Source organism: Curtobacterium salicis (genome assembly GCF_011759505.1).
GTDB lineage: Bacteria > Actinomycetota > Actinomycetes > Actinomycetales > Microbacteriaceae > Curtobacterium > Curtobacterium salicis.
The window spans coordinates 394,140-507,212 of record NZ_JAAOYO010000004.1; the positions used below are offsets into that span (position 1 = coordinate 394,140).

At 71.6% G+C, this 113,073-nt stretch carries 115 protein-coding genes and 1 tRNA gene (2 of these 116 running past the window's edge); 83 read left to right on the forward strand and 33 right to left on the reverse strand.

Translation table 11 applies throughout. The annotated features are described in order from the left end of the window. Positions 1 to 204, forward strand: the 3' end of a protein-coding gene (locus E9228_RS14210; protein WP_166781180.1) for a nucleotide sugar dehydrogenase. It extends 1,104 nt beyond the left edge of the window; 204 of the gene's 1,308 nt are visible here — the last part of the coding sequence; its start codon lies beyond the left edge, outside the window; its stop codon occupies positions 202 to 204. A 156-nt stretch (positions 205 to 360) separates the two neighbouring features. Here the strand turns inward: E9228_RS14210 and E9228_RS14215 are convergent, their stop codons facing one another. Beyond that, positions 361 to 1,566, reverse strand: a complete 1,206-nt coding sequence (locus E9228_RS14215; protein ID WP_166781181.1) for a glycosyltransferase — start codon at positions 1,564 to 1,566, stop codon at positions 361 to 363. 119 nt (positions 1,567 to 1,685) lie between these two features. Between E9228_RS14215 and E9228_RS14220 the strand changes: the two genes are divergently transcribed. After that, positions 1,686 to 2,909 carry a polysaccharide pyruvyl transferase family protein gene (locus tag E9228_RS14220; protein WP_166781182.1) on the forward strand — a complete coding sequence of 408 codons (1,224 nt, stop codon included), beginning with the start codon at positions 1,686 to 1,688 and terminating at the stop codon, positions 2,907 to 2,909. Then, positions 2,906 to 3,898, forward strand: coding sequence for a lysylphosphatidylglycerol synthase domain-containing protein (locus E9228_RS14225; protein ID WP_166781183.1), 993 nt, complete (start codon positions 2,906 to 2,908; stop codon positions 3,896 to 3,898). Before E9228_RS14220 ends, E9228_RS14225 begins: the two co-directional genes overlap by 4 nt. 4 nt (positions 3,899 to 3,902) lie before the next feature. On the opposite strand, the gene E9228_RS14230 is transcribed toward E9228_RS14225, so the two are convergent. Beyond that, positions 3,903 to 5,480 (reverse strand): DUF2142 domain-containing protein, encoded by a 1,578-nt coding sequence (locus tag E9228_RS14230; RefSeq protein WP_166781184.1) that lies wholly within the window; start codon positions 5,478 to 5,480, stop codon positions 3,903 to 3,905. 99 nt (positions 5,481 to 5,579) lie between these two features. On the opposite strand from E9228_RS14230, the gene E9228_RS14235 reads away from it, so the two are divergent. From E9228_RS14235 to purE, 3 genes are all read left to right on the forward strand, one after another. Continuing rightward, positions 5,580 to 6,716, forward strand: a complete 1,137-nt coding sequence (locus E9228_RS14235; RefSeq protein ID WP_166781185.1) for a 5-(carboxyamino)imidazole ribonucleotide synthase — start codon at positions 5,580 to 5,582, stop codon at positions 6,714 to 6,716. Positions 6,717 to 6,872: 156 nt separating this feature from the next. Continuing rightward, the gene (locus E9228_RS14240; RefSeq protein ID WP_166781186.1) at positions 6,873 to 8,888 is read left to right on the forward strand and encodes a glycoside hydrolase family 6 protein; all 2,016 of its coding nucleotides are present in this window, start codon (positions 6,873 to 6,875) and stop codon (positions 8,886 to 8,888) included. Between the two features lie 156 nt (positions 8,889 to 9,044). Then, the gene (gene purE / locus E9228_RS14245; RefSeq protein WP_341849899.1) at positions 9,045 to 9,551 is read left to right on the forward strand and encodes a 5-(carboxyamino)imidazole ribonucleotide mutase; all 507 of its coding nucleotides are present in this window, start codon (positions 9,045 to 9,047) and stop codon (positions 9,549 to 9,551) included. Positions 9,552 to 9,570: 19 nt separating this feature from the next. Here purE and E9228_RS14250 read toward each other — a convergent pair whose 3' ends face one another. From E9228_RS14250 to E9228_RS14260, 3 genes are all read right to left on the reverse strand, one after another. Continuing rightward, positions 9,571 to 10,566: a GH25 family lysozyme gene (locus tag E9228_RS14250; protein ID WP_166781187.1), complete on the reverse strand. Its 996-nt coding sequence runs from the start codon at positions 10,564 to 10,566 to the stop codon at positions 9,571 to 9,573. Between the two features lie 209 nt (positions 10,567 to 10,775). Continuing rightward, complete coding sequence (locus tag E9228_RS14255) at positions 10,776 to 11,489, reverse strand: hypothetical protein (RefSeq protein ID WP_166781188.1); 714 nt, start codon at positions 11,487 to 11,489, stop codon at positions 10,776 to 10,778. Positions 11,490 to 11,580: 91 nt separating this feature from the next. After that, positions 11,581 to 12,723, reverse strand: coding sequence for a glycosyltransferase family 4 protein (locus tag E9228_RS14260; protein ID WP_166781189.1), 1,143 nt, complete (start codon positions 12,721 to 12,723; stop codon positions 11,581 to 11,583). A 125-nt stretch (positions 12,724 to 12,848) separates the two neighbouring features. On the opposite strand from E9228_RS14260, the gene E9228_RS14265 reads away from it, so the two are divergent. Both E9228_RS14265 and E9228_RS17415 read left to right on the forward strand, forming a co-directional pair. After that, a complete protein-coding gene (locus E9228_RS14265; protein WP_166781190.1) occupies positions 12,849 to 14,408 on the forward strand; it encodes a DUF4175 domain-containing protein in 1,560 nt (519 codons plus the stop codon). After that, entirely contained in the window at positions 14,405 to 15,376 is a 972-nt protein-coding gene (locus tag E9228_RS17415; RefSeq protein ID WP_166781191.1) for a pentapeptide repeat-containing protein, read from the forward strand. The genes E9228_RS14265 and E9228_RS17415 overlap by 4 nt, the downstream gene beginning before the upstream one ends. Positions 15,377 to 15,548: 172 nt before the next feature. Here E9228_RS17415 and rfbD read toward each other — a convergent pair whose 3' ends face one another. The 4 genes from rfbD to E9228_RS14290 all read right to left on the reverse strand — a co-directional run bounded on the left by rfbD (position 15,549) and on the right by E9228_RS14290 (position 19,975). Then, positions 15,549 to 16,400, reverse strand: coding sequence for a dTDP-4-dehydrorhamnose reductase (gene rfbD / locus E9228_RS14275; protein WP_166781192.1), 852 nt, complete (start codon positions 16,398 to 16,400; stop codon positions 15,549 to 15,551). Then, positions 16,397 to 17,383: a dTDP-glucose 4,6-dehydratase gene (rfbB, locus tag E9228_RS14280; RefSeq protein ID WP_166781193.1), complete on the reverse strand. Its 987-nt coding sequence runs from the start codon at positions 17,381 to 17,383 to the stop codon at positions 16,397 to 16,399. Before rfbB ends, rfbD begins: the two co-directional genes overlap by 4 nt. 80 nt (positions 17,384 to 17,463) lie before the next feature. Further along, on the reverse strand, positions 17,464 to 19,005 hold the full coding sequence (locus E9228_RS14285) for a glycosyltransferase family 39 protein (protein ID WP_166781194.1): 1,542 nt from the start codon (positions 19,003 to 19,005) through the stop codon (positions 17,464 to 17,466). A gap of 28 nt (positions 19,006 to 19,033) precedes the next feature. After that, entirely contained in the window at positions 19,034 to 19,975 is a 942-nt protein-coding gene (locus tag E9228_RS14290) for a glycosyltransferase (protein ID WP_166781195.1), read from the reverse strand. A 129-nt stretch (positions 19,976 to 20,104) separates the two neighbouring features. Between E9228_RS14290 and E9228_RS14295 the strand changes: the two genes are divergently transcribed. From E9228_RS14295 to E9228_RS17640, 4 genes are all read left to right on the forward strand, one after another. Further along, positions 20,105 to 21,226, forward strand: coding sequence for a glycosyltransferase family protein (locus tag E9228_RS14295; RefSeq protein ID WP_166781196.1), 1,122 nt, complete (start codon positions 20,105 to 20,107; stop codon positions 21,224 to 21,226). Positions 21,227 to 21,269: 43 nt separating this feature from the next. Beyond that, on the forward strand, positions 21,270 to 21,893 hold the full coding sequence (locus E9228_RS14300; RefSeq protein WP_166781197.1) for a dTDP-4-dehydrorhamnose 3,5-epimerase family protein: 624 nt from the start codon (positions 21,270 to 21,272) through the stop codon (positions 21,891 to 21,893). After that, positions 21,890 to 22,753, forward strand: a complete 864-nt coding sequence (gene rfbA / locus E9228_RS14305) for a glucose-1-phosphate thymidylyltransferase RfbA (RefSeq protein ID WP_166781198.1) — start codon at positions 21,890 to 21,892, stop codon at positions 22,751 to 22,753. The genes E9228_RS14300 and rfbA overlap by 4 nt, the downstream gene beginning before the upstream one ends. A gap of 113 nt (positions 22,754 to 22,866) precedes the next feature. Further along, complete coding sequence (locus E9228_RS17640) at positions 22,867 to 24,663, forward strand: glycosyltransferase family protein (protein WP_166781199.1); 1,797 nt, start codon at positions 22,867 to 22,869, stop codon at positions 24,661 to 24,663. Positions 24,664 to 24,722: 59 nt separating this feature from the next. On the opposite strand, the gene E9228_RS14315 is transcribed toward E9228_RS17640, so the two are convergent. From E9228_RS14315 to E9228_RS14340, 6 genes are all read right to left on the reverse strand, one after another. Next, positions 24,723 to 25,856 (reverse strand): glycosyltransferase family 2 protein, encoded by a 1,134-nt coding sequence (locus E9228_RS14315; protein WP_252728145.1) that lies wholly within the window; start codon positions 25,854 to 25,856, stop codon positions 24,723 to 24,725. Between the two features lie 44 nt (positions 25,857 to 25,900). Further along, positions 25,901 to 26,752, reverse strand: coding sequence for a glycosyltransferase family 2 protein (locus E9228_RS14320; RefSeq protein ID WP_166781200.1), 852 nt, complete (start codon positions 26,750 to 26,752; stop codon positions 25,901 to 25,903). Then, positions 26,749 to 27,915, reverse strand: a complete 1,167-nt coding sequence (locus tag E9228_RS17645) for a glycosyltransferase family 4 protein (RefSeq protein ID WP_341849900.1) — start codon at positions 27,913 to 27,915, stop codon at positions 26,749 to 26,751. The genes E9228_RS14320 and E9228_RS17645 overlap by 4 nt, the downstream gene beginning before the upstream one ends. 1 nt (position 27,916) lies before the next feature. After that, complete coding sequence (locus E9228_RS14330; protein ID WP_166781201.1) at positions 27,917 to 29,155, reverse strand: ABC transporter ATP-binding protein; 1,239 nt, start codon at positions 29,153 to 29,155, stop codon at positions 27,917 to 27,919. A 4-nt stretch (positions 29,156 to 29,159) separates the two neighbouring features. Beyond that, positions 29,160 to 30,056, reverse strand: a complete 897-nt coding sequence (locus tag E9228_RS14335; protein WP_166781202.1) for an ABC transporter permease — start codon at positions 30,054 to 30,056, stop codon at positions 29,160 to 29,162. Positions 30,057 to 30,128: 72 nt separating this feature from the next. After that, complete coding sequence (locus tag E9228_RS14340; protein WP_166781203.1) at positions 30,129 to 32,696, reverse strand: glycosyltransferase; 2,568 nt, start codon at positions 32,694 to 32,696, stop codon at positions 30,129 to 30,131. A gap of 169 nt (positions 32,697 to 32,865) precedes the next feature. Here E9228_RS14340 and E9228_RS14345 point away from each other — a divergent pair, with 169 nt between their 5' ends. The 4 genes from E9228_RS14345 (at position 32,866) to E9228_RS14360 (ending at position 38,464) form a co-directional block, all read left to right on the forward strand. Next, positions 32,866 to 33,909 (forward strand): glycosyltransferase, encoded by a 1,044-nt coding sequence (locus E9228_RS14345; protein ID WP_166781204.1) that lies wholly within the window; start codon positions 32,866 to 32,868, stop codon positions 33,907 to 33,909. A 212-nt stretch (positions 33,910 to 34,121) separates the two neighbouring features. Further along, entirely contained in the window at positions 34,122 to 36,200 is a 2,079-nt protein-coding gene (locus E9228_RS14350; protein WP_166781205.1) for a hypothetical protein, read from the forward strand. Between the two features lie 77 nt (positions 36,201 to 36,277). Next, positions 36,278 to 37,672 carry a glycosyltransferase family 87 protein gene (locus E9228_RS14355; protein WP_166781206.1) on the forward strand — a complete coding sequence of 465 codons (1,395 nt, stop codon included), beginning with the start codon at positions 36,278 to 36,280 and terminating at the stop codon, positions 37,670 to 37,672. Between the two features lie 30 nt (positions 37,673 to 37,702). Next, a complete protein-coding gene (locus E9228_RS14360) occupies positions 37,703 to 38,464 on the forward strand; it encodes a polyprenol monophosphomannose synthase (protein ID WP_166781207.1) in 762 nt (253 codons plus the stop codon). 54 nt (positions 38,465 to 38,518) lie between these two features. Here E9228_RS14360 and E9228_RS14365 read toward each other — a convergent pair whose 3' ends face one another. Continuing rightward, positions 38,519 to 39,820 (reverse strand): exopolysaccharide production protein, encoded by a 1,302-nt coding sequence (locus E9228_RS14365; protein ID WP_166781208.1) that lies wholly within the window; start codon positions 39,818 to 39,820, stop codon positions 38,519 to 38,521. Positions 39,821 to 39,914: 94 nt separating this feature from the next. Here E9228_RS14365 and E9228_RS14370 point away from each other — a divergent pair, with 94 nt between their 5' ends. Continuing rightward, complete coding sequence (locus E9228_RS14370) at positions 39,915 to 41,312, forward strand: hypothetical protein (RefSeq protein ID WP_166781209.1); 1,398 nt, start codon at positions 39,915 to 39,917, stop codon at positions 41,310 to 41,312. A gap of 80 nt (positions 41,313 to 41,392) precedes the next feature. Here E9228_RS14370 and E9228_RS17650 read toward each other — a convergent pair whose 3' ends face one another. From E9228_RS17650 to E9228_RS14385, 3 genes are read right to left on the reverse strand one after another with little or no spacing between them, the layout of a single operon-like run. Next, complete coding sequence (locus tag E9228_RS17650) at positions 41,393 to 42,772, reverse strand: O-antigen ligase family protein (RefSeq protein WP_166781210.1); 1,380 nt, start codon at positions 42,770 to 42,772, stop codon at positions 41,393 to 41,395. 23 nt (positions 42,773 to 42,795) lie between these two features. Further along, positions 42,796 to 44,913, reverse strand: a complete 2,118-nt coding sequence (locus tag E9228_RS14380; protein ID WP_166781211.1) for an acyltransferase family protein — start codon at positions 44,911 to 44,913, stop codon at positions 42,796 to 42,798. Positions 44,914 to 44,953: 40 nt separating this feature from the next. Next, the gene (locus E9228_RS14385) at positions 44,954 to 47,056 is read right to left on the reverse strand and encodes an acyltransferase family protein (protein ID WP_166781212.1); all 2,103 of its coding nucleotides are present in this window, start codon (positions 47,054 to 47,056) and stop codon (positions 44,954 to 44,956) included. Between the two features lie 66 nt (positions 47,057 to 47,122). Between E9228_RS14385 and manA the strand changes: the two genes are divergently transcribed. From manA to E9228_RS14410, 5 genes are all read left to right on the forward strand, one after another. Further along, positions 47,123 to 48,349 carry a mannose-6-phosphate isomerase, class I gene (gene manA / locus E9228_RS14390; RefSeq protein WP_166781213.1) on the forward strand — a complete coding sequence of 409 codons (1,227 nt, stop codon included), beginning with the start codon at positions 47,123 to 47,125 and terminating at the stop codon, positions 48,347 to 48,349. Positions 48,350 to 48,442: 93 nt separating this feature from the next. Then, positions 48,443 to 49,405, forward strand: a complete 963-nt coding sequence (gene galE, locus E9228_RS14395; protein ID WP_166781214.1) for a UDP-glucose 4-epimerase GalE — start codon at positions 48,443 to 48,445, stop codon at positions 49,403 to 49,405. Positions 49,406 to 49,633: 228 nt separating this feature from the next. Continuing rightward, the gene (locus E9228_RS17430; protein WP_425248383.1) at positions 49,634 to 49,966 is read left to right on the forward strand and encodes a WhiB family transcriptional regulator; all 333 of its coding nucleotides are present in this window, start codon (positions 49,634 to 49,636) and stop codon (positions 49,964 to 49,966) included. Positions 49,967 to 50,041: 75 nt separating this feature from the next. Beyond that, positions 50,042 to 52,894: a glycosyltransferase family 2 protein gene (locus tag E9228_RS14405; protein ID WP_166781216.1), complete on the forward strand. Its 2,853-nt coding sequence runs from the start codon at positions 50,042 to 50,044 to the stop codon at positions 52,892 to 52,894. After that, positions 52,891 to 54,288, forward strand: a complete 1,398-nt coding sequence (locus E9228_RS14410) for a DUF5719 family protein (protein ID WP_166781217.1) — start codon at positions 52,891 to 52,893, stop codon at positions 54,286 to 54,288. Before E9228_RS14405 ends, E9228_RS14410 begins: the two co-directional genes overlap by 4 nt. Positions 54,289 to 54,304: 16 nt before the next feature. On the opposite strand, the gene E9228_RS14415 is transcribed toward E9228_RS14410, so the two are convergent. Next, a complete protein-coding gene (locus tag E9228_RS14415; protein WP_166781218.1) occupies positions 54,305 to 54,745 on the reverse strand; it encodes a metallopeptidase family protein in 441 nt (146 codons plus the stop codon). Positions 54,746 to 54,813: 68 nt separating this feature from the next. On the opposite strand from E9228_RS14415, the gene E9228_RS14420 reads away from it, so the two are divergent. Both E9228_RS14420 and ahcY read left to right on the forward strand, forming a co-directional pair. Continuing rightward, positions 54,814 to 55,041 (forward strand): DUF3499 family protein, encoded by a 228-nt coding sequence (locus E9228_RS14420; RefSeq protein ID WP_166781219.1) that lies wholly within the window; start codon positions 54,814 to 54,816, stop codon positions 55,039 to 55,041. 126 nt (positions 55,042 to 55,167) lie between these two features. Then, positions 55,168 to 56,661: an adenosylhomocysteinase gene (gene ahcY / locus E9228_RS14425; protein WP_166781220.1), complete on the forward strand. Its 1,494-nt coding sequence runs from the start codon at positions 55,168 to 55,170 to the stop codon at positions 56,659 to 56,661. A gap of 37 nt (positions 56,662 to 56,698) precedes the next feature. Here ahcY and E9228_RS14430 read toward each other — a convergent pair whose 3' ends face one another. Then, complete coding sequence (locus tag E9228_RS14430) at positions 56,699 to 57,568, reverse strand: RDD family protein (RefSeq protein ID WP_166781221.1); 870 nt, start codon at positions 57,566 to 57,568, stop codon at positions 56,699 to 56,701. Positions 57,569 to 57,642: 74 nt separating this feature from the next. Here E9228_RS14430 and E9228_RS14435 point away from each other — a divergent pair, with 74 nt between their 5' ends. Then, on the forward strand, positions 57,643 to 58,638 hold the full coding sequence (locus E9228_RS14435) for a stage II sporulation protein M (protein WP_166781222.1): 996 nt from the start codon (positions 57,643 to 57,645) through the stop codon (positions 58,636 to 58,638). 31 nt (positions 58,639 to 58,669) lie between these two features. Here the strand turns inward: E9228_RS14435 and E9228_RS14440 are convergent, their stop codons facing one another. From E9228_RS14440 to E9228_RS14460, 5 genes are read right to left on the reverse strand one after another with little or no spacing between them, the layout of a single operon-like run. Next, entirely contained in the window at positions 58,670 to 59,989 is a 1,320-nt protein-coding gene (locus E9228_RS14440) for a DUF58 domain-containing protein (protein ID WP_166781223.1), read from the reverse strand. Beyond that, a complete protein-coding gene (locus E9228_RS14445) occupies positions 59,989 to 60,996 on the reverse strand; it encodes an AAA family ATPase (protein WP_341849901.1) in 1,008 nt (335 codons plus the stop codon). Before E9228_RS14445 ends, E9228_RS14440 begins: the two co-directional genes overlap by 1 nt. Beyond that, on the reverse strand, positions 60,993 to 62,267 hold the full coding sequence (locus tag E9228_RS14450) for a DUF4350 domain-containing protein (protein ID WP_166781224.1): 1,275 nt from the start codon (positions 62,265 to 62,267) through the stop codon (positions 60,993 to 60,995). The genes E9228_RS14445 and E9228_RS14450 overlap by 4 nt, the downstream gene beginning before the upstream one ends. Next, positions 62,264 to 62,905, reverse strand: a complete 642-nt coding sequence (locus E9228_RS14455; RefSeq protein WP_166781225.1) for a DUF4129 domain-containing protein — start codon at positions 62,903 to 62,905, stop codon at positions 62,264 to 62,266. The genes E9228_RS14450 and E9228_RS14455 overlap by 4 nt, the downstream gene beginning before the upstream one ends. Next, positions 62,902 to 64,305 (reverse strand): glycerophosphoryl diester phosphodiesterase membrane domain-containing protein, encoded by a 1,404-nt coding sequence (locus E9228_RS14460; protein WP_166781226.1) that lies wholly within the window; start codon positions 64,303 to 64,305, stop codon positions 62,902 to 62,904. The genes E9228_RS14455 and E9228_RS14460 overlap by 4 nt, the downstream gene beginning before the upstream one ends. A gap of 144 nt (positions 64,306 to 64,449) precedes the next feature. Here E9228_RS14460 and mtrA point away from each other — a divergent pair, with 144 nt between their 5' ends. From mtrA to secA, 6 genes are all read left to right on the forward strand, one after another. After that, complete coding sequence (gene mtrA / locus E9228_RS14465) at positions 64,450 to 65,127, forward strand: MtrAB system response regulator MtrA (RefSeq protein ID WP_166781227.1); 678 nt, start codon at positions 64,450 to 64,452, stop codon at positions 65,125 to 65,127. Between the two features lie 16 nt (positions 65,128 to 65,143). Further along, on the forward strand, positions 65,144 to 66,793 hold the full coding sequence (mtrB, locus tag E9228_RS14470; RefSeq protein ID WP_341849902.1) for an MtrAB system histidine kinase MtrB: 1,650 nt from the start codon (positions 65,144 to 65,146) through the stop codon (positions 66,791 to 66,793). Beyond that, positions 66,790 to 68,502 (forward strand): LpqB family beta-propeller domain-containing protein, encoded by a 1,713-nt coding sequence (locus E9228_RS14475; protein WP_166781229.1) that lies wholly within the window; start codon positions 66,790 to 66,792, stop codon positions 68,500 to 68,502. The genes mtrB and E9228_RS14475 overlap by 4 nt, the downstream gene beginning before the upstream one ends. A gap of 150 nt (positions 68,503 to 68,652) precedes the next feature. Further along, complete coding sequence (locus E9228_RS14480; protein ID WP_166781230.1) at positions 68,653 to 69,378, forward strand: ComF family protein; 726 nt, start codon at positions 68,653 to 68,655, stop codon at positions 69,376 to 69,378. Positions 69,379 to 69,582: 204 nt separating this feature from the next. Further along, positions 69,583 to 70,305, forward strand: coding sequence for a ribosome hibernation-promoting factor, HPF/YfiA family (gene hpf, locus E9228_RS14485; RefSeq protein ID WP_252728148.1), 723 nt, complete (start codon positions 69,583 to 69,585; stop codon positions 70,303 to 70,305). Between the two features lie 149 nt (positions 70,306 to 70,454). Beyond that, the gene (gene secA / locus E9228_RS14490; RefSeq protein ID WP_166781231.1) at positions 70,455 to 73,238 is read left to right on the forward strand and encodes a preprotein translocase subunit SecA; all 2,784 of its coding nucleotides are present in this window, start codon (positions 70,455 to 70,457) and stop codon (positions 73,236 to 73,238) included. A 64-nt stretch (positions 73,239 to 73,302) separates the two neighbouring features. On the opposite strand, the gene E9228_RS17200 is transcribed toward secA, so the two are convergent. Next, entirely contained in the window at positions 73,303 to 73,788 is a 486-nt protein-coding gene (locus E9228_RS17200) for an Rv3235 family protein (RefSeq protein ID WP_166781232.1), read from the reverse strand. 134 nt (positions 73,789 to 73,922) lie between these two features. On the opposite strand from E9228_RS17200, the gene E9228_RS14500 reads away from it, so the two are divergent. After that, positions 73,923 to 75,419, forward strand: coding sequence for a histidine kinase N-terminal domain-containing protein (locus tag E9228_RS14500; protein ID WP_166781233.1), 1,497 nt, complete (start codon positions 73,923 to 73,925; stop codon positions 75,417 to 75,419). Positions 75,420 to 75,618: 199 nt separating this feature from the next. Here the strand turns inward: E9228_RS14500 and E9228_RS14505 are convergent, their stop codons facing one another. Next, complete coding sequence (locus E9228_RS14505) at positions 75,619 to 75,867, reverse strand: WhiB family transcriptional regulator (RefSeq protein ID WP_022904217.1); 249 nt, start codon at positions 75,865 to 75,867, stop codon at positions 75,619 to 75,621. Positions 75,868 to 76,132: 265 nt separating this feature from the next. Here E9228_RS14505 and E9228_RS14510 point away from each other — a divergent pair, with 265 nt between their 5' ends. After that, positions 76,133 to 76,552: a hypothetical protein gene (locus E9228_RS14510; protein WP_166781234.1), complete on the forward strand. Its 420-nt coding sequence runs from the start codon at positions 76,133 to 76,135 to the stop codon at positions 76,550 to 76,552. A gap of 38 nt (positions 76,553 to 76,590) precedes the next feature. Here the strand turns inward: E9228_RS14510 and bcp are convergent, their stop codons facing one another. Further along, entirely contained in the window at positions 76,591 to 77,061 is a 471-nt protein-coding gene (gene bcp / locus E9228_RS14515) for a thioredoxin-dependent thiol peroxidase (RefSeq protein WP_166781235.1), read from the reverse strand. 112 nt (positions 77,062 to 77,173) lie between these two features. On the opposite strand from bcp, the gene E9228_RS14520 reads away from it, so the two are divergent. Further along, positions 77,174 to 77,249 (forward strand) — tRNA-Lys (locus E9228_RS14520). An 82-nt stretch (positions 77,250 to 77,331) separates the two neighbouring features. On the opposite strand, the gene E9228_RS14525 is transcribed toward E9228_RS14520, so the two are convergent. The 3 genes from E9228_RS14525 to E9228_RS14535 are packed head-to-tail and all read right to left on the reverse strand — an operon-like array spanning position 77,332 to position 79,330. Continuing rightward, positions 77,332 to 78,480 carry a site-specific integrase gene (locus E9228_RS14525; RefSeq protein WP_166781236.1) on the reverse strand — a complete coding sequence of 383 codons (1,149 nt, stop codon included), beginning with the start codon at positions 78,478 to 78,480 and terminating at the stop codon, positions 77,332 to 77,334. Next, positions 78,480 to 78,881 (reverse strand): ImmA/IrrE family metallo-endopeptidase, encoded by a 402-nt coding sequence (locus E9228_RS14530; RefSeq protein WP_166781237.1) that lies wholly within the window; start codon positions 78,879 to 78,881, stop codon positions 78,480 to 78,482. Before E9228_RS14530 ends, E9228_RS14525 begins: the two co-directional genes overlap by 1 nt. Positions 78,882 to 78,910: 29 nt before the next feature. Next, a complete protein-coding gene (locus tag E9228_RS14535) occupies positions 78,911 to 79,330 on the reverse strand; it encodes a helix-turn-helix domain-containing protein (RefSeq protein ID WP_166781238.1) in 420 nt (139 codons plus the stop codon). Positions 79,331 to 79,450: 120 nt separating this feature from the next. On the opposite strand from E9228_RS14535, the gene E9228_RS14540 reads away from it, so the two are divergent. The 49 genes from E9228_RS14540 (at position 79,451) to E9228_RS14785 (ending at position 112,088) form a co-directional block, all read left to right on the forward strand. After that, the gene (locus E9228_RS14540) at positions 79,451 to 79,711 is read left to right on the forward strand and encodes a helix-turn-helix domain-containing protein (RefSeq protein WP_166781239.1); all 261 of its coding nucleotides are present in this window, start codon (positions 79,451 to 79,453) and stop codon (positions 79,709 to 79,711) included. Continuing rightward, a complete protein-coding gene (locus E9228_RS17205) occupies positions 79,708 to 79,917 on the forward strand; it encodes a helix-turn-helix domain-containing protein (RefSeq protein WP_208386184.1) in 210 nt (69 codons plus the stop codon). Before E9228_RS14540 ends, E9228_RS17205 begins: the two co-directional genes overlap by 4 nt. A gap of 100 nt (positions 79,918 to 80,017) precedes the next feature. Continuing rightward, positions 80,018 to 80,395 (forward strand): hypothetical protein, encoded by a 378-nt coding sequence (locus E9228_RS14550; RefSeq protein WP_166781240.1) that lies wholly within the window; start codon positions 80,018 to 80,020, stop codon positions 80,393 to 80,395. Then, the gene (locus E9228_RS14555) at positions 80,392 to 80,730 is read left to right on the forward strand and encodes a hypothetical protein (RefSeq protein ID WP_166781241.1); all 339 of its coding nucleotides are present in this window, start codon (positions 80,392 to 80,394) and stop codon (positions 80,728 to 80,730) included. The genes E9228_RS14550 and E9228_RS14555 overlap by 4 nt, the downstream gene beginning before the upstream one ends. Further along, a complete protein-coding gene (locus E9228_RS14560; RefSeq protein ID WP_166781242.1) occupies positions 80,727 to 81,005 on the forward strand; it encodes a hypothetical protein in 279 nt (92 codons plus the stop codon). The genes E9228_RS14555 and E9228_RS14560 overlap by 4 nt, the downstream gene beginning before the upstream one ends. Next, positions 81,002 to 81,541 carry a hypothetical protein gene (locus tag E9228_RS14565; RefSeq protein WP_166781243.1) on the forward strand — a complete coding sequence of 180 codons (540 nt, stop codon included), beginning with the start codon at positions 81,002 to 81,004 and terminating at the stop codon, positions 81,539 to 81,541. Before E9228_RS14560 ends, E9228_RS14565 begins: the two co-directional genes overlap by 4 nt. Then, positions 81,538 to 81,912: a hypothetical protein gene (locus tag E9228_RS14570; protein ID WP_166781244.1), complete on the forward strand. Its 375-nt coding sequence runs from the start codon at positions 81,538 to 81,540 to the stop codon at positions 81,910 to 81,912. Before E9228_RS14565 ends, E9228_RS14570 begins: the two co-directional genes overlap by 4 nt. Before the next feature lie 8 nt (positions 81,913 to 81,920). After that, positions 81,921 to 83,057, forward strand: coding sequence for a YqaJ viral recombinase family protein (locus tag E9228_RS16820; protein WP_208386186.1), 1,137 nt, complete (start codon positions 81,921 to 81,923; stop codon positions 83,055 to 83,057). After that, positions 83,054 to 83,998, forward strand: coding sequence for a phage recombination protein Bet (gene bet / locus E9228_RS14580; protein WP_208386188.1), 945 nt, complete (start codon positions 83,054 to 83,056; stop codon positions 83,996 to 83,998). The genes E9228_RS16820 and bet overlap by 4 nt, the downstream gene beginning before the upstream one ends. Next, entirely contained in the window at positions 83,995 to 84,189 is a 195-nt protein-coding gene (locus E9228_RS14585; RefSeq protein WP_166781245.1) for a hypothetical protein, read from the forward strand. Before bet ends, E9228_RS14585 begins: the two co-directional genes overlap by 4 nt. Continuing rightward, the gene (locus tag E9228_RS14590; RefSeq protein WP_166781246.1) at positions 84,186 to 84,698 is read left to right on the forward strand and encodes a hypothetical protein; all 513 of its coding nucleotides are present in this window, start codon (positions 84,186 to 84,188) and stop codon (positions 84,696 to 84,698) included. The genes E9228_RS14585 and E9228_RS14590 overlap by 4 nt, the downstream gene beginning before the upstream one ends. After that, positions 84,698 to 85,066 (forward strand): hypothetical protein, encoded by a 369-nt coding sequence (locus E9228_RS14595; RefSeq protein WP_166781247.1) that lies wholly within the window; start codon positions 84,698 to 84,700, stop codon positions 85,064 to 85,066. Before E9228_RS14590 ends, E9228_RS14595 begins: the two co-directional genes overlap by 1 nt. Further along, on the forward strand, positions 85,063 to 85,395 hold the full coding sequence (locus tag E9228_RS14600) for a helix-turn-helix domain-containing protein (RefSeq protein ID WP_166781248.1): 333 nt from the start codon (positions 85,063 to 85,065) through the stop codon (positions 85,393 to 85,395). The genes E9228_RS14595 and E9228_RS14600 overlap by 4 nt, the downstream gene beginning before the upstream one ends. Then, the gene (locus tag E9228_RS14605; RefSeq protein WP_166781249.1) at positions 85,392 to 85,757 is read left to right on the forward strand and encodes a hypothetical protein; all 366 of its coding nucleotides are present in this window, start codon (positions 85,392 to 85,394) and stop codon (positions 85,755 to 85,757) included. The genes E9228_RS14600 and E9228_RS14605 overlap by 4 nt, the downstream gene beginning before the upstream one ends. Next, a complete protein-coding gene (locus E9228_RS14610) occupies positions 85,748 to 85,891 on the forward strand; it encodes a hypothetical protein (protein WP_166781250.1) in 144 nt (47 codons plus the stop codon). The genes E9228_RS14605 and E9228_RS14610 overlap by 10 nt, the downstream gene beginning before the upstream one ends. Beyond that, on the forward strand, positions 85,888 to 86,754 hold the full coding sequence (locus E9228_RS14615) for a helix-turn-helix domain-containing protein (protein WP_166781251.1): 867 nt from the start codon (positions 85,888 to 85,890) through the stop codon (positions 86,752 to 86,754). The genes E9228_RS14610 and E9228_RS14615 overlap by 4 nt, the downstream gene beginning before the upstream one ends. Beyond that, positions 86,741 to 86,986 carry a hypothetical protein gene (locus E9228_RS14620; protein ID WP_166781252.1) on the forward strand — a complete coding sequence of 82 codons (246 nt, stop codon included), beginning with the start codon at positions 86,741 to 86,743 and terminating at the stop codon, positions 86,984 to 86,986. Before E9228_RS14615 ends, E9228_RS14620 begins: the two co-directional genes overlap by 14 nt. Next, positions 86,979 to 88,286 (forward strand): DnaB-like helicase C-terminal domain-containing protein, encoded by a 1,308-nt coding sequence (locus E9228_RS17655; RefSeq protein WP_166781253.1) that lies wholly within the window; start codon positions 86,979 to 86,981, stop codon positions 88,284 to 88,286. Before E9228_RS14620 ends, E9228_RS17655 begins: the two co-directional genes overlap by 8 nt. Further along, positions 88,286 to 88,618 carry a hypothetical protein gene (locus E9228_RS14630; RefSeq protein WP_166781254.1) on the forward strand — a complete coding sequence of 111 codons (333 nt, stop codon included), beginning with the start codon at positions 88,286 to 88,288 and terminating at the stop codon, positions 88,616 to 88,618. The genes E9228_RS17655 and E9228_RS14630 overlap by 1 nt, the downstream gene beginning before the upstream one ends. Then, on the forward strand, positions 88,618 to 88,824 hold the full coding sequence (locus tag E9228_RS14635; RefSeq protein ID WP_166781255.1) for a hypothetical protein: 207 nt from the start codon (positions 88,618 to 88,620) through the stop codon (positions 88,822 to 88,824). The genes E9228_RS14630 and E9228_RS14635 overlap by 1 nt, the downstream gene beginning before the upstream one ends. Before the next feature lies 1 nt (position 88,825). Continuing rightward, on the forward strand, positions 88,826 to 89,311 hold the full coding sequence (locus tag E9228_RS14640) for a single-stranded DNA-binding protein (RefSeq protein ID WP_166781256.1): 486 nt from the start codon (positions 88,826 to 88,828) through the stop codon (positions 89,309 to 89,311). Next, complete coding sequence (locus E9228_RS14645) at positions 89,311 to 89,631, forward strand: hypothetical protein (RefSeq protein WP_166781257.1); 321 nt, start codon at positions 89,311 to 89,313, stop codon at positions 89,629 to 89,631. Before E9228_RS14640 ends, E9228_RS14645 begins: the two co-directional genes overlap by 1 nt. Continuing rightward, positions 89,628 to 90,284: a hypothetical protein gene (locus tag E9228_RS14650; RefSeq protein ID WP_166781258.1), complete on the forward strand. Its 657-nt coding sequence runs from the start codon at positions 89,628 to 89,630 to the stop codon at positions 90,282 to 90,284. Before E9228_RS14645 ends, E9228_RS14650 begins: the two co-directional genes overlap by 4 nt. Continuing rightward, positions 90,281 to 90,475 carry a hypothetical protein gene (locus E9228_RS14655; protein WP_166781259.1) on the forward strand — a complete coding sequence of 65 codons (195 nt, stop codon included), beginning with the start codon at positions 90,281 to 90,283 and terminating at the stop codon, positions 90,473 to 90,475. The genes E9228_RS14650 and E9228_RS14655 overlap by 4 nt, the downstream gene beginning before the upstream one ends. 333 nt (positions 90,476 to 90,808) lie before the next feature. Then, complete coding sequence (locus tag E9228_RS14660) at positions 90,809 to 91,096, forward strand: HNH endonuclease (protein WP_166781260.1); 288 nt, start codon at positions 90,809 to 90,811, stop codon at positions 91,094 to 91,096. Further along, on the forward strand, positions 91,090 to 91,314 hold the full coding sequence (locus E9228_RS14665) for a hypothetical protein (RefSeq protein WP_166781261.1): 225 nt from the start codon (positions 91,090 to 91,092) through the stop codon (positions 91,312 to 91,314). The genes E9228_RS14660 and E9228_RS14665 overlap by 7 nt, the downstream gene beginning before the upstream one ends. A gap of 62 nt (positions 91,315 to 91,376) precedes the next feature. Then, positions 91,377 to 91,613 (forward strand): hypothetical protein, encoded by a 237-nt coding sequence (locus E9228_RS14670; protein WP_166781262.1) that lies wholly within the window; start codon positions 91,377 to 91,379, stop codon positions 91,611 to 91,613. 517 nt (positions 91,614 to 92,130) lie between these two features. Continuing rightward, the gene (locus E9228_RS14675; protein ID WP_166781263.1) at positions 92,131 to 92,583 is read left to right on the forward strand and encodes a terminase small subunit; all 453 of its coding nucleotides are present in this window, start codon (positions 92,131 to 92,133) and stop codon (positions 92,581 to 92,583) included. After that, complete coding sequence (locus tag E9228_RS14680; RefSeq protein WP_166781264.1) at positions 92,507 to 94,165, forward strand: terminase; 1,659 nt, start codon at positions 92,507 to 92,509, stop codon at positions 94,163 to 94,165. The genes E9228_RS14675 and E9228_RS14680 overlap by 77 nt, the downstream gene beginning before the upstream one ends. 15 nt (positions 94,166 to 94,180) lie before the next feature. After that, on the forward strand, positions 94,181 to 96,124 hold the full coding sequence (locus E9228_RS14685; protein ID WP_166781265.1) for a phage portal protein: 1,944 nt from the start codon (positions 94,181 to 94,183) through the stop codon (positions 96,122 to 96,124). A 9-nt stretch (positions 96,125 to 96,133) separates the two neighbouring features. Next, positions 96,134 to 96,937 (forward strand): HK97 family phage prohead protease, encoded by an 804-nt coding sequence (locus E9228_RS14690; protein WP_166781266.1) that lies wholly within the window; start codon positions 96,134 to 96,136, stop codon positions 96,935 to 96,937. Next, the gene (locus E9228_RS14695) at positions 96,937 to 98,154 is read left to right on the forward strand and encodes a phage major capsid protein (protein WP_166781267.1); all 1,218 of its coding nucleotides are present in this window, start codon (positions 96,937 to 96,939) and stop codon (positions 98,152 to 98,154) included. Before E9228_RS14690 ends, E9228_RS14695 begins: the two co-directional genes overlap by 1 nt. Positions 98,155 to 98,224: 70 nt before the next feature. Continuing rightward, on the forward strand, positions 98,225 to 98,386 hold the full coding sequence (locus E9228_RS14700; RefSeq protein ID WP_166781268.1) for a hypothetical protein: 162 nt from the start codon (positions 98,225 to 98,227) through the stop codon (positions 98,384 to 98,386). Positions 98,387 to 98,394: 8 nt separating this feature from the next. After that, positions 98,395 to 98,973 carry a hypothetical protein gene (locus E9228_RS14705; protein WP_166781269.1) on the forward strand — a complete coding sequence of 193 codons (579 nt, stop codon included), beginning with the start codon at positions 98,395 to 98,397 and terminating at the stop codon, positions 98,971 to 98,973. After that, positions 98,970 to 99,308 (forward strand): hypothetical protein, encoded by a 339-nt coding sequence (locus E9228_RS14710; protein ID WP_166781270.1) that lies wholly within the window; start codon positions 98,970 to 98,972, stop codon positions 99,306 to 99,308. The genes E9228_RS14705 and E9228_RS14710 overlap by 4 nt, the downstream gene beginning before the upstream one ends. Then, positions 99,308 to 99,565, forward strand: coding sequence for a hypothetical protein (locus E9228_RS14715; protein ID WP_166781271.1), 258 nt, complete (start codon positions 99,308 to 99,310; stop codon positions 99,563 to 99,565). Before E9228_RS14710 ends, E9228_RS14715 begins: the two co-directional genes overlap by 1 nt. A gap of 1 nt (position 99,566) precedes the next feature. After that, a complete protein-coding gene (locus tag E9228_RS14720; protein ID WP_166781272.1) occupies positions 99,567 to 99,986 on the forward strand; it encodes a hypothetical protein in 420 nt (139 codons plus the stop codon). 64 nt (positions 99,987 to 100,050) lie between these two features. Continuing rightward, positions 100,051 to 100,644, forward strand: a complete 594-nt coding sequence (locus E9228_RS14725) for a phage tail tube protein (protein WP_166781273.1) — start codon at positions 100,051 to 100,053, stop codon at positions 100,642 to 100,644. 80 nt (positions 100,645 to 100,724) lie between these two features. Beyond that, positions 100,725 to 101,135, forward strand: coding sequence for a hypothetical protein (locus E9228_RS14730; protein ID WP_166781274.1), 411 nt, complete (start codon positions 100,725 to 100,727; stop codon positions 101,133 to 101,135). Between the two features lie 38 nt (positions 101,136 to 101,173). Beyond that, entirely contained in the window at positions 101,174 to 101,491 is a 318-nt protein-coding gene (locus tag E9228_RS14735; RefSeq protein WP_166781275.1) for a hypothetical protein, read from the forward strand. A 12-nt stretch (positions 101,492 to 101,503) separates the two neighbouring features. Continuing rightward, positions 101,504 to 104,809 (forward strand): phage tail length tape measure family protein, encoded by a 3,306-nt coding sequence (locus E9228_RS14740; protein ID WP_166781276.1) that lies wholly within the window; start codon positions 101,504 to 101,506, stop codon positions 104,807 to 104,809. A 16-nt stretch (positions 104,810 to 104,825) separates the two neighbouring features. Next, entirely contained in the window at positions 104,826 to 105,887 is a 1,062-nt protein-coding gene (locus tag E9228_RS14745) for a phage distal tail protein (RefSeq protein ID WP_166781277.1), read from the forward strand. Beyond that, positions 105,884 to 107,050: a Gp37-like protein gene (locus E9228_RS14750; protein ID WP_166781278.1), complete on the forward strand. Its 1,167-nt coding sequence runs from the start codon at positions 105,884 to 105,886 to the stop codon at positions 107,048 to 107,050. Before E9228_RS14745 ends, E9228_RS14750 begins: the two co-directional genes overlap by 4 nt. 10 nt (positions 107,051 to 107,060) lie before the next feature. Then, complete coding sequence (locus E9228_RS14755; RefSeq protein ID WP_166781279.1) at positions 107,061 to 108,044, forward strand: hypothetical protein; 984 nt, start codon at positions 107,061 to 107,063, stop codon at positions 108,042 to 108,044. A gap of 58 nt (positions 108,045 to 108,102) precedes the next feature. Then, positions 108,103 to 108,906: a M15 family metallopeptidase domain-containing protein gene (locus tag E9228_RS14760; protein ID WP_166781280.1), complete on the forward strand. Its 804-nt coding sequence runs from the start codon at positions 108,103 to 108,105 to the stop codon at positions 108,904 to 108,906. A 2-nt stretch (positions 108,907 to 108,908) separates the two neighbouring features. Then, complete coding sequence (locus tag E9228_RS14765; protein WP_166781281.1) at positions 108,909 to 109,286, forward strand: hypothetical protein; 378 nt, start codon at positions 108,909 to 108,911, stop codon at positions 109,284 to 109,286. Continuing rightward, positions 109,283 to 109,786, forward strand: a complete 504-nt coding sequence (locus tag E9228_RS14770; RefSeq protein WP_166781282.1) for a hypothetical protein — start codon at positions 109,283 to 109,285, stop codon at positions 109,784 to 109,786. Before E9228_RS14765 ends, E9228_RS14770 begins: the two co-directional genes overlap by 4 nt. Then, the gene (locus E9228_RS14775) at positions 109,783 to 110,154 is read left to right on the forward strand and encodes a hypothetical protein (RefSeq protein ID WP_166781283.1); all 372 of its coding nucleotides are present in this window, start codon (positions 109,783 to 109,785) and stop codon (positions 110,152 to 110,154) included. Before E9228_RS14770 ends, E9228_RS14775 begins: the two co-directional genes overlap by 4 nt. 515 nt (positions 110,155 to 110,669) lie before the next feature. Further along, positions 110,670 to 112,088: an SGNH/GDSL hydrolase family protein gene (locus E9228_RS14785; RefSeq protein ID WP_166780852.1), complete on the forward strand. Its 1,419-nt coding sequence runs from the start codon at positions 110,670 to 110,672 to the stop codon at positions 112,086 to 112,088. 56 nt (positions 112,089 to 112,144) lie between these two features. On the opposite strand, the gene E9228_RS14790 is transcribed toward E9228_RS14785, so the two are convergent. After that, positions 112,145 to 113,073: the 3' portion of an O-antigen ligase family protein gene (locus E9228_RS14790; RefSeq protein WP_166781284.1), read on the reverse strand. 427 nt of this gene lie beyond the right edge of the window; the window shows 929 of its 1,356 coding nt (coding positions 428-1,356); the start codon falls outside the window, past its right edge; the stop codon is at positions 112,145 to 112,147.

Below are 113,073 nucleotides of genomic sequence, written 5' to 3' on the forward strand. Positions count from 1 at the left end.
CTGGACTACGTGGGTTCGGCGATGGAGGCGCTCACCGGCGCCGACCTCGTGCTGGTCCTCACCGAGTGGAACGAGTTCCGTGAGCTCGACGCCACCGCGGTCGCCGCGGTCGTCGCGTCCCCGATCGTCATCGACGGGCGCAACTGCCTGGACCGCGATGCCTGGCGTGCGGCCGGGTTCGCCCACCACGGCATGGGGCGCTGACGGCATGGGGCGCTGACGGCCTCACGGCCTCACGGCCTCACGGCCTCACGCCCTGACGGCCTGAGCACCGGCGGACGGCCGGGTGGACCAGCGGTCCGCCCGGCCGTCCGCCGTTCCGCCGGGCCGGCATCGCGGCCGTCCGGCATCCCGTCCGGGTCAGGCGGAGTGGTCACCACGGGCCGCGGCACGGAGCACGTCGCGGTAGCGGGCGCCGATGCGCTCGGTCGCGTACTCGGCCGCCGCGTGGACCGCACCGTCCTGGTGGCGTGAGCGGGCGTCCTCGTCGGTGAGTTCCCGGACGAGTGCCGCGCGGAGGGCGTCGACGTCGCCGGGAGCCACGAGGAGGCCCGAGACGTCGTCCCGCACGACCTCCCGGATGCCGGGCAGGTCGCTGGCGACCACGGCCGCGCCGACCGCCGCGGCCTCGAGCAGGGTCACCGGCAGGCCCTCCTGATCGCCGTTGGCGGCGGCCACCGACGGCAGTGCCACGACGGTGGCGGAGGCGAGCGTCGCGAGCACCTCGGACTTCCCCCGCTGGCCCAGGAACGTCACGGGCAGGCCGGCGGCCTGCCGCTCGAGCCGCTCGCGCCACGGCCCGTCCCCGACGACGGTGAGCGACCACGGGACGTCCTCGACGCCGCGGAGCGCCTCGATCAGGTTCCCGAAGCCCTTCTTCTCGACCAGCCGCCCGACCGCGACGACGTGCCCGGGACGACGCGTCGCCTGTCCCCGTGCCGCGCGGGCCGGACCGAGGTCGACGCCCATCGGGATCACGCTCGACCGGTCTTCCGGGACGCCCCACTCGGTGAGCCGCTCGCGCATCTCGTCGTTCACGGTCGTCACGTGGGCGGACCGCCCGAACACCCACCGCTTCAGCCGGACCAGCGGTGCGGCGCGGAGGGCGTAGACGTCCCCGCCGTGGGTGGTCACGACGAGGGGGACGCCCGGTGCCGCGAGGGCAGCGACGAACGCCTGCGGGATCGCCCAGTGGGCGTGGATCACGTCGGGGCGTCCGGCGCGCACGGCGCGGCGGACGGCGAAGTACTGGGCGACGACGAGCGCGGGCACCTGCACGATGCGCTTCCGGTCGGCCTTGAGGTTGTCGAGGATCGCGCCGTCGGCCAGGTCCTCGAAGCGGCGCGGGAAGTACGGGAACCGGCGGACCCGCACCCCGTCGACGGTCTCGGAGCGTGCGGCCCCGGCGACGCGTGGGGTCAGCACCGCGGTGTCGAACTCCACCGCCTCCTGCCGCGCGAGGTCGAGCACGAAGGCGGGGACGCCGTCGTCCGCGTGCGACGGGAACGTCGACGCGAGCACGAGCAGACGGGGCCGGGTGGTGGCCGTGCGGGCGGGTGCGGACATGGAGGGACCTCCCGGTCGTCGGACGATCGCGGTCGGGCAGCCCTGGTCGGGTTGGTACCCTGCTGGAGGCCCGCGGCGCGACCGGTGTGCGGCGCGGCCGGACCCGGAGCAGGAGACCCGTGCGCGTACTCATCCACAATAGCGATTCGCCCCACAACCGCGGCGACCGGGCGATCCTCGCCGGGAACATCGAGCTCGCCCGCCGTCGCTGGCCGGGCGCTGAGATCGTGTCGCTGTCGCAGTACCCCGACCGGGACGCCGAGTGGTTCGGCATCCGGTTCCTGCCGATCTCCCCGTACAGCACCGGGATCGGCGACCTGTTCCTGCTGCTGCGTGCCGCCCGGACCGCCGATGTCGTCCTCTGGGGTGGCGGCGAGATCCTCAAGGACTACACGAACAAGCTCGGCCTCGTGTACTGGCTGCTGAAGTTCCTGCTCGTCCGCCTGGTCAACCGCCACGTCGTGGGGGCGTTCCAGGGCATCGGCCCGACGTCGGCGACGATCAGCAAGCGCCTCATCCGCGCGACGGTGGACCTGACCGAGGTCTTCATCGTCCGCGACGAGGAATCGCGCGACAAGCTGCTGTCGTGGGGCGTCCGGACCCCCGTCATCTCGTCGTTCGACCCGGCGGTCGTCGGGACGGTGACCACGCCCGACGCCGATGTGCTCGCACGCCTCGAGCGCACGACGGGGCTCACCGCGGACCGGCTCGACGGCTCGATCGGCATCGGCGTCCGACGGTGGTTCCACTACAAGCGCAGCGGGTGGATCCCGTTCCGCTTCATCCCGAAGGCACTGCGCCGCTCCCAGACGGAGTCCGACGACCTCGTCACGTACCGGGCGGCGCTCGCCGAGCTGGTCGACACCGTCGTCGAGCGGTGGGACGCCGACGTGGTCTTCTACCCGATGCACATGGAGGCGTCCGAGGGTGACGCCGCGTTCGCCCGCGAGGTCATCGCGGCCATGCGCCACGGCGACCGCACCTTCGTCGTGGAGGCCGACGAGTTCTCGCCGGCCGAGTACGCAGGACTGATGTCCCGCAGCCGGCTCTTCATCGCCAGCCGCCTGCACTCCGCCATCGTCGCGACCATCGCCGGTGTGCCGGCCACGGTGCTGTACTACGTGGACAAGGGCCGCCTGTTCTTCGAGCAGATCGGTCAGCAGCGCTACGCGCGGCCGATCGAGGACGCCCTCACCCCGACGTTCGTCGCCGACGTGGTGGCGTCGCTCGAGGACCTCGACGAGCACCGCGGTCGGGTCGTCACCGACCTCGCCACCGGCGTCGCCCGGATGACGGACGCGCTGCACGCGGACTTCGCGCGCGGGACCGAGCGCAGCGCGTGAGCCCCACGACGAAGAAGGTCCTGCGGCGGGTCGTCCCGATCGCCTTCTACCTGCTGCTCGCCCTCTTCCTGTTCCTCTACATCCGGGGCGTCGACTGGGCGCAGCTCGCCGACATCCGCTGGAACTGGTGGTGGGTCGCGGTCGCGACGGTCATCAGCCTCGGCTTCCGGTACTGGGGCGTCGGCATCTGGTTCTTCCTGCTCCGACGACTCGGCGCGACCGGCCTGCAGGGCAGCGGCGTCGCCCTGACGTTCGTCTACGCGAAGTCGTGGATGGGGCGGTACATCCCCGGTGCGGCGACCTGGATCATCGGCAAGGTCTACTTCGCCTCGAAGCACGGGGTGTCCCGTGCCCGGCTCGGTGTCAGCGGGTTGCTCGAGGGGGCGTTGCAGATCGCGGCGACGCTCGCGCTCGCGCTGGTCCTGCTGCTCATCGACCCGCGGACGCACAACCTGGACCCGTGGATCATCGTGCTGATGATCGTGGCCTTCGTCGGGTGCGTCGTCTGCCTGGTGCCGAAGGTGTTCGTCTTCCTCATCAGCACCGCGCTGCGGATCCTCCGCCGGCCGCCGCTCGACGCCGACGTCGCCCCGAGCCTCGGCACCGTCCTCGGCGGAGCCGGGCTCTACGTCGCCGGTGCCGTGCTCTCCGGGGCCGCGTACTACTTCATCACGCTCGCCGTGTACCCGTCCCTCGCCCCGACCGACGCGACCTTCGTGATCGGTGCCGCCAGCATGGCGTCGGCGATCAGCATGCTCGCGGTCTTCGCACCGGGTGGGCTCGGCGTCCGCGAGGGCGTGCAGGCGCTGCTCCTGGGCCTCGTGATGCCCGTGCCGATCGCCCTGGTCGTCGTGGTCGTCACCCGCGTCTGGAGCCTCGCCGTCGACGGCCTGTTCCTGCTCACGGCGGCCGTCCCGACGTGGTTCGCGCACCGCCGCAGCGGTGACGAGGCCGGCTCCACCGAGGTGGAGCCGGCACCCGGGCACTGACGGGTCAGCCGCGCGGGGCGACCGGTCGGCGCTCGTCCGCGACCGGCACCGCGCCTCCTGTCCGGACGACCGCGACGACCGTCACGGCGAGCCCGACGAGCACCAGCAGGACCAGTGCCCCGACGAGGACGGGCGGCACCGGTCCGAGCGCCTCGTAGCGCGTGATCCCCGCGGCCGTGAGCGGACCGCGGGCCGCGTTCCAGAACCAGCTCGACGCGACACCGAGGCCGTACAGCCCGACCGCGGGCAGCGCGATCGCGAGACCCACCGCCACGGCGTCGCGACCGCGGGAGCCCGCCGCCGGAGCCAGACGACCCCACGCCACCGCACTGAGCGCGATCAGGCAGACGATCGCCGGGAAGTAGTAGCGGCCCTGGGTCGCCGCGACCTCGGTCGTCGTCAGGTAGGCGTGCGCACTCGTGTACGTCTGGATGCCGATGAGCAGCGCCGGGAACACCGCGAGCACGAGGACCTCCCGACGTCCGGCGCCACGACGGAAGGCGAACACGACCACGGCGACGAGGGCGACCAGCGTGAGCAGGCTCGTCAGCAGGTCGCCGATGCTCACCTGGGCCTTGATGCCCGGGCTGCCCCAGAACGTCCGCGCCAGGGTGCCCCAGCTGACGTCGAGGAAGTGGGCGAGGGTCGGGTGCTCGCCCGGTGGGAAGTCCTTCGGCGGCCGCATCGCCGTGTAGCCGTTCGGTTGGACCTGGCCGGAGGTCAGCAGGTTGTGCAGCCACCACCAGGCTCCGACCACGGCCGCGATGCCGAGGGTGACCACGGTCCGCACCACCCGGCGGGTCAGCGGCAGCACCCCGGCCCCGGCGACGAGGACGACGAGCGCCACGAACGGGATCGCGGGCAGCCCGGTCCCCTTGATCCAGATGAGGGCACCGAGCGCCACCGCGAGTGCGACCGTCGTCCGCCACCGGAGGTCGCCCGTGAGCAGGCGGACCGACAGCCAGACGACGATGCCGGCGACGAGCATCACGGGGGCGTCGTTCGACACCGACGACGCGATGGAGGCCAACTGCGGTGTGGCGAACAGGGCCAGTGCACCGACGACCGCGGCCCGGGGCGATCGTGTCAGGCGGCGGACGGACGCCCACGTCAGCAGGGGCAGCAGGGTGACCGCGGCGACGTCGACCAGGCGGAGCACCAGGACCGCGTGGTCCCACCGCAGGTCGGCGAAGTGCACGGCCTTCAGCACGAGTGCTCCGACGAGGTACGCGGTCGGCGGGTGCTGCGTCATCTGGTCGACCGTGCTGGACTCACCGGGTGCGCCGGCGAGCAGCTCGGCGAAGTCGGACCACTCCGCCTTCGGCAGCGTCGCCTGCTGTCCCGCGGCGGCCTGCACGGCGTTGAGCACGTGCATCTCGCCGGGCGCGACCCACGCGTCCCCGATCGCCAGGTGCACGGTGGCGTCGATGTGCGCCGTCTCGTCCGGTGCCTGGAAGACCGGGACGACGAGCGCCCAGACGAGCAGCCACAGGCCGAAGGTCACCGTCACGACGGCGACGGCGATGCGCTCCCGACGTGTGGTCGGAGGGGCGTCGGCACGGCGTCCGGTCGTCGTCAGCACCGGGCCATCCTACGGTCGCCGGTCCGCGCGGGGTGTCCTGTGTCCGTAGAGTTGTGGCTGGTCCGGGCACCGGGCCGGGACGCGGAAGGAACGCACAGGATGGCATTGCGAGTCGGAGTCGTGGGCGGTGGGCAGCTCGCTCGGATGATGGTCCCCGCGGCCGTCGAACTCGGTCTGGACATCCGGGTCCTGGCAGAGGGACCGGACATGTCCGCGTCGATCGCCGCGACCGCGGAGGGCGACCACCGTGACGCCGCGACCGTCCTCGCGTTCGCCCGGGACGTCGACGTCCTGACCTTCGACCACGAGCACGTCCCGCAGGACGTCCTCCGCGCGCTCGTCGAGGCCGGGGTCGCCGTGCACCCGGGGCCGGACGCCCTCGCCGTCGCCCAGGACAAGATCGTGATGCGCACCCGCCTCACCGGACTCGGGGTGCCGGTGCCGGACTGGGCCGTGGTGCACGATGCGGACGAGCTGCGCGCGTTCCTCGGCGAGCACGGCGGGCGAGCCGTCGTGAAGACGCCCCGCGGCGGGTACGACGGCAAGGGCGTGCGCGTCGTCGACGACCCGTCCGACGTCGACGACTGGTTCCTCGCCGTCGCCGAGGCCGGTGCCGACCAGGCGCTGCTGGTGGAGGAGCTCGTGCCGTTCACGCGCGAGCTCGCGCAGTCCGTCGCCCGTCGTCCCTCCGGCGAGGTCGTCGCGTGGCCCCTGGTCGAGACGGTCCAGCGCGACGGCGTCTGTGCCGAGGTCATCGCGCCCGCACCGGGCAGCGCCGGACGACTCGCGGACGCGGCGGAGTCGCTCGCCGTCCGGATCGCCGAGGAGCTCGGCGTCACGGGCGTGCTCGCGGTCGAGCTGTTCGAGACCGACGACGAGCGGATCCTGGTCAACGAGCTCGCGATGCGTCCGCACAACACGGGGCACTGGTCGATCGACGGCGCCACCACGAGCCAGTTCGAACAGCACCTGCGCGCGGTCCTCGACCTGCCGCTCGGCGCCACCGGCATGCACGCGCCCGCCGCCGTGATGGTGAACGTCCTCGGCGGACCCGCGGACGGCGACCTGGCGGGCCGGTACCCGGCGGCGCTCGCCGCGTTCCCGGAGGCGAAGTACCACTTCTACGGCAAGGCGCCCCGGCCGGGGCGCAAGGTCGGGCACGTCACGGTCACCGGGTCGGACGTCGACGACGTCGTCTACCGGGCGCGGGCGGCGGCGGCGCACTTCGACGACTGACCGCGTCGGACCGGTCGCGGGGACGTCGACGGGCCGGTCGACGGTCCGCCGGTCGGCCGACACCCGGGTGGGTGGCACCCGCTCTGGGAACTCGTCACGGCGGTCGGCGGGTGGTGCGATGGTCGGGTCCGATCCGTCGTCCCTGGAGCCGTTCCCGTGTCCCGCCCTGCCGCTGTCCCCGTCCCTCCCGTCCGACGCGGCCTGCGCTCGGCGTCGCGGGTCACCGCGCGGCTCGCGGCACTGGTCGTGACGGTGGTGACGTCGGCCCTGGTGGTCGGTGTCGTCGCCCCGTCGAGTCCCGCGGACGCGGCCACGACGGACGTGCGCACCGCGACCTCGACCCAGCTCTACGGCACCGGGCCGTACCTGTCGCCGACCAGCGAGGCCGCGAAGAACGCGACGGCCCTGCGGACGAGCGACCCGGCCGGCTCCCGCGCCGCGGCGACGATCGCCCGGCACCCGGTCGCCACGTGGCTCGGGGAGTGGGCCACCGGCTCGCTGCTGACGAAGACGATCGACTCCGCGACCGCCGGTGCCGCGGCCTCGGGGACGACGGCGGTGTTCGTCGTCTACGCGATCCCGGACCGCGACTGCGGCGGCTACTCGGCCGGGGGCTTCGACGAACGGACCTACGACAGCTGGATCGACCAGGTCGTCGCCCGTGTCGCCGGGAAGCGTGCCGCCGCAGTCGTCGAACCGGACTCCCTCGCGATGCTGAGCAACGCGGCGTGTACCGCCTCGCTCGACGAGCAGCGGTACCGGATCCTCTCGCGGACGGTCGCGGCCTTCACGGCGGCGGGGGTGCCGGCCTACCTCGACGGCGGGAACTCGAACTGGGTGCCGCCGGCGACGATGGCCGCGCGCCTGCAGCGGGCCGGCGTGCAGCAGGCCCGGGGGTTCTCGACGAACGTCGCGAACTACTACCCGGTGGCGCAGGAGCAGGCGTACGCCCAGGAGGTGTCGGCGCTGACCGGCGGAGCGCACTACGTGATCGACACCTCCCGCAACGGACAGGGGTGGCGCGGCACCTGGTGCAACGCACCCGGGGCGGGGCTCGGCGCGACGCCACGGGTGGTCGACGACGGCACCGCGGCGGACGCGCTGCTCTGGGTGAAGACCCCGGGCGCCAGCGACGGCACGTGCAACGGGGGTCCGGCGGCGGGCAAGTGGTACTCGGCGGCGGCACAGTCGCTGGTGGCGAAGGCCGCGCTCGCGCTGCCGGTCGACACCGGGGTCGTCGGCACGGTGGACACCGTCGTCGGCGGGCTGGCCGGCGTCCGGGTCACCGGGTGGACCGCGGACGCGGCTGCCCCGACCACGTCGCTGCCCGTCCAGGTCTGGGTCGACGGTTCGCCCGCGGGCACCGGCACGGCCGACCGTCCGCGGCAGGACATCGCCGACGCGTACGGCACCGGCGCGGACCACGGCTACGACCTGGCGGTGGCCGCGCCGGCCGGGCGCCACGAGGTGTGTGTCGGGACGATCTCGGTCGCCGGAGCGACGTCGCGCCTCGGGTGCGAGACCACGGACGTCGCCGGCCACGACCCGGTCGTCGTGCTGGACGGCGCGGCGGTCTCCGTCGGTGGCATCCGCGTGCGGGGTCGTGCCGCTGACGCCGACGACCCCACGGCCACACTGAGCACGACGCTCCTGGTGGACGGTGCGGTCGTCCGGACGACGGCGGCCGGTCGTTCCCCGCGGGACGTCGACGCGCTGCCGGGCTTCGGTGCGGCGCACGGCTTCGCCGCCGTGGTCCCGGCCGGTGCCGGGACCCACACGGTCTGCGCCCGTGCGGTGTCGGTCGGCCCCGGGGTGGACACCACCGGGACCTGCCGCCGGGTGTCCGTCCCCGCGAGCGCCCCGCGTGCTCGGCTCGAGCAGGTCGCGTCGGCGAGCCACCGGCGGGTGACGGTGAGAGGCTGGGCCTTCGACCGGGAGCGCACCGACCGCGCCACCACCGTCGTGGTCCGGGTGGCCGGACGGCCGGCCGTGCGGATCGTCGCGGACGACGTCCGGGACGACGTCGACCGGTCCTACGGGGTGGGGGTCGACCACGGGTTCTCCGCCGTGGTGCCGGCCGTCAGCGGGCAGCGGTCGGTGTGCGTCTCGGTGCGCGGGATCGGTGCGGGCGGCGACCGCTCCCTCGGCTGCCGGACCGTCCGCGTCCGCTGACGGGCGTCCGCCGCCGAGCGGCACGGTCCGCCGCTGAGCAGCACGGTCCAGCTACCAGCCACCAGCCACCAGCCACCGGCCACCGGCCGCTGGCGTCCGCGGACACACAGCGACGATCCGATCCGATCCGACCCGGCCCGCGGCTAGGCTCGTCGCGTGACCGACACCACCGCCGCACCGCTCGTCTCGATCATCATGGGGTCCGACTCGGACTGGCCGACCATGCGCGCCGCCGCCGAGACCCTCGACGCCCTCGGCATCCCGTACGAGGCCGATGTCGTCTCCGCGCACCGCACACCCGACAAGATGATCCGGTTCGGACGGGGAGCTGCGGACCGCGGGATCCGGGTCGTCATCGCCGGCGCCGGCGGTGCCGCCCACCTGCCGGGGATGGTCGCCTCGGTCACGACCCTGCCCGTGATCGGCGTCCCGGTGCAGCTCGCCCGGCTCGACGGCCTCGACTCCCTGCTGTCGATCGTGCAGATGCCCGCCGGCATCCCGGTCGCGACGATGGCCATCAACGGCGCCGCCAACGCCGGGCTCTTCGCGGCCCGGATCATCGGCTCGACCGACCCGGTGATCGCGGCCGCGCTCCGCGACCACGCCGCCGACCTGGAGCTGATCGTGGAGCGGAAGGCACAGGCGCTCCGCGACAGCCTCTGAGGCAGGTCGGCGCCGGGGCTCACTCCCGCTTCGCGGCGAAGGCCCGCAGGTTCGAGACCGAGGACGCGTAGACGTCCTGGTCGCCGGGGAACACGCCGCTCGGCGCCCACTGCCAGAAGCGCCACTGCTGCCAGCTCCGGCCGAGCGTGCCCGGCGAGGTGAAGTCGTGCGACGGGTAGAGCGCGACGAACAGCGGGTTGGCACTGAAGCGGACACTGTTGTTGGTGCACTGCCGCCACCAGTCGGTCGTCGTGTAGATCGCGGGCCACCGGCCGGTCTTCTGGTGCACGGTGTCCGAGAAACTGCGGATCCAGGTGCGCATCCGGTCCCAGCTCAACCCGTAGCAGGTGCCCTGCGCCGCGCTGCCGTACTCGATGTCGAGCAGCGGGGGCAGCGTCCAACCGTCGGGGTTCCACTGGCCCATGGACCGGAAGAAGAACTCGGCGGTGGCACGGCCGCTCGCCTGCGACGGCTGCGCGTACACGTACCCGCCGCGGATCAGCCCCGCTCGTCGTGACGCCTCGTACTGCTGCACGTACGTCCGGCTCTGGTACGTGACGCCCTCGGTCGCCTTCACGTAGGCGAAGCGTGCACCGTTCCGGTACGCGGCCGTGAAGTCGACGTCCGGCTGCCAGGCGCTGACGTCCATGCCCTGCACCTTGCCGGGAGGCGGACCGCCGGCGGCCGCGGCGGACCGTGACGTCGTCCCCTGCGTCGTCGTCCCGTGTCCGGCTGCGGTCCCGCTCTGCGCGGCGTGGGCGGCGATGCTCGCACCCATGGCGTGGTCGCCGGTCGCGTCCATCGTCGCGAGCGACGGGTCCGGCGTCCCGGACGCCGCGGCGACCGTGGTCGGCGCCACGGCGGTCCCCGCGGCGTCGGCGTCGGCGTGGAGACCGGGCACGAGCACCTGGCCGCTCACGAGTGCCGCCGCGCAGGCGACGGTCAGGCCGAGCGCGAGCCGGCGTGCCGGTCGCCGTCCGGCCGGTCGTGGTGTCGCGCGTGATCGAGTCGACATGTCGTCCTCCCCTGGACGCAGCGTCGGTGCTGCGGTCGGGGCGGCCCTGATCGCCGCCCGTCCGGAGCGATGGTACCCAACCGTCGCGGTCGGTCCGGACGCTGGTGCGGGGGCTGGCCAGACGACGACGGACACGGTCCGTGGCGGGCCGGACGGGGGTGTCGGACGGGAGGCACGCCTCCCGTCCGACACGGACGCACCGGTCCGGCTCAGCCCACGCTGGCCGCGCCGGTCAGCCCGTCGACACGGACGGTGCTGGTCGTTCCGGAGGCCTGGACGGTGGCCGTCCACGACGGGGCAGCCGCCGTGCCCCCGAGCGTGAGGGAACTGAGCGTGCTGCCGGCGACCGCACCGGTCGCCACGGTCGCCGCCGCGTCGGCCTGCGTCCGCAGTCCTGAGGTCCGTGCGACGTTCGCTGCCTTGGTGGCGGCGTCGACGTCCTTCGGGAACGGGCCGGACGTCACCCGGCCGAGCGTGGCGGACACGACGGACTGCGTCTGCGATCCGTCGGGCCCGGCGACGACGACGGTCCACTGGTCCCCGGACCCGGCGATCGACACCACGCTGCCGCCACCGGCCGCGGCGACGCCCTGGGCGGTGACGGCGGACCAGTCGACGGTCGCCGGGGCGTCCGCACCGCTGCCGTTGCCGGTTCCCTGTCCGCTGCCGTCGGTCGGGGTCGCGGCCGGTTCGGACGGCTCGGGGGCCGGTGCGGCGGACGGGTCACCCGTGACCGGTGCGCTCGTGGCCGGGGTCGTCGGCGTCGGGGTGCTGCTCGGGGCCGGCGTCCGGGTGGCGCTCGCACTCGGTGACCGGGTCGGGGTCGGGTCGTCCGGTCCCGCGCAGGCGGCCAGCACGCCGGTGAGCCCGACGGCGAGCGTCAACGAGGTGAGGAGGACCGGGAAGCGGCGAGTACGGCTCATGCGAGCGATGATGGCAGCCGGGTGTCACGCTCGACCCCGGCGACACGGCCGACCCGCGGAAGCGATGCCGTCCCGTGATCGTGCCGGTCGGTCAGAGGTCCGCGTGCAGCTGCCAGACCTCGTTCGCGGAGTCCTGCCAGTTGAACATGCGCGCTCGGTCGGGGCCGGCGACGGCGAGACGCTGCGCGAGGCCCGGGTCGTTGACGACCTGGTAGACCGCCTGCGCGAGGCGTTCCGGGTAGCTGGCCAGGGCCTCCCGGGCGACGGTTACCCCGGCGTCCGCGGCGACTTCACGGACCGCGGCGTCGTCGGAGTGCACGACGGGCGTGCCGAAGCTCATCGCCTCGACCACGGGCAGTCCGAAGCCCTCGGCGAGGCTCGGGAACACGAAGACCGCGGCACGGTCGTACGCGACCGCGAGGTCGGCGTCGTCGATGCGACCCAAGACCTTGACGCGGTCCGGCGCCAGCCCGACGCGCTCGGCGGTGCCGTGCACGTCGACGTCGCCCCAGCCGTCGGGTCCGGCGATGACGAGCGGGACGTCGGTCGGGGCGGCCGGGTGCGCCATCGCCTCGATGAGGTGTGCCAGGCCCTTCCGGGGCTCGAGCGTGCCGACCGCCAGGACGTAGCGGTCCGGGAGCCCGAGGCGCTCTGCGCGGAGGTCCGCGTCGACGGGCACGGTGAGGCGACCGCCCGGAGCGCCGCCGATCACCCGGATCCGGTCGTCGAACCGGTGGATGGCGTTCAGGTCGGCGGCGACGGCGTGCGTCGGGACGACGACGGCGTCCGCGTACCGCCAGGCGCGCTTCACCATCGCCTTGTGGAAGTGCACCCCGCGGGGGGTGAGGGTCTCCGGGTGCGTCCACGGCACGGTGTCGTGGACCGTGACGACCGTCTGGTGGCCGAGGTCCTGGAACCGGTCGTGCTTCACCAGGGGAGCGAGGACGCTCGGAGCGTGCACCATGCCGGCCGACGCACCCCGGGCCATCCCGGCCTGCCAGGCCACCGAGAGGGCCCGTCGGGGCAGCGCGAGGCGCTCGAGCCCGGCGAGTCCCGGCAGCAGGGTCCGCAGCCGGTCGATGTCGGCCGCCGGAGCACCGGAGACGATCGCCTCGACGTCACACCCGGCCGGCGCGGTGGCGATCAACTGCCGGGTGAGTTCCTCCGCGTAGCGGCCGATCCCGCCGGGGACCGGTGCGATGACCTGGTCCACGATCACGCGGAGTGTGGTCATGGGCGGCTCCTCGTGGTGCTGGTGAACGGACCCCGACCCTACCAGCCGAGCAGTGAGCGGCCTCCCCACGCCGGTTCTGTCGGGGGACGGTCGTTCGTTAGAGTTGGACAGACCGAAGGGGACCCTTGGCTACCACGATCGCACCGCGGCACGTCCGTGGCTTCGCCGACGTCAACCGGCTCGTCCGGCTCCTCGAGAGCCCGTGGACGTTCCGGATCACCATCGCACTCTTCGTCGTCGTCGGCGCAGTGCTCTCGGTGGCGATCCACATGCCGGTCGTCGACGGCGTCGGACACGTGCCCTACTCGGGCACCATCGCACCGGACGAGAACCGGCACATCGCGAACATCCTCTACTACGCCGGCCGGAGCGTGTGGGCAGGGCCCGTCATCACCGACGCCCCCGCACAGCTGCTGTCGATGGGCGAGATCGAACGCTTCCCGAGCTACGTCTACTACTACCTGACGAGCTTCCCGGTGAAGGCGATGCTCGACGTCGGCGCGCCCTACTCCGCCATCGTCGTGGCGCTGCGGTTCCTCAACGTGCTGATCGCGGCCGCCGGACTCCTCGTCGTGCACCGGCTGGTCCGGACCATGGGCATGGCGCTCTGGGTCGCGACGCTCGTCGTGGTGCTGCTCGCCGCGACCGGTCGCTACGAGTGGCAGGCCGCCGCGGTCACGTACGACACCCCCGCGAACACCCTGTTCTTCCTCTGTCTGCTGTACTGCGCCCGCTTGATCCGCTCCAGTGCGCACGGGTACGCCGACCTGTTCCGGGCGCTCGTCCTGGGCGGGGCGGCCATCGCCGTGAAGTACACGTTCGTCCCGTTCGTGCTCGTCGCCGTGGCGGTGGCCTTCGTGCTGGTCGTCCAGCGCGACGGGCTGCGGACCTTCGCGCACCCGGTGCAGCGCTTCCGCCGGGTGTTCGCCGAGCACCCGGTCACCTCGGCCCTGTGGTCCGCGCTCTTCGTCGTCACGCTCGCGGTCCTCGTCGAACGCATCGGCGGGAACCTGCTGCTCTACGGGCAGTTCAACCCGTCCTGCCCGAAGCTGCACACGCACCAGGAGTGCCTGGCCTTCGACATCTACCGCCGCAACTACTGGGCGGAGCGGACGCACGACCTCGCCATCGCCAACAACGTGCCGCAGACGCCGTTCGACGTGTTCGAGTTCGTCGGGAGCTGGATCAGCGCCTACTTCCAGAGCATGTTCTTCTACCGCGGTCGGAACACCACCTGGCAGGTCGCGACCTGGGTGCAGGTCGCCGGTGCGGTGACGTTCGTGATCGCGCTGGTCGCGATCCTCACCGCCTTCCGCGCACTGCTCCGGACCCGCGCGCTGGTGTGGGGGATGGTCGTCGCCGGCAGCTACGTGGTCGCGATGTTCCTCTTCAACCTGCGGACGTTCCTGCGGCTGGACAACGAGTACGCGTTCTCCGGGCGCTACCTGCTGCCGGTGTTGCCGCTGGTCTTCGCCTTCATGGTGTTGGCCGGGGTCGCACTCTGGCGGATGCTGCCCGTCGGGTGGCGTCGTGCGCTGATCGTCCCGGGGGTGCTCCTGGCCGCCGCGGTGTTCGTCACCTACCTGGGCCCGGTCGCGTTCTTCACCTACGCCCGCGGCGAGTCGTGGTACACACCGATCGCCCTCCACCTGTTGCCGAGCTTCCTGACGGGGGTGTCCTCGTGACCGACGACCGTTCCACTTCCGAACCGGACCTGCACGGCGCGGTCGCCGTCGACGCCGGGGACACCGAGCTCACCCGGACCGGCTCGCTCCGGCCGCGGTTGACCCGGCTGCACTGGTCGCTCGCACTCGTGGTCGTCCTGGTGGCCCTGCTCGCCGTCGGCTACGAGTTCCTGTCCGCACCCAGCACCCGGATGATCGGGGAGTGCCGCATCGTCCCGGGGGCGTCGACGAGCGACCACAGCGAGTGCGCCGGGGACGACTTGGCCGGTCGGGACCTGTCCGGGGTGGACCTCCGGCTCGCCGACCTGTCCGGCGCCGACCTCAGCGGTGCCGACCTCGACGGGGCGGTCCTCTACGGTGCTGACCTGCACGGTGCCGACCTCACGGGTGCGCGCTTCCGCGAGGCCGACCTGACCCAGGCCGACCTCACCGGTGCGACGCTGTCCGACACCGACTTCACGCGCGCCGGCATCAACGGGATGGTCATCGAGGACACCGTCCTGGCGGCGTCCGTGTACTCGGAGTGGGTCGACAGCGTCGACCCGGTCCAGGTCACGACCACCTCGGGCACGCAACCCGGCATCGAGACCAACAGCTGCGCCAAGCGGGTCGGGCTCTACTACCCGGGTGACAACGGCCTCCGGTGCACGTTGACGACGGCGGCGAACTACGACAACACGCTGACCTACACGCGCAACGTCGAGGTGAAGCTCCCGCCGCAGCTCGACGTGCCCGCCACCGTAGACCTCCGCGTCGGCAAGGCCGCCTCCGTGCAGCTGCAGGCCGAGAGCCCCTTCCCGGCGATCGTGACGGCGTTCTCGAAGCCGCTGCCGGCCGGGTTGACGTGGGACTCGGCGACGCAGACGATCACCGGCACGCCGACGCGGGCGGGGACGACGTCGCTGCAGTTCATCGCGGACAACGGGCGTCAGGTCCGCGCCGACATGACCTTCCACGTCCGACGCTGATCTGCTGCCCGTCGGCCCACGGGCCGACGGGCGGCGGCGCGGTGCGGACGCTGCGGCCGGGGACACGGAACGGGCGCTCGACCAGTGGTCGAGCGCCCGTTCCCTTGATCAGGACCCGTGGCCGGGTGCGCACCCGGCCACCGGATGCACACCCGGCCACCGGACCACGCGATCAGGCGGTCAGGACCCCGGCGGCCGCGGCCGCGTGCAGGGCGGCCTGCCAGTCCCGCATCGGGGGGACCCCGACCCGGCCCCAGGCGTCGTGACCGAGGACGCTGTACGCCGGTCGCGGCGCGGGCCGGACGAAGGCCGAACTGTCGGTCGGCAGGACCCGCTCCGGGTCCAGGCCGGCCTCGGTGAAGATCGCGCGCGTGAAGTCGTACCAGGACGCCTGCCCGGCGTTCGTGCCGTGGTAGACCCCAACCGGTGCCTCCGCGTCGAGCAGGGCGACGATCTGTCGCGCCAGGTCGCCGGTCCACGTCGGCTGTCCGACCTGGTCGGTGACCACGCTGACGGTCTCGTGCGACCCGGCCAGGCGGATCATCGTCTTGGCGAAGTTCGGCCCGCCGGCGCCGTAGAGCCACGCGGTCCGGACGATGTACGAGGAGTCCGGCGCGATCCGGCGGACCGCGGCCTCGCCGGCCGCCTTCGTGCGCCCGTACGCCCCGATCGGGTCGGTCGGCTCGTCCTCCTGGTACGGCGACGTGCCGTTGCCGTCGAAGACGTAGTCGGTCGACACCTGGACCAGCCGGGCGCCGGCGGCGACGGTGGCGGCGGCGAGGACGGCCGGACCGTCGGCGTTCACGGCCCGCGCGTCGTCCTCGTGCGTCTCGGCGTCGTCGACCTTGGTGTACGCGGCGGCGTTGACGACGACGTCGTGTCCGGCGACGGCCTCGTCGACGGCCTGTCGGTCCGTGACGTCGAGGTCGGCGCGCGACAGCGCGGTGACGTCACGCCCGGCGAGTGCCTGCTGCAGGTCCTGGCCGAGCATGCCGGCGGCGCCGGTGATCAGGTACCGGGTCATGCGATGGCCGCGCGCTCCTTGAGCGGCTCCCACCACGAGCGGTTGTCGCGGTACCACTGCACGACGTCGTTCAGGCCCTGCTCGAACGGCACGAGCGGCTCGTAGCCCAGCTCGGCCTGGATCTTCGAGATGTCGACCGAGTAGCGCAGGTCGTGCCCGAGCCGGTCGGCGACGCGGTCGACGTACGACCAGTCCTTGCCGGTGGCGTCGAGCAGGAGCTGCGTGAGCTCCTTGTTGGTCAGCTCGGTGCCGCCACCGATGTTGTAGATCTCGCCCGCACGACCGCGCGTCAGGACCATCGCGATGCCGCGGGTGTGGTCGTCGACGTGCAGCCAGTCGCGGATGTTGTCGCCCTCGCCGTACAGCGGCACGTGCCGGTCGTCGATGAGGTTCGTGACGAAGAGGGGGATGACCTTCTCCGGGAAGTGGTACGGGCCGTAGTTGTTCGAGCACCGCGTGATCGACAGGTCGAGTCCGTGCGTGCGGTGGTAGCTGCGGGCGAGGAGGTCGCTGCCCGCCTTCGACGCCGAGTAGGGGGAGTTCGGCTCGAGCGGGCGGTCCTCGGCCCACGAGCCCTCGCTGATCGACCCGTAGACCTCGTCGGTCGAGACGTGGACGAAGCGCGCGGTGCCGTGTCGGAGTGCCGCGTCGAGCAGGCGCTGGGTGCCGACGACGTTGGTCTCGACGAAGATCCCGGAGTCGCGGACGGAACGGTCCACGTGGGACTCCGCGGCGAAGTGCACGATCGCGTCGACCGTCGGGACGACCTCGTCGAGCTTCGCAGCGTCGCGGATGTCGCCCTGCACGAAGGTGTAGCGGGGGGAGTCGGCCACCGGGGCCAGGTTCTCGAGGTTGCCGGAGTAGGTCAGGGCGTCGTAGACGACGACCTCGGCACCTTCGAGACCCGGGTAGGCGTCCTCCAGGGTCCGACGGACGAAGTTCGAGCCGATGAAGCCGGCTCCTCCGGTGACGAGGATCTTCACGCTGTATGTCCCTTTCGTGGCCGTTGGCGATCGGTCTGGAGTCTAGCGGGACGCACCCCGGGCACCGGCGACGCTCCCGGTCAGCGCGAGAACTTGAGGATGACGAACTTGCCGGTGAACCACTTCTGGCTGACGGACCAGCCCGCAGCCGCCAGTCGTCGCTGCAGGAGTGCGGGTTGGTCCTCGGTCCGGGCCCCGACGAACCAGATCCGGTCCACGGTGTCGGTCGGTGGCAGCGGGTCGTGGACGTCGGAGCGTTCGGCCCACAGCTTCCCGGTCGAGACGGCGGACCGCTCGAGCGTGAGGTCGTGCATGCCCGCGAAGGCGGTGGGGTAGGCGGCCGCCACGAACTCGGTCGTCCGCGTGACGTGCCGCGGGAGCGGGCCGTACCAGATGCCGTCCCGGGTACCCGGGGCCTCGGCCCGCCGCCCGGTGGCGACGACGTCGGCTGCGGACGCCCAGGTCGACCCGTCCTTCGCCGTCGGGCCGCGCTGTCCGACCGCGATCGGCACGACGAGCGCGACCAGCACGACGACGGCGGTCAGGGTCACCCAGCGCCACGGCACGCTGGTCAGCGCGAGTGCGACGAGCATCGCGACGAAGGGTGCGCAGAACGTCAGGTAGCGGGGGTCGTAGAGGGGACGGACGAGCAGGGAGACGAGGACCACGACGACGGTGGGGACGACGACGACCGGCAGCGCGACCTCCACGGCACCGATCCGGTCGTGGAGGCGGGGGGTGCTCGGGAGCCGGGGGAGACCCGTGGTCGCCACGACGCCGAGGGCCATCAGCACGAACGGCACGGCGGCCCACGTCCCCGTCCCCGCGAACCACTGTCCGATCAGGATGCGTCCGGCGAGCTCCGGGCCCAGGGTGAACGGTCCCATCCAGGACAGCTGCCCGGTCTGCCCGCTGACCATGAGCACGAAGGGGACGAGGGCGAGCGCTGCCAGCACGGCGGCGGTGGCGAAGGACAGCGCAGCCCGCAGCATGCTCGTGCGCCCGCGTCGGAGCAGCCACACCGCGACCGTGACGGCGTGTGCGATGACCACGAGGTCCGTGTACACGAAGAGCAGCCCGGCGAGGACGGCGAGGGCCCCGTACGCGGTCCACCACGCCCATGCCCGCCGACGTCGGGCGGTCGTCCGCTCCACCGCGACGACGAACACCAGGGTCAGCCCGACCGCGGTGACGACCGAGAACGCACTGGACCGCCCCTCGATGCCGGCGAAGGTGAGTCGGGGCACGCAGCAGGTCAGGATGCCGGCGACGAGGGCGGTCGACCGACCGGCGAGCCGTCCGGTCAGCAGCACGGTCAGTCCCGCCGCGACGCCGATGGCGACCGCGCTCGGCAGCCGGAGCGTGAAGGGGCTGTACGGCACCACCGTGAACCACAGGTGGAGGAACGCGTAGTACAGCCCGTGGACGCCGTCCACCTCGTGGACCATCCGCCAGAGTTCCGGCAGCGTCCGCCGGGCTCCGCTCATCGTCGCGCCCTCGTCCGCCCAGGCGGACGGCACCCACGAGCCGACGAGCACCGCCGCGGCGCCGAGGACGGCGACGACCGACGCGGTGCGGACCGAGGGGGAGCGCCCGGCTGGCGGTGTCGCTGGTGCCGGCATGGCCGTCACCGTAGCAGCGCGGTCCGGGTCAGTCGCCGTACCGCGCGAGCTTCTGCAGGTCGAGTTGCTCCTCGGCCAGGGTGCGGTTCAACCGTGTCAGGTCGGCGACGACCCCGATCGTGATCGAGAGCAGGGCACTGATCATGAGCACCAGCCCGAGGATCAGCGACTGCAGGTGGTTGCCGCCGCTGTCGGTCCAGAGGAGCACCAGGTACCGGACGAACGGGATGAGGCCGGCGACGCCGAAGACCGCGCTGACCCAGGCGAACAGCGCCATCGGGCGGTACATCAGGTAGACGCGGGCGATCGCCGACCCGGACTGGAACATGTGCTGCCAGATGTTCTTGAACAGCCGGGACTCGCGGGTCTTCGCGTTCGTGGTGATCGGGATGCTCGCGATCGCCAGGCGCTTGTAGCCCGCCTGCACGATGGTCTCCATGCAGTAGCTGAAGCGCGTGACGATGTTCAGCCGGATCAGCGAGTACTTCGAGTACGCGCGGAACCCGCTGGCCGCGTCGGGCAGGTCGAGTCCGGCTGCGCGGCTCGCGACCCACGACCCGAACTGCTGCATCGACTTCTTGAAGCCCGAGAAGTGCTCGATGGTCCGGGTCTGCCGGTCACCGATCACGATGTCGGCGTTGCCCTGCAGGATCGGCTGCACGAGCTCGGAGATGTGCGCCTGCGGGTACTGGTTGTCGCCGTCGGTGTTGACGACGATGTCGGCGCCGTGCAGCAGCGCGTAGTCGACACCGTCGCGGAACGACCGGGCCAGGCCCATGTTCGTGGTGTGCCGGACGAAGTGGTGGACGCCGTGCGCCCGCGCGACCTCGACGGTCCGGTCGGTGGACCCGTCGTCGATGATCAGGATCTCGATCTCGTCGATGCCCGGGATCGACGTCGGGATCGTCTCGAGGACCGAGGGCAGCGTCTGCTCCTCGTTGAGGCAGGGGATCTGGACGAACAGTTTCACGAGTGGGTGGGTCCCTGGTGTCGTCGGCCGGCGGATGCACCGGGTACGGGAAGTCGGCGACCATCCTACGTGGACGCACAGACCCTGCAGTCTATGCAGGCTCATCGGCCGTCGTGCGACCATGGGCCCATGGCAGCACTCCGGTCGACCGTCGCCCGCATCCTCGGCAGATCGGCTCGCACGGCGTCCACGCCGTCGGAACCGGCCCCCCTCGTCGGGTTCGTCGTGCACGGTGCCGGTGGCGTGCACCCGGCCTCCGCGCACGTCCGGGTCACCGGGCGGATGAGCGCGTTGGCCGCCTCCGGGGCCGCACGCGTCGCCCAGGTCGACCCGGTCCGCTGGGCGGACGGGTCGGACACCGCGCACCTCGACGCGATCCTGGTGCAGCGTGACGCGTTCCCACTGGCCGCCCTCGACGCGGCGTTCGCACGCGCCTCCCGCGAGGGGACCCGCATCGTCGCCGAGGTGGACGACGACTTCTTCACCCGGGAGGCACGTGCCCGGCTCGCGCAGGCCGAGTACGACCAGGACCGGCTCGCCGCCGTCGACCGACTGGTCCGTTCCGCGGACGCCGTCGTCGTGTCGACCGACACGCTGCGCGACGTCCTCGCCGAGCAGGGCGTGTCCGCGGTGGTCGTCCCGAACGGCGTGCAGCCCGGCCTGTGGGACGCGGCGGACCGGGTGCGCGCCGACCGCACCGGACCGACGGCCGACGGTGTCCGCCGGGTCCTCTACATGGGCAGCGCGACGCACGGCGGCGACCTCGACCTGCTCCGGCCGGTCTTCGACGGGCTGACCGACGACGAGGGGCGCCCCGTCCGGCTCGAGGTCGTCGGCGTCACCGGCGCGGACGAGACGTGGTTCGACCGGTTGCCGCTGCCGGACGACGCGGTGCACCACCCGGACTTCGTGGCCTTCCTCCGCGACCGGGCGCCGCGGTGGTCGGCGGGCGTGGCACCGCTGACGGGCGATCGGTTCAACGACGCCAAGAGCGACCTCAAGTTCCTCGAGTACACGATGCTCGGGCTGCCGTTCGTCGGCTCCGACCGGCCGTCGTACCGGGGGGCCGACGGCCACGGGGGTCTCCTCGTCGGGGACGACCCGGTCGCGTGGCGGGACGCCCTGCTCACCGCCTTCCGGGAGTCCGCCGGGCGGGTCGCCCAGGCCCGGCGGTACGTCCTCGACGAGCGCACGGTCGGTGCCGACCAGGCCGGCGAGCGGGCCTGGCGGAGCGCGCTCGGCCTGTCCTGAGGCGCCGACCCGTGCGGCGCGTCGCGCTTGCTAGGCTGCAGCGGTGCAGATCCGCGAACTGAAGATCCCCGGCGCGTGGGAGTTCACGCCCGTCCAGCACGGCGACGCCAGAGGGGCCTTCCTCGAGGCCTACCGTGCCGACGTGCTCGAAGAGACGGTGGGCCACCCGCTCGACCTGCGGCAGGTGAACATGTCGATCTCGTCGAAGGGCGTCGCCCGCGGGATCCACTACGCCCTCGTCGCACCGAGCCAGGCGAAGTACGTCACCGCCGTGCGTGGCGCGTTCATCGACTACATCATCGACATCCGCGTCGGGTCGCCGACGTTCGGGCAGTGGGACTCGGTCCGCATCGACGACGTCGACCGTCGTGCCGTCTACCTCTCCGAGGGGCTCGGGCACGCGATCGTCGCGCTCGAGGACGCCTCCACCGTGAACTACCTGGTCAGCGCGCACTACGACCCGGAGCGCGAGAAGGGCATCAGCATCCTCGACCCCACCGTGGGTCTGGCGCTGCCCGACGGCATCGGTGAACTCGTCCTGTCCGAGAAGGACACCAGCGCGCCGACGCTCGAGCAGGCCGCCGAGCAGGGCCTCCTGCCGACGTACGAGGAGTGCCTCGCCTACACCGAGTCGCTCCGCACGAAGCCGCAGGGGAGCGCCGCATGAAGGGCATCATCCTCGCCGGCGGCTCCGGCACGCGCCTCTGGCCGATCACCAAGGGCATCTCGAAGCAGCTGATGCCCATCTACGACAAGCCGATGGTCTACTACCCGCTGTCGACCCTGATGATGGCCGGCATCCGCGAGGTCCTCGTCATCACGACCCCCGAGTACAACGACCAGTTCCGGGCACTCCTCGGCGACGGTTCGGCCCTCGGCATGACGATCGAGTACGCCGTGCAGCCGAGCCCCGACGGCCTGGCCCAGGCGTTCGTCATCGGCGAGGACTTCATCGGCGACGACAGTGTGGCGCTGGTCCTCGGCGACAACATCTTCCACGGCACCGGCCTCGGCACGAGCCTGCAGAAGAACACCACGGTGCAGGGCGCGACGATCTTCGCGTACCACGTGGCCGACCCGAAGGCGTACGGCGTCGTCGAGTTCGACGACGACTTCACCGCGGTCTCCATCGAGGAGAAGCCGGCGCACCCGAAGTCCAACTACGCGGTGCCCGGGCTGTACTTCTACGACAACGACGTCGTCGAGATCGCCAAGACCATCGAGCCGAGCGCCCGCGGCGAGCTCGAGATCTCGACGGTCAACGAGCGCTACCTCGAAGCCGGCACGCTCGGCGTCGAGGTCCTCGACCGTGGCACCGCGTGGCTCGACACCGGCACGTTCGAGTCGATGATGCAGGCGTCCGAGTACGTCAAGGTCATCGAGGACCGCCAGGGCCACAAGATCGGCTGCATCGAGGAGATCGCCTGGCGCAACGGCTGGATCGACGACGACGCCCTCGCGGCCCTCGCCGCCCCGCTCGCCAAGAGCGGCTACGGCGTGTACCTGCAGAACCTGCTCCGCAGCTGACCGTGGCGCTCCGCCGACTGCTCGGTCGGGGCACGGCCCCGTCGCCTCCGGACGCACCGGAGCCGGACCCGCACGACGGGGCCGGCCCGGGCCTCCCGGTCGACACGTCCCTGGTGACCGACGCGCCGGTCGTCGACCGCGACGGGTTCGACGTGGTCGTGACGGTCCGGCAGGCCGTCCACCGGGACGGCGGGCACCTGGCGGCCGTGCAGGGCGCCCGCGCGGCGGGGGCCGCGACGGTCGTCGTGTCCGTGTACGACGTGCACGCCGGGCCGACGAGCACGTACCCGCCGGTGCTGGCCGGGGACGACCACCTCGTGGCGCGCCCGACGGTGGCCGCGACCTGGGGTGGCGCGGTGGCCGCAGCCCGGGCCGTCCTCCGGTCCGCGGTGGTCGTCGTGCAGGACGCCGACGTCGCCCTGCCGGCCGGGGCCCTCGAGCGCCTCGTCGCAGCGGTCACGCCGGTCGGCGGCGCGGACCGGGAGGCCGTGGTCGCCCTCCCCGTCGTCCGGTCCGGAGCCGACGTGGTCACGAGCGCCGGCGCGGTGCTGGTGCACGGCACCGCCCCGGTCGCGTCCCTCCTGCGTGGACACCCCGCCGAGGACGCCGACGCACTGAAGGGAGCGCGGGTCTTCGCCGGTGACGAGCCCTGCTTCGCCGCACGGACCACCGCGCTCGCCGTCCCGGTCCGCACCGTGGACACCCGGACCGCCGTGGCCCGCCTCACCCGCGACACCGCGGACGCTGCGGACGGGGACTGCGTCGTGCTGCCGCTCGGACGCGTGTACCGAACCGAGCCGCTCCGCGAACGTCGCTACGACGGCGACGCGGCGGACGCACTCGCCACCTGGCGGGACCGCGCCGACGACTCGGCGGTGGACGCGCTCGCCCGCCTCGGCTTCCGTCCGGCGGCGGGCACCGCCGACCCGGCCGGAGCCCCCGTGGCGTTGCGCGAACCGGTGGTCCGCGCCGAACGCCTGGCCACGGGTGACCGCGGTGAGCGGCTCCGCTGGTCGATCCGGATCGCGGCACACCCCGGACCCCGTGGCGACGACTGGGGCGACACGTTCTTCGCGCACGACCTCGCCGCCGCGCTGCGCGCCCTCGGGCAGGACGTCGTCGTGGACCACCGCGAGTCGCACGTCCGGCCGTTCTCCGAGCACCTCGACGACGTCGCGCTGACCCTCCGCGGCCTCGACGACACCCCGGTCCACCCGACGGCGACCAACGTCCTCTGGGTGATCTCGCACCCTGACCTGGTGACCCCGGCGGAGCTCGCCCGGTACGACCTCCGCTTCGCCGCCGGTCCGGTGTGGGGTGCACGCGTGGCGCGGGAGACCGGGCTGCCCGTGGCACCCCTGCTGCAGGCCACCGACCCGGCACGGTTCCACCCCGGACCGGCCGACCCGGCGTTCCCGGACCTCGACACCGCCTTCGTCGGCAAGACGCGTCGGGTGTTCCGCCCGGTCGTGCGCGACGCCGTCACCGCCGGTGTCGACCTCGCGGTCTGGGGCGAGGGCTGGGAGGGACTGCTGCCCGACGGCGTGCACCGCGGCGTGTTCGTCCCGAACGACCGGCTCCCGGCCCTCTACCGGAGTGCGCGGGTGGTACTCAACGACCACTGGGACGACATGGCGCGGGACGGCTTCGTGTCGAACCGCCTCTTCGACGCGGCGGCCTCCGGAGCTCTCGTCGTCACCGACCCGGTGCCCGGCGTCGCCGAGCTGTTCCACGGGGCGGTGCGTCCCTACGCCGACGCTGCCGAGCTCCGTGCGCTCGTCGCACTGGGCGAGTCCGCCTCGGCCGAGGACCGAGCGGCACGCGGTGCCCGCATCGGCGCGGAGCACTCCTTCACGCGCCGGGCGGAGACGCTGCTCGACGCGGTCCGACGGGAGCGGGCACGCCGCTGACCGTTCCGGCGCGGCCGTCGGTCCGCTCGGGCGGTGTCGGTCCGCTCGGGTCGGAGCCCTCAGCGGGTGCGCAGTCGACGGGCGAGGACGCCCGCCCGGTCCGCCAGCCGGACGACGCGGCGAGCGTGCGTGCGGGCGAGTTCCGCCTGGAACGACTCGGCGCGGGTCCGTTCGAACTGCACGGTCCGCCGCAGGGTGTCGGCGGTCTCCTCGCCGACGCGGACCGCGTCCTCGAGGTCCTGGATCCGGGCGTCCCGTCCGGCGATCGAGCGTCCGAGCCGCTGCAGCGACCGGAGCTCGTCGGCGCCGACCACCGGGTCCGGGGCAGCCGGCAGCGCGGCGGAGTCGGCACGACGCAGGACCTCGGCGATCCCGTCGTCCCGGGTGAAGGGACCGCTGGCCGCGTCGGCGTCGGTCACGAACCGCAGCGAGAAGACGGCCTGGAGCACGCCCTCCTGCAGCCGCCGGTAGTCCGTCATGCCGTGGTGGCGCGGGCTCGGGGTGAGTTCGGGGTTGTCCTCGTACGCCCGGCCGCTGACCTCGACCCGGTGTGCGTACTGCTCCCAGGAGCGCCAGGGCAGGTGCAGCACCTCGAGCGCGAGTCCCTCCGGCACCGGGGCACCGTTCGCGACGCTGGCGCGGTGGTTGCCCTGGATGACCGTCACCGACGGGTCGCCGACGTGCACCGTGTTCGGCGTCGGGGGAGCGATGAGCCCCGCCGCCCGCAGTTCGACGACGGAGCGCTCGTCACGCCAGTGCAGCCGCTCGATCCCGGCTCCGGACTCGGCGAGCTCGCCGGTCAGGTTGACGACCGGGACGAAGAACGCACCGACCACGGGGTCGAGGCGTTCGAAGACCTGGCGGACCGTCAGCGTCCGGTCGACGGGGATGACGAACTCGTCCGCGTCGGCGTTGACGACCCAGTCCGCGCCGTGCACGGCGGCGGCGTCGCGCGCCATCCCGGTGACGACGGTGCCCTGCTGCTTGCGGTGGACCGGGTCGTGGCGCAGGTCCACGGTGACGTCGTCCCGCTCGGCGAAGGCCGTCAGCAGCTCGGTCGTGCCGTCAATCGAGCCGTTGTCGGTGATGACGAACACGTCGAAGCCCTGGGCCACGTGGTGGTCGAGCCAGGCAGGGAGGACGTCCGCTTCGTCGCGGACCATCAGGGTGACGGCGAGGATCATGTGCTGCATTCCGGTTCGGGGCGGGGGACTGCTCCCTGAGAGGTTACCGGGGTTCAGCCGGTGTGCGTCGCACGGGCCCGGACGGCGAGTGCGACGCGGAGCAGTGTCCGGAGCGGCCAGAGCCACCAGGCGGCGTACTTGTGGGCCAGGAACCGGTAGGCGCTCTGGTGGTGTGCCCGGCGCATCCGCTCGGAGGAGCCCTGCGTGGCGGTCCCGCCGACGTGGGTCGCGACGGCGTCGGGCTCGTACACGTTCCGGAGGCCGAGCCGCCCGATCCGCCACCCCAGGTCGACGTCCTCGAAGTACATGAAGAACGCCTCGTCGAAGCCGCCGAGCCGCTCGAAGACGTCCCGCCGCACGAGCACACAGGCCCCGGAGAGCCAGCCGGCGTCCCGGCGGACGGTGTGGTCGCCGTCCTGGCGGTAGCGCTTGGTCCAGGGGTTGTCGTGCCACACGTTGGCGAACACCGCGTGACCGAGCCCCGTCCGGAGGGACGGGATCAGCCGGGCGGACGGGTACACCGCGCCGTCCGGCTCGAGCAGGCGGGGTCCGACCGCACCGATCGTGGGGTCGGCGGACGCGGTGGCGATCATGCGGTCCAGGGCGTCGGGTTCCAGGACGACGTCGGGGTTGGAGACGAGGATCCAGCGGACGTCCGGGTCGAGGGTCGCCACGGCACGGTTCACCGCTGCGCCGTAGCCCAGGTTCGCCCCGACCGCGACGAACCGGGCACCGGCGGCCTCGGTCACCCCCCGCAGGTGCTCCGCGGTCGCCGAGTCGTTGTCCGCCACGACGATCTCGACCGACGTACCGCTCGCTGCGGTGGTGGAGGCGAGGAAGTCGGGCAGGACGTCGTCGGAGTTGTAGGTGACGGTGACGATCGCCGCGCGGTCGGCGGCGCTCATGCGTACACCTCGAGGTGCCGGTCGGCGCAGGCCGCCCAGGTGAACGTGGCCGCACGCCGCCGTGCCCGACCGGTCCGTTCGGCGCGCACGGCGGCGGTGTCGCCGAGCAGTGCGGCGAGGCCGTCCCGGATCGCAGTGGTCTCGGGTTCGACGTAGGTGACGGCGTCGCCGCCGACCTCGGGGATCGCCAGACGGTCGGTCGTGAGCACGTCGGCGCCCGAGGCCATCGCCTCGAGGACGGGCAGGCCGAACCCCTCACCGGTGCTGGGGTACGCCACCACACGGGCGCCACCGAGGAACGCCCGCAGCTCGTCGACGGGCAGGTAGCCGAGGTAGCGCAGGGGAGCGCCGGGGGCGTCGCCGGCTGCGGTGAGCGCCGCCGCCGCCGCGTCGTCCCAGCCGAGTCCGCCCGCGACGAGCAACGTCGGGACAGTGCCGGTGCCGGTGGCGGAGGGGCTGTCGGCGGCAGTGTCGGCCGCGCGATCGCGGAGGGCGCGGTGCGCGGCGATCAGCGCCGGCACCTGCTTGCGTGGTTCGACCGTGCCGAGGAACGCGATCCAGTCGGCGCCCGCGTCGAGCTGGTGGGCTGCCCGGAAGGCCGCGACCTCGTCGGCTGTCGGCACGTGGAACACCCGTGCGTCGACGCCCAGGTGGGCGACGACCGTCCGGCGTCGCGGCCGCCCGGCGAACCGGTCGAGTTCGGCGACGGTGGCCGCGCTCGGTGCGACGGTCGCGCGGGCAGCCCGGCGGGCGAGCCGCGTCCAGGTCCGGAAGAACGTCCGCTTGAGTCGCGAGTGCGCGGCCGGGTCCGAGAAGAAGGTCGCGTCGTGCAGGGTGACGACGGTCCGGGAGGCCCGGGTCACCGGGAACGTGTAGTGCGGGCTGTGCAGGACCTCAGCCCCGGCACCGCGCAGCAGCGCGGGCAGCCCGACCTGCTCCCATACCAGGCGCAGGGGCCGCGAGGACGTCCAGCGCGGTGCGGTGCGGTACCGGTGCCCGGGCGCCAGCGCGCGCAACCAGTCCAGGTCCTCGGCCTTGACGACGACGGCCACGCTGACGTCGCGTTCCACCAGTCCCTGCAGCAGCCCGGAGATGTACCGGGCGACGCCACCTCGGTTCGGCGGGATCGACGTGGCGTCGACGAGCACGGGGAGTGCCCGCACCTCAGCCGACCTGGCGCTCGGTGGTCTGCGTCCAGGCGATGCCGGACTGCGTGTCCTCGTCGACGACGACGAAGCGGGCGGCTTCGCGCTGGATCACGATGTGCTCGCCGTTCGGCTTCGCCAGGAAGACGTGCACGAAGTACTGGCCGCCACCGAGTCGCAAGTCGTGCAGGTGCCACTCGACGGTCGCGGTGCCCCGCAGCGGGTCGTGGTGGGTCTCGAGCTGCCGGCTGTCGACGCCGAACGCGGGGTGACCCAGGTGCGTCTCGATCTTGATGCCGGCCCGCCACTCGGGCAGCACCGTGGTGTGCGAGAACGTGGCGCGGACCACCAGGTCGTCGCCGTGCCGGTGCTCGGCGCCCTCGGGCTTGCCGGGGATCTCGAGCTCGACGTGCTCGACCTTGCCGGGGCTGGCGGTCTCCTCCGGGTGGTTCGCCTCGACCTCGGCGACACGGCGGTCCTCGAGGATCTCGCGGAAGTTCTTCACCGCCAGGCGGGCCGAGCCCTGGAACATGACCTCGCCGTGGTGCAGGACGACGGCGGAGTCGCAGAGCTCCTGGACCTGCCCGAGCGAGTGCGAGACCAGGATGATCGTCCGACCCTGGGCCTGGAACTCGCGGATCTTGTCGAGGCACTTCTTCTGGAACTGCTCGTCGCCGACGGCCAGGACCTCGTCGACCAGCAGCACGTCGGGGTCGGTGTTGATCGCGACGGCGAAGGCCAGTCGGACGTACATGCCGGATGAGTAGAACTTCACCTGGGTGTCGATGAAGTCGCCGATGCCGGAGAACTGCAGGATGTCCTCGAAGCGGGCTTCGGTCTCCTCCTGCGTCTGGCCGAGGATCGCGGCGTTGAGGTAGACGTTCTCGCGGCCGGTCAGGTCGGGGTGGAACCCGGCACCGAGTTCGATGAGGGCCGCCAGGCGACCGCGCCGTTCCACGCTGCCGGTGGTGGGCTCGAGGATGCCGCCGATCGTCTTCAGCAGCGTCGATTTGCCGGAGCCGTTCGGCCCGAGCAGCCCGATCGTGGTGCCGGCGGGGATGTCGAGGCTGACGTCCTTGAGGGCCCAGAAGTCCTCGCTGTGCCGGCGTCCGGCGCGACCCAGGGTGACGACGCGCTCCTTGAGCGAGTTGTCCTTGCGGATCGTGAACCGCTTCGAGACGTTCCGGACGGTCACGACGGCGGGAGCGTCGGAGAACGGCGAGGTGGTGGCCTGGACGAGGTCGTTGTCGATGGTCATCGGATCAGATCTCCTGGGCGAAGTTGCCCTGCAGCTTGGCGAACACACGCTGGCAGACCACCAGGGCGACGAGGCCGACGACGGCCGCGATGCCGAGGCGGAGCAGCAGGTGGGACGGGTACTGCGCGTCGTTGCCCGCGGTCCAGAACGCCCGGTGGATGCCGAGCACCGCGAGGGTGATCGGGTTGGCGGTGTACAGGTTCAGCAGCCAGGTGTTCGCGGCGTTCGAGACCATCTGCCAGCTGTAGACGATGGGGGAGCCCCACATCAGCAGCAGCACCAGGACCTCGACGAGGTACTGCATGTCGCGGAGGTACACGTTGGCCGCCGCGAGCAGGAGCGCCAGTGCCGTCGCCCAGATGAGGATCACGAGCGTGGCGGGGAAGAAGTAGAGCAGGTCCGGGCGGAGCCAGTCGAACCCGCTCTGCAGGACCGCTGCGGCCAGGAGCACGACGAGCTGCACCACGAAGTTGAACAGCGCGGCACCGACGCTCGCCAGCGGGTAGATCTCGCGGGGCAGGTAGACCTTCTTGATCAGGCCGCCGTTCGAGACGATCGAGGCCGTCCCGGAGGCGACGATCTCGCTGAACAGCCCGTAGAGGGTCAGCCCGGAGAAGACGTAGATGGCGAACTCGGGGATGTTCCGCGACGCCCCGAGGATCTGTCCGAGGACGAAGTAGTAGATCGCGAGCTGCACCAGCGGCCGGATCAAGGTCCACGCGAAGCCGAGCGCGCTGTCCTTGTACCGCGACTTCAGGTCGCGCCGGATCAGCAGGTCGAGCAGCTGCCGGTGGGCGATGACCTCTTTGATGGAACCGAGCACCGCGGTGGCCGGACGACCGGCGGGGGCCATGCGCTCCTGACGGAGACGCTCGAACCGCTCGCTGACGATGTTGCTCATGGGTTCCTCACGTTGGTGCGCTGGGGCGACGGACAACTGTACATCGGCCCTCGGGACGGGTCGCTGCGACCCTCAGCGCCCGTTCTTGCTCTCCCGCATGATGCGCACACGGTTCTGGACCTTGTCCCGGAGCCCCGAGACACCGTTCTGCTTGAGGTACCAGGTGGCCAGGCGCACGTCGCGGACCACGCCGTGCCGGCTGTTGGCGATCTCGTGGAACTCCATCTCGCGCGCACGGGCCGGGCTGAGCGCGACCCGCGGGCGGCTGCCCGCGGTGACCGAACCGACCGGGACGGCGGCGTCGTGCGCACGGTCCGCGGCGACCTGTGGGTCCTTGCAGAACTCGACGAGCGGTGCGAGCGCGCGCTCCCACGTGAAGTCGTCGCGGACACGGCTGACCGCGGCACGTGCGGCGGCGGCGGCCTCGGGGTCGTACAGCATCGACTCGAGGGCGGCAGCGAGCGCGTCCACGTCGCGTTCCTTCACGGCGACGCCCATGCCCTCGGCCGCGACCAGGTCGCCGAAGCTGTCCCCGTCGGTCGTGACGATCGGCAGGTTCGCCCACATGTAGTCGAGGATCCGGGTGCGGAACGAGAACGTGGTCTCGATGTGCGCGAAGTGGGTGCTCACGCCGGCGTCGGCCTCGAGCAGGTAGTTCTGTCGGTCGTCGAGCGCGACCCACTGCTCGTTGAAGAAGACGTGCTTGCCGGTCAGGCCGAGCTGCTCGCTGATGCGCCGGGTCTCGGCGACGATCGCCATCTCCGGCACGTCCGGGTTCGGGTGCGCGACGCCGAGGAAGAACAGGCGGATGTCGTCGTGGCGTTCGGCGACCTGCGCGACCGCCCGGACGAGCGAGGGGGTGTCGAACCAGTTGTAGATCCCACCGCCCCAGATGACGACCTTGTCGTCCTCGCCGATGCCCGGTGTGACGCCCCGGATGGCCTTGCGCTCGTGCTGCGGCGGCTTCGAGTCCATGCCGAAGGGCGCGATCGCGATGAGCTTGTTGAGGTTGTCGTCCGCCAGGTAGTTGTCCGGGTTGACGCGGCCGACCGCGGCCAGCTGCCCGAGCCAGAACAGTCGCTGCCGCTCCGACGCGCAGAGGAAGAAGTCGCCGCGCTCGAGCTGGGCGTTGATGACCTCGGTCGTGCTGGTCACCTGGTTGCGCCAGCCGACGTCGCCGTTGTCGCGCGCCTGCTCGAGCTGCTCGAGGTGCATCGGGTCGTACAGGTCGACGACCATGATCTTGTTCGACTTCTGCAGGGTCGTGAAGTGGTGCAGCGCGTAGCCCTGGAAGAAGATGACGTCGGCCCACTCCTCGTGTTCCCGCATCGCACGCTCGTGCTGGAGCGGGACGCGGGTGACCTCGAAGGCGTCGGACTTCCGGTTCGCGACGTTCCAGGTGACCAGCCGGACGTCGTTGTCGGACGACAGTGCCTCGGCGATCTTCCACGCGCGCATGCCCGGGCCGGCCATCTTCTCGCCGAGGGCGTCACCCGTGATGACGAGGACCTTGGTGCGGTGCATCGGCGCCTCGATGTCGAACGCCTCGAGGATGGCGCGGTAGCCCTCCAGGAAGTAGCCGTCCTCGAAGAGCGGCTTGAACGCGTCGCCGAACAGGCGGAAGACGTCCTTGTCGCTGCGCACGCGCTGTGACTGGATCCGGCGTCGCTCCTCGGACAGGCGCGGCAGGTCGGCCACGAACTGGTCGAGCGCGAAGAAGCCGGCGACGGTCTCCTTCGAGATCGGCGTCAGGGCGTCGAACTCGTCCGGCGCCCCGGTGAAGCGGCGGATGTCGAACTCCTCCGAGTCACGGCCGCTCTTGGCGACGGCGCGACGGGCGAGGAGGGCCAGTGCGGCCGGCAGGAAGACCCCGAGGTTCTCGTCGGACAGGTTCTTGTAGAGCAGGTGCAGGGCGTTCCGCTCGAGCAGGTACATCTCGCGGTGGTCGCCGAACGACTTCATCGAGCCGTGGTGCTTGTGGAACACGACCGAGCGCGGGGCGAACCGGACGCGGTAGCCGAGCAGGTTGAGGCGCCAGCCGAGGTCCACGTCGTCGTAGAACATGAACAGGCCCTCGTCGAAGCCGCCGACCTCGAGGAAGACGTCGCGGCGCACGAACAGTGCCGACCCGGTGCCGAACAGCAGGTCCTGCGGGGTGTCGAAGCGGCCGTCGTCGACCTCGGCGATGTGCGCCTTGTAGCCCATGCCGAACCAGCTGAGACCGGACTCGACGAAGTCGATCGTGCGGCCCTCCCAGTCGAGGACCTTGCTCGCGACGGCGGCGACACGGGGGCTCGGGGCGAACCCGGCGATGCCCTCCTTGACCCAGTCGACGTGCGGCTTGGCGTCGTTGTTGAGGAACGCCACCACGTCGCCCGAGGCCTCGCGCGCGCCGAGGTTGCTGCCGCCGGTGAAGCCCAGGTTCTCGGCCGAGACGATGATCCGCACGTTGGCCTGGTCGCCGAGTGCCGCACGGAGCCGGGCTTCGCTGTCGTCGCCGGAGCCGTTCTCGACGACGACGATCTCCAGACGGTCCGCCGGCCAGTCGACCTCGCTGAGCCGGGCGATGCACTCGAGGGTGTCGTCGGTGCCCCGGAAGTTGATGACGACGACGGACACGCGGGGTGCGGAAGTGGACATGGGTGGCTCCGTACGTCGACTGGCAGGGGCACGCCGAGGGCGCACCGCGGGTACCCCGGAAGGCGGCACCACTATACCGAGAACCCCACGGGCCTCCCGGGGACCTGCTGGGCGTGCTCGCACGGTGCGCCGGGTCCGGCCACCGTGCGCGGACTGGGAGACTGTCGACGTGGACGTCTCCGTGGTCATCGTCGACTGGCACCAGCCCGAACTCACCCGGCGGGCGCTCGAGTCCGTGCTGTCGCAGCGGGTCGACGCCGCGGTCGAGGTGGTCCTCGTCGTGAACGACGCCGACGACGCCACCGTGCGGGCGTACCGGTCCGACTTCCCGTCGATCGTGGTCGTCCCGGAACCGACCAACGCCGGGTTCGCCGGCGGGGTGGCCCGCGGCATCGACGCGTCCACGGGCGAAGTCGTCGTCCTGGTCAACAACGACGCGGTCGCGGACCACGGGTTCCTCGACCGCGGGCTCGCCGCGCTCGCCGCCGGGGGAGCGGAGACGGCTGCGGTCGCCGCGACCGCGGTGCTCGAGGGTCGGTTCGTCCGTGTCGAGTCCGGTGCGCCGCGCTCCGACGACGACCTGGTGGCGGCGGACGGGCGGCGGTGGCGTCGGGTGCCGACCGGCGGCGTGACGCTGGTCAACGGGACCGGGGTCGTCCTGGACCGCTCGGGCAACGGCCGCGACCGGGACTGGCTGCGACCGATCGACGACGCTCCGGAGGTCGCACCGCTCTTCGGTTTCTCCGGTGGCGCCGCGTTCCTCCGGCGGTCGGCGGTCGCCGCGGTCGGGGGCTTCGACGAGTCCCTCTTCATGTACTACGAGGACCTCGACCTGGCGTGGCGTCTCCGGCTCGCCGGCTACCGGATCGGTTCCGCGCCGGACGCCGTCGTCGTGCACCGGCACGCGGCGAGCTCGGGCAGTGACTCGCCACTCGTCCGGTCCCAGAGCATGCGGAACCGGCTGGTCGTGACGGCCCGGGACGCATCCGACGCGATGGTGGCGCGGGTCCTGGCACGCACGGCCGTGCGGCTGGTCCGGGACCTCGTGCGTCCGAGCCGTGCGCAGCTGCCGCCGTCGGCCTGGTGGCGTCTCGTCCGGGAGGCTCCTGCCGCGCTCCGGCGTGCGCGTCACCTCCGGCGGCGCGACGGCTGGTCGGCAGCGGACCGCCGCCGTGTCGAGGCGCTGTTCGACGGAGCCGACCGCTCGCGGTGAGCAGCGGGGCGGGCCCGCGCCGTGCCTCCCGGCCGGTCCGGCCCGGCGGACGCCCTCCGTTCGGGGGGCCGGACGGGGGGCTGTGTGATCGCTGTGGCGCAGGTAGTCTGCTGTGACGCGTGTGTTTCCGCCGCCATCAGGGGTCGGGGGACACAGCACCCGAACCGCGTGCCGAACCCCACCCCGTCGCCGCCCCCGGAAAGGCCTCCGACGTGAAGAAGCTCGTCGCCATCATCGCCAGTGTGCTCGCCGTCGCGAGCGTGCTGGTCGGCTTCCAGATCGCCGGCCCGGCAGCCCAGCAGGAGCGTGCCAGCGCCCTGAGCGGCTCGTCGTTCCAGGCCGGCAACATCATCTCGGACGCGAACTTCTACAACGGCACCGCGATGACCGTCGACCAGGTGCAGACGTTCCTGAACGGGCAGGTGTCCTCCTGCACCAACAGCGGCTGCCTCCGGAACGGCCGGTACTCGATGAACAGCCGCGGTGCGGACGCCATGTGCAGTGCCGTGACCGGAGGGTCCTCGCTGTCCGCCGCGCAGATCCTGACCCGGGTCGGCGCCGCCTGCGGGATCAGCCCGAAGGTCATGCTCGTCACGCTCCAGAAGGAGCAGGGACTCGTGACCTCGCGCGGGCCGTCCGCCGCCGTGCTCGAGCGGGCGATGGGGTACGCGTGCCCCGACAACGTCGGCGGCCACTGCGACCCGGCCTACGCCGGCGTGGGCAACCAGGTGTACTGGTCCGCATGGCAGTGGAAGCGCTACGGCAACCCGGCCGGCACGAGCAACTACTTCACCTGGTTCAACCCGGGCGGCGACCGCGCGATCCAGTACAACGTCCCGACCTCCTGCGGCACGAAGTCCGTCGCGGTGCAGAACAAGGCCACCGCCGCGCTGTACTACTACACGCCGTACACCCCGAACACGGCCGCGCTGGGCAACCTCTACGGCACCGGTGACGGCTGCTCGGCCTACGGCAACCGGAACTTCTGGCGGATGTACACCGACTGGTTCGGGTCCACCACCTCGGCGCCGACCACGGCCAAGGGCAACCTCGACGGCGTGACCGCGTCCTGGAACACCGTCAGCGTCAACGGATGGGCGCTCGACACCCGGACGAAGTCGAGCACCAAGGTCGTCGTCACCGTCGGGTCGACCACACGGACGATCGCCGCGAACGCGAACCGGTCCGACATCGCCTCCGCGTACGGGCTCGGCGCCGCGCACGGGTTCAGCGCCACGATCGCCGCCCCGCCCGGCTCGCAGCAGGTCTGCGTCACGGCGAAGGCGGCCACGGGATCGACGAGCGCGTCCCTCGGGTGCAAGACCGTCACCGTCCTCGACGGCTCGCCGACCGGCTCCCTCGACTCCGTCGTCGCGAACAAGGGCGGCACCGTGACCCTCACCGGCTGGGCCGTCGACCCCGAGGCGAAGGGCGCCATCGGCGCCCGGGTCTACCGGGACGGGCAGTACGTCACCCGGGTGAGCGCTGGCGTGTCCCGCGCGGACGTCGCATCGGCCTACCCGGCGCTCGGCGGCAAGCACGGCTTCGCCACCACGATCCCGACCACCGTCGGGGCGCACAGCTACTGCGTCACCGGCGTCAACGTCAAGGCCGGCGCCGACCGGCAGGTCGGGTCCTGCCGCAGCGTGACCTCGCCCGGCAGCACCCCGATCGGCAAGATCACGAGCATCCCGACGACGTCGAGCTCCATCCGCGTCGCGGGCTGGGCACTCGACGGTGACGCCACCGGGCCGATCACCGTCCGGGTCAGCATCGACGGCGTGGAGCACGGCATCCGCGCGGACCGCACCCGACAGGACGTCGGCAAGACGTACCCGGCGTGGGGGACCGCGCACGGGTTCTCCGGCACGTGGCTCGCGAGCATCGGGACCCACCGGGTGTGCGTGACCGCGAACGGCGTCGGCGCCGGACCCGCCAGGGCCTCGATCGGCTGCAAGCAGGTGACCGTCCGGAACACGCTGCCGGTCGGCAGTCTCGACACCGTCACGGGCGGCACGGGCACGGTCACGGCCGCCGGCTGGGCGCTCGACACCGACACGAAGGCGGCCCCGGTGTCCGTGGACGTCTACGTCGACGGGGTGGGCAAGCGTGTGCTCGCCCGCGCCGTCCGGTACGACGTCGACGCCGCGTACCCGGGCGCCGGCGCCCAGCACGGCTGGACGCTGAAGGTCGCGGCGAAGAAGGGGGCACGCTCGGTGTGCGCCTACGCGATCGACTCGCAGGGCGGCCCGAACGCCACCCTCGGGTGCCGCACCGTCACCGTCCGCTGACCCGGGGCTGTGGGAGCCCGAGGACACCCACAGCCGCGCTCCACGGTCGGGCACGACCGCTGTGAGAGGATCGTCCGGTGCTCGAGACAAGACCGCCAGCGCGGGACCCGGCGGACACCGCCCCAGGCGCGGCAGTCGTCCCTGACCGACGGCAGCGCCTCCTCGCGGTCGCGGTCCCGGTGCTCGTCTGGATCGTCGTCAGCGCGGCGGGTTGGTTCCGGCTGACCCCCCAGGTCCGCAACACCGTGTGGGCCGAGGACGGCAAGGTCTTCCTCGAGGAGCAGTTCGACCTCGGCGTCGTCGGGGCGCTGTTCCACGACTACGCCGGGTACCTGCACGTGGTGCCGCGCATCGTGGTCGCGATCGCCTCGCACGTCGCCCCGATCGACCGGTTCGCGGTCACGGTGTCGATCCTCTGCGTGCTGCTGACCGGCGCGGTCGGTGCCGCCGTGTACGTGCTCACAGCCGGCGTCGTCCGGTCCGTCGTGGCCCGGGTGCTGCTCGCGTTCGTGCCCGCGCTCGTGCCGCTCGGCCCCATGGAGATCCAGGCCAACGTCGCGAACCTGCACTGGTTCCTGATGTTCCTCGTGCCGTTCGCGCTGCTGACCCCGGTCCGGGGCTGGACCAAGGGGATCCTGCTCGGTGTCGCGACACTGCTCGCCGGCCTGACCGAGATCCAGGTCGTCGCGTTCTTCCCCCTCTTCCTGCTCGGACTCCGGAACCGGCACCGCTGGCCGGTCATCGCCGGCACGTTCCTGGGCGGTGCGGCGCAGGTGGTGACCACCCTGCTCCACCCGCGCGCGCCGTCCTCGGTCCCGCACGACTCGATCGCGGACATGGTCCTCGGGTACGTCGTGCAGCCCGTCGCCGGGTCCGTCACCTGGAGCATGCCGACGGTCGGACGGCTCATCGCCGAGCACGGCCTCGCCGTCGTGCTCGTCCCGTTCGCGGTCGCCCTGGTCGTCGTCCTGGTGGGCTTCTGGTTCGGCGTCGCCCGGCAGCGGTGGCTCCTCGCCTCGATGCTCTGGGGTTCCGCCGCGGTGTGGTTCGGTGCGGTGTGGTTCAACCCGAACGAGATGCTGGCGTTCGCCCACTTCGACGACGGCAAGTGGGTCGGGATGTGGACGTTCCGCTACACGGCGGCCGCGTCGATGTACATCGTCGCGGCGTTCGTCGTGGTCGTCGACGTGGCTCTGCTGCGTGCCCGGACGACCACGTCCCGCCGCGCACGGACCGTCGCCGTCGTCGCGGGGGCCGTCCTCGCGCTGGCGGTCGTGACGACCTTCGTGGCGAACTACCAGATGGACAAGGCGAACCGCCAAGGGGGCCCGTTCTGGGACCAGCAGGTGGACTCCTCGGAGTCGACCTGCTCGCGCGAACCCACCGGCAACGCCACCGTGCAGATCGCACCGGGTCCGCAGTGGGCCACCACCGTGCCCTGCCTCCTGATCGACCGGAACGCTTCGCGCTGACCGCGCACGACCGCAGAACCTGAGAGAGACATGACCAACAGCACCGACCTCCGGACCCTCGTGATCGTCCCGACCTACAACGAGGCCGAGAACATCCACGACATCGCCGGCCGGATCCTCGAGACGGTGCCGACCGCGCACCTGCTCGTCGTCGACGACGGCAGCCCGGACGGCACCGGTGACCTCGTCGCGGCCCTCGCCGCCGAGGACGAGCGCGTGCACCTGCTGCGCCGCGCCGGCAAGCTCGGACTCGGTACGGCCTACGTCGCGGGCTTCCGGTGGGGCCTCGAGCACGGGTTCGACCTGCTGACCGAGATGGACGCGGACGGCTCCCACCCCGCCGACCGGCTCCCGGCGCTCATCAGCGCCGTCGCGGACGCCGACCCGTCGGACGACGTCGTCCTGGCGATCGGGTCGCGGTGGATGCGCGGCGGGTCGGTCGTCGACTGGCCGAAGCGTCGCGAGGTCCTCAGCCGTGGCGCGAACACCTACGCCCGGATCCTGCTGGGTCTCGACGTGCACGACATCACCGCCGGGTTCCGGGTCTACCGCGCCGACGCCATCGCGCGGATGGACCTGGGGTCGATCGACTCGAAGGGCTACTGCTTCCAGATCGACATGACCCTGCGGGCACACGACCTGGGCGGTCGCATCGTCGAGGTGCCGATCCGCTTCCGGGACCGCATCCACGGCGTGTCCAAGATGAGCAAGGACATCATCGTCGAGGCGATGGTCCGCACCACGCAGTGGGGTCTGCAGCGCCGTCTGCACCTGGGTACCAAGCGGGTCTGAGCCGCTCCGGCCCGCGTGCCCCGGCCTCCGCGGCGAGCGGCGTCAGAGCCGACGTCAGAGCTGCGGCAGCCGCCGACGCCAGGACCGGCGTCGGGCCGAGACGACCAGCACGGTCACGAACACCATCAGGCCGGCGCCGTGCAGCACGTAGCTCTCGGCGGCGCTGGTGACGCCCAGCAGCACGAGCACCGCCGCCGGCCACACGTAGGCGACGCCGGGGAACGTCGTCGCCGTGACCCAGGAGCGCGTGAAGGCCAGCAGCGCGGCGCCGACCAGCAGCAGCATGCCGGCCAGACCGACCTGCAACCAGGCGTCCACGACGGCGTCCAGTCCGGACGTGAAGCGGAGCCCGGCCGGGTCCACGAAGCTGACGTAGGGCAGGACCGGTTCGCTCGGCCAGGTACCCACCCAGCCCCACCCCTGGATCGGGTACTGGTCGATGAAGAGCTGCATCTGACGCCACAGGTCGAGGCGGGTCGACGTCCCGCCGGCGGCGCCGATCTCCGGCAGGACACGGCGGCGGGCGAGCACCAGGAAGACGCCCATCGCCACGACGGTCGCCGCGAGGACCGTGTTTACCACGGGCCGGGTCCCCGCTCGCGCGTGCCGCAGCGACCACAGCGCGAGCGCGGTCACGGCCAGGGCGATCATCGCCAGCCCGGTGATCGGTGACTGCACGAGCATCAGCGTGACCACGGCGATGCCGGTGGAACCGATCGCCCGCCACCGCGTCACGGATCGTGTGAGGAACTCGACGACGAAGGTCACCAGGGCCATGGCGGCGATGAACCCCATGAAGTTTCGGGTGCCGCCGATGCCCTGGATCGGGCCGCCGTAGGCGATGTCACCACGGATGCCGAACGCCGGGATGGGGGTGTCGAGCACGAGGCCGGCGAGCACCTCGAGTCCGAGGGTGACGACGAGCAGGACGCGGAAGGCGTCGCCGCACGCCCGGATGACCTGGACCAGGTCACGCCCGAGCGCCAGGTACAGGCCGAGGCCGACGAAGCCGACGGTCGCGGTGAACCCCCGGAGCGCGACCCAGGAGTACTCGCTCCAGAGCACGCTCAGGCCGCAGTACCCGACGAAGGCGAGCAGGGACAGCGGCAGGACACCGTGCCACTCGATGCGGTAGCGCTGCCCGAGCAGGCTGAGGCCGGCGAGGACGACCAGGGTCACCAGGACGGCCCAGGTACCGGCCGTCCCGACCAGCACACGGACGGTGGGCTCGGCGAACGCGAAGAGCACGATGGCGGTGGCGAGCGCCTGGCTGAAACGGCCGCCGGCCGAGAACCCGATCCACGCGGACAGGTACCGGCGCGCGAGCACCAGGCGCGTCGTCCGGGCGTCCGTCATCGGACCATCTTCTCGCACGCGGGCGTGGTGCACCTGCGTCATCGCGGAGCGTCGATATCGCGGATCGTCGAACCACGGCTACCGTCGGACCCCGATGGCTGTCTCACGGTCCCGCGCCTGGTCGGCCCTGGCCGCTGTGCTCGTCGGCCTGCTCGCCGCCGGTACGGCCTGGGAACGGCTCGGCCCCCTGGCCCGCGGGACGGCCTGGGCGGAGGACGCCGGCCTGTTCCTGCGGGAGCGGCTGGCACTCGGTCCGGTCGACAGCCTCCTGCACCCCTACGCGGGCTACCTGCACCTCGGACCGCGCCTGGTCGTCGACGCGGCGCTGCTGCTGCCGGTGGACCGGTACGCCCTGGCCGTGTCCGCGATCTGCTGCGCGCTCACCGGGGCGGTGTGCGCCGCGGTGTTCGTGCTGGCGCGGGACGCCGTGCCGTCGTGGCCGTTCCGCCTGCTGCTCGCCGCCGCACCGGTCCTGCTCCCGACCGCACCGTGGGAGATCTCCGGCAACGCCGCGAACCTGCACACCTTCGGCCTGGTCCTCGCACCGTGGCTCGTCGCCCACCGCGTCCGGACGTGGGGCGGTGCCCTCGTGCTGGCGGTCGTCACCGTGCTGGTGGTCGGGACCGAGGCGCAGGCCGTGCTCTTCCTGCCGCTCCTCGCGCTCAGCTGGCGGTCCGCGTCACCATCGACCGGGCCACGCGCGGGGGAGCGCCCGGTCCGGCCCTGGTCCTCGCGCCTCCGGCCACTGCCGGTGACGCTCGCCGCGGTCGTGGTCGGGACCGCGCAGGTGGTCACCGCACTCACCACGGAACGCGAGTCCGAACCGGGCGACCCCGCACCGTCCGACGTCGTCACCGGGTGGCTCCTGCAGACCGTCGGCGGGCTCTGGCGTGCCGACCTCGGGGCCGTCGGACGTGCCGTGGCCGACGGCGGCTGGGGCGTCGTCGCCGTCCCCGCCGTCGCCCTCGGCGTGGTCGTCACCCTCGGCGTGGTCGTCGCGGCCGGCACCCGGCGGCGCCGGGCCGCCGTCCTGGCCGCAGCACTCGCCGTGGGGTCCGGCGCGGTGTGGACCGCGGCGCTCGTCGCGAACGCGTCCGCGGACGGCCACTGGTCCAGCGCGGCGCGGCACGCGCTGATCGAGGCCACGCCGTCCCGCTACGGCGCCGCAGCAGGGCTGCTCGTCACCGGCGCGGTCGTGGTCGCGGCATCGGTCCTGGTCGACCGGCCGCGTCCGGCCGGTCCGGCGCGTCGGACGGGAGGCGCGATGCGCGTCGTCCTCGCCGTCACCGGCTGGTGCGTGGTGGCGGTGGTCGTCGCCTCCTGGGTGGGCAACGTCCCGGGCACCGCACAGCGGAGCGCCGGGCCGGCGTGGCAGCCCCAGTTCGCCGACGCCCGGACGTGGTGTCGCGCGGACCCGGACCGGGAGCTGCTCATCGGGGCGCTGCCGTGGAACGCGCGCGTCCCGTGCTCGCTCGTCCTGCGCTCCCCCTGAGCGCAGGAGCGTCCCGGGCACGTGGGCCGTCAGCGCGTGTCGGCTGTCAGGGCATGTCGGCTGTCAGGGCATGTCGGCTCTCAGGGCCGTGCGGCCCAACGGAACTCCCGCTTCGTGCGCGGGGTCCGCACCCCGTCACCGACGGACGCCGGTTCCTCGGTGACCAGGACGATCCGGGACTTGATCGCGATGAGGGCGAAGAAGACCCAGTTGCCCTGGTAGAGCAGCCGCGACTCGGCGACGGCCTGGACCAGGAGCGCGACGACGACGAGCAGCGGGAAGAGCGTGACCGGGTCGAACGGCCGGGGCGCGAGGTCCGGGCCGAAGCCGGCGCGCGTGGCGCTCGACCACGACCGGCCCAGCGTGGTCAGGACGTACAGGGCGAACAGCGCGAGCCCGACCAGGCCGGTCTGCATCCACACGTCGAGCGCGGCGTCGTGCGCCTGCAGGTACTGCACGCCGTGCCGGGGGGCCAGGTCGGCGAGCAGGGGGATGTTCGGCCACCAGTAGCCGATCCACCCCCACCCCACGACGGGGTGCTGCTCGACGAGGCCCCACACCTGCTGCCAGATCGTGCCCCGTCCGGTCAGGTCCGAGGAGCGTCCGAGCAACCCGGTGAGCGGACCCCGGGCGGTCACGGCGACCCCCACCACGACGACCGCGGCGACGGCGAGCCCGGCGTACCGCGGTCCGCGACGGCCGCTCGGCACCCGACGCATCCAGAGCGCGACGGCAGCCGCGACGACGACCACGACCGCGGCGACGAGGACGGTGGAGGACCGGGTGAGGCCGAGCACGAGTGCCGCGACGACGAGCCACCCGATCGCCTGGTTGCGTCGCAGCCGCCCCTCGGCGAACTGGACGGCGACGGCGATCGCCGCGAGCAGGGCCACCATCGCGAGCAGGTTGGCGTTGCCGGGCAGACCCTGGATGCGCCCGCCCGTGAAGAGTTCGGACCGCGAGAAGTAGAAGGCGTCCGGGACGTCCCGATCGCCGTAGTCCGTCCAGATCGGTGCGATCGGGTGCCGCACGAACAGCGCGACGACCGCCTCGAAGAGCAACGACAGCCCGAGCACCCAGCGGAAGGCGAGGCTCGTGGCGTCGAGGATCCGACGCCACGTCAGCGTCGAGGCGATGGCGAAGGCGACGACCGCGCACACGACCTGCGCCACCAGGCTCGCGAGCGTCGCCGGACGCCAGTGCGACCACAGCACGGTGACCAGGCACCAGGCCAGGAACAGCCAGAGCGCGCGCGGTGTCCGGGCGATCGGCGGCCGGGCCCGGACGACCACGCTGATGCCCCAGGCACCCTCGAGCGCCCAGACGACTGCCGCGCCGTACCAGGTGATGGTGTTCGGGACGGCGTCACCGGCGAAGAGCGTCCCGAGGACCACGGCCGCCAGGGCGAACGCCTCGCGCTCGGGGACCGAGCCGCGGGCGAGGGGCCAGGTGTTCGTCACGGGGGACAGGCTAGCGCGCACGGTCACCGTCCCAGCGAACCGAGGGCGGAGCGCAGCCGGTCACCCAGGAACGGTGCGAGGGTGGTCGCGAACGTCGCCGTCAGGTGGGTCGGGTCCCGGTGGGTGAGCACCCCGCCGATGACCGCCGGACAGACCGTCGCCGTGCAGTACCAGTCCGTCATGTCCACATACCGTGCCCGGGCGCCGATCGCGGCCACCGCCTGTTCGTTGCCGTCGAAGGCCGTGAGCGCCTGGCTGCGCGGCAGGTCGCACGCGCCGTCGGTGGGTCCCTGGACCTGCGCCAGGCAGGCCACGACGTCGTCGCGCGCGACCGGGTTGTCCCGGATGGCGATCACCGGCACACCGCGGTCGGTGGCGGTGCGCCAGGCGGTGACGAGCCCGTCCACCACGGTCTGCTCGTCCGTGCTGCCCGGCGGGACGACGACCGGGCTCTTCGTCGTGGCGTGGGTGACGACGACGGCGTCGAGCTCGTCGGCGTGGTCGCTGATCCAGGCGGTCGCGGCGCGCTTCCACCCCTGGCAGCTGTCGGTGTAGCCCTGCGTCGGGGCTTCCTGCACGGCGCTCGTCAGGTAGCACCCGATGTGGCCGGCGACGTCGATGCGCCAGTGCTCGCGTTCCGCGATCGCCCGGTACGCCGTCATCAGCGCGTTGTTGTGCGAGTCGCCGACGGCGAGCAGGTGCTTCCGGTAGCCGGACCGCGGCCCCAGTGCGCAGACGTTGAAGTCCGCGGTGCGGTTCGACCAGCACGCGCCACTGTTCGCGTCGTCCCGCGCGACCGCGGCCGGAGCCGGGACGCGGACGTCGGCGAGCCGCGGGTCGGTGCAGGGGTCCGACGAGCCGATCCGGGCCGCGGCGCCGAAGCACGCGACGTCGCCGCGCTCGAGCCGGGCCGCGTAGGCGGCGGCCTGCTGGACCTGGACCTGCAGCGCGGTGAGCGTCCCCGCTCCGAGGGCGACGACGGCGACGGTCGCGACGAGACCGAGCACCGCGGCGCGACGCGGCCGCAGGCGACGCACCCAGGCGGCGTTGCGGACGGGTTCCTCGACGAACAGCGTCGTGAGCGCGGCGAGCAGGAGCGCGCCGACCAGCACGACCGCCTTGCCCCGGGTGCCCAGGGGGTGCCCGAGCACGATCGGCAGGAGCACGACGGCGGGCCAGTGCCAGAGGTAGACGGCGTAGGAGATCCGCCCGGTGAACGCGACCGGGGCCAGCCGGCCGACGGTCTCCAGACCGCTCCGACCGCCGGCGGTCACGACGAGGGCCGCCGACAGGACGGGCAGCAGCGCGGCCGTCCCCGGGAAGGGTGTCGACGGGGTGATCACGAACAACGACGCGACCAGACCCGCGGCACCGAGCCACGCGCCTCCCGTCCGGACGGCCCGCACCCGGGGCGCGTCGATGCGTGCGAGCGGGACCGTCGCGACGAGCCCGCCGATCGCGAACTCCCAGCCGCGGGTGGCGGTGGAGAAGTAGGCGATGCCGGGGGCCGTACGGGTCTCGACCACGCACCAGACCAGGGAGACCGCCGCGACCAGCCCGAGCAGCACCCGCGCGGTCCCGACGGGACCGCCAGCCCGGGTGCGCCGCAGCACCGGTCCGGCGAGCAGGAGCAGGAGCGGCAGGGCGATGTAGAACTGCTCCTCGACCGACAGCGACCAGAAGTGCTGGAAGGGCGAGGGCTGGTTGTCGCTCGCCAGGTAGTCGACCGCGTCCGAGGCGAGTTGCCAGTTCTGCAGGTACACCGTCGAGGCGATGAGCTCGCGGCCGTACTGGCCCCAGAGCGAGCTCGGCACGAGCAGGAGCACGGCGACGCCCGTCACCACGATCGTCAGGAACGCACCGGGCAGCAGACGTCGCGCGCGTCGGGCCCAGAACGCGCCGAGGGCGATGCGGCCCGACCGGACCTGTTCGCGGAGCAGGTGCCCGGTGATCAGGTACCCGGAGATGACGAAGAAGACGTCGACCCCGACGAAGCCGCCCGGCAACCGGTTCGGCCACAGGTGGTAGACCACCACGGCCAGGACCGCGAAGGCCCGGAGCCCCTGGATGTCCCACCGGGTGCCGGTGGTGGGACCGGCGGCGGTGCCGGCGTCGGACGGGGCGGAGACGGGCGAGGACATCGCCGTCAGTTTACGGTCGGTGTGCCCGCCCGACGTCCGCTCACCGGGCGTCGCGCAGGGCCCGTTCGATGCCGCGCTGCAGGAAGGGCTGCAGGGTCTTCGCGAACGTGTTCGTGATGTGCGTCTTGTCGCGGTACACGAGCACGCCGCCGATCACCGCCGGGCAGGTCGTGTCCGTGCAGTAGAGGTCGGTCAGGTCGATGACCTGCGCGCGCCGCCCGATCCGCTCGGCCGCTCGCTCCTGCCCGTCGAACGGCGCGGTGCCCGCCGTCCGCGTCTGGTCGCACGCGGTCGTGGTCGGACCGGTCATCTCCGCGACGCAGGTGACGACGCGCGCGGCGGGCACGGGGTTGTCGCGGACGGCGATCACCGGCACACCGGCGTCGGTCGCGCTCTTCCAGGCCGTCACCAGGCCGTCCACCGTGGCGTCGTCGGCCGAGGTGGTGCCAGACGGGACCACCGGGCGCGACGTCGCGGAGTGGGTGACCAACACGGCGTCGAGGTCCGCTGCGTTCCGCTGGATGTACTGCATCGCCCGCTGCTTCCAGGTGGTGCAGCTCGCGAGCAGCCCCGCCGACGGCGCCGACTGCTGGGCGGCGGTGAAGTAGCAGCTCGGGTGGCCCGCCACGTCGATGCGCCAACCGTTCGCGTCGGCGATGCGCTCGTACACGTCGATCAGGGCGTTGTTGTGCGAGTCGCCGAGCGCGATGAAGCGCTTCGTGTACCCGGTCTCGGACCCCAGCGTGCACCGGTCGAAGCGGCCGCCCCCGTCGGACCAGCACTCGCCGCGGTTCGCATCGTCGCGCTTGGCGTTCGCCGGCGCCGGGACCCGGACCGAGCGGAGGTCCGGGTTCACGCACGGGTCCGCGGAGCCGATCTCGGCCGCGGCACCGAAGCACCGGACGTCGCCGCGCTCGAGTCGTGCTGCGGCGGCCCGGGCCTGCGTCTGCTCCACCTGCAGGGTGGTCAGCGTGCCGGCGCCCAGCGCGACGACCGCGACCGTGGCGACGAAGGCGGTCAGCGCGACGCGGCGCGGCCGCCAGCTCCGGACCCGGGAGGCGAACCGGAAGGGCTCCTCGACGAGGAGTGTGGACAGGGTCCCGACCACGAGCGAGCCGACCAGCACGACGATCCGTCCGACCAGGTCGAGGTCACGTCCCAGGACGAACGGTGCCAGCACGATGGCCGGCCAGTGCCACAGGTAGACCGCGTACGACGTCCGGCCGATGTGCGCCACCGGCGTCCACCGCCCGACCGTCTCGAGCGCCGTCCCACCGCCGAGGAGCACGACGAGCGTCGCGCCGACGACGGGCAGGAGCGCGGCCGACCCGGGGAAGGGGGTGTCACCGTCCAGGACGGCGAGCGACGCCACGAGGAAGGCGATGCCGGCCCAGGTGCCCGCGGCGCGGAACAGTGCACCGTGGCGCGAGGCGGCGGTGCCGATCGGCAGGGTCGCCGCGAGCCCGCCGAGGGCGAACTCCCACGCGCGGGTGGCGGTCGAGAAGTACGCGACGCCGGGGGAGGTCTGCGTCTGGACGACGCTCCACGCCAGCGAGGCCCCGACGACGACGAGCAGCACCACCCGGACGACCACGGCCGGCGACGCCCGCCGACGGCTGAGCACCCGGACCGACGCGACGGTCGCGATGAGCACGAGCGGCAGGGCGATGTAGAACTGCTCCTCGACGGAGAGCGACCAGAAGTGCTGGAAGGGTGACGGGTCGTCGTCGCCGGCCAGGTAGTCGACCGCGTCCGATGCGAGCTGCCAGTTCTGCAGGTAGACCGTCGAGGCGATCAGCTGCCGCCCGTACTGCCCCCACAGGGTGGAGGGGACGACGAGCAACACGGTCACCCCGGTCGCGGCGATCGCGAGGAACGCCGCGGGCAGCAGGCGGAGGGCGCGACGGGACCAGAACCGGGCCAGGGCGATCCGCCCGCTGGCGAGCAGCTCGCGGAGCAGGTGCCCGGTGATCAGGTAGCCGGACACGACGAAGAAGACGTCGACGCCGACGAAGCCGCCCGGCAGACGGTGCGGCCACAGGTGGTACAGGACGACCGCCAGCACCGCGAAGGCCCGGAGAGCCTGGATGTCCCACCGGGTACCGTCGGCACGGCGGGATCGGGCGGCGGGCGTCTCAGACATCCGGGGAAGTCTACGGAAGAACGACCCGTGCGGCCGCACGGCACCGCCGTCCAATACGCTCGACCCATGTTCCTCGGCATCACGAACACCCCGCGCGACTACGCCTGGGGATCCGTCTCCGCGATCCCCGAACTCCTCGGACGGACCGTCACCGGTGTCCCGCAGGCCGAACTCTGGCTCGGCGCCCACCCCGGCAGCCCGAGCGTCGTGGTGAACCCGGCCATGGTCGGCGGCGCCGACACCGTCCTCGACTGGATCACCGCCGAGCCGCAGACCGCCCTCGGCGACGACCGCACCGGGCTGCCCTTCCTGCTCAAGGTCCTCGCCGCCGCGGCGCCGCTCTCGCTGCAGGCGCACCCGACACCCGAGCAGGCACGCGAGGGCTTCGAACGAGAGGACGCGGCGGGCGTCCCGATCGACGACCCCGCCCGCAACTACAAGGACCCGTTCCCCAAGCCCGAGCTCGTCGTCGCCCTGAGCGAGCGGTTCGAGGCGCTCAGTGGTTTCCGCCCGGTCGCCGACGCGCTCGCCGAGGTCGAGACGCTCGACGCCGGGTCCGGTCGTCTGGGTCCGCTGGCCGTGCACCTGCGGCAGGGGCTCGAGGACACCGTGCGGTGGCTCGAGGAGACCGACGACTCGGCCGCGGCCGTGATCGGCGCGGTCGGACACCTGGCGCAGGAGGCCGTCGACGCCGCTGACCGGACCGGTACGGCCGTCTCGCCGAACACCGCCACCGCCGCGGACCTCGCCGGCGCGTACCCGGGCGACCCGGGCGTCGTCGTGTCGCTCCTGATGCACCGCGTCACGCTCGCCCGCGGTCAGGCCATGTACCTGCCGGCGGGGAACATCCACGCCTACCTCGACGGCCTGGGCATCGAGCTGATGGCCCCGTCGGACAACGTGCTCCGCGGCGGCCTCACCCCGAAGCACGTCGACGTCCCCGAGCTCCTGCGCGTCCTCGACTTCACGGCGTACCCGGCACCGCTGCTCGAACCGGAGCACCTCAGCCCGGTGGTCGACCGCTTCGCCCCGGAGGGCGTCGGCTTCGCGCTCGTCCGGGTCACGAGCGACGGACGCCCGGTCGGTCTCACCACCGGCGGCACGGCCCCGCTGTCGGGCCCGTCGATCGCGATCTGCACCGAGGGCGTCGTCACGCTGGTCGGGGCGCACTCGGCGACGCTGCTCCGCCAGGGGGAGTCCTGCTACATCACGCCCGACGAGGGTGACGTGTCGGTGGAGGCCGACGCCGGCAGCGGACGCACCGCGACGGTCTTCATCGCCACCGGCGCGTAGGGCCCGCGCGGAGCCGCGGCCGCACGGAGGCGCGTCCGCACTGGGGCGCGTCGGTCCGGCGGTCGCCGCGCACCGTTCCGCTAGCGTGGCGGCATGAGTTGGTTGGTCACCGGCGGTGCCGGGTACATCGGGTCCCACGTCGTCCGAGCGCTGGTCGCGGCGGGCATCGACACGGTCGCGTTGGACGACCTCTCGAGCGGCTTCCGGCAGTTCGTCCCGGAGGGCGTCCCGTTCGTCGAGGGCACGATCCTGGACGGTGCGCTCCTCGCGCGCACGCTCCGCGAGCACGACGTCACGGGCGTCGTCCACGTCGCCGGGTTCAAGTACGCGGGTGTCTCGGTCGAGCGTCCGTTGCACACCTACGAGCAGAACGTCACCGGCATGGCGACCTTGCTCCGTGCGATGGCGGACGCCGGCGTCGACAAGGTCGTCTTCTCCTCGAGCGCGGCGGTCTACGGCACCCCGGACGTCGACGTGGTCGTCGAGGAGACCCCGAAGGCCCCGGAGTCCCCGTACGGCGAGTCGAAGCTCATCGGCGAGTGGCTGCTCCGAGACATGGAGGTCGCCGCGGGCTTCACCACGACCTCGCTCCGCTACTTCAACGTCGTCGGCTCGGGGGAGCCGGACCTGTACGACGCCAGCCCGCACAACCTCTTCCCGCTCGTCTTCGACGCGCTGCTGGCGGGTCGGACGCCGCGGATCAACGGCGACGACTACGCCACGCCGGACGGCACGTGCGTCCGCGACTACGTCCACGTCGCCGACCTGGCGCACTCCCACGCGGTCGCGGCGCGGAAGCTCGAGGCCGGCGAGCCGCTCGAGCGCGCCTACAACCTCGGCAGCGGCGACGGCGTGAGTGTCCGCCAGATCATGGACGCGATGGCCCGGGGGACCGGCATCGACTTCCGGCCCGAGGTCGCGCCGCGCCGCGCCGGGGACCCGGCCCGCATCGTCGCGACCGGCGAGGCCGCGGGGCGGGACCTCGAGTGGGCGATGCGGCACTCGCTCGACGACATGGTGACGAGCGCGTGGGAGGCCCGGCAGCGGGCCGCGTAGACGCCGTCTGCCCGTCGCGCCCCGCGTCCGGCCCGGACAGGGGCGCGCGGCGTCGGCGTCCCTGTCCCCCGAAGGCCCCACAGACACGCCGCGACACGCCCGAATGGGGGACATGCCACGGCGGAAGCCGGAGGGGCTTCTATGATCCGCGACTTGACTCCGGGTAATCACACCGATGTAATTACACCGACGACATCGTCGTCAGGGTCCGAACCGAGACGTCAAGGGGTGATCAGGGTGAGCGCATCCGACTTCGAAGCCGGAGTGCCGGACGACTGGCACGTCGACCCCGTCGCGCTCGGCGTCCCGGGCGTCCGACGGCCGACCGAGGCCGACGAGGAGAACCCGCTCTCCTGGCAGGTCGACTCGCTCTGCGCGCAGACCGACCCGGAGGCGTTCTTCCCCGAGAAGGGCGGCTCCACCCGCGAGGCGAAGAAGATCTGCACCTCGTGCGAGGTCCGATCGCAGTGCCTCGAGTACGCGCTCGAGAACGACGAGCGCTTCGGCATCTGGGGCGGCCTCTCCGAGCGCGAGCGTCGCAAGCTCCGCAAGCGCGCCTGAGGTCTCCACAGGTTCACGCCGCGCCGCCGTGCGCGGCCGGCACCGCGCCTCCCGGCCCGTAGAGTCGCTCCCGTCATGCAGCCCAGTGCCTCCTCGCCCCGCGTCACCGCGATCCTCGTCGCAGCCAACGGGTCGGACCATCTCGACCGCACCCTGAACGCCCTGGCGGCGCAGACGCGCCCGCCGGAGGGCCTCGTGGTGGTCGACGTCGGCTCGACCGACGGGTCCACCTCGGAACTCTCCTTCGGTGGCAGCGCCCAGCTCTCCCGCATCGCACCCGGACGGCCGTTCGGAGAAGCTGTCCGGCACGGCGAGCAGGTCGCACCCCGCGCCGCAGCCGAGGACGGCGTCGACGAGTGGCTCTGGCTCGTCGGCCACGACAACAGTCCGACTCCCGGCACCCTCGCCGCACTCCTCGCCGCCGTCGAGATCGCCCCCTCGGTCGCGATCGCCGGCCCGAAGCTCGTCAACGTCGACGACCCGGCCCGGATCGCGGCGTTCGGCGAGAGCATGACCCGGATGGGGCGCTCGATCACCCTCGTCCAGGACGAGCTCGACCAGGGCCAGCACGACCGTCACACCGACGTGCTCGGCGTCTCCGCCGGCGGCATGCTCGTCCGTCGCTCGGTCTGGAACAGCCTCGGCGGCTTCGACCCGGCGCTGCCCGACGTCGACGCAGCCCTCGACTTCTCGGTGCGGGCCCGACTGGCCGGACACCGTGTCGCCGTCGTCCCGGAGGCCCGGGCCACGAGCGCCGGCCCGATCGAGGAGTTCGGCCGAGCGAAGGTGTCCGAGCGTCGCCGTGTGCGGATGCACCGCCAGGCGCAGCTGCACCGACGGCTCACGTACGCATCCGCCGGCGTCCTCTGGATCCACTGGCTCACCCTCGTGCCCTTCGCACTCGGTCGCGCGATCGGACACCTCGTCGCCAAGCACCCCGCAGCGGTCGGCGGCGAGCTCGCCGCGGCGTTCGCGGTCGCCTTCGGTGGCGGGGTCGGACGGGCGCGGCGCACCCTCGCGGCGAACCGGAAGACCGGCTGGGCGGCCATCGAACCGCTCCGGGTCAGCTGGCGCCGCGTGCACGAGCACCGCACCACGTCCCGCGACGTCGAACTCGCCCGCGTCGAGGACGCACCGATCGCCCGCGCGTCGTTCCTGGCGGACGGCGGCATCTGGGTCGTCCTGGCGGCCGTCGTGCTCAGCGTCGTCACGCTCTTCCCGCTGCTCGGGTCGCCCGCGCTCACCGGCGGGGGACTCCTGCCGCTGAGCACCGACGTCGGCGAGCTCTGGCGGAACGTCGGGTACGGGTGGCACTCCCTCGGCACGGGCTTCACCGGCCCCTCCGACCCCTTCGCCGCGGTGCTCGCCGTCCTCGGCTCGATCACGTTCTGGTCGCCGTCGACCTCGATCGTCCTGGTCATGCTGCTGTCCTTCCCGCTCGCCGCACTCGGCGCGTGGGCCGCGGTGCGCAAGGTGACGACCCGCACCTGGGTGCCGGTGATCGGCGCCGTCCTCTACACGGTGGCACCGGCACTCGTCGGGGGCGTCACCACCGGGCACCTCGGCGCCGTGATCGCCCACGTGCTGCTGCCCTGGCTGTTCCTCACGCTCGTCGAGGCACACCGCTCGTGGGCGTCGGCGTCCGGTGCGGCCCTGCTCTTCGCGGTCGTCGCGGCGTCGGCCCCGTCGCTGCTGCCGGTGCTCCTGATCGGCTGGCTCGTCGCCCTCGTCGTCGGCTGGCGGCACGCGCACCGACGGGTCTTCGTGCCGGTGCCGGCCGCCGTGCTGTTCGTCCCCCTCGTGCTCGCGCAGATCGCCCGCGGCAACCCGCTCGCCGTCTTCGCGGACCCCGGCGCGCCGTCGGCCACGCCGGCCCCGAGCGCCCTGCAGCTCGCGATCGGGCAGCCCCTCCCGGACTGGAACGGCTGGCTCACCGCCGTCGCCCCGCTCGGCCTCGGGGACGCCGTCCTGCCGGTCGTCATGGCCGTGCTGGCGCTGCCGGTCGCAGCGAGCGCCGTCGGAGCCGTCCTCGGACACCGGTGGTCGCTCGCCGGCACCGCGCTCGTCGCCGCCCTCCTCGGCTACGCGACCGCGTTCGGGGCGACCCACCTGGCCGTGACCGGCGTCGGTTCGACCACCACCATCGTCTGGCCGGGCAGCGCGCTCTCGGTGTTCACCCTGGGGATCGTCGTCGCCGCGTGCATCGGCGTCGACACCGTGCCCCGCCTGGCCCCGGTCGTCGGCCTCGTCGCCTCGGTCTTCGCCGCCGTCGCGGTCGCCCCGGCGTTCGCCGCGTTCTACCTGGACCGTGCGGCCATCCAGCCGACCTCGGGCCGGGTCCTCAGCGCCTACGTGAACGCCGAGGCGCAGGCGAACCCCGACGTCGGCACGCTCGTCGTGCAGCCGCAGACCGACGGCTCGCTCGCCGTCGCCCTCGAGCGCGGCCAGGGCTCCACGCTCGACGACCAGTCGACGCTCGACGCCACCGCACTGTCGCTCAGCCGGTCGGGCAGCCGTCTCGCCACGCTCGCGGGAAACCTGGCGAGCCGTAGCGGGTACGACCCCGAACCCGCGCTCGGCGAACTCGGCATCAGCTTCGTCCTGCTCGACGACGCCCCGGACGACGCCGAGGCGCGCGCGGTGCACGACCGTGCGGCCGGCGCGATCGGCCAGGACGCCCGCTTCACGAGCATCGGCGAGACCACCAACGGCGCCCTGTTCCACTACGAGGGCGACGTCGACCGGACCAGCACCGGCTCGGCCGCCGCGAAGGCCACGCACGTGCTGTACCTGGTCGTCATGGGCGTGGTGTTCGGCGCGGCCGCACTGCTCGCCGTGCCGACGGCACCGCGCCGACGTCGAGCGACGTCGAACGTGATCGAGGCCGACGAACCCGCCACCACCTTCGACGAGGAGCGCGACGAATGAGCACGAGCACCGCGCGCCGCTGGGCCCTCCGCGGCACCGCCACCGCCGTGGCCGTGATCGTCGCGGCGGGCACGATCGCCGCCGCGCACACCCTCGGCACCACCGAGGACCCGGGACACCCCGCCGGACGCTCCGTCACCCCGGTGCCGGCGGCCGCCGAGCGGGTCTGCGCCGGCAGTGCCCTGCGACTCTCCGACGACGCCGGCAACGACGCGACCCGGGCGAGCACCATCGGTTCGCCGGAGATCGCGACCGCGACGACCGGCGACCGGGTCGACCGTAGCGACCTCGACGGGTCGAGCACCGGCAGCAGCGACCCGACGCTCCTCACCGCCCCGGCCGGCGACACCGCGCCGCAGGTCGCCGGCAGCAGCTACCAGAGCGTGTCCGACGGTGACGTCGTCGGCGTGGGGGCAGCCTCCTGTGACGACCCGTCGCAGTCGACGTGGCTCGTCGGCGGGTCGACCGAGACCGGTCGCACCACGCTGGTCACCCTCGCCAACCCGACGGACGTCAACGCGACCGTCGACCTGACCATCGCCGACACCAGCGGGACGGTGAGCGCGCCCGGGACCTCCGGCATCGTCGTCGCACCGAACTCGCAGAAGGTCGTGCCGCTGTCCGGCTTCGTGACCGACCAGGGCTCGACCGTCGTGCACGTGACCTCCTCCGGCGGGCAGATCGTCGCCCACATGCAGGAGACCGTGGTCCGGACGCTCACCCCGGGCGGGTTCGACATCGTCTCCGGCGGGGCGGCCCCGTCCCGCCAGCAGGTGATCCCCGCGGTCGTGCTCGAGGACGCCGAGGGCGCGCAGCGGGGCGAGGACACCGCCGATGCGGCACCGGTCCTCCGGCTCTACGTACCGGGGACGGCCGTCGCCCGGGTCACCCTCGGGATCACCACGGCGGACGGCGGCGGCACCACGGTCGACGCGACCGCCGAGCCCGGCGTGGTCACCGACGTGCCGCTCGACGACTTCCCGGACGGCCGGTACTCGTTCACGATCGACTCCTCGGTGCCGATCGTCGCGGGCGCCCGCACCACGACGCCCACCGACGACGGGCGGACCGACCTCGGCTGGTTCGCCTCCGCCGAGCCGCTCTCCGCCACCACGGTCACCGCGGTCGCCGCCGGATCCGGTGCCCGACTCAACCTCGTCAACCCGACCCGGGAGGACGCCACCGTCACGGTGCGCTCCGGCGGTGACGCGCAGGAGGTCCAGGTCACGTCCGGGTCGACGGCCACGGTCAGTGTGCCCAGCGCGCAACAGCTCACGATCACCGGCGCCGACGGGCTGGTCGCCGGGGTCACCTACCAGGGTGACGACGGCATCGCCGGGTTCCCGGTGCGGCCGGAGACCGAGGTCTCGAGCCCGGTGCGCGTCTACCCGTAGGCGACGCTGCCGGCCGTCACCAGTGGCGGTAGCGGTCCGGTGCCAGGTCCCACGGGTCCTTGTCGATGAGTTCGGCGACGGCGCGGAACACCGCGGTCTCGACCACGATCCGACGGTCCACGTCGTCCTTCTCGGGGCTGTGCGTGACCCGCTCGACCGGGATCCGGAACACCGTCACCCGTCGCTCGTCGCGTTCCACCCGCCAGCGGGGCAGTTCGTCCGGCAGCCCGGTGTCGGTGGGCATGTCCGCGACCTGGAACACCACGCCCGCCAGTTCCTCCGGCCAGAGGCCGACCAGGTAGTGCGCGGTGTCGCCGACGATCCGGTCGAAGGCCTCGGCCCGGGTGATCACCGGTGCGAGTTCCGGCCCGGTGACGCTCGACCGGTGGCCGCGGCCGTGCCGGGAGCGTCCCCGTGCACGGTCGACCGGGGTGACGATCCTGGGCTTGCGGCGCATCCGGCCATCGTACGCGGCGGGACCCCGCACGGGCTCCCCGCGGCGCGGCCGGTAGGGTCGACTGCGGTATGGACGTACGGATCTGCAGCAAGGTCGCCTGTGGCGCGGGCGCCTCGGCGACCCTGACGTACGACTACGCCGACTCGATGGTCGTCGTCGGACCGCTCTCCGGCCGGGTCGAACCGCACGGGTACGACCTCTGCGCGCGCCACGCGGCGACCCTGCGGGTCCCACAGGGCTGGCGTGTGATCCGGCGGGACCCGCCGCCGCGGACGCCGGAGCGTCCGCCGTCCTGACGGGCCGGACCGGTGGGACGGGAGGCACGGCGCACGTCCTCCTGCACCGTGCGCACGTCCGGCGTCGCTGTCCACACACGTCGCCACACTCCCGCCCTGGTCGGCGGTGCGTGGGAGACTGACGCCATGCCGACCGACACCCGCACCGCCGTCCCGTTCCGCGTCGCCGACCTCACGCTCGCCGAGGCCGGACGCCACCAGATCCGTCTCGCCGAGAACGAGATGCCGGGTCTGATGGCCCTCCGCGACGAGTTCGGTGCGTCGCAGCCGCTCGCCGGGGCACGCATCGCCGGGTCCCTGCACATGACGGTGCAGACCGCGGTCCTCATCGAGACGCTGGTCGCCCTGGGCGCGCGGGTCCGTTGGGCCAGCTGCAACATCTTCTCCACGCAGGACGAAGCCGCAGCGGCCGTCGCCGTCGGCCCGACCGGCACGCCCGACGCCCCCGCCGGTGTCCCGGTGTTCGCCTGGAAGGGCGAGACCCTCGACGAGTACTGGTGGTGCACGAACCAGGTCTTCGACTGGAGTGCCGAGGCCGCCGAGGCCGCAGCCGACGGTGAGCCCGTTGCCTGGCGTGGCCCGAACCTGATCCTCGACGACGGTGGCGACGCGACCATGCTCGTGCACACCGGTGCCGACGCGGAAGCCGCCGGCCGTGTCCCGGACGCCGGCCCCGACGCCAGCGCCGAGTGGAAGATCGTGCTGGCCACGGTCGCGTCCTCGCTCGAGCAGTCCAGCGACCGGTGGACCCGGATCGCCGCCGACGTCGAGGGCGTCACCGAAGAGACCACCACGGGCGTGCACCGTCTGTACGAGCTGGCACGGGCCGGCGAGCTGAAGTTCCCGGCGATCAACGTCAACGACTCCGTCACCAAGTCGAAGTTCGACAACAAGTACGGCATCCGCCACTCGCTGCCCGACGGTCTGAACCGTGCGACCGACGTCCTCATCGGCGGCAAGGTCGCGTTCGTCGTCGGCTACGGCGACGTCGGCAAGGGCGCGGCAGAAGCCCTCCGTGGTCAGGGCGCCCGTGTCATCGTCAGCGAGGTCGACCCGATCTGCGCCCTCCAGGCAGCGATGGACGGCTACCAGGTCGCCCGCCTGCAGGACGTCGCGGCCGACGTCGACATCGTCGTGGCCTGCACCGGCAACCTCGGGGTGGTCGGCGTGGACGACATGCTGGCGCTGAAGCACCTGGCGATCGTCGCCAACGTCGGGCACTTCGACAACGAGATCGACATGACCGGTCTCGAGTCGCTGCCGGGTGCCGAGAAGGTCGAGATCAAGCCGCAGGTGCACGAGTGGCGTCTGCCGAACGGCCGCTCGATCCTGGTCCTCAGCGAAGGCCGACTGATGAACCTCGGCAACGCGACCGGACACCCGTCCTTCGTGATGAGCAACTCGTTCACGAACCAGGTGCTCGCTCAGATCGAACTCCACACCCGGCTCGACCAGTACCCGATCGGCGTCTACGTGCTGCCCAAGCACCTCGACGAGAAGGTCGCGCGCCTGCACCTCGACGCCCTCGGGGTGCGGCTCACCGAACTCCGACCCGAGCAGGCGTCGTACATCGGCGTCCCGGTGCAGGGTCCGTACAAGCCGGAGCACTACCGCTACTGAGCGGCGCCGGCCGGGGGCGCCACGGCCGCCGAGGTCGTCAGCGCGGGAAGCCCGGCGGACGTGCGCCGGCCGCGGCGCTCGCACGGTCCAGTGTGCGTGCGCGCCCGGTGAAGGCCCGCAGGTCGCGGGACCGCCGTAGCGCGACGACCCCGGCGAGGAACTCCTCAGCCGGCACGGGGGGCACCGGGGCGGCGTACTCGGCGACCTCCGCCGCGAGGGCCCGGGCCACCTCGGCGCGGAGTCCGGGCTGCACGGTGACCGCGCCCCGGAAGAACGCCGCGATCCGGTTCTCGAGCCGTTGCGGCAGTCGGCGGACGTCGGCCACGCCCGCCCAGCCGACCAGCGACGGTGGCAGGGTCACGACGGGATCGACCGACCGTCGCAGGCGCTCGTGCTGCACGACGGTGCCCGCCAGCAGGTCACCCAGGCGTCGCGGACGAGACCCGAACAGCGCGACGACCATGGCCAGCGACCCCACGGTGAGCCAGAGTTCCAGGAGCCCGACGAGTGCCCGGGTGAACGCGTGGCGGAACGACACCGCGCCGCCGTCGACCCGGACCACCCTGGTGCCGACGGCGTACCGGCCGACGCTCCGACCCCGGGTGGCGGTCTCCACGGCGGCGGGGACGAGCACGAACACGACGACCACGACGACGATCTGGGCCGCCGCGGACCACGCGCTGTCGATGCGGGACGGCCAGACCCGGGACGCTCCGATCAGCAGCACCACGAGCAGCGCGACGAGGCACAGCGCGTCGAGGAGTGCGGCCGCGCCCCGCAGCACGATGCCGGCGGGGACGACGTCGAGCGCGACGGCCTCACCGACGACGAGCGCGTCGTCGGTGTCGTCCAGGGCGCGGACGAAGCGGCGGTCCGCGAGGTCCCGGGGCGTGGCGCGCTTCGGCATGGGATCATTCTGTCGGAACACGACCACGAGCGGTCGGGGACCGGGCCCGGCCGGGCCGGCACGAGGGGGAGCGCATGGACCTGGACGCCTACGCGGAGACCCACCGCGCGCGGTGGACCGAGCTCGACCGGCTCGCTCGACGACGTCCGGGGTCGGGAGACGACGTCGACCGGATGCTCGCCGACTACCAGTCGGCCGCCACGGACCTCGCCCGCATCCGGCAGGTGGCACCGCGGTCGGCGACCGGGGACCGGCTGTCGCTGACCCTGCACCGTGCGCGTCTCCGGTTCACGGGGACGCCGGTCGACCCGGCCACGGCCGTCGTCCGGTTCTTCGCCCTGCAGCTGCCGGCCGCGCTGTACCGGATCCGGTGGGTGACGATCTGGGTCGCGGTCGCCACCGTCCTCATCGCGGGCATCACGGCGGTCTGGATCGCGTCGACCCCGGGTGCGGTGGCGACGTTCGGCACGGACGCGGCGCTCCGGCAGTACGCCACGCAGGACTTCGTCGACTACTACTCCGACCACGGGCTCGGGGCGTTCACCGCGCAGGTGTGGACGAACAACGCGTACATCGCCGCGAGCATGGTCGCATTCGGCATCACCGGGCTCTTCGTCCCGTACTCGATCGTGCAGAACGCGATGGGCCTCGGCGTCTCGGCGTCGATCATGCACGCCCAGGGTCGGCTCGGGGACTTCTTCCTCTACATCGCGCCGCACGGGCAGCTCGAGCTCTACTCGGTCTTCCTGGCGGGTGGCGCCGGCCTGATGATCGCCTGGTCCTGGATCGCACCCGGTCAGCGGACCCGGGCGCAGGCGCTGGCGGAGGACGGCCGCGCGCTCATCACCGTCGCGATCGGCCTCGTGCTCACCCTGCTGCTGTCCGGCATCGTCGAGGGGACCGTCACGCGGCAGGACTGGCCGTGGCCGGTGAAGATCGGCATCGGCACGGTGGCGCTCGTGCTGGTCCTCGTGTACCAGTGGGTCGTCGGAGGCCGTGCGCATCGGGCGGGGGAGCGCGGGGACGTCGACGCCTTCGACCGGGGCGCGACCGAGATCGTCGCCGGCTGACGCCACGCGAGCGCCCACCGGAGCGGTGCGGTCAGAGCCTCCCGGCGGCCTTCGCGCGGAGGTAGGCGTCCGCGGTGCGGGGAGGGACCTCCTCCGGCAGGCCGCGCACGACCTCCGCCCCGGCGCGACGGGCGACGTCGGCGACGCCGTCGGCGTCGAGCAGCGCGCGCTCCGCTGCGGCCCGTCGGTAGACGTCCCCCGATCCCGATCCCGATCCTGATCCTGCCCGGCCACCGCCGGGACCCGCCATCCGCACCACGGCGGGGTCCTCGACGGCGGTCACCACCACCGCGTGCCGCCGGGCGAGGACGGGCAGCACGGTGAGGAGGTCGCCGGACGCCCCCACCGAGGCGAGGCTCGTCGCGAGCACCACGAGGGCACGTTGCGTGGTGACGGCGTCGACGATCCCGGGCACGGCGGCCCAGTCGGTCGGGCGCAGGTGCGGTTCCGCCAGCGCGAGGGTCTCGCCGAACCGCTGCACGACGTCCGAGCGGGTGGCGCTGTGGACCCGGCCGCGCACGGCGTCGTCGAGCACGACCAGGTCGACCCGGTCACCGGCCGCCGCGGCGAGGGCGCCGAGGAGCAGGGCCGTCTCGATGGCCGTGTCGAGGCGCGGTTCGTCGTCGACGCGACCCGCGCCGGCGCGTCCGGAGTCGACGACGACCACGACGCGGCGGTCGCGTTCCGGTCGCCACGTCCGGACGACGAGGTCCTGGCGGCGCGCGGTGGCCCGCCAGTCGATCGACCGGACGTCGTCGCCCCGGACGTAGTCGCGGAGCGAGTCGAACTCGGTGCCGTGCCCGCGGAGCTGCAGCGTGGTCTCACCGTCGAGTTCGCGCAGCCGCGCCAGCCGGGAGGGCAGGTGCCGGCGCGACCGGAACGGCGGGGTGACGACCAGTTCGCCCGGCGACGGGACGACACGTTGCCGGGCGACCAGACCGAACGGACCGGACGCCCGGACCGCGATGCCGGTGGTGGTCCGCCGCCCCCGGCGGAACGGGGTGAAGCGCATCCGAGCGGTGCGGCGCTCGCCGGCCGGCACCGTCAGGCGGATGCGGCGCGGCTCCTGGCCGGCGGAGGGTTCCCACATGTCGCGGACCAGGGCGCGGAGGACCCGACGGCCGTCGTTCGCCAGGACGAGTGTGCCGTCGGCAGCGGCGTCGCGACGGGTGAGACGTGGCATCCGTCGTTCCACCCGGACGTGTCGCAGGTCCGCGGCGAGGGACAGGTCCACGGCGCTCGCCAGCAGCAGCAGGCCGGTCCACGCCACCGCACCCCACCCGCTGCCGAGCAGCACGGTGAGGACGACGGCGACCGCCAGGAGCGCGACGAACCGGCCGGAGAGCGCCACTAGATCGGCACCCGGACCTGGTCGAGGACCTGCTGGAGCACGCCGTCGGCGTCGACGCCCTCGAGCTCCGCGTCGGCGGCGATCCGCAGTCGGTGCCGCCACACCGGCAGGAGCATCGCCTGGACGTGGTCGGGCGTGATGGCGTCGTAGCCGGTCAACCACGCCCACGCCTTCGCGGCGGCCAGCAGCGCCGTGGACCCGCGCGGGCTGACGCCGATGCGGACGGACGGCGCCTGGCGGGTGGCGCGGGCCAGGTCCACGACGTAGGCGAGCACGTCGTCGCGGGCACCGACCGCGCGGACGGCACGCTGGGCAGCCCGGACCTCGTCGACCCCGACCACGGGCACGATCCCGGCCGAGCGGACGTCGCGCGGTACGAAGCCGTCGGCGTGACGTCGGAGGACCTGCCACTCGACGTCGCGCGGCGGCAGGTCGAGGGTCAGCTTCATGAGGAACCGGTCGAGCTGCGCCTCGGGCAGCGTGTAGGTGCCCTCGAACTCGATGGGGTTCATCGTCGCGGCGACGAAGAACGGGTCCGGCAGCATCCGGGCGGAGCCGTCCACGCTGACCTGGCGCTCCTCCATCGCCTCGAGCAGGGCCGACTGGGTCTTCGGCGGGGTGCGGTTGACCTCGTCGGCGAGCAGCACGTTCGTGAACACCGGCCCCTCGCGGAACGGGAAGGTGCCGGTCGAGGCGTCGAACACGAGCGAACCGGTCACGTCGCCGGGCATCAGGTCCGGGGTGAACTGGATGCGCTTGGTGTCGAGGGACATCGCTGCGGCGAGGCTCCGGACGAGCAGGGTCTTCGCGACGCCGGGGACACCCTCGAGCAGGACGTGGCCCTGGGCGAGCAGACCGACGATCATCCCGGAGACGGCACCCTCCTGCCCGACGACGGCCTTGCCGACCTCGGCACGGACGCGCCCGAGGACCTCCCGGAGCGGGTCGCCCGCGGGTGTCGACCCGGCGGCGGGTCCGGCGGGCGTGGTGGTGGGCAGGTCGGTCACGATCGTCCTCCTGGTGGTGTTCGGGTGGTCGGTTCCGTCAGGTCTGCCTGCGACGCGGTCGGTGCAGGCCGGGAGGCCCGTCCCACGTCCCCGGCGCGTGCTCGGTGGACCGCGTGTTCGAGTTCGTCCAGGGCCGCGGCCCCGGCGACGAGCGCTCGGTCGTCACCGGTGCTGCCGCCGACGAGGACGGCGCCGACGTCGTCGGCGGATCGTCGCGTCACGGCCGCCGCGCGTCGGACGACCTCGTCCACGTGCGCCGATCGGGGCAGACCGAGGTCCCGCCCGATCCGTCGGAGGGCCGCGAGGCGCAGGGTGTCGAGCGCATGCGTGCGATCACGGACGCGGGCGTAGAGCCGTCCGCGGCCCTCAGTGGTCTCTGCTGCACGCACCACCACCGGCAGGTGTTCGACGACGAGCGGGCCGAGACGCCGTCCTCTCCAGAGCGCGGCGGCGACGGCGACCAGCCCGAGGACGGCGATGGCGCTCGGCACCCACGGCGGGGCGAGGTCGCCGAGCGAGGGTGCGGCGTCGGTGCCGTCCGCCGTCGGCACGTACCAGACCAGGTGGTCGCCGCTGCCGAGCAGCCCGAGTGCGAGGGCGGCGTTGCCCGCCCGGGTGACGGTGTCGTTGCGCAGCGCGCCCGTCGTGCCGAGGACCGTGACCCGGCCGTCCGCCGTGTCCGTGCGGAGGAGGCCCCAGCGGGTGTCCGCGCCGGAGCCGGACCGGGCGCAGCGCTCCACGGCGGGGTCGGCGGTGTCGTAGGTCGCGCCGATGACACTGACGGAGCCCGCGGTGCGGGCCGCCGGGATCGGGCAGGTCGTCGTCGACGCCACGCGGGTCGACGAGGTGCTGCCCGCGGGCCGTGCGTCGACCCCGAACGACTCGAGGACACCCGGGTCCGTCGTGACCAGGACCACGTCGGATGCGGTGCGGGCGATGCGCCGGGCGACACCGCGGTCGAGCACCCGGGCGGAGTCGTCGACCAGGACCGTCCCGGTCGTGCCGCCGTCGAGCGCGTCCGCGTCGTGGACGACGTCGACCCGGGTGCCCCGCTGTTCGAGCACCCGGACCACGGCCCGGGAACCACTCGCGGTGGTGGACGTCGGGTCGAGCGGTACGTCGTCCGGACGGTCGCCCCGGCCGACGGCGGCGGTCAGTGCCGCGAGCAGCAGTCCGACGACGACCACGGCGACCCAGGTGATGATCCGGACGCCGCGGTCGGTCCGCTCCGGCCCGTCCAGGGTCCCGGCAGCAGTGGCGGCGGCGCTCACGCGGGCACCGCCGGCTGGTCCGTGGGGGTGGGGCGGGCCTCCCGGACGGCGCGTCCGGCCGCGAGGACGAGACGCGCGGCGGACTCGTCGGCCTCGATCCCGAGGTAGCGGACGGCGTCGAACGTGTCCGAGGCGTGGCGCAGCACGTCATCGAGCTGCGGGAACGGCACGGCGGCACGGTCGGCGATGGCCCGCGCGGTGGCGCCGGGCACCAGGAGGACCAGGTCCCGTTCGCCGAGTCCGCGGGCGAGGGCGCGGTACCCCTCGAGGACCGCGGTCGCCCAGTCGCCGGAGCGGAAGGCGGCGGTGGCGGCGGCGGACACGGCCTCTGCGGACCGGAGGTCGTCGTCGTCGAAGACCCCGCCGGGCGCGGTCGGGCGGAGGCGTGCACGGCGGCGGGGCAGCCCCCGGGTGACGACGACGAGGACGACCACGGCGACGAGCACGACGATCGCGACGACGAGCAGGGTGCGGCCGAAGCCCGGCGCACCGATGCCGTCCGGGGCGAGCGAACCGAGCCAGTCGAGGAACGACCGCGAGGCTCGGTCCCACCAGGTCGCCTGGGCGCCGCGGTACTCCCGGTGGGCGAGTTCCCGCTCGAGCAGTCGGCGCGCTCCGCCGGGGCCGAGGGTGCTCATCCGCGGCCGTCCGGTGGGTCCTGTGGCTCGGGAGACCAGGGCTCCGGGGACCAGGGCTGCGGCGCCCACGGTTGCTGGGGTTGCTGCTGCTGCTGCGGTGCCCACGGCTGTTGCGGCTGCTGCTGCTGCGGCGCCCACGGTTGCTGCGGTTGCTGCTGCTGCGGTGCCCACGGCTGCTGCGGCGCCCACGGCTCCGGCGGCCAGCTCCGCTGCTGTGGCCAGCCCTGCTGGGGCGGCCAGGGCGGGCGCGCCACCGGCGCGTGCGGTGCGAACGGGTCGGCGGGCTGCCCGGTGTCCAGGTGGGACGCGATCCGCTGGTCCAGCGCCTCGGTGCGGATGCGGCGGTCGATGGCCAGGAAGGTCACGACGGAGGCGCTCAGCACGTCCGTGACGCACTGCACGGCGATCACGAGCAGGCTGCCGATGACCAGGGCGACGATGCTGCCGGCCGTCGGCGCGCTGGCCGACGTGGTCTGCCCGAGCGGGTCGAACACGCCGGACAACAGGGTGGCCCCGATCGTGAGCGGGATGCCGGCGATGCTCGCGGCGAACCCGAGCACCACCTGCACGAGCAGCAGGATCCCGAACGTGCGCCAGAACGCGCCGCGGGTGAGCCGCCACGACTGCCCGGCAGCCGAGAAGACGCTGCGCCCCTCGAGGGCGATCGTCGGCACCGTGAACGCGAAGCGCGTGGCCAGGAAGGCGATGAGCACCAGGAAGCCGAGGACCATCAGGACGACCACCAGCACGAACCACCCCGCCGAGCTGTTGCCCGCGGCCAGCGCTGCCACGAACGCGATCACGACGACGACGAAGACGACACCGACCACGACACCGGCCGCCAGCTGCAGCAGGATCCAGCCGATGACCGACCTCCGGCGACCGGCGAGCAGGGACCACAGACCGCGGAAGGTGCCGCGGCGCCCGAGGACCCGCTGCCCGGTGTCGACCGCGACCGGGGCGACGAGGAACCCGCGCGCCAGGGTGCTCAGGAACGGCAGGCCGATCGCCAGGACCGCGTACAGCGTGACCGTGCCGGCGATGACCGTGTCGGAACTGCCGTCCCCGCTGCCGTCCACCGCGGACAGGACCCGGCTCTGCAGGACCCGCTGGCCGACCGTCGACCCGAGGGTGGACAGCAGCCCGAGCACCCCGGACAGCAGGACGGCCCAGAGCAGCAGCACGCGGGCGTTGCGGCGGAAGACGGTGAAGGCGCCCGCGAGCACGTCGCCCAGACCGAGCGGCCGCAACGGGATCACCGGGCGGGACGCCGGCGGCAGTGGGGCCGGGCCGCCGACGGGCGGCCACGGTGTGGGGGAGGCGGGCGTGCCTCCCGGCTGTCCGACCGACCCGGGTCGCGGCTGTTGCGCCCCCGGGACCTGCCAACCGTCGTCGACCATCGGACCGCCCCCTCGCCTGGTCGCTGCCGGAACGCGCGACCGTGACCATCCTGTCGGAAAACCTGCGGTGACGAGCGCTCGGCTATCGTGAGCGGAGAGCACCCGTCCCGGGGTGCCCCACCTGCCCCACGGAGTCCGCATCCCATGACACCGCGCATCCTCGTCGTCGACGACGACCAGGCCCTCGCCGAGATGATCGGCATCGTCCTGCGCTCGGAGGGCTACGAGCCCGACTTCAGCGCCGACGGCAACGACGCCGTCGAGGCCTTCCACGCGACGAAGCCCGACCTCGTGCTGCTCGACGTCATGCTGCCGGGCATCGACGGCATCGAGGTGTGCCGACGCATCCGCGCCGAGAGCGGCACCCCGATCATCATGCTGACCGCGAAGGGCGACACCGCCGACGTGGTCGCCGGGCTCGAGAACGGAGCGGACGACTACGTCGTCAAGCCGTTCAACCCGAAGGAACTCGTCGCCCGCATCCGGACGCGCCTGCGCCCGACCGCCACCGACGCCACCGTCCTGCACGTCGGCGACCTGGTCGTCGACGTCCCCGGGCACGAGGTCCGCCGCGGTGACGCCGCGATCGCCCTCACCCCGCTCGAGTTCGACCTGCTGCGGGCGCTCGCCGAGAAGCCCAGCCAGGTGTTCACGCGCGAGATGCTCCTCGAGCAGGTCTGGGGCTACCACTACAAGGCGGACACCCGCCTGGTGAACGTGCACGTGCAGCGCCTCCGCGCGAAGATCGAGCACGACCCGGACAACCCGCGCATCGTGACCACCGTCCGCGGGGTCGGGTACCGGGCCGGCACGCAGAGCTGACGTGCCGTCGTCGTCGGTGCCGGCACCGTTCCGCCGGACGCGTCGGCGGATCCGCACCTGGCTCCGCCGGATCTGGCGCGGGATCGCCTACCTCTGGCGCCGCTCGCTGATGGTCCGCTCCGCGGCGATCACCGTCGCGACCACCGGGCTCGCCGTCGCCGTGATCGGCACCGCGGTCATGGTGAGCATCTCGACCAACGTCTACGCGCAGCGCCGCGACCAGATCGAGGCCGAGTCCGCGCGGGCGACCATCGTCGCGCAGAACATCTTCGACGCGGCCACCGCGGCCGAGGACAACAACCAGACCGAGCTCGAGTCGCTGCAGAGCGAGGCGCAGACCGCGATCCTCTCGAACACCACCAGCCCGGGCGGCACGAGCATCGCGATCGAGCGGACACCGGGGGCGCGGACGCCGCAGATCCTGCAGAACGTCGCCAGCACCGGCTTCCCGGACGCCGTCATCACCGACGAGCTGCGGAAGCGGGTCGCCGCGGACACCGGGGAACTCAGCCTGCAACCCGTCCGGCTCGAGGGCCCGGGCGGACGCGGACCCGGGCTCGCCGTCGGCTCGACCCTGCAGATCCCGAGCGCCGGCCAGTACGAGCTCTACATCGTGTACGACCTGTCGGACGCGCAGCAGACCCTGGACTTCGTGTCGCAGACGCTCTCGATCGGCGGCGTCGCGCTCATCGTGCTCATCGCCCTCGTCACCTCGCTCGTGGTGCGTCTGGTCGTCGTCCCGATCCGCGGTGCTGCCGAGACCAGCCGGAAGATCGCCGCCGGTCGCCTGGACGAACGCATCCCGGTCCGCGGCGAGGACGACATCGCCACCCTCGCCCGCAGCTTCAACGACATGGCCGACGCCGTCAGCCGACAGATCACCCAGCTGGCGGAGCTCTCCCGCGTGCAGCAGCGGTTCGTGTCCGACGTCTCCCACGAACTCCGCACCCCGCTCACCACCATCCGTCTGGCCGGCGACCTGCTCTTCGACGCCCGACACGCCTTCGAGCCCTCGGTCGCCCGGTCGGCGGAACTGCTGCACGCGCAGGTCGACCGGTTCGAACTCCTGCTCGCCGACCTGCTCGAGATCTCGCGGTACGACGCGCAGGCGGTCGAGCTCGAGACCGAGACCGTGGTGCCGGCCGCGCTCGCCGCGGACATCGTCGAGGAGTTCCGTCCCCTCGCCGACCGAGCCGGCATCGACCTGCGCCTGGCCACCCCGGGCGGACACACGACCATGCAGCTCGACGCCCGACGCATCCGCCGGGTGCTCCGCAACCTCGTCGGCAACGCGATCGAGCACGGCGACGGTCGGCCCGTCGACGTCGTGGTCGACAGCGACTCCCGCTCCGTCGCCATCGCCGTGCGCGACCGCGGAGTGGGGATGCCCGCCGAGGACACCGCCCGCGTGTTCGACCGGTTCTGGCGAGCCGACCCCAGTCGCAAGCGCACCATCGGCGGCACCGGACTCGGACTCGCGATCAGCCTCGGTGACGCCCAGCTGCACGGCGGCCGCATCGACGTCTGGTCGCGGCCGGGCGAAGGGTCGGCGTTCGTGCTCACCCTGCCGCGACGCAGCAGTGAAGCACCGCCGACGTCGGCGATCCCGCTGCCCGCGCTCGACGAGTCCTACGCGGGACCGACCGGAACGGAGGACCCGGCATGACCCCGACCGACCGACCGACTCCGAGGTCGCGCCTCCGGCTGGCGCTCACCGCCGCGCTCGCCGCCGCGACGCTGCTCGGCGCCACCGCCTGTGCCGCGATCCCCACCGGCGGTCCCGTCCGCTCCGGGCAGTCGATCACCGACGAGTCGCCCACCGGCGGCGTGGACTACCGCCCGACCGGCCCCGAGGACGGGGCGGACCAGACCGAGCTCCTCACACAGTTCATCGACGCCGCCACCGGTGCCCAGAACGACTACGCCGTCGCCCGCGAGTTCCTCAGCAGCGGCTTCTCACAGAAGTGGAACCCACGACAGAGCGTCACCATCCGGCAGGGCGACGGCGAGGTCGAACGGGTCGGCGACCAAGAGCTCACCTACACGCTGACGGCGAGTGCCTCGGTCGACGCCGACGGCGAGTACACGCAGGCCGTGCGTCCGACGTCCTCGACGCTGACCTTCCAGTTCGTCCGCGAGGGCGGCCAGTGGCGCATCGCCTACGCCCCCGACGGGATCATCCTCTCGCCCGTCAACTTCACCTCCGTGTTCCAACCGCACGCGCTCTACTTCTACGACCCCACCTACCGGTTCCTCGTCCCCGACGAGCGCTGGTTCCTCGCGCGCTCCTCGACCAGCACCCGCATCGTCAGCGCACTGCTCGCCGGCCCCGCCGAGTGGCTCGAGGGCACCGTCGTCTCGTCGTTCCCCGAGGGCACCCAGCTCTCCCTGAACGCCGTCACCATCGAGAGCGGCAGTGCACAGGTCGACCTGTCGGGCGAGGCGCTGAAGGCGAACACGGTGGAGAAGGTCCGGATGCGCGAACAGCTCACCGAGTCGCTCTCCTCCGTCGCCACGATCTCCTCGGTCGACCTCACCGTCGAGGGCGTCCCCGTCCCGTTGCCCGACTCCAGCGGCACGAGCGCGCAGCGGAACCCGGACGTCGACGCCCGGCCCCTCGTCGTGCAGGACGGCAGCGCCGGCTACGCCACCCCGAGCACCGGGGACGTCACCGCGCTCGGCGGCGGCATGAGCGACCGCATCGCCGGGCTCGAGCCACGATCGCTCGCCCTGTCCGCGTCCGGCACGGTCGCCGTCGTGGGCAACGACGACGGGGTCTTCGTCGTCCGCACGGGCAAGGACCCGCTGCGCATCGACACCCGCGACGACCTCGTGCCGCCGACCCTCGACGACCAGGGCTTCGTCTGGGTCGCCGAACGGTCGGACAGCCGGTCGATCACCGCGTACGGGCTCGGCGGCGACCCGCACACGGTCACCTCGACGCTCCCCGAGGGGAAGCTGGTGTCCTTCCAGGTGTCCCGGGACTCCACGCGGGCCCTGGCGCTCCTCGACACGGAGGACGGGGCGGCCCTCTACGTCGTCGCGATCACCCGAGGGTCCGACCGGGCACCGACCTCGCTCGGCCCGCCCGTCCGGGTCCAGGCGGCGGAGGGCACCCCCGTCGGCGCCACGTGGGTCGACGAACTCGACGTCGCCTCGGTCGGACGCACCACGGTCGGCTCGAGCGTCGTCCGTACCACCGTCGGCGGGCAGTGGGACACCCTGGCGAAGCCCGACGGGCGGGCCACCGCGATCGCCGGAGGCAGCGGCAGCGCGCTCCTGCTGCGGAAGTCGGACGGGTCGGTGCTGCAGCTGAACGGCGGTGGGTGGGAGACCACCGGCATCGAGGCGCAGGTGCTCGGCGTGCAGCGCTGAGGGCGGGCGCGCCGTGCTCCGGCGGCGGCGCTCGTCCGCAGCGCCCGTCCTCCACAGCGCTCGTCCTCCACAGGCGGCACGGACCGGAGGCTCGTCCACAGTCCGTCCGGTCGGCCTGCGTCCGGCTCAGCGGCCCGGGACGATCGGTGCATGGCAACGCTCCCCGTCCCCCTGGCACCCCCGATCACCTCCGCGGATGCCGACCGTCCCTGGCTCGACGCGTGCTCGTCGGTCCTCGCCCTGTTCCTGCCCGTCGAGTGCGTCGGATGCGGCGCATCGGACCGCGCGCTCTGTCGCCGCTGCCGGCGGACACTCGACGCGCTCCCGGGTCGCACGCGGCTCGTGGGCGGCGTCCGCCTCGACGCCGCCCACGAGTACGACGGTCTGGTCCGGACCCTGGTGCTCGAGTGGAAGCTGCGCGGACGGGTGGACGTCGTCCGCGACCTCACCGGGCGCACCGCAACGCTCGTGCGGGCAGCGCTCGCCGCGGCACCGGACGGCGCGGTGGTCCTCCGCGTCCCACCCTCGGTCCGCGGGCACCGGCAGCGCGGCTTCGACCCGGTCGTGACGGTGCTGCGCCGGGCCGGTGTCCGCCGTTCCCGCACGCTCCGGCGAGTGGCACCACCGATCGGCACCGCGCCTCCCGGCAACCTGCCGGGCGGGACGACCGGTCACGGACAGAAGGAGCGGAACGCGCTCGAACGGGTCGCGGCCACCGTCGGGACCCTCGTCGCCGAGGACGTCGCGGGGCGTGACGTCGTGCTCGTGGACGACGTCGTGACCACCGGCGTGACGATGGCAGAGGCCGTCCGTGCCGTCCGTGCCGCGGGTGGGCGTGTGGTCCGGTGCGTGGCCGTCGCCACGGTGGAGGTGTGAGCCGTGTCCCGCGATTGGAGCGACGGCGGGTCCGACCAGGACGAGTGCGGGAACGCCGAGGTGGGCGTCCGCTGGGCATCCGGTGGAGGTCTCCGGCACGCGGGCTCCCTCGGGCACGGGCAGAGGCCGCAGGGTCTAGCCTCGCGGCAAGGCGTTGGTGTTCGCCGGACGGAGGCGAACCGCCGAGTGTGGATGGGAGCCGCCATGGACGTGACGATCACGGGCCGCAACGTCGGGGTCACCGACCGATTCCGGGCCTACGTGGAGCAGAAGTCCGAGAAGATCGACGTGCTCGCCGACCGGGCCCTCGCGTTCGAGGTGCGGGTGAGCCGGCACCACGAGAAGAGCAGCGGCGCGCAGGGCGAGGACCGCGTCGAACTGACGCTCATCGGGCCCGGACCGCTGGTCCGTGCCGAGTCTGCGGCGTCGGACAAGTACGCCGCCTTCGACCTGGCGTTCGCGCGCATCGCCGAGCGCCTGCGTCGGGCACGCGACCGCAAGAAGGTGCACCGCGGACGTCACCGTCCGACCTCCGTGGCCGAGGCTTCGGGTGCGGCGTTCGAGGGCATGGGCGTGGAGCCCGCCGACGGCAAGCTCATCGAGGAGGTCGCCACCGGTGCCGTCCCCGTGGTCGACGCCGACCAGGGAACCGAGCGCGAGGACGAGGACGCGGCGTACTCGCCGGTCGTCATCCGGCAGAAGGTCTTCGAAGCCGCCCCGATGACGGTGGACGACGCGCTGTACCACATGGAGCTCGTCGGGCACGACTTCTACCTCTTCGTCGACTCCGAGACCCACCGTCCGAGCGTCGTCTACCGCCGCAAGGGCTGGGACTACGGCGTGATCGGCATCGACGAGAACCCGGGCGCCGACGCCCGGGGGAGCGAGCACGTCCTCGTTGAGGAGTCCGCGCCCGCCACCGCCTAGCCGGCGGATCGCACCACCTCCGAGTGCGCACGGTCCCTCCGGGGTCGTGCGCACTCGTGTTGCTCCCAGCGCCGGACGTCGGTGGGTTGCTAGCATGACTGGCTGATCGGGCGCGTCGACCGCGCACGACGACTTCGTAAGGAGCTCACGTGGCAAACGTGCTGGAGAAGGTCCTCCGCATCGGTGAAGGGCGGACCCTCCGTCGGCTGAAGGCGTACGCCTCGGCGATCAACGACCTCGAGGACGACTTCGCGAGCCTCACCGACGAGGAACTCCACGACGAGACGACGGAGCTCCGCGAGCGGTACGCCAACGGCGAGACGCTCGACGACCTCCTGCCGGAGGCCTTCGCGGCCGTCCGTGAGGCGTCGAAGCGCACCCTCGGCATGCGGCACTTCGACGTGCAGCTCATGGGTGGCGCGGCACTGCACCTCGGCAACATCGCCGAGATGAAGACCGGTGAGGGCAAGACCCTGGTCGCCACCACCGCGGCCTACCTCAACGCGATCCCGTCGCGCGGCGTGCACGTCATCACGGTGAACGACTTCCTCGCGTCGTACCAGTCGGAGCTCATGGGTCGCGTGTTCCGCGCCCTCGGCATGACGACCGGGTGCATCATCGCCGGACAGTCCCCGATCGAGCGTCGCGAGCAGTACGCGGCCGACATCACCTACGGCACGAACAACGAGTTCGGGTTCGACTACCTGCGCGACAACATGGCATGGCAGGCGTCGGACATGGTGCAGCGCGGCCACTTCTTCGCCGTGGTGGACGAGGTCGACTCGATCCTCATCGACGAGGCCCGCACGCCGCTCATCATCTCCGGACCGTCCTCGGGCGAGGCGAACCGCTGGTTCACCGAGTTCGCGTCCATCGCCACGCGGCTCACCCCGGGCGAGGACTACGAGGTCGACGAGAAGAAGCGCACCGTCGGCGTGCTCGAGCCCGGCATCGAGAAGGTCGAGGACTACCTCGGCATCGACAACCTCTACGAGTCCGCGAACACCCCGCTGATCTCGTTCCTCAACAACTCGATCAAGGCCTCGGCCCTGTTCAAGCGCGACAAGGACTACGTCGTGATGAACGGCGAGGTGCTGATCGTCGACGAGCACACCGGTCGCATCCTGATGGGCCGTCGGTACAACGAGGGCATCCACCAGGCGATCGAGGCGAAGGAAGGCGTCGAGGTCAAGGCCGAGAACCAGACCCTCGCCACCGTCACGCTGCAGAACTACTTCCGCCTGTACCAGAAGCTCTCGGGCATGACGGGTACCGCGGAGACCGAAGCGGCCGAGTTCATGTCGACCTACAAGCTCGGCGTCGTGCCGATCCCGACGAACCGGCCGATGCAGCGCATCGACCAGACCGACCTCGTGTACAAGAACGAGCAGGCCAAGTTCGAGCAGGTCGCCAACGACATCGAAGAGCGCCACCACAAGGGCCAGCCGGTCCTCGTCGGCACCACGAGCGTCGAGAAGTCCGAGTACCTGTCGAAGCTGCTCGCCAAGAAGGGCGTCAAGCACGAGGTCCTCAACGCGAAGAACCACGCCCGTGAAGCCGCGATCGTCGCCCAGGCCGGCCGCGCCGGTGCGGTGACCGTCGCGACGAACATGGCCGGTCGCGGAACGGACATCATGCTCGGCGGCAACGCCGAGTTCCTCGCCGTGCAGGAGATGCACGCCAAGGGCCTGTCACCGACCGAGACGCCGGACGAGTACGAAGCCGAGTGGGACAACGTCTTCACCGCGATGAAGGCCGCGGTCGAGCAGGAGAGCGCGAAGGTCCGCGACGCCGGCGGTCTCTACGTCCTCGGGACCGAGCGCCACGAGTCCCGTCGCATCGACAACCAGCTGCGCGGTCGCTCCGGCCGTCAGGGCGACCCGGGCGAGAGCCGGTTCTACCTGTCGCTGACCGACGACCTGATGCGGCTGTTCAACTCCGGTGCCGCCGAGAGCCTGATGGGCCGCGGCAACGTCCCGGACGACCTCGCGATCGAGAACAAGCTGGTCGGTCGGGCCATCCGCTCGGCGCAGGCGCAGGTCGAGGGCCGCAACGCCGAGATCCGCAAGAACGTCCTGAAGTACGACGACGTCCTGAACCGTCAGCGCGAAGCGATCTACAGCGACCGCCGGCACATCCTCGAGGGTGACGACCTGCACGAGCGCGCGCAGTCGTTCCTCAAGAGCGTCATCGACGACGTCATCGACACCCACACCGGTGAGGGCTCCCCGGACGACTGGGACCTCGACGCCATGTGGACCGAGCTCGGCACGCTGTACCCGATCTCGATCACCATCGACGAGGTCATCACCGAGGCTGGCTCGAAGGGCAAGGCCACGCGGGAGTTCCTGGCTCGCGAGATCCTCTCCGACGCCCAGCTCGCCTACAAGAACCGCGAAGAGGCCCTCGGCGACGAGGCCATGCGTGAGCTCGAGCGCCGCGTCGTCCTCTCGGTGATCGACCGCCGCTGGCGCGACCACCTCTACGAGATGGACTACCTCAAGGACGGCATCGGCCTCCGTGCGATGGCCCAGCGTGACCCGCTGGTCGAGTACCAGCGCGAGGGCTACGCCCTGTTCCAGACGATGATGGGGCAGATCCGCGAAGAGTCCGTCGGGTTCCTCTTCAACCTCGAGGTCCAGGTGCAGTCGGACGGTGAGAGTGCCGTCATCGAGGCGAAGGGTCTCAGCGAGGAAGGCGAGAACGCCGGTCTCGAGTACTCGGCACCGTCGATCGACGGTGAGGTCGAGGTCCGCGACGAGGCCGGGCGCCTCGAGCAGGCGGCGACCGCCCGGGCACAGCGTGCCCAGGCCGAGCAGGAAGAAGCCGCCGGTCCGGAGAAGGGGTCGGCGTTCGGCTCCGCAGCGACCGCGTCCGGCCAGGCCGACGCGAGCAACCGCGCCGAGCGCCGGGCAGCAGCCAAGAAGGGCTGACGCGCAGCGCCGTCGTGACGGGAGGCTCGGTACCAGCTGGTACCGGGCCTCCCGTCCGTCGTCGTCAGAGCATGCCGATGGCGGTCGCCCGCCACCGCCCCTTCCGCTCCTCGAGGCGGATGGCGACCGCACGCGCGTGACTGCGGGTGTGCACGACCACAGCGGCTTCGGCGACCCCGTCCCGCGGACGGCTCACGACGACGCCGCCCACGTGGATCACCGGGCGGTGACGACGGCGGCGCGCTGCCGACCGCGCACGTGCCGCGAGAGCTGCACGGTGCTGCAGATGGCGTTGGACCTCCTCCGTGATCCACCGCGAGATCGTCTCGACCTCTCGAGCTCCGGTGAGGATCTCGGCGACGCAGAGCGCCAGCGAGCGGGCGGTCTCTCCGGGGTCCGGCAGAGCCGGTGATGGCGCCGCCGGCGGACCGTTCTCGTGCTGCTCGTCGTGTCCCGCATGCTCGGCGTGCTCGTCTCGGCGGCGCTCCAGCCCCTCGTCCACGTCCTGTGCGTGCGGCTCGTCATCGATCCGTCGTGCGCTCTCCGCCACCCCGGCCCCTTTCGTCAGGCTGAGCGTAGGGTCCGTGGAACATCACATACGGCTGGATTCGGGGACCTGTGGAGAGCTTCGAGTTGTCCACAACGGCGACCGGACCTCTGATGGGCCGCGCCTAGACTTGTCGGGTGTCGACCCTCAGTGACCTCGTCCTCGCGCAAGGCCGTTCCTCCGAAGCCGACGTCGAGTGGCTGCACCTGCTCGTCGGGGACTGGCAGCTGCTCGCCGACCTGTCCTTCGCAGACATGGTGCTGTGGGTGCCGACCAAGGACGACTCGACCTTCGTGGCGGTGGCGCACGCACGCCCGTCCTCGGCGGCGACGCTGTTCTACCGCGACATCGTCGGGCAGGAGATCCGCGAAGAGTGGCGTGACCAGGTGACGCAGAGCTTCACGGGGAGTCGTGTGGTCGACTCCGCCGAGCCCGACTGGTACGAGGACACCCCGACCCGTGTCCGTGCGATCCCGGTGCTCCGCCGCCTCACCGCGAAGAGCGCGCAGACCACCGACCGCCCGATCGCGGTGGTCACCCGGCACTCGAACCAGGACGAGTCACGCACGCCGAGCCGGCAGGAACTCAACTTCACGGCCAGCGCGAACGACCTGTTCGGCATGATCGCCACCGGGGACTTCCCGGACCTCGGCGCCCCGGCCGGGCCCCGACGTGGTGCGCCGCGTGCCAGCGACGGACTGCTCCGTCTCGACACCGACGGCGTCGTGACGTTCGCCAGCCCGAACGGCCTCAGCGCCTTCAACCGGATGGGCTTCGACGGCGAACTCGAGCGGAAGTCCCTCGCCGAGGTCACCACCGAGCTCCTCGGCGCGCAGCTGGACGTCGACGAGTCCCTGCCGCTCGTCGTCACCGGACGGGCGCCGTGGCGGGCCGACATCGAGGCGAAGGGCGTCACGGTGACGCTCCGCTCGATCCCGCTCCGCGACCACGGTGAGCGCATCGGGGCCGTCGTGCTCTGCCGTGACGTGACCGAGATGCGTCACCAGGAGCGCGAACTCATCACCAAGGACGCGACGATCCGCGAGATCCACCACCGGGTGAAGAACAACCTGCAGACGGTCGCGTCCCTCCTCCGGATCCAGGCGCGCCGCACCCACTCGGACGAGGCTCGGACGTCGCTGCAGAACGCGATGCGTCGAGTCGCGGCGATCGCCGTCGTCCACGACACCCTCTCGACCGGACTCAGCCAGACCGTCGACTTCGACGAGGTGTTCGACTCCGTCCTCAAGCTCGTCACCGAGGTCGCCGCCTCGCACAACACGACGGTGCACCCGAAGAAGACGGGGGAGTTCGGCGTGCTCCCGTCAGAGGCGGCGACCCCGCTCGCCCTCGGGCTGACGGAACTCGTCACGAACGCGGTCGAGCACGGGTTGGACGGCCGCGACGGCGAGGTCGAGATCGTCGCGAACCGGCACGAGGACCACATCGAGATCCAGGTGCGTGACAACGGCGTCGGTCTGCCGGAGGGCAAGGTCGGTTCCGGCCTCGGCACCCAGATCGTCCGGACGCTCATCCAGGGCGAGCTCGGCGGCACGATCGACTGGCACACCCTGACCGGCAGTGGCACCGAGGTCACGATCTCGATCCCGTTCCGCTGGCTCACCGCGGGCTGAACGGCTCGCGAGACACCGGTGTCGCTCGGACGAGCCGCGGGAAGACGCGGTGTGACCGGCGGACACCGGTGTCCAGCGGGCTCCGACCGAGGTGCGCTGCGCGTCGCGGCGACGCCCGGTGCGACGACGCGGGCACGACGACGCCCGCCGGCCCCGAGGGGCACGGCGGGCGTCGTCGTGTGCTGTCAGTCCTGCTGCGTCAGGAGGCGCGGCGAGCGCGGGCAGCGCGGCGCTTGAGTGCGCGCCGCTCGTCCTCGCTGAGGCCACCCCAGACTCCGGAGTCCTGGTTGTTCTCGAGTGCGTACTGGAGGCACATCTCGGTCACGGTGCAGCGAGCACAGACCGACTTGGCCTTCTCGATCTGGTCGACGGCCGGGCCGGTGTTCCCGACGGGGAAGAAGAGCTCGGGGTCCGCGGTGAGGCAGGCTGCCTGGTCACGCCAATCCATGTGGTGGTGCTCCTTGCGTTAGATGCTCGAACGGCAGGCCGGGGCCGTGATTCGGGGGATCGGGACTCTGCACATGCTCATGTGACGTACGGGAGGCTTCCTGTGGGGAGGAGCCCGCTCGGGGAGAGTTCGACGCCCGCAGAACGCTCGGGGGAGGAGCGTCGAACCACGGGAGACGCACACCACATCGTGCCGTCCAAACGACCTCGAACATCGTTCCATACTGGTATGGCCAAATCAAGGGTTTCACTGCTGGAGGATCGCTGTGCCTGACACCACTCCGGACGACCAGGTCGTCCCCCGGGGGCGGCCCGCTGCGCTCCTCGTGCTCATCGTCGTCGTCGGACTCGAGTTCCTGGCGATGGCAGCGGTGACCGTCTTCCTGCTCGTCGAGCTGCTCACGGCGGCCGCAGCGAACGTCGCCTCGGCCATCGCACTCGTCGTCCTGGCCGTCCTCGCCACCGTGTGGCTCGGCGCGATGCTCGCCGGGCTCCGCCGTGGCCGGGCCTGGGTCCGGAGCGGCATCATCGTCTGGCAGGTGCTGCAGGGAGCCCTGGCGATCGGTGCGTTCCAGGGCGCGTCGCGCGTTCCTGCTGTCGGGTGGGCGCTGCTCATCCCCGCGCTCCTCGCGATCACGCTGGTCCTGTCCAAGTCGGTGACCGCTGCCCTCGTACGACGCGACTGACGTCCCCCGATGTCGTACGAGGACCGACTCCGGCGGGGTCAGACCAGCCCGAGCTTCTTCCGCAGGCTCGCCACGTGGCCGGTGGCCTTGACGTTGTAGAGCGGCAGCTGGACCGCGCCGTCCTCGGCGACGACGATCGTGGACCGGATGGTGCCGGTCACGATCTTGCCGTAGTTGTTCTTCTCGCCCCAGGCGCCGTAGGCCCGGTGGACGGCGAGGTCCGGGTCGCTGAGCAGGGGGAAGCTCAGCGCCTGCTCGTGGTGGAAGCGCTGCAGGGCGGGCAGGTCGTCCTTCGAGACGCCCAGCACCTCGTAGCCGGCAGCCTGCAGGGAGGACATGTTGTCGCGGAAGTCGCAGGCCTCGGTCGTGCACCCCGGGGTGGAGGCCGCAGGGTAGAAGTACACGATGACCTTGCGTCCGCGCAGGTCGGCGAGCGAGTGCTCGGTACCGTCCTGGTCGGGGAGGGTGAAGTCGGGGGCGGTGTCGCCGGCGGCGAGACGGTCGCTCAAGTGGGGCTCCTGTTCGTTCGGCGCCCCGAGTGGTCAAGGGCACGCAGAAGTCATGCTATTGTTGATTCCCGTCGCGGGGCGCACGCCGAAGCGGCAAGACAACTCCACACACGCACCTCTAGCTCAATTGGCAGAGCAACTGACTCTTAATCAGTGGGTTCTCGGTTCAAGTCCGAGGGGGTGCACCAGAAGTCCAGATGAGGCCCGGGATCGCGAAAGCGGTCCCGGGCCTTTTCTCGTTGGGCCAACGGAAACCCAACGCTTTCGGCGTCAGCGGCCGAGCTGCTCGAGGTGTTCGCGGACGTCAGGCGCGTCGTGGATCCGGCCTGTGTAGTGCTGCTCGGTGACGCGGGTGTTCGAGTGCCCGAGCAGCGCGGCCGCGGTGTCGAGGTCGACCCCGTCGCGGATGAGCTTGCCGACGGTCTTCCGGAACGACTTCGGGGTGATCCAGTCGTCGTACCCGTGGTGGTCGCGGAAGTCGCGCCACTGCCGGCGCATGTTGTTCGGTGAGCGGAGCGTCCCGGTCGACGACGGGAACACCCACTCCGTGTAGGCGTCTGCGCGGCGCTGCATGAGCATGGCGACGGCGAACGGGGGCAGGGGGAGCCTGCGCCACGACGAGGCTGTCTTCGGGTGCTCCTGGCGTTGCAGGCCCTCGCCGCGGACCTGGACGACGGTGCCGGTGATCGTGACGGTCGGGACGTCGGCGCCGAGGTCGACGTCCACCCACCGGATGGCGAGCAGCTCGCCGGTCCGGACGGCGGTCGCCATGAGCATGTCGACCAGGTCGCCGAGCTCCGCGGTGCGTACCCGGCCGCCCTTGTCGATGCCGGTGTCCCAGGCACGGAGCCGCTGCCGGAGCACGACGACGTCGGCTGATGCGATGGTCAGCACCTCGCCGCGGGTGACGGCGACGGCGCGTGCCTCGGTGACGGGGTTCGTGCCGGCGGCGCCGTGCCGGACGGCGAGGGAGAACATGCCCTTCAGGATCACCCGGGCGGTCTTCGCCGCCGAGGGGGACTTCGCGATGAGCGCGCCGAGGTGCCTGTCGACGACGGGCACGGTGACCTCGCGGATCCGGAGAGCGCCGAGCGCGGGCTCGATGTGGGTGCGGAGCGATCGCCGGTACGCCTCGAGGGTGCCGGATGCGACCTTCCGCTCGAGGAGCGTGTCGTACCAGCGGTCGGCGAGGACCCGCACGTGGCTCTCGGCGGTGATCTCGCCGCCGTGGAGGCGTGTCCGGTCCCGGAGGTGCTCGACGAGCGTGTCCTCCGCCTGACGGCCCGTGGAGCCGGTGCGCTCGACGAGTCGGGTGACGCCGTCGAAGTCGCGGAAGCGGGCCTTCGCGACCCAGAGCTTCCCGCGGCGGCTGCGGGTGATCTGCCCCCAGGTGCCGAGGACGAGTGGTGGGCGGGGCATCAGGCGCTGACGAGCCGGTGGCCGGCGTAGATGCGGGGGCCGAACTTGCGGAGCACGTAGCGGCGGAAGTCGTGGACGACGGCGGGGGTCACGTTGAGCTCCTCGGCGATGTAGTGGGTGTCGGGGCTGACGCGCTCGAGGGCTGCGTAGTCCTCGGGGTGCACGAGCAGCGTCGCGGCGTAGGAGTCGGCCTGGCGCTCGATGGCGCTGTCCCGGCCGGTGTCGCAGGTGTGCCCGTGGAAGACGTGCCCGAGCTCGTGCGCGAGGACGGAGCGCCGCTCGGACGGTGTCAGTCGGATGTCCAGGTAGATGCGGCTCTCGAGCGGGGAGTAGGCGCCGAGGAGGTCATCGGGCAGGTGCCCCATGACGACGCGGACGCCGTAGTCCCGTGCGATGTCCATCAGCTCTCTCACGTTGCCCCCGTGGGTGGTCAGTCGGCAGCCGGTTCGTCTGCCTTGCGCTGGCCGCGGCGTGCGGCCTTGGGGAGGGCCTCGAGGTGCGACGTGTCAGGGATGACGTCGTAGTCCTCGGAGGTGTCCTCATCTTGCGGGGTGGGTACGACACTGAGGTTCGGCTTCAGGCCCCAGCGTGCGAGGTCTGCGGCGTCGGCGGCAGCGAGGGTGTCGAAGTAGGTGGCACCGTGCCGGCGGATAGCGATCTCGGCGTTGCGGAGGATCTCGGCGGGCTCGATGTCGAGTCCGTGGCAGAGGCGGCCGAGCTCTTCGACGTCGATGACGCGGGCGCCGCGGAGGCTCTTGGAGACGGTCGAGTAGGGGAGCCGGCTGCGTTCGCCGAGCTCGCGGACGCCGATGTTGCGGCGGCTCGATTCCGCACGCAGCTCAGCGCTCACTGCCTGGCTCAGCGGACCCAATTCACGACTGTTCGTTCCCATGTGGAAAAAACTAGCCAGAAATGGAAACAACCACAAGTCTCCCTTGCGGCGGACACACATGGGCGCATACTGGTCCACATGGAAACACAGAGCTACAGCGAGCAAGTGGCGGGAGAGGTCCGAGCGGCCATCGGACGCGCCGGCCTGACGCAGTCCGCCGTGTCGACGAAGACCGGCATCTCCGGCGCGACGCTGTCCCGGAAGCTGTCCGGGAAGGTCGCGTTCGACGTCGAGGAGCTCAACGCGATCGCCGAGGCGCTCGGCCTCGTCACGTACGAGCTGATGCCCCGGACGAAGCCGGCGGCGCAGCGCGCTGAGGCGCTGGCGGTGGCCTCGTGAGCATCGACCTCGCTCAGACCCGACCCGACGACGAGCAGCTCGTCGACATCGCCAGGGCGGCCGAGTACCTCGGCCTGAAGGTGAAGACCCTCTACGAGTGGCGTCGCCTCCGGAAGGGGCCCGTCGCGACGAAGGTCGGGCGCCTCGTGAAGTACCGCCTCGGCGACCTGCGCGCGTACGTCGCCGCGCAGCGCGACGCCGCCTGACCTCTCTCCCCCTCTGATCTTCTGCCGCCCGGCTACCGACAGCCCGGCGGGATCACTTCTCTCACCCCGAAGGGGCAACGACATGTTCCGTGGTACCTCCATGCCTGCAGCCGGGCGGAAGCTCGCTGCGCTGATCCGCTCGGAGGAGCTGATCTTCGACCACGACGGCCACATCTGGCGCGTCCACTCCACCGCTCAGGTGCACGACCAGGTCGTGCTCACGATTCGCAACGAGCTCGGCGAGCGGTCCGTCGTCGAGGTCCCGCTCGATGCGACGCTGCCGGTCCCGATCACTGGGACGACGGAGGGGCAGCGGACGTTCCTCCGTGGCGCTCCGTGGTTCCTGTTCGCGATCGTCGTCGCGCTGATCTCGTGGGTGGTGGAGGTCCCGATCGCTGGCGGCCTGCTGCTCCTGGTGGTCGTGTCGGTGCTGATCGGTGCGGTCGCGATGCTGACGCCGCCGCGAGGTGTCCGATGAGCGCCGACATCCAGCAGGCCCGTGCCGCGCTCGCGAAGTGGCGCAAGGGGAGCACGCCTGGCCCGTGGGGCATCAGCGCGACCAGCAACGAGCTGCGAGCACGTGACCCGTGGAACGGCTTCTTGCTCGGCACCTGGGCGAACGCTTCCGGAGCAGACCAGGCCTTGATCGTCGGTACCGCGGGCAACCCCGAACTCTGGGACTCGCTCGACGGGATGCTCAAGGTGGCGAACGAGTGGAAGCACGGTGCGCCGAGCAAGAACGTCATGTTCGTGAAGCACGCCGAGCGCATCGCCGCCGCGATCATCGCCGCCGACGAAGCGATGAGCCGGTGAGCGCCGTGGAGCTGCCGGTGCACCTGCAGATCGCTCTCGCGGAGTACCCGCAGTGCCAGAAGCGGACGCGGCGGACGCAGGAGCACGTCGAGCGGTGCGCGAAGCCGTCGGAGTGGGCGATGCGGTGCAACCACTGCGACGCGGTGTCCTTCGTCTGCGAGGAGCACGGCGCAGAGATCGCGGACTTGCAGCGTCCACAGGCGTGCTCGGCGTGCAACACGGTCGGGCTGGTGCCGTTGCGGTGGACGTGGACTCACCTGCGGTGCGGCTCGTGATCATCGTCGGCCTGGACCTGTCTCTGGCGAGCACAGGGGTCGCGGTGATCCGAGACGGGCAGGTGTCGCTCGAACGGGTCGATGCAGCTGCGTCGGACGACCCGCTGCTGTCGTGGCGTCGCATCGAGTCGACGGCTCAGAGGACGCTCCGCCAGGTGCCGGCCGGGGCGCTCGTCGTCCTCGAGGGGCCGTCGTGGGGTTCTCGGTTCGGGAAGCCGGACGAGCGGCACGCGCAGCGGTGGATGGTCCGTGGCCCGCTCCTCGCGTGCGGTCACGTCGTCGTCATCGTGTCACCCCGGACTCGGGCGAAGTACGCCGCCAACGACGGCAAGGCGCAGAAGCGGGCGGTGCTCGCGTCGATGCGGGCCCGTCATCCCGATCTGACGATCCGGGACCACAACGTGGCCGACGCTCTCGCCCTCGCGGCGATGGGTGCGCGGTCCTTCGGCTCACCGATCGATGGAAAGCCGAGCAAGCAGCAGATCGAGGCCATGGGCGCAGTGTCCTGGCCTATCAACGAAGGGAGCGCGTCGTGAGCGTGCAGATCATGAAGCGGAAGCTCGAAGAAACCCGGGACGGCCTGCAGGAGGTGGACGTCGACGGGGCGCTGGCTCACGCGCAGCTGGGGCACAAGGTGACGGCGATCGTCACGTACGAGGTCATCGAGCACCGTGACAACGCGGACGGGCAGTCGACGCTGGTGAAGGCCGTGCACATCGAGCCGATGGGTGGTGACCTGTTGGTGTCGGCGCAGGGGCTGCAGCAGTCGGCGTACCAGGTGCGGACGGGGAACGAGACGCTCGGCATCTTCGACGCTGAGCAGGCCCCGGCGGACGACGAGGACCCGGACGCGACGGTCACCGACTTCGGTGCCGCCCTGGCGAGCCCGTTCGGCGGCGACCAGTGAGCCCCGCGGTGCGGACGTCGCTCCCCGCCGAGCTCGAGGCGCGTGCCGGGGCGTCGGACCAGGACCGGACGCAGTGGCTGCTCGCCCGGGCACAGGGTGCCACGGCGACAGAGGTACGGGACCTGTGGCTCATCGCCCACGGCTTCTCGGCGTACACGTCGCAGCAGAAGCTCATCGACCAGAAGTGCGCGCTGCTCCTCGCTCCGGACGACAAGGCACGGGAGGCAGCCGCCACCGCGACGCTGCTCTCGACACCGGTGATCCTGTGGGGCAAGGAGCGTGAGCCGGTCATCGCGGAGCAGCTGCGGGTGTCGCACGGGATGCTGCCGGAGTCGCGGGTGTTCCGCTCGGCGTCGAACGCACGTCACCTGGCGTCGCCCGACGGTGTCCGCCTGAACGACGCGGGTGAGCTCGAGGTGTCGGAGATCAAGACCGCTGGCATGGACGTCAGCGTCGGCACGGAGGCGTACCGGAAGAAGGGCTACGCGATCCAGCAGCAGTGGGTCATGGGCGTGCTCGGAGCGAAGCGGTCGCTGTACGCGTGGGAACTCCGTGAGGGGCAGCCCGGCGCGTTCGAGTCCGGGCACCCGTTCGGCGTGGACGTCGAGTGGGTCGAGTTCGACGCGGACCTGTTCGCGGAGCTCATCGTCATCGCCGACCAGTTCCTCGAGCGGCTCGACGCAGCGCTGGCTGCTGCTCGTGCCGGCGACGAACAGGTGATCGACGAGGAGCTGGACACGCTCGCCGTGAACTACCTCCGCGGCCTCGACCTCGAGAAGGAGGCGAAGGCGCTGAAGGAACCGGCGTACCGCGCGATGTTCGAGCGGCTGGACGCGGGGGAGGCGGTGGTGCAGGAGTCGCCGCTGGCTCGTGTGTCGTTCACGCCGGCGGTCGTCGAGGAGAAGCCGGTGTTCGGCATCGATCGGGCGGCGGCGGAGGCGGCTCGTCCGGCGGGGCTGTACGAGCGCCTGCAGCTGGCGGAGGACGACTTCGACCAGGCGGAGGCGGCGCTGAAGCGTGAGCGGCTGGCGGTCGAGGCGTTCGAGGCGGAGCACATCCGGCAGACCGGTGTGGAGCAGGTCGTGGTGAAGAAGGCAGCGCTGCGGGTCACCGCGGCCAAGGGCACGAAGGAGAAGGCAGCGTGACGAACGCAGTGGCAGCGCTCCCGTCAACGGGAGACGAGACGAAGTGGACGGCGTCCGAGGCGGCGCTCGTCGAGGCGGCCGGTCTGGTGACGGGCCCGCCTGCAGCACGCCGGCTGGCGCCGCGTCCGGTGGTCGAGGCGTTCCTGATGCACGCGCAGCGGACCGGGCTGGACCCGATCGCGCGGCAGATCTACTGCATCGAGCGTGGCGGCAAGTGGGGCACGCAGGTGTCGATCGACGGTGCTCGGTTGGTCGCCGAGCGGACCGGTCAGTACCGCGGGCAGACGGCGGTGCAGTGGACGGCTGACGGTGTGACGTGGGTCGACGTGTGGCTCGCGAGCGAAGCCCCGAAGGCGGCCCGTGTGGGTGTGCACCGTGATGGGTTCGTGGAGCCGCTGTACGCGGTGGCAACGCTGGACGCGTACAACGCGGGCGGTCCGATGTGGCGGAAGATGCCGGCGCTGATGCTCGGGAAGTGCGCCGAGATGCTGGCGCTGCGGAAGGCGTTCCCGCAGGACTTGTCGGGGCTGTACTCGACGGAGGAGATGGACCAGGCGCAGTCCGGGCGTCCGCAGCAGGCGCCGGTGGTGCAGGAGCAGCAGCCGGCGCTCGTGGAGGAGCCGCAGGTGGCGCCGACGGACTGGTTCGCGGAGGCCGCGGCGGTGTCGTCGAAGGACGAGGCGAACGCGTTGTGGCGGCGGATTCCGAAGCAGGAGCGGTCGGGTGAGCTGCAGGCGGCGATCGGTGCTCGTCTGGTGGCGCTGGCGGAGCCGGTGAAGGCGGCGGAGCCGGAGTGGGCGGAGCAGCAGTCGGCGGAGTCGACGACGGACTGGGCAACGGCGGAGGTGCCGCAGTCGGAGGACGAGGTGGAGACGGTCGACGGTGTGCTCGAGGGCACGGAGGTCGACGGGACGCCGAGCGCCGGCGGGTACGACCGATGAGCCAGATGGATCTGCGACCGGGCATGCGTCTCCGCAGCAAGAGCAACGGGGCAGTGGTGACCGTGCTCAAGGTGCACCAGGACGGCGCCGTGGAGGTCCGTGTCGGCTCCAACGGTCCGACGGCCACGACGAACGCCAACTACCTTGCGTGGTTGTACCGGCCGGTGGACGAGTCGGAGCAGGCGTCGTGAGCGCGGTGGATGCCACGACGGCTGAGGTCGTGGAGCGGCCGCCGCTGGATCCCCGGATCGCGAACGTCTTGGCTTCGGTCGGCATCCACCGGCCGGATCCGGACGACCGGCTGCACGTCGCCCTCGTGAACGCGGTCGGGCGGACGCTACTCGGCGCGTACGGGGACCAGCTCGCTGCCATGCGCTTCGAGGTCGTCGCTGCGCTGCAGGCCGCTGGTGAGGCGTACGCGACTGCCAGGACGGACTACGAGGCGTACATCGACCGGGAGACGGTGCGGCTGGTGATGGGCGCCGACAAGGTCGCTCGGACGCTGGCGGAGCAGATGGCTCGCGCGTCGGACAAGGGGTACGAGCTGAAGCTCGCGTTCCTCCTCGCTGAGAAGCGGGACCAGTTCCTCCGGAAGCTGCTTGATGCGTTCGCGGCTGCCGGTGAGAACCACAGGACGTCGCGTGCGGATCAGCGGGCTGCTGACCGGATGCACGCGCAGGGCTACACGGGAGCGAGCTGATGGCTGAGAACACGATGCTGGTGCGTCGCGGTGACGTGGTGCACGTCCGCGGCTGCGAGCTCATCGGGGGCGCGTACGTCGTCCCGGTGATCCACCCCGACGGGGGCATGAAGTTCTGCACCCGGTGTGGTGCGACGCCGACGCCGAAGGTGATGGCGGGTGCGCTGAACGCCGGCGTGTACGGGAAGACCGTGGCGGTGCCGGAGTCGGGTCTGGATGCGCCGTTCGAGGGTCGTGTGATCGCGATCTCGCATGACGGGTCGATCACGGGCCGCACGGTGACGACGTTCACGTTCGAGCCGGCGCCCGGTGGTCGGGCGCGGGTCCTGACGGTGGACTCGACGGTCCGGGTCGAGGTGCGGCGATGAGCGACTACGACGTCTTCGTCCGGGTGTCCGTGCCGAACGCGGTGTTCAAGACGCTGCGGCAGGTCGCTGACGCTGAGCGGACGTCGGTGGCGGTGGTGATCCGTGAGGTGCTGCGGACCTACGTGCCGCCGACGACCACGCCGCGCGCTGCCGAGGGCAGTGTCGATGAGCAGGTGCTGAAGCTCAACGAGAAGGGCATGACGGACCACGAGATCGCGGCGGAGCTCGGGATCAGCCACTCGTCGGTGGCGAAGCGGCGGAAGCGCCTGCTACTGCCGGCGCATGGCTGGCAGCGCCGCCTTGACGAGCAGCGGAAGGCCGCATCGTGAGCTCGCAGACGCCGGCGCCGCTCCTCGCCGCCCTCGAGGCGCGTGACGGGCGACGGTCGGCGTGGACGGGCAACGAGTCCGACACCCTCGTGCCGCAGCACCGGCAGGGCGGCATGGGCGGCCGTCGGTCGAAGCACCGGCTGTCGAACGTCGTCTGGTTGGAGTCGTCGATCAACGGCGAGATCGAGGCGGATCCGGAGATGCAGGCGGAGGCGGTCCGGCGGGGCATCAAGATCGGCGGCCATGACGACCCGGAGCTGGTGGAGGTGCGGCACGCGGTGCACGGCCTGGTCCTGCTCCGCGACGACGGCGGCGTGCACTACGCGTGGCCGCCGACGGACGGGAGCGCGTCGTGGGGCTGAGCAGGACCGCGGTGCTGGCTCACCTGGCCCGGTGGGAGGCGCACCGGAACCCGCTCGTCGCGGCGATGGCGGAGGGCATGAGGACCCGCATCGAGGCGGGCGAGATGGACGAACGAGAGGAGGAGGAACCGTGAGCTTGAAGGTGATCACGTGGGTGCTGTACGAGGCGCCGGTGACGACGCAGTCGCACCTGCTCGTGCTGCTCGCCCTCGCGGACCGGGCGCACGACGACGGGTCGGCGGCGTACCCGGCTCGGGAGTGGATCGCAGATCGGGCCCGCTGCTCGGTGCGGAGTGTGGCGTCGCATCTGCGGGCGCTCGAGGACGCCGGGCTGATCCGGAAGGGCGACCAGGATCTGGTGTCGCACTTCCGTGCGGACCGTCGTCCAGTGGTCTACGACGTCGTCATGACGGCAGGCAAGTCCTGCACCCCGCCGGTTCACGACGTGCAATCTGACGCGCCACGGGGTGCGAGATCGCGTACTCACGACGTGCAACCTGTTGCACACAAACCGTCCCTCTTCTCCTTCGGAGAAGAACCCGTCCAGAACCCGTCCATCGCGCGGGAGGACGACTGGTTCGAATTGGTCTGGACGGTGTGGCCGAAGCACGACAAGAAGAAGCCCGCTCGGGAGAAGTTCGTGCGGCTCGTGAGGTCGAAGGTGATCGGGCTCGAGGTGCTCGTCGCCGCGATCAGGGACCACGGGCAGGCGTACACGGCAGGCGGTTGGGACGAGCAGTTCGTGCCCGGGCTGCTGCCCTGGCTGAACCAGGAGCGGTGGAACGACCCGCTCCCGCGACCGCGTCATGGACGCATGCAGGAACGACAGGACGACACCCTCGCGCTGATCGCGCGGATGGCTGAGGAGGACGCACGAGATGAACAAGCAGGAGACCGCCGCGCTGTTGGCATGGGCGCAGGGCATCGACAGCCGTCCGCTGACCGAGTTCTCGGCGCGGGCGTGGCACCAGCTGGTGGGCCACGTGCCGTTCGATGAGGCGCTGGCGGCGGTGCAGCAGCACTACCGCGAGGAGCACCGGTGGATCATGCCGTCGGACGTCCTCGAGCGGTGTGCACCGGATCAGCCGCGGCTCGGCATCGACGCGACGGCCGAGCTGATGGCGGAGCAGAAGCAGGCGTGGTGTGAGGCGCACGGCGTGACCGTCGAGGAGTTCGACGAGCACGAGGGCGACACCGAGTGGATCGAGGCGGTGAGCCGCCGTGGATGACGTGCAGCAGTTCGACCAGGTCGCGGAGCAGACCGTCGTCGGTGCGATGCTCCTCGACCGGGACGCCATCTGGACCGCCCTCGACGTCCTGACGCCGGCGGACTTCTACAGCCCGAAGCACGAGCACATCGCCCGCGCCGCGGCGTCCCTCGCGGAGCGTGACGAGCCGTCGGACACGATCGCGGTGATCAACGAGCTGCAGCAGAAGGGCCTCATCGGCAACGTCGGCGGGGACGCGTACCTGTTCCAGCTGACGTCGATGGTCGCGACGACGGCGAACGTCGGCTACCACGCCGACATCGTCCGGCAGAAGGCGATCCGCCGGCGTCTCGCGCAGGCCGGTCTGCAGATCACGCAGATGGGGTCCGCGACCGAGGGTGACCCGATGAAGCTCGTCGACGAGGCGCAGCAGGCGCTCGAGTTGGTGGCGAAGAACACGCGCGTCGCCGTGCACCCGGTCGGGGACACGATCGACGCGACGATCGCCCGGCTGGCGGAGAAGCCGGAGTTCATGTCGACGGGGTTCGAGTCCCTCGACAAGCTGATCGGCGGCCTCGCCGGCGGGAACCTCGTCGTCATCGGCGCCCGTCCCGGTGAGGGGAAGACGATCTTCGGGATGAACCTGGCGACGATGCTCGCCCGCCGCGGCATGGTCGTGTACGTCTCGCTCGAGATGTCGGAGGACGAGCTGCAGTTGCGCCTCATCGCGCAGTTCGGCGAGGTCCACATGAAGTCGCTGCGGAACCACGCGCTGAACGACGAGCAGCGGAAGCGGGTCGCGATCGCCAGGCAGAAGATGCAGGGCGCGCCGATCTTCATCGACGACCGGTCGACGACGCTCGCGGAGATGCGGGCGTTCATCCGGTCGGTGTCGCGACGCGGGCCGCTTGCGGGCGTCGTCGTGGACTACCTGCAGCTGTTCGAGGGCGGCGACCCGAAGCAGTCTCGGCAGGAGTTCGTCGGGTCGATGTCGCGGCAGCTGAAGCTCCTCGCTAAGCAGCTCGGCGTGCCGGTGATCGCCCTGTCGCAGCTGAGCCGGCAGGTGGAGGGCCGGAAGTCGCGGGTGCCGATGCTGTCGGACCTGCGTGAGTCGGGGTCGATCGAGCAGGACGCGGACGTGGTGCTGCTGCTGTCGTACGACCGGAAGACGCCGGCGGATCTGACGGTCGCGGTGGCGAAGAACCGGCATGGGGAGAACGGGGAGGTGTCGTTGATCTGGCAGGGCCAGTTCGCGCGCCTCAGGGACAGGGGTTGGTCGCCGCACGGTGCGGTGCCACTTGACGGAGCGGAGGCCGCCTGATGGCGACGAAGAAGACGATCACGAAGACGACCACCGAGGTCAGGAACGTGTTCACGGTGATGACGGACCTCGGAGACCAGCACGTCTCTCGGCGCTTCGAAGGGGCATGGGCCAGTAGCGAGCGTGACCTCGAGGACCCCAACGTCGTCGGGCGATCGATCGACCAGCAGTTCGCTGAGCTCTGCCAGGAGTGGGGGCTGGGCCACCAGACAGCGCTGAGCGTGTTCCAGATCGAGAAGCGGACGACGCACTACGTCCAGGAGGTCGACATCGAAGCGACCGAGATGAGCAGGCGCGTCGTCGAGACAGGCGCTACGGACGGGAGCGACTGATGGGCGTCACGAGGACGAGAACCGAGACCATCGCCGACGCGTGGGCTGACGACTTCGGCGGCGTGTCCGTCGAGGTCCGCGGCACGCAGGCGCAGCTCGAGATCGCGGAGGCAGCCCAGCTCCGCGACGAGCTGGACGAAGCAATCAGCGCGGCACTGGCTTGCCGCATCGAGAAGGCCGCCCCGGCGGCAGAGACGGAGAACTGAGATGGCTGGCGAAACGATCATCACCGTGGTGGGGAACCTCACCGCAGACCCCGAGCTCCGGTACACGCAGAACGGTAAGGCCGTCGCGAACTTCACGATCGCGTCCACGCCGCGGACGTTCGACCGGCAGGCGAACGAGTGGAAGGACGGCGACGCGCTGTTCCTCCGGTCCAGCGTCTGGGGCGAGTTCGCCGAGCACGTGTCCGGGTCGCTGACGAAGGGCAGCCGCGTCATCGTCCAGGGCCGTCTCCGTCAGCGGTCGTACCAGGACCGCGAGGGCAACCAGCGCACGAGCATCGAGCTCGAGGTCGACGAGATCGGCCCGTCCCTCCGGTACGCCACCGCAGCGGTCACACGGGCCACCAGCGGCCGAACGGGAGGCCAGGCGGCTGACAACCCGTCCTGGGCTCCGCAGGGCGCTCAGCAGCCGCAGGCGGACACGTGGACGCAGCCCGGCGGCACGTACGACGACGAGACCCCGTTCTGATGGGAATCACGGCTCAGCGCGTCCCGAGTGAGCTCGAGCGGCGTGTGCTGTACAAGCTCAGCGAGCCCGTCACGACTGACGAGATGCCCGACCCGTTTACGCACGTCGTGGTCAGCCTCGGCAGCCTCGGTGACACGTGTGCGTTCCCCGCAAGCGCCAGTGGGGCGATCCTCGACTTCTTCGGCTTCGGCTTCGCGGACGGCCCGAACCGGTGGCTGACCGACGGGGAGCTCGACGACTACGTCGAGCATTGCATCCAGCAGCACGAGAAGGACGGCGGGGCAGGCACGACCGACTACGAGAGCAGGAGCAACGCATGACCGACACCCTCGAGCTCGACGACGAGACCGCCCTCGCCCTCGCCGCCGCACGAGCACGCCGCACCCTCAACGACGCACCGGGCCTCATCGCGTACGCCCGCAGCCTCGCCGTCCCCTCCCTCGGCGTCATGAGCGACGGCATGCCCCGGGCCACGTCGAAGGAGGCGCCGCTCCCGTTCCGCGCTGACGCGATCGACGACACCGACGACGCGTACGCCCGCATCGTGCAGTGGGTGACGAACTGGGCCGACCGCCTCCAGGTCAACCCACCCGCGACCGTCGTCGTCGTGTGGAAGCGCGACGGGCAGGAGCAAGGCTTCCGCGCCGAAGCCACCCCGGCCGGCGCCGGGCAGCTGGTGCAGATCCTCGTCACCTGGCTGCTCATCCGGTGGGACGCGATCCTCACCGACAGCGCCGGACCCGTGTTCATCGACGACGTGAACGACATCTTCCGAGCCCTGTCCGGCAAGTACCCGCGAGCACCACGACGACCCCGCGACGTCCACGCCCGCCAGTGCCCGGTCTGCGGAGAGCACGCCATCGGCGCGGTGTGGCACTCCGAAGACGTCCACGACGTCGCCGTGCAGTGCGAGGCGTGCACGTACGAGGTCCCGACGAAGACGTACCGGCAGGTCCTGGACTGGATCGGATGACGGCGGAGATCCTCACCCTCGACGCGGCAGCGAAGCGGATCCGCCGCAGCAAGCGGACCATCAAGCAGTGGGCCACCAACGGGATGGACACGGTGCTCTACCAGGGACGCCGGTACGTCCGCCTCGACGTCCTCGTGCAGTACGCGGCAGAGCACGGACGACGGCGAGGACGGGCCCGCGACTCGCCGTAAACCTGAACTGCCCTCCCAGTGTGTACACTGGCGCTAGCGAACCTCCACGCCGGGTCACCGGAACGGAGCAACCGAAGGCCCTCACCATCATGGTGGGGGCCTTCGTCGTACCCCCGGTGAGGCGTCGTTGCCCCGGGCCACGGGGCTGATCCGCCCGGCCGTCGGTGGCGAACGGATCCCGGGCCGGTGTTCTTGAGGGAGACGCCGGCCCATGACTTCGGCGGGGACGTCAACGCGGCCGCGCTGACCGCGAAGGACCGCCACAATCCGGACTGACCTGTCACCCCGGAGCGGTACCTGCGTCCCCGCCGTCCACCCTGTGAGGAGCAGCCGATGCCTCGAGGTGGAAGCCGCCGGCACACGGAGATGCGCGCCGAGGAGAAGACCCGGTGGCGCGCCGTCAACGCCCCCTGCTCCCTCTGCGGTCAGGCGACCATCGACTGGGACGCACCAGCGAACACGCCGGACGCCCTCGAGGTGGACCACACCCTGCCGGTGAAGACGCACCCGCACCTCGAGTTCGAGCCGTCGAACCGGAAGCCGTCGCATCACCGCTGCAACCGCGCGAAGGGCGCCGGCGCTGCAGCCCCCGGCATCGGCGTCACATCGGAGGCATGGTGATCAGGCAGTGGCTCGTGCGGCGCCGAGAGCAGGCGCTCGAAGAACTCGGCGAGGTGCTTCGCGCGCAGGATGAGAACCAAGCCGGGTACCTGGCTGGAGGCGACCGAAACCTGCTCGTCGCGCAGGTGGAGGCCATGTTCGAGGAACCGGGTGCTCGGCGCCGGCTACACCGCGCAGACCGCGCGCTCGATCTCTGGACGCTCGGCGGGCGCTGGTGATCTGCCACACCCCCGACTGCCCGGCATCACAGTCGGTAGACGAGTTCGGTCGGAGGCCCAGCGTGGAGCACGGTCCGATCACCCACTCCGTCCTCGGCACCACCGGACACCACCTCCTGAACCGGCACACCCGCGGCGAACTGCCCGACCACCTGCACACGTGGACACCGGCCGCTCTCGACCGGGCACACGCCGACCTGACCGCCGAGATCGACCGCACCACCCGGTACCTCGCGGCTCTCATCGACACCCGGTACACGGTCATCACCCACGGGGTGGACGGTGTGCACCCACGGTGACCGGGAAGCGTGCACCTGCCACCGCACCAGGACGAACCGTTGGCCGATCGCGGCCAACACCACTGACCACCTGCACGGCGAGGACGTAACCGACGCAGTCGGCTTCGGGGGCACCGCCAAGGCTTTCGACCGGGGACGGCATCCCGGCCGCCGTGCAGGCCAGACCTGAGCAATGAGAGGATCCCCGCATGGGAACGAAGCAGATGCTCGCGAAGTACCTCGCAGTGCGATCGCCGACTCGCCCTCACACCCACACGCGAAGTGAACGAGCCGTCGACGCCGCACTCCGAGTTCTGGAGAGCCCCCTACACGCAGCCACCGCGCTCTGGCGCCCCGCTGTGGTCATAGCAGCCACCAGCACGCTCGTAGCCGTCCTCCTGACCCGCTGAGGGGTAGGGGCGGTCAGATCGCCACGACCCCGAGCACGGGCCCAACCGCCGGGAGTGATCTTCCCCATCCGGGGTTGGGGTTCTCGTGACATCACGTCACGCGTCACGCGCACGAGGAGGTGTCACGCATGGTCTCGGATGAGGTGAAGCGGGCGGCTGCTCGTGAGCGGGCGCGGAAGTACCGGGCGCGGAAGCGTGAGTCGGAGGGATCGGCACGTCCTGAGCGGCGTGACGTTCAGCCGGGCAGGGTGATGCGCGATGCGGTGGACCGGTCGCTGGCGGCGATGAAGTGGTTGACGCCGTCGGATGACGGTGCGGTGTCGCAGGCTCGGCTGCTGGCTGAGCAGGTGGACGTGCTGACGGCGGAGGGCGCGACGACGAAGCTGCTGGCTGCGCATCGTGCGCTGTCGTCGGTGTTGGGGGCGCTGGCGGGAACGCCGACGATGCGTCTGCAGCATGAGCTCCGGTCGCTGCGTGCGGCGGGGCGGACGGACGAGGAGCCCGATGAGCGCGACGACGAGCAAGAGCGCCCGGACAGCGTCACGGCCATCCCGCGGCCGGCAGCCCGCCGTCCGGCGTAAGCGGTTCGGGTCGGTCACGCCGCGCATCTGGACGCGGCCGCTGCGGAAGCTGACGCCGGAGACGTCGCTCGGCTTCGACGCTGTCGCGTTCGCGGACTGGGTGCGCGACCGGCTCGAGCAGATCGCGGCGGCGGACCCCGATCAGGCGGATGTCCTCGAGATCGTGCCGCGGCTGCTCGAGTGGCAGCGGTGGCTGCTGATCCACGCGCTCGAGCTGCTGCCGGGCCCGGAGCTGATCTTCCGGTTCCGCACGGTCCTGCTGCTGGTGAGCCGCCAGAACGGCAAGACCGTGATCCTGATCTACCTGCTGCTGTGGCGGCTGTTCCAGGACGGCGCTCGCACGATCGTCGGGACGGCGCAGTCGCTCGACATCGCCGAGGAGGCGTGGGACGCGGTCCGCCAGGTGGCGGAGGCGATCCCGGAGCTGTCCGACGACGTGAAGAAGATCCGCACGGCGAACGGCCGGCAGGCGATCATCCTCGACACGAACCAGCGGTACAAGATCGCGGCGGCGAACCGTCGCGGCGGCCGCGGCCTGTCTGGCGACTGCGTCGTCCTCGACGAGCTCCGTGAGCACCAGTCGTGGGATGCATGGTCGTCGGTGTCGAAGACGACGCTCGCCCGGCAGCGTGCACAGGTGTGGGGCGTGTCCAGCGCGGGCAACGCGACGTCGCTGGTGCTCCGGCATCTGCGGAAGGTGGCGCTCGCCGCACTCGGCATCGACGAGATGCGTGACGCAGCAGAGGCCGCGGCTGACATCGACGATGACCTGCTGGACGACTCGGCGCTCGGCATCTTCGAGTGGTCGGCGGCGCCGGACGCCGATGTGCGCGACCGTGACGCGTGGGCGCAGGCGAACCCGTCCATGGGGCACACGATCACCGAGGCGGCGATCGCTGCCGCTCTCGCCACGGACCCGGAGCACGTGTTCCTCACCGAGGTGATGTGCCGGTTCGTGAACACGGCCGCAGCGGGCCCCTTCCCAAACCGCTCGTGGGAAGCCATCCGCGTGGAGCGCGTCGAACGCGATGCCGCCCGCACGGCCACGTACTGCGTTGACGTCTCGCATGACCGCACCTGGTCGTCGATCGTCGTCGCGTTCTGGGACACCGTCGGCCGCCGCCGCGTCGAGCTCGTCGCTCGAGCGCCCGGCACCGAGTGGGTCATCCCGTGGCTCCTCAGTCCGGACCGCAAGATCCAGCCCGAGCACGTGACGCTGCAGACCCGCGGCGCCCCGGTGTCCTCGCTCGTTGACGACTTCGCTCGCGCTGGCATCGAACTCGTCGAGTGGCAGGGCCCCGACCTTGCTCGGGCGTCGGGCGTCACGTTCGATGCTGTCCGCCGCGCGGTCGACGAGGACGACCCGCAGGTGGTCCTCACGCACGGGAACCAGCCGCCGCTGGACATCGCGGCGACGACCGCGGTCATCAAGCCGCTCGGTGACGGCTGGGTCATCGACCGGCAGAAGTCGCCGGAGGACGCCGCTCCGCTCGTCGCGGCGCTTGGAGCGCTGTGGCTGCTCAACACCAACCCCACGATCGTGCGCTCGGCCTACGAGGACGAGGGCGCGTTCGTGCTCTGACACATGGAGGTCGCCGTGGGACTGCTCGACATCTTCCGCGGCAGCCGACTGCCCGTCGACGAGGTCGCTCCGAACGGGGTTCCCGTCGAGTGGCGGGGCCAGTGGTTCGACCAGGTGATGGGCTTCTCGGTCGAGAAGCTGTGGGAGACGCAGCCGGCCCTTCGCACGGTCGTCACCTTCCGGGCCAGGAACGTCGCGCAGCTCGGCCTGCATGCGTTCGAGCGTCTCGCTGACGGGGGCCGTGACCGGCTCCGCGACGACCCGCTCGCGCAGCTCATCAAGCAGCCGAACGCGGACCAGACGGCGTACGAGCTGCTCTACGAGCTGGTCGCTGCGCTGGATCTCTACGACGAGGCGTACTGGGTCGTGGGGGAGTCGGACACCCCGTCCGGGTTCGAGATCCGGTCGATACCGTCGGGTTGGGTCACGGGTGTCAGGGGCGGCACGTTTTGGCGGCCTGACGCGTACATCGTGTCCCCGCCGGGGAAGCCGATGTTCGAGGTCAAGGCCGAGCAGACGATCGTGTTCCACGGCTGGTCGCCGCTGTCCGGCACGCGGGGCACCTCCCCGGTGAAGGCGCTCCGGCAGACGCTGGCGGAGCAGATCAACGCGCAGGAGTACCGCCTGCAGGTGTGGCAGCGCGGCGGCCGCGCTGGGACCGTGGTGACACGGCCTCAGGGTGCAACGTGGACGCAGGAGGCGCAGAACCGCTTCATGGCGGCGCTGAAGGAGCGGTTCACCGGGTCCGGTTCGGAAGCCGGCGGCCCGCTCCTGCTGCAGGACGGCATGACGATCGAACAGCCTGGCTTCTCGGCGAAGGACAACCAGTTCATCGACGCCGCGAAGCTGTCGATCGCGACGGTCGCGTCGGTCTACCACGTGAACCCCACGATGATCGGGCAGCTCGACAACGCGAACTTCTCGAACGTCCGCGAGTTCCGCCGCATGTTGTACACGGAGACGCTCGGCCCGCTGCTGGCGCAGATCCAGGACCGGGTGAACGCGTTCCTGGTGCCCCGCATCACGGACCGGGCGACCGCGTACCTCGAGTTCAACATCGGCGAGAAGCTCCGCGGCTCGTTCGAGGAGCAGGCCGCGGTTACCTCGACGGCGACAGGCGCGCCGTGGATGACTCGCAACGAGGCGCGGGCGCTAAACAACCTGCCTTCGGTCGACGGCGCGGACGAGCTGATCGTCCCGCTGAACGTCATCGAGGGCGGTCAGGCGTCACCGCAGGACGGTGGGGCTGCGTCTGGGACGCAGTCGGGGCCACGGCGCCCTGCGAAGCGCTCTCCGCTGCTGCTGAAGGAGCGGGCGACGCCGAAGCAGGTCAACACCGTGCGGGACGTGTTCGCCGCGTTCTTCGACCGGCAGGCGCGCGCAGTGCTGTCGGCTCTCGGCGCGAAGGCCGACAGCTGGTGGGACGAGGAGCGGTGGGTCAAGGAACTCTCCGCCGACCTCCTCGCCGCCGGCACACCGTTGACGGTCGACGCAGCGCGGAAGACGCTCGAGGACGCCGGCATCGACCCGGACACCTACGACGTCGACCGCACCGTGAACTACCTGAAGGCCGTCGCGACGAACACGGCGACCCGGGTCAACAAGGCGACGAAGGAGCAGCTCGACGCTGCCCTCGACGACGACGACCCGGACGCCGCTGACCACGTGTTCGACGTGGCTGCCGACTCCCGGGCTGATCAGTCCGGCCTGACGTACGCGACGGCCCTCGCTGGCTTCGCGACCGTCGAGGCGGTGCACCAGTCCGGCGGGTCCGGTGCGACCAAGACGTGGATCGTCACGTCCGGGAAGCCGCGCGCCGCGCACGCCGCGATGAACGGCGAGACCGTCCCCTACGACGACTCGTTCTCCAACGGTGCCGCCTGGCCGGGCGACGCTTCCGCTCTCGACGTCGACGACATCGCCGGCTGCACGTGCGATGTGCAGATCGACTTTCCCTGAGGAGGGACGATGACCACCATCAAGACGGCCCCCCTGCGGGGCGTGAAGGCAGGACCGGAGGACGGGCTCGCCGAGGGCGAGTTCCTCGTGTACCCGTCCACGTTCACCCGCACCCCGGACTCGTACGGCGACGTCGTCGCGAAGGGCGCGTTCACCGACACCATCACCGAGTGGAAGGAGTCGGGGAACGTCCTCCCGGGCCTGTACGGGCACCGGCTCGACGACCCCGACTTCTACGTCGCGTCCGCCACAGACCAGGGCGAGGACGAACACGGCTGGTGGGTGAAGGGCGTGTTCGACCTCGAGTCCCCGAAGGGCGCTCAGGTCTACCGACTCGTGAAGGGCCGCCGGCTGACGCAGCTGTCGTTCGCGTTCGACGTCCTCGACGAGGGGTCGGTCGAGCTCGACGGGGGCGAGAAGGCCAACGAGCTGCGGAAGCTCAAGGTCTACGAGTTCTCGTTCGTGCCGATCGGCGCGAACCAGGACACCAGCGTCGTCGCCGTGAAGGCCGCCGCCGATCGCCTCTTCACCGAGGTGAAGGCGGGTCGAGTGTTCTCCGCGAAGAACGAAGACGAACTCCGCACCGTGCTGACGTCGCTCGACGACGCCCGCGCCGGTGTCACCAAGCTCCTCGCCGAGCTCGACGACCCGTCCGCTGAGGACGACCCGTCGGGCGACGGCGGGGGAACCGAAAGCGAAGCCAGCGCCGGCCCGGCCAAGGACGAGGAGCCCTCCGGGGCCAAGTCCGAGGAGCCCATCCGAGCGTCCGTGGAGCTGCTCAAGATCCGCATCAACATGGAAGGAGCCCACTGATGGGCACCACGCTGAAGGAGCAGCTGAGCGCCGCGCGCAAGGCTGCATCCGACTACATCAAGGGCCTCGAGGTCGACGGCCACGAGATCACCGAGGACGAGCTCGGCGAGGCGCGCAAGAAGTCGGACCTCGTGACCGAGCTCGCCGGGAAGGTGGAGCGGCAGAAGGGCCTCTCCGACCTCACCGCCGGTCTCACCGGTGCCGTCGAGGACGTCCCTGAGGGCCGCCCCGCGAAGTCGCTCGGCGAGCACTTCGTCAAGTCGGTCGGCGAGACCATCGCTCGCCAGAAGTCCGAGGGGCGCCGCGTGTCGGCGCAGTCCTCGGAGTACAAGGCGGCGACGGACGTGCACATCACGCCCGGTCCGCTGGCGCCGGCGCTGCTCCAGGTCGACACGAACATCGTCACCGGTGTCCGTCGTCGCCTGACGGTCGCGGACCTCCTCGGCTCGGAGACGATCTCCGGCACGGCGCTGACGTACTTCGTGGAGGGCGCGCTCGAGGCCGGCGACTTCGGGATCGTCGCGGAGAACGGCCAGAAGCCGCAGCTCCACTTCGGCGACCCGGTGGCGGTCACCGAGGCGCTGAAGAAGATCGCGGCGTTCATCAAGGAGTCCGACGAGCTCGGCGAGGACCTGCCGTTCCTGAAGTCCGCGATCGACGGCCGGCTGCTGTACCAGCTGGGCCTGTTCGAGGAGAACCAGCTCCTCAACGGTTCCGGCACCGGCACGAACATCCGTGGCCTGCTGAACCGTTCGGGCATCCAGACGCTCACGTCGGCCTCGGCTGACGCGAACGCTGACACCCTGTTCCGAGCGATCACGGCCACGGCGCTGAACTCCGGTCTGGACGCAGACGGCATCATCATCAACCCGGCTGACTACCAGGCGCTGCGCCTGTCGAAGGACGCGAACGGCCAGTACTTCGGCGGTGGGTTCTTCACCGGCCAGTACGGCAACGGGACGATCCAGGAGCAGCCGCCGCTGTGGGGTCTCCGGACGGTCGTCACGCCCGCCATCGCGGCCGGCACGACGCTGGTCGGCGCGTTCGCGCAGTCGGGTTCGGTCATCCGCAAGGGCGGCGTCGCGGTCGAGGCCACGAACACCAACGAGGACGACTTCACCAACAACCGGATCACGATCCGCGCGGAGGAGCGTCTGCTCCTCGCCGTGCGCCGTCCGTCCGGCCTCGTGAAGGTCACCCTCGGCGCTGCGGCGTAGCACCCACCGGCGGGCGCGACCCTACGGGGTCGCGCCCGCTCCTACCCCTGCTCACGGAAGGAGCATCCGCATGGCGGACAAGCTGAAGACCTACCGAGTCGGCAACACCAACTGGCAGTACATCGAGGGCGAGCAGCCCGAAGGTGCCGTCGAGGTCGACGAGAAGTCGAAGACCCCGGCGAACAAGGCGCGAACGTCGGCCAACAAGGCCGTCGAGCCCGACACGAAGTAGGAGGCACCGTGGCCGACGACACCACCCCGCAGCCGTTCGCGTTCGCGTCCGCCGAGCAGATGGAGGAGCGCACCGAGGGGGCGATCCCGAAGGACCGCCCGTTCCTCGCCACCGCGCTCGCCGTCGCGACGCAGATGATCCGCGACCACTGCGGGTGGGTCGTCGGCCCGGTCGCCACCGACACGCTCTTCCTGGACGGGCCCGGCTCACGCCTGCTCGTCCTCCCCACGCTCCGCATCGTCGAGGTCACCGCCATCCGGCAGTCCGGGCAGCCCCTCGACTCGACCAGCTACCGCGTCTCGCGCAGCACCGGCATGATCCGGTCCGCGACGCCGTTGTCCGCCGAGTTCGGTGCGATCGAGGTCGACCTTCGGCACGGGTACGACCCGGTGCCGGAACCGATCGTCGACCTGACGCTGCAGATGGCCGCCCGGGCCCTCGGATCACCGCTCGGCGTCGTCCGTGAGCAGACCCTCGTCGCGAACGTCACCTGGTCGACGACGGCTGCCGGCGTCGCCGGCGGCACGGTGATCCTCGAGCACGAGCTCGCGGCCCTCGCCCCGTACACGCTGGGTCCGCTCCCGTGACGGCGTCGTTCGCCCGCGAGACGATCACCCGACTCCGGTACCCGACCCGCTCCGATCACGGCGTCGACGTCCCCGACTACCGAGCGACCGCCGGCGAGCTGCCGATCGGTCGGTGCTGGCTCGAACCGGCCCTGTCGCAGGAGTCCAACGACGGCCGCCTCGCGGTGTCCACCGGCTGGACCGTCGCCGCGCCGAAGGGCGCAGACGTCGTCTCCACGGACCATGTCCGCTACGAGGGCGTCGAGTACGAGGTGCTCGGCGACCCGCAGCGCGTGAAGTCCCCGACCGGCGCCCTGGACACCGTCCGCATCGTCTTGCAGCGCTGGGAGGGCTGATGGCCGGCAGCATCCGTGTCGAGCTGAACTCCGCCGGCGTCGTCGCCCTCCTGCAGTCCGAGGAGATCAAGGCGGAGCTGCTGCGCCGTGGCGAAGCGATCCAGGCGGCGGCAGGTGGCGCGCCTGACTTCGACGTGATCGCCGTGACGGGCCGTCAGCGTGCCGCCGTGTACGTCGCGACCGCGAGTGTCCAGGGCATGCTCGCCGAGGCCACCGACCGCACGCTCACGCGAGCTCTCGACGCGGGGAGGAGCTGACGTGTCTGATCTGATCGTCTTCCCCGACGTCGAGCAGGAAGCCGGCGACCATCTCACTGCCGCGTTCGCAGCGTCGGAGGCGTTCTCCGACGTCCGGGCGGCCGGGCGCATCCCGTCGCGCCGACCGCGCCGGTTCGTCCGTCTCCGGGCGACGGGCGGTCAGCAGCTCACCATCAACGTCGACCAGCCGACGCTCGTCGTCGAGGGCTACGCGGACACGGACACGGACGCTGCCGAGATCACGAACCTCGCCGTCGCGATCCTCATGCAGGCCGGACGCGACCGGCAGCTCGGCCGCGCCGCGGTCGTCTCCCCGGGCGTCGCCGTCATCGGCCGCCCCCAGAACCTGCCGGACCCGCTCACCGAGCAGGCCCGGTACACCGCGACCATCACGGTCGCTCTACGCGGGTCCCGCGCGTAGCACCACCCAACCGAACCGGCCGCCGACTTGGCGGCCTCTTCATGCTGCCCGGGAAGGGGCCCTCATGACGAACTCCGCCTTCAATGTCGTCAACGGCACGCCGGCCGCCACCGGCGGCGTGCTGTACGCACCACTCAAGACGGCGATGCCCGGCACCGCGGTCACCGCCATCCCCGACGGCTTCACCTCCGGCGGGTACGTGTCCGAGGACGGGCTCACGAAGTCCGAGTCGCGCGACACGAACTCGATCAAGGACTGGTCGGGCCTGACCGTCAAGAAGTCCCAGACCGGCTACGAGGCGACGTTCCAGTTCGCGTTCCTCGAGTACCTGTCCGAGCACGGCGCGAAGGTCATCTACGGCGCCGACGCGGTCGTGGTCACCCCGGCGACGTCGTCGCACGGCACGCAGATGCGTGTCGCGGTGAAGGGCAAGGCGTCCCCGCACCTCGCGTGGATCTTCGACATGGCCGACGGTGACGCGGTCATCAAGATCCTCGTCCCGGACGGGCAGGTCTCCGAGACCGACGACACCGTCTTCGGCAACTCGGACGCCGCCGGCCGCGGCGTGACCCTGACGGCCTTCCCCGACGAGGACGGCGTCTTCTTCTACGAGCTCACCGACGACGGCCTCAAGGTCGGCGCGACGACCGGCTCGTAGCCAGACCAGCGGGTCGGGGAAACCGGGACTCGCCCCGGCCCGCTGCCACACCCCCAGAGTCCCGATCGAAGGAGTCCCGCATGCCGTACCAGGTCCCCGCCTCGAAGGCGTCGATCAAGCAGAACCAGTTCGAGTTCAAGATGCCGGCGGGCAAGGTCGCCGACGTCGCCGCCGCGAAGAAGGCGGACCCCGCGCTCTTCGAGGAGTTCGAAGCCGCCCGGAAGAAGTGGGAAGCGCACGTCGCCCAGTTCGAGAAGGCCGACACCCGCACCTACTCGATCCCGAAGATGCAGTTCCTCCGCCCGAACCTCGTCGACAAGATCGACCCCGAGGCACCGAAGGTCGACGTCGTCCGCGACCTCCTCGAGCACTACCACCCGGGCTTCTGGGACCGGTTCGACGACATGTCCCAGGCGCTCGGCTTCTTCGAGGCGTGGCAGGCCGCATCGGGCACCGAGCTGGGGGAATCCTCGGCCTCCACCGACTCCTAACCGGGGAGCACGGAGAGGCCGTCCGCTACGACCTGTTCATGGCCGGGCGATCCCTGGATGACCTGGGATCGTCCGGCTTCTCGTGGATGGACCTGCGCGCCTTCACCCGGTACGCACCACACACATCCGCGTTCGCACGCTCCTACCACGGCGAGGCCGCGGCATGGGGGCCGACTGAGCACCTCCTCGCGACGCTCATCGACGTCGAGCAGATCGCGAACTGGCAGCGCGCCGGCAAGAAGGCCGGCCCCCGCCCGAAGCCGCTCCTCCGACCCGGGCAGCGGAAACGCATCGGCACCACGGTCCTGTCGCTCGACGCGATGGACAAGCTCCTGGGGTACTCGCCCCGTACCTGATCGGAGGCGACTGTGGCTACCGAGCTCGCAACCGCGTACCTGTCCCTCGTCCCCTCGCTGAAGGGCGCTCAGGGCGCGATCGCTTCGGAGCTCGGCGGCCTCGGCGGGGCCGGAGCGTCAGGTGGCCGTGCACTCGGCGGCGGGATCGTCGGCGCCCTGAAGGGTGCTGTCGCTCCCGTCGCCGGGATCATGGCCGGCGTCTTCGCCGTCGGCGCAATCGCCGGCTGGGGCAAGGAGCAGATCGACTCCCTGAAGCGCATCGAGCGGCTCAACGCTCAGAGCGCGTCGGCGATCAAGGCGACGGGCGGCGCTGCAGGCGTCTCCGCGAAGCACATCGAGGACCTGACCGGGTCGCTCGAGAACTCGACTGCCACGGAGGCGGAGTCGATCCAGGAGGGCGCGAACCTCCTCCTCACGTTCAAGAACATCAAGAACGGCGCCGGCGAGGGCAACGACGTCTTCGACCAGACCACCCGCGTCATGACGGACATGTCTCGGGCGATGGGTACCGACGCCAAGGGCGGCGCGATCCAGCTCGGCAAGGCGCTCAACGACCCGGTGAAGGGCATCTCCGCTCTCTCCCGCGTCGGTGTCACCTTCAGCGAGGACCAGAAGAAGGTCATCCAGTCCCTCGTGGACGCCGGCGACACCATGGGTGCGCAGAAGATCATCCTGAAGGAGCTCAACAGCGAGTTCGGCGGCGCTGGTGCGGCGTACGCGGCGACCTACGCCGGCAAGGTCGACCTCCTCGGTCACGCCTGGGGGACCTTCGGCGAGACGCTGTTCCAGAACGTCACCCCGGCGCTCGGCAGCGTCGCGTCCGGGCTCACCGGCCTCCTGAACAACGTCCTCACCCCACTCGCGGGTACCGTCTCGACCGGCCTCACCTCCGCGTTCGGCGTCGCGAAGCGCGCCACCATGGACTTCTTCTCCGGCTTCGCTCACGGGGTCGACGACATTGGCACGAAGCAGGGCTTTTGGCCTGGCTGGGGTGCTGAGGTCGCGGGCGTCTTCATGAAGGTGAAGACCGTGTCGCAGCAGGCGTTCGCGGCCATCGCGCCGTCGTTCGCTGCTCTGAAGCCTGTCTTCTCCGGGCTGGTGCCGCAGCTCGTTCAGCTCGCGGCTTCCCTCTCGCCGACGGCGATCGCCTTCCGGGCGCTGCAGCCGATCCTCCCCGCGCTCGGCGCCGCCCTCACGCAGGTCGGCATCGCGCTCGGGGACACGCTGACGGCGGCCCTGACCACGCTGCTGCCGCTGATCGTGTCGATGTCGGCGTCCCTGTCGACGAGTCTCACCGCGGCGCTCGTCGCGGTGCTGCCGCCGCTGACGAGCATCCTCGTCGCGCTCCTGCAGGTCATCACCCCGGTGCTGGCGTCGAAGACGGCTCTGCTCGCCCTCGCCGGCGCGTGGGTCGTCTGGAAGGGCGCGATGGCGGGTGTCGCCTTCGCGGGCGTCATCCAGGGTCTCGTCGCGTCGACGGTCGCGACGACGGCCAGCACTCGGGCGACGATCGCAGGCACGGCTGCGAAGGTCGCTGACAAGGCGGCCACGGTCGCTCTCGTCGCGATGTACGCGGGCGACTTCATCGTGAAGATCACCTCCGCGATCGCTGCGACGGTCGCGCAGACGGCTGCGATCATCGCGAGCACCACGGCGATGATCGCCTCCCGGGTCGCCATGGCCGCGGGGGCTGTCGCGACCGGGGCGGCGACGGCTGCTCAGTGGCTGTTCAACGCGGCGCTGAGCGCGAACCCGATCGGCATCGTGATCGTCGCGGTCGCAGCTCTCGTGGCGGCGTTCGTCTGGTTCTTCACGCAGACGAAGGTCGGTCAGGCGATCTTCGCCGGGTTCACGTCGTTCCTCCGCACCGCGTGGGACGCGGTGGTCGCTGGGGTGTCGGCGGCTGTGCAGTTCCTCGGCTCGTTCTTCGTGTCGCAGTTCAACCTGATGCGCGGCGTCGTGATGGTGCTGGTCGGCGCTGTACAGACCATGGCAGCCGGAGTCGCCGCCGGGTTCAACGTGGCGGTGGGCGCCGCCCGCAGTCTGGCCGCCGGCATCGGCTCGGCGATCGGCTCAGCGGTGTCGTTCTTCGCGGGGCTGCCGGGTCGGATCCTCGGCGCGGTGTCTGGCCTGGGCGGGATGCTCGTCAGCGTCGGCGCGAACGTAATGCGCGGCTTCATCTCCGGAGCGCAGTCCGTCGCCGGCGGCATCCGCGATGCGGTTCTCGCGCCGATCCGGAACTCGGTTGAGGCTGTGAAGAGCTTCCTCGGGATCCACTCCCCGTCGAGGCTGTTCCGCGACATCGGTGGGTTCGTCGGCGAGGGCCTGAAGCAGGGCCTCGCCGGATCCGCCCCGGGCGTGAGCAAGGCGACGAAGGACCTCGCGGCCGCCGTGTCGAAGTCGTTCGGTGCCGGCGAGATCAACCAGACGGTGAAGCAGTCAGTGCTGCAGGTGACCGACACCCTCACGAAGGGGCTGAAGCGTCTCGCCGGGCAGCAGGACAGGATCCTGGACCGCATCAAGGCGGCTCGGGAGAAGGTCCTCGATCTGCGGAAGGACAAGGCGGACTACGCCAAGTCGATCCGCGACGACGTCACCGGGTCCGTGAACGCCGGAGAGCAGACAACGGCCGGCGGGTACGTCGCGAACCTGCAGAACGAGATCGCGCAGACGAAGCGGTTCACCGCCGTCCTCGCGAACCTGAAGAAGAAGGGTCTCGACAAGGCCACGTACGACGAGCTCGCTCGAGGCGGCGTCGACTCGCTGGGCGTGGCGCAGTCGATCGCTGACAGCGGCAAGTCGGGCATCGCGCAGATCAAGAAGCTGAAGGGTCAGCTCGGGTCTGCGGGGTCGGCGCTCGGGAAGTCGACGTCGACCGCGATGTACGACGCCGGTATCAACGCGGCGACGGGCATCCTCCGCGGCCTGCAGGCGAAGGAACCGGCGCTGGTCAAGCAGATGAAGCGGCTCGCGGAGCGGCTGGTGTCGAGCATCAAGCAGGCGCTCGGCATCCACTCCCCGTCGCGTGTGCTGCGCGACCAGGTCGGCGCGCAGATCGGCGCCGGCGTGGAGACCGGCATCCGTGGCCAGTTCAAGTCCGTGGCGAACGCCATGGGTGACCTGGTGCGGATCCCGTCAGCTGCGGCGTACGCGCCTCGGCTGACCTCTCCGACGCTTGCCGCGCAGTCCGCTGCGCCGGCCGGTGCGGGGACGGGCGGACGGAGCGCATCGCTGACCGTGCAGAACTACGACAAGCCGTTCACGGAGCAGCAGCTCCTGAACGCCTGGCACAAGGTCGACGTTATGACCGGCGGCTGACGAGGAAGGTGCTCGGATGGATCAGGACACCATCGACGGAGGCGCACCGGGCTCGGTGATCGCCGCCGTCATCGACGGCAACGGGGACGTGTTCAACGTCATCGACGGCAACAACGGGGCGAACACTCCTGACCCGTCGGACCCACCGCTGCCGCCGATCCCGGGGCCGACGGACTCCCGGGTGCTGTCCCTCGAGTCCCTCGACGGCGCCGTGTCGGTGGTCCTCGCGGGTGGCCGGTCGGGCCGGGTGCTCATGCCCGGCGCGACCGGCCTCCGCCTCCCACCCGTGGACGTCGTCACCGGCACCACACCCGGCATGGCCGGGTCGTGGCTGCAGGAGGTGAACGTGCTCGAGCGGGAGGTGTTCCTCCCCATCGGGTTGTGGTCAGACGAGTCGCAGGCGGAGTTCTTCGCGATCCTCGACGAGTTCCAGGGCATCGTGTCCGCGTGGGACGACGTCGACATCGGCCAGGTCGGCACCTGCCGGCTGGTCGCCCGTTCGTCGAAGGGTGAGCGGGTCCTCGACGTCACCTACAAGGGCGGCATGGAGGGCGAGGAGGGCGGTGACGCGTCCGGTGAGGACTGGGCGACGTACGGGCTCACGTTCGTCGCCGTGTCGCCGTACTGGCACGCCCGTGAGCCGGTGGAGCGGTCGTACTCGATCGTCTCCGGTGAGGACTTCCTCGGCGACGGCACCGGTACAGCGCCGTGGCCGCGCAGCATCAGCCCCTCGACCGTCGTCGGCGAGAACATGCCGATCCCCGTCGAGGGCGACGTCCCGACGTGGACGGAGTACGAGGTCCTCGGCCCGGTCCCGTCGGTGACGGTCACCTACCCGGGTACGTCAGTCGACGTTCCCGGCGGTGTCCCCGCCGGTCAGATCCTCCGCCTCGTCACCGACCCCCGTGCACGATCCGCGCGGCTCGACGGCGCGATCGCGTGGGACCGCATCACGATGGGTGCCACGTTCGCGCCGCTCCGCCCGGGCGTGAACCGGGTGTCGGTGGTCCTCTCGACCGCCGGTGACGGTGCGGGCCTGGTGATGCGGTGGACGCCGCAGTGGAAGGCGGCGTGGTGAGCGGCAACTGGACGATCCAACCGCGCGACGTGAACCTGCGCCGTGTGTTCGACCCGGTGCGGTTCTGGTCGAAGCTCGACGTCGTCGAGCGGCACAACGTCCTCGCGGCGGTCCCCGGCGCCTGGTCGGTGACCGCACGCAACGAGGGACTGACTGGGCTGCTCACCGCTGGCAACGGGGTCATCCTGTTCCGCGGCGGCGTGAAGATCATGTCGGGGCCGATCGTGCAGATCGACCGTGGAGCTCAAGAGTCGACGGTGTCCGGCTGGTCGGATCTCACGCAGCTCGCTGGCCGCGGCATCCTCCCGGACCCGGCTGTGCCGGTCGCGTCGCAGACGAAGGCGTACGACAACCGGTCGGGTCCCGCGGAGACGGTCCTGCTGGGCTACACGGCGGCGAACGCAGGCCCGACTGCCCTCCCGGGCAGGCGCATCGCGAAACTGCGTGTGCCGGCCACGCAGGGCCGCGGGAAGAACGTGTCCGTGCAGGGCCGGTTCGATCAGCTGCTCGCCGTCGTCGCTGATGTCGCCGAGTCCGGCGGACTGCACGTCGACATCCTCCACAGCGAGGACGCGTCGGGCCCGTACCTCGAGGTCGTCGTCCGTCCGGTCGCTGACCTGTCGGGGAACGTCCGGTTCGGGACCGGCAACGACTTCACCGGTGCGACGATCGGCGATGACTGGTCGTACACGCTCACCCGCCCCACGGTCACGTCCGCGATCGTCGCGGGCGGCGGTGAGGGTGCCGCGCGGGTCCTCGTCGAACGCACCTCGGCGGACGCGGAGACGACGTGGGGGGCCCGCGTCGAGCAGCTCATCGACCAGGCGTCGACGACGAACTACGACGAGCTCGTGCAGGCCGGCGACGACGCCCTCGCGGACGGCGCGGAGCCGGTGTCCATCAGCTTCACCGTCGCTGACTCCGTCGACGTCCGGTACCGGCGTGACTGGCAGGTCGGCGACCGGGTCGCGGTCAGCCTCGACGGGCTACCCCTCACCGACGTGGTCCGTGAGGTCACGACGACGGTCGAGCGGTCGAACGGGCAGGCGACGGAGACGATCACCGGCGTCGTCGGCTCACGGGACGCCTCGAACTGGACCACGAAGACGAACAAGAACGTCGCGAAGGCGCTCCGCGCCATCGACCGACTGCAAGCAAGCTGAGGAGACCCGCATGGCTGAGACCTCGTTCCCGCTCGTCGGAGCGGACCTGTCCGACGACGCGTGGGCGCAGACCGTCGGCGCGTCCGGCTCCGGTGTCCTCGACGACTGGGGCAACCCGTACGCGATCGTGCTGAACATCAACGACACCGTGACCGTGAAGCCCTCCACCCGCGGTCCGGCCCGCGCGGTGGTGAACGGCTTCGGGCACCAGCTGGACGTCACGAAGACGCTCACCGTGCCGGCCGTCACCGCGTCGACGACGTACAACATCGGGTTGCTGTACGACCCCGAGAACGCGACGATGCCGGTGCTGCTGACGGTTCTGACCGCGCCGCAGCTCGCGCAGCTCGCACCCGGCCGGGTGTTCCTGCCGCTGCACAGCATCGTCCGGGCGGCCGGGCAGACCCTCGCCGCCGCGACGCTGCTGACGCTCCTCCCGGCGCTGCAGCCCCGGCTGCTGTCCGCGTCGAAGGACGCCGTGCTCGCCGCGAGCCCGCTGCGGTTCCTCAAGGGCACGACGATCGAGTGCACCGACGTGAAGCGCCCCTACCGGGCCGGCGGCACGCTGACGAGCCCAACGTGGGAGGCGGGCCCGACGCAGGGCACGTGGCAGGGCACCCGCACGGCGCAGAACGTCGGCAGCGGCCAGCGGGTCGCCGCTCTCACGTTCAGCCCCACGGTGGTCCGTGACGCCGGGTGGATGGACATGCAGGCCGGAGCGTTCAAGCTCGACGACGGCCACTACGTCATCTCCGCCACGATGAAGCTCGGCGCCCCCGGCTCCGACGGCCGGTCGTTCGTGGAGATCGCGCCGGCGAACGCGTCCGCGGACAGCCTCGCTCGAGCGCCGCTGCCCGACGGGGAGTACATCGCGACGGTGACGTGGAACGGCTGGGTGTCCGCGTCGAACCCACTCGCGGTGTGGCTGTTCCAGCAGCACGCGTCGACGGCGAACAAGCCGGACGTGAAGCTCTCCGTCACGCGCATCGCCTGACCCTGCCGTCCATCTGAGCCGTCCCTCCGGGGGCGGCTCTTCTCGTTGAAGGAGACCCATGGTCGCCAGATTCAGCGTCGGGAAGTCCTCGTACGGGGACCTTCGCGGCGTCGAGCAGTTTGTCATGTCGGCCCGGATCGCACTCCAGGTGCTGTCCGTCATCGCCGACTTCAACGCCTGGCAGCGCGACCGCGGCGCCATCGGGTTCCTGTCGGTCAACGAGGCCATGCGGTCCCGGGTCCGGCAGTCCGCGCTGTGGGCGAACCGGTTCATCCTTGGCGTCGCCGTCGCACCTCCGTTCACCTCCCGGCACGACGAGGTCCTGCACGGCAACGCGATCGACTTCGGCATCACGATGCCGGACGGCTCCAACCGGGCGCTGACCGCCGAAGAGTTCGCGAAGCTCCACGAGCTCGTCGAAGCCCGCGGCGGCACCCACACCGGCATCAACTTCGGCGAGCAGTGGCACCACGAGATGGCGACCCGCGCCGAGCTCCTGCCGCCGTACCCGAACGCTGCCGAGATCGTCGCGAACGACGTCAACCCGGCACCGCCGACGCCCGCGCCGGCACCCAACCCACCCGCACCGATCCCCTCGGAGGGCAGCGACATGCGACACGGACAGTCCAGCAAGACCCGCACCTACTACGACTTCGGCGAGCTCACCGCGCGCGGTACGGGCCGGAAGGCGCACGCCGTCGCGAACGCGAAGGCCACCCGCGGCATCGGCACCCTGTACCGGCGCATGACGCCGACGCAGGTCATCGACCTGCTCGAGGACATCCAGACCAACCGCGTCGACCTCGGCTTCCCGCGGTCGGCGCAGATCGACAAGCAGATCGCGAACGAGAAGGCAGCCTGACCATGGCAGACCACGAGGTCACCGAGCCGAAGAAGTTCGACGTCGAGGCGATCTGGTACCGAGGGCAGCGCGTCCTCAGGACCGCGCTCACAACGGCGCTCACCCTGCTGCCGCTGATCCCGCAGATCATCCAGATCGTGCAGGGCCAGTGGCCGGCGGCGACCGGGCTCACGGCGGTCGGTGTGCAGGCCCTCGCGATCAACTCGGCGCTGACCGCGATCATCGCCCTCCCGACCGTGAACCGGTGGCTGACCGCCATCGGTTTCGGGTCGACCCCGCGCGCGGTCGCGAAGGAGCAGGCCGCGGCGAAGTCGCAGGCGCTGCAGCCCGCGCAGTTCGCGCCGTCGACGCTCGACCTGCGCAACGAGCAGGCACCGTGAGCGGCCGCCGACTTCGCACCGCCGTCGGCCGCGCTTGGGGTGAGGACGTGCAGTACGAGCCGCACCCGTCGCTGTACGTGACGCTGACGGTGAAGTACGCGTTCCTCGCCGTCTACGGCGTCCTCACGGCCGTGTTCGGCATCACCACGGTGGCTGTCACCCTGGGCCGGGCGTGGTCGGTGGGGATCCCGGCGATCATCATCCTCGCGTCGGTGGGATCGATCGTCGGCGTGCAGGTGTCCCGCCGGTACCGGGAGCGGCTGCCGTCGCGGCACCCGCTGCCCGAGCGGGTGCTCCTGATTGAGATCCTGTCCGAGTACGTGCTGATCCTGAGCCTGTTCGCCTACGCGGTGTCGATCATCGTCCGCACCCACGCGGACGGGGACTGGGAACGCCTCGCGTATGCCGTCCTGCCGATGGCGGTGTCTGTCGTCCCGTTCTACCGAGCGTTGCACCTTTCGGAGCGCGAGGAGGCGCCCAAGCCGAAGGAGCGCACGTGAGCGACGCCGTCCTCATCGCCCTGATCACCGCTAGCGGCGGGTCCGTCGGCGCCGTGCTGCTGTTCGTCCAGCGTCGTCTGCCCCCGCGCCCCGCGTCCGCGCGTGACGTCGCGATCACCGAGGTGTGGACCGAGCTCCGCGCCGTCCGCGAGGACCTCGACACGGTCATCCGTGAACGCGATGCCGAGCACCTGATGGTCACCATCCTCACCGACTCGAACGACGCGCTGACCGCCGCCGTCGAGCGGACGAAGCCGCCGATCGTGTTCACCGCGATCGAGCAGCAGAAGATCGACCGCGCCCGGGCCGCTCGGCAGGCACGTGACGACAGCGCCTGGCCGACCGGCGCCCGACCGACCACCGCATGAGCCGACGCCGTCGGCCAGACCCCAGGAAGTGAGTGCCGATGGCCACCACCTTCACCCGTATGCTGCAGCGCGGCACGACCGAGGCTGAGATCCTCTCGTCCTCTGATGTGCCGCTCGCCCGAGAGATCGTCGTCGCATCGGACACCGGAGCGTTCTGGATCGGCGACGGCGTGGACCCCGCGTCGGCCCTACCGAAGCAGGGCCCGATCACGGTCAATCAGGAGACGGGGATGGCGACCCTGCCTGAGGGCAGCATCATCCCCTTGGTCGACCAGACGACCTTCCTGCTGCCCGATGTGATGCGTGCAGCTCTCGCGATGACACTCGGTGATCCGGCCACTGTCGAGGGAGCCGCCGTCGCGAAGACACGCGGCCCCGCTGGCCCCGCAGGACCTGCAGGCCCTGCGGGTCCTGCGGGCGTTGCTGGCCCCGCAGGATCGGCCGGGCCCACCGGACCGGCAGGCCCCACGGGAGCCGATGGTGTCGCCGGCACCCAGGCTCGCACTCCCGCGTCTGTGACCGCGATCGCCTGCTGGGGCGATTCGATCACGGAGATCGGGGTCGGTACTGACTCCTACCCGGACCTGCTCGCGCAGCTCACCGGCGTGCCCGTCTACAACGGCGGGAAGTGGGGGCAGTCCTCACCCCAGGTCGGCGCCCGTCAGGGCGGAATCCTCGCGCAGCTGACGTTCAGCGGTGCGCAGATCCCGACGTCCGGCTCCGTGACCGTCACGGCCGACATCAACCCGCTCGGCGGGTCCTACAGCGGATCGCGTCTCGGCTCGTCTCATGGCGTGCCCGGCACGCTGTCGTGGGATCAGCCGTCCAACACGCTCACCTTCTCGCGCACGACGCCGGGTGCTGCGGTGCCGCTGTCTGGTGCGGTGAAGTTCGTGCCCGCGGACGCGACCAGCGTCTTCAACAGGGAGGCCGTCCAGGTCTTCGCCGCCGGACGCAACGGCGCGCAGGACGTCACCGGCAACGTGAACGCCGTGCGGCGCATGGTCGCCTACGCGAACACGCGGTTCCTCGTGCTGAGCGTTCTGCCTTGGGCGGGGCAGGTGTCCCCGGACGCGACGAACTACGCGTACCTCGAGGCGTTCCCCGAGCAGTACCGGGACGTCGGCGCGTGGCTGCGAACGGCGGCGGCGGCGACGTCGGCTGGAATTACCTTCACGACTGATGACCAGTCGGACATCGACGCGGGGCTGACGCCGCGGTCGTTCCGCCAGGACGACGTGCACCCGAACGCGGCGGGCCGCCGGGCCATCGCGACCTTCGTGGCGAACGAGATGGTGAAGCTGGGCTGGGTGTCGCTCTACATCGCCCCGGCATTGCCGACCGCGGCGACGAACCGCTGGGACCTCAGTGGGCGTGCGGCCGGGCAGCAGATCGCCTCCGTGCCGCCCCTGACGGGAACGGTGCAGCTGACACAGGGGACCGTGGCGTCGCGGCCGACCGGGGTCGTGGACTCGCTGTTCAAGAGGAACCCCGCGCTGGTGTCGTCGACGACGAGCATCGGCGGGTATCTCGGAGCGACCCCTGGCATCGCCACTGTGACGGTCGTCGGCCGCCTGACCGACGCGGCAGACGCGAACGGGAAGCTGTTCCTCAACCTCCTCGGCGTGCTCCTCCGGGTCAACGGCGCGAAGTTCGGGACGTACGCGACGTCGGGAGGCGCTGCGATCAACAGCACCCTGACCGCGGACACGGCGCCGCACGTGTTCACCCTGGTGATGAGCGGCGCGACCGCGGCGCTGTGGATCGACGGCGTCAAGGTCGGTTCCGGTACGGCTGCTCCGTCGAACGGCCAGTTCAACGTCGGCGGTGGTGCAGGCTTCGAGGTTCTCGACCTGGTCTACAACGACTCAGCGCTGTCCGATGCGAACGTGACGTCGACCGCAACCTCGCTGCGAAGCGGCTACGTGAAGTAGAAGGCAAACGCCCCCGGGCATGGTTTCGGCCATGCTCGGGGGCGTTTCGTCGTTTGCTACCAGCGGGAGCCAGCGCTGAGTGGTCGTCGACCGCGGCGGCGCTGTGGACCCCGGCTGGCTTTCGCGATCTCGGCAGGCAGCTCCTCCGGCGTCTCGGCATTCGTCGAAAACTGAATCGTGAGGACGACGACGAGCGACCAACTGAGCCAGTCGATCGGGCCCAGGGACCACGGGCGCTCGGTGAGTGCGCAGATGAGGATCGGCACCAGGAGGATGCTCACCTGTCCGAGGTGGCCGCGGTTCGCACGGAGCGCGATGATCACCGCGGCGAAGAGCAACACGATGCCGAAGATCCCTGCGACGAAGTAGGACTCGACGAATTGGTTGTGGGTGGAGTAGCCGGCGGCGTGTGCGATCACGCGGAAGTTCACCTGATCACGCCAGAACTCTCCGCCGTGTCCGATGAAGGGCTGCTTCGCCATCTCACTGAACGCGGTGCGCCAGAGCGCGACGCGGCCGGTGAACGCCTCGGGCGAGAGGGGCAGAAGCGGCAGGATGCCGACGCCGACGCCGAGAACGGATGCGGCGAAGATGGCGAGCCGCAGGGAACCGGTGCGCAGTGCGGCGCGCTTGTGGATGGCGCAGAGGATCAGCCCACAGGCGGCGGCAATCGCGCCGGTTCGGGACCCACTGCTGACGGCGAGGACTGCGGCCGCGGTCGCGAACAGCAGCTGGTGCTTGCGGAGCCCGAAGTAGAGCACGGGGATCGCCATCGATGCGAGGAGCCCGAAGGCGTTGTTGTTGTCGGCGACGCCGGAGAAGAGGAACCCGAGCGCGCCGCACTTGCGGAGGCCGCAAGACTGCGACACCGAGCTCGCTGCGACGAGCGACCCGAGGAGGCTGAGCACGATGAGGAGCGCCAAGCCGATGGCTGCGCCTTCAAGGACCCCACGGCCGCGAGGGACGAAGACCGCCGCGATGAGGA

What these genes read in the sequence shown, in the direction of transcription:
- rfbD (WP_166781192.1), bottom strand. Translation starts at nt 16,400, where the DNA reads ATGACCCGGTACCTGATCACCGGCGCCGCCGGCATGCTCGGCCAGGAC.
- E9228_RS14295 (WP_166781196.1), top strand. Translation starts at nt 20,105, where the DNA reads ATGGCAGCACTCCGGTCGACCGTCGCCCGCATCCTCGGCAGATCGGCT.
- E9228_RS14360 (WP_166781207.1), top strand. Translation starts at nt 37,703, where the DNA reads ATGACCAACAGCACCGACCTCCGGACCCTCGTGATCGTCCCGACCTAC.
- E9228_RS14385 (WP_166781212.1), bottom strand. Translation starts at nt 47,056, where the DNA reads ATGTCTGAGACGCCCGCCGCCCGATCCCGCCGTGCCGACGGTACCCGG.
- E9228_RS14460 (WP_166781226.1), bottom strand. Translation starts at nt 64,305, where the DNA reads ATGGTCGACGACGGTTGGCAGGTCCCGGGGGCGCAACAGCCGCGACCC.
- galE (WP_166781214.1), top strand. Translation starts at nt 48,443, where the DNA reads ATGAGTTGGTTGGTCACCGGCGGTGCCGGGTACATCGGGTCCCACGTC.
- E9228_RS14405 (WP_166781216.1), top strand. Translation starts at nt 50,042, where the DNA reads ATGCAGCCCAGTGCCTCCTCGCCCCGCGTCACCGCGATCCTCGTCGCA.
- E9228_RS14735 (WP_166781275.1), top strand. Translation starts at nt 101,174, where the DNA reads ATGGCCGGGCGATCCCTGGATGACCTGGGATCGTCCGGCTTCTCGTGG.
- E9228_RS14335 (WP_166781202.1), bottom strand. Translation starts at nt 30,056, where the DNA reads ATGAGCAACATCGTCAGCGAGCGGTTCGAGCGTCTCCGTCAGGAGCGC.
- E9228_RS14410 (WP_166781217.1), top strand. Translation starts at nt 52,891, where the DNA reads ATGAGCACGAGCACCGCGCGCCGCTGGGCCCTCCGCGGCACCGCCACC.
- E9228_RS14725 (WP_166781273.1), top strand. Translation starts at nt 100,051, where the DNA reads ATGACGAACTCCGCCTTCAATGTCGTCAACGGCACGCCGGCCGCCACC.
- E9228_RS14455 (WP_166781225.1), bottom strand. Translation starts at nt 62,905, where the DNA reads ATGAGCACCCTCGGCCCCGGCGGAGCGCGCCGACTGCTCGAGCGGGAA.
- E9228_RS14555 (WP_166781241.1), top strand. Translation starts at nt 80,392, where the DNA reads ATGAGCGCCGACATCCAGCAGGCCCGTGCCGCGCTCGCGAAGTGGCGC.
- E9228_RS14420 (WP_166781219.1), top strand. Translation starts at nt 54,814, where the DNA reads ATGGACGTACGGATCTGCAGCAAGGTCGCCTGTGGCGCGGGCGCCTCG.
- E9228_RS14525 (WP_166781236.1), bottom strand. Translation starts at nt 78,480, where the DNA reads ATGCCCCGCCCACCACTCGTCCTCGGCACCTGGGGGCAGATCACCCGC.
- E9228_RS14415 (WP_166781218.1), bottom strand. Translation starts at nt 54,745, where the DNA reads ATGCGCCGCAAGCCCAGGATCGTCACCCCGGTCGACCGTGCACGGGGA.
- E9228_RS14675 (WP_166781263.1), top strand. Translation starts at nt 92,131, where the DNA reads ATGGTCTCGGATGAGGTGAAGCGGGCGGCTGCTCGTGAGCGGGCGCGG.
- rfbA (WP_166781198.1), top strand. Translation starts at nt 21,890, where the DNA reads ATGAAGGGCATCATCCTCGCCGGCGGCTCCGGCACGCGCCTCTGGCCG.
- E9228_RS14745 (WP_166781277.1), top strand. Translation starts at nt 104,826, where the DNA reads ATGGATCAGGACACCATCGACGGAGGCGCACCGGGCTCGGTGATCGCC.
- E9228_RS14640 (WP_166781256.1), top strand. Translation starts at nt 88,826, where the DNA reads ATGGCTGGCGAAACGATCATCACCGTGGTGGGGAACCTCACCGCAGAC.
- E9228_RS14370 (WP_166781209.1), top strand. Translation starts at nt 39,915, where the DNA reads ATGGCTGTCTCACGGTCCCGCGCCTGGTCGGCCCTGGCCGCTGTGCTC.
- E9228_RS14635 (WP_166781255.1), top strand. Translation starts at nt 88,618, where the DNA reads ATGGGCGTCACGAGGACGAGAACCGAGACCATCGCCGACGCGTGGGCT.
- E9228_RS14320 (WP_166781200.1), bottom strand. Translation starts at nt 26,752, where the DNA reads ATGAGCGCCGCCGACCGCGCGGCGATCGTCACCGTCACCTACAACTCC.
- E9228_RS14365 (WP_166781208.1), bottom strand. Translation starts at nt 39,820, where the DNA reads ATGACGGACGCCCGGACGACGCGCCTGGTGCTCGCGCGCCGGTACCTG.
- E9228_RS14550 (WP_166781240.1), top strand. Translation starts at nt 80,018, where the DNA reads ATGCCTGCAGCCGGGCGGAAGCTCGCTGCGCTGATCCGCTCGGAGGAG.
- E9228_RS14600 (WP_166781248.1), top strand. Translation starts at nt 85,063, where the DNA reads ATGAGCGACTACGACGTCTTCGTCCGGGTGTCCGTGCCGAACGCGGTG.
- E9228_RS14585 (WP_166781245.1), top strand. Translation starts at nt 83,995, where the DNA reads ATGAGCCAGATGGATCTGCGACCGGGCATGCGTCTCCGCAGCAAGAGC.
- E9228_RS14665 (WP_166781261.1), top strand. Translation starts at nt 91,090, where the DNA reads ATGGTGATCAGGCAGTGGCTCGTGCGGCGCCGAGAGCAGGCGCTCGAA.
- E9228_RS14330 (WP_166781201.1), bottom strand. Translation starts at nt 29,155, where the DNA reads ATGACCATCGACAACGACCTCGTCCAGGCCACCACCTCGCCGTTCTCC.
- E9228_RS14255 (WP_166781188.1), bottom strand. Translation starts at nt 11,489, where the DNA reads ATGAGCCGTACTCGCCGCTTCCCGGTCCTCCTCACCTCGTTGACGCTC.
- E9228_RS14505 (WP_022904217.1), bottom strand. Translation starts at nt 75,867, where the DNA reads ATGGATTGGCGTGACCAGGCAGCCTGCCTCACCGCGGACCCCGAGCTC.
- ahcY (WP_166781220.1), top strand. Translation starts at nt 55,168, where the DNA reads ATGCCGACCGACACCCGCACCGCCGTCCCGTTCCGCGTCGCCGACCTC.
- E9228_RS14645 (WP_166781257.1), top strand. Translation starts at nt 89,311, where the DNA reads ATGGGAATCACGGCTCAGCGCGTCCCGAGTGAGCTCGAGCGGCGTGTG.
- E9228_RS14630 (WP_166781254.1), top strand. Translation starts at nt 88,286, where the DNA reads ATGGCGACGAAGAAGACGATCACGAAGACGACCACCGAGGTCAGGAAC.
- E9228_RS14260 (WP_166781189.1), bottom strand. Translation starts at nt 12,723, where the DNA reads ATGACCACACTCCGCGTGATCGTGGACCAGGTCATCGCACCGGTCCCC.
- E9228_RS14760 (WP_166781280.1), top strand. Translation starts at nt 108,103, where the DNA reads ATGGTCGCCAGATTCAGCGTCGGGAAGTCCTCGTACGGGGACCTTCGC.
- E9228_RS14340 (WP_166781203.1), bottom strand. Translation starts at nt 32,696, where the DNA reads ATGTCCACTTCCGCACCCCGCGTGTCCGTCGTCGTCATCAACTTCCGG.
- E9228_RS14250 (WP_166781187.1), bottom strand. Translation starts at nt 10,566, where the DNA reads ATGTCGACTCGATCACGCGCGACACCACGACCGGCCGGACGGCGACCG.
- hpf (WP_252728148.1), top strand. Translation starts at nt 69,583, where the DNA reads ATGGACGTGACGATCACGGGCCGCAACGTCGGGGTCACCGACCGATTC.
- manA (WP_166781213.1), top strand. Translation starts at nt 47,123, where the DNA reads ATGTTCCTCGGCATCACGAACACCCCGCGCGACTACGCCTGGGGATCC.
- E9228_RS14435 (WP_166781222.1), top strand. Translation starts at nt 57,643, where the DNA reads ATGGACCTGGACGCCTACGCGGAGACCCACCGCGCGCGGTGGACCGAG.
- E9228_RS14540 (WP_166781239.1), top strand. Translation starts at nt 79,451, where the DNA reads ATGGAAACACAGAGCTACAGCGAGCAAGTGGCGGGAGAGGTCCGAGCG.
- E9228_RS14480 (WP_166781230.1), top strand. Translation starts at nt 68,653, where the DNA reads ATGGCAACGCTCCCCGTCCCCCTGGCACCCCCGATCACCTCCGCGGAT.
- E9228_RS14430 (WP_166781221.1), bottom strand. Translation starts at nt 57,568, where the DNA reads ATGCCGAAGCGCGCCACGCCCCGGGACCTCGCGGACCGCCGCTTCGTC.
- E9228_RS14315 (WP_252728145.1), bottom strand. Translation starts at nt 25,856, where the DNA reads ATGCAGCACATGATCCTCGCCGTCACCCTGATGGTCCGCGACGAAGCG.
- E9228_RS14530 (WP_166781237.1), bottom strand. Translation starts at nt 78,881, where the DNA reads ATGGACATCGCACGGGACTACGGCGTCCGCGTCGTCATGGGGCACCTG.
- E9228_RS14700 (WP_166781268.1), top strand. Translation starts at nt 98,225, where the DNA reads ATGGCGGACAAGCTGAAGACCTACCGAGTCGGCAACACCAACTGGCAG.
- E9228_RS14235 (WP_166781185.1), top strand. Translation starts at nt 5,580, where the DNA reads ATGGCATTGCGAGTCGGAGTCGTGGGCGGTGGGCAGCTCGCTCGGATG.
- E9228_RS14285 (WP_166781194.1), bottom strand. Translation starts at nt 19,005, where the DNA reads ATGCCGGCACCAGCGACACCGCCAGCCGGGCGCTCCCCCTCGGTCCGC.
- E9228_RS14695 (WP_166781267.1), top strand. Translation starts at nt 96,937, where the DNA reads ATGGGCACCACGCTGAAGGAGCAGCTGAGCGCCGCGCGCAAGGCTGCA.
- E9228_RS14475 (WP_166781229.1), top strand. Translation starts at nt 66,790, where the DNA reads ATGACCCCGACCGACCGACCGACTCCGAGGTCGCGCCTCCGGCTGGCG.
- E9228_RS14680 (WP_166781264.1), top strand. Translation starts at nt 92,507, where the DNA reads ATGAGCGCGACGACGAGCAAGAGCGCCCGGACAGCGTCACGGCCATCC.
- E9228_RS14650 (WP_166781258.1), top strand. Translation starts at nt 89,628, where the DNA reads ATGACCGACACCCTCGAGCTCGACGACGAGACCGCCCTCGCCCTCGCC.
- E9228_RS14715 (WP_166781271.1), top strand. Translation starts at nt 99,308, where the DNA reads ATGGCCGGCAGCATCCGTGTCGAGCTGAACTCCGCCGGCGTCGTCGCC.
- E9228_RS14690 (WP_166781266.1), top strand. Translation starts at nt 96,134, where the DNA reads ATGACCACCATCAAGACGGCCCCCCTGCGGGGCGTGAAGGCAGGACCG.
- E9228_RS14595 (WP_166781247.1), top strand. Translation starts at nt 84,698, where the DNA reads ATGGCTGAGAACACGATGCTGGTGCGTCGCGGTGACGTGGTGCACGTC.
- E9228_RS14755 (WP_166781279.1), top strand. Translation starts at nt 107,061, where the DNA reads ATGGCTGAGACCTCGTTCCCGCTCGTCGGAGCGGACCTGTCCGACGAC.
- E9228_RS14765 (WP_166781281.1), top strand. Translation starts at nt 108,909, where the DNA reads ATGGCAGACCACGAGGTCACCGAGCCGAAGAAGTTCGACGTCGAGGCG.
- E9228_RS14655 (WP_166781259.1), top strand. Translation starts at nt 90,281, where the DNA reads ATGACGGCGGAGATCCTCACCCTCGACGCGGCAGCGAAGCGGATCCGC.
- mtrA (WP_166781227.1), top strand. Translation starts at nt 64,450, where the DNA reads ATGACACCGCGCATCCTCGTCGTCGACGACGACCAGGCCCTCGCCGAG.
- E9228_RS14215 (WP_166781181.1), bottom strand. Translation starts at nt 1,566, where the DNA reads ATGTCCGCACCCGCCCGCACGGCCACCACCCGGCCCCGTCTGCTCGTG.
- E9228_RS14380 (WP_166781211.1), bottom strand. Translation starts at nt 44,913, where the DNA reads ATGTCCTCGCCCGTCTCCGCCCCGTCCGACGCCGGCACCGCCGCCGGT.
- E9228_RS14660 (WP_166781260.1), top strand. Translation starts at nt 90,809, where the DNA reads ATGCCTCGAGGTGGAAGCCGCCGGCACACGGAGATGCGCGCCGAGGAG.
- E9228_RS14730 (WP_166781274.1), top strand. Translation starts at nt 100,725, where the DNA reads ATGCCGTACCAGGTCCCCGCCTCGAAGGCGTCGATCAAGCAGAACCAG.